At 73.8% G+C, this 110,910-nt stretch carries 103 protein-coding genes (1 of these 103 only partly in view); 53 read left to right on the top strand and 50 right to left on the bottom strand.

The features are described 5' to 3' along the window. Positions 1 to 632: the 5' portion of a hypothetical protein gene (locus ABT084_RS02885; RefSeq protein WP_351037876.1), read on the bottom strand. The gene continues 73 nt to the left of window position 1, outside the view; 632 of the gene's 705 nt are visible here — the first part of the coding sequence; the start codon lies at positions 630 to 632; its stop codon lies off the left edge, out of view. A 103-nt stretch (positions 633 to 735) separates the two neighbouring features. Between ABT084_RS02885 and ABT084_RS02880 the strand changes: the two genes are divergently transcribed. Beyond that, positions 736 to 1,368: a TetR/AcrR family transcriptional regulator gene (locus ABT084_RS02880; RefSeq protein ID WP_351037875.1), complete on the top strand. Its 633-nt coding sequence runs from the start codon at positions 736 to 738 to the stop codon at positions 1,366 to 1,368. A gap of 70 nt (positions 1,369 to 1,438) precedes the next feature. Here the strand turns inward: ABT084_RS02880 and ABT084_RS02875 are convergent, their stop codons facing one another. After that, positions 1,439 to 2,890 carry an FAD-dependent monooxygenase gene (locus ABT084_RS02875; RefSeq protein ID WP_351037874.1) on the bottom strand — a complete coding sequence of 484 codons (1,452 nt, stop codon included), beginning with the start codon at positions 2,888 to 2,890 and terminating at the stop codon, positions 1,439 to 1,441. A 38-nt stretch (positions 2,891 to 2,928) separates the two neighbouring features. On the opposite strand from ABT084_RS02875, the gene ABT084_RS02870 reads away from it, so the two are divergent. After that, the gene (locus ABT084_RS02870; RefSeq protein WP_351037873.1) at positions 2,929 to 3,621 is read left to right on the top strand and encodes a TetR/AcrR family transcriptional regulator C-terminal domain-containing protein; all 693 of its coding nucleotides are present in this window, start codon (positions 2,929 to 2,931) and stop codon (positions 3,619 to 3,621) included. A gap of 159 nt (positions 3,622 to 3,780) precedes the next feature. Continuing rightward, the gene (katG, locus tag ABT084_RS02865; RefSeq protein WP_351037872.1) at positions 3,781 to 5,970 is read left to right on the top strand and encodes a catalase/peroxidase HPI; all 2,190 of its coding nucleotides are present in this window, start codon (positions 3,781 to 3,783) and stop codon (positions 5,968 to 5,970) included. A 64-nt stretch (positions 5,971 to 6,034) separates the two neighbouring features. Here katG and ABT084_RS02860 read toward each other — a convergent pair whose 3' ends face one another. Further along, on the bottom strand, positions 6,035 to 6,271 hold the full coding sequence (locus ABT084_RS02860) for a hypothetical protein (protein ID WP_351037871.1): 237 nt from the start codon (positions 6,269 to 6,271) through the stop codon (positions 6,035 to 6,037). 161 nt (positions 6,272 to 6,432) lie between these two features. On the opposite strand from ABT084_RS02860, the gene ABT084_RS02855 reads away from it, so the two are divergent. The 12 genes from ABT084_RS02855 to ABT084_RS02800 all read left to right on the top strand — a co-directional run bounded on the left by ABT084_RS02855 (position 6,433) and on the right by ABT084_RS02800 (position 23,590). Then, on the top strand, positions 6,433 to 7,935 hold the full coding sequence (locus ABT084_RS02855; RefSeq protein ID WP_351037870.1) for an amidase: 1,503 nt from the start codon (positions 6,433 to 6,435) through the stop codon (positions 7,933 to 7,935). 108 nt (positions 7,936 to 8,043) lie between these two features. Beyond that, on the top strand, positions 8,044 to 8,598 hold the full coding sequence (locus tag ABT084_RS02850) for a hypothetical protein (protein WP_351037869.1): 555 nt from the start codon (positions 8,044 to 8,046) through the stop codon (positions 8,596 to 8,598). Positions 8,599 to 8,835: 237 nt separating this feature from the next. Beyond that, the gene (locus tag ABT084_RS02845) at positions 8,836 to 10,098 is read left to right on the top strand and encodes a phenylacetate--CoA ligase family protein (protein WP_351037868.1); all 1,263 of its coding nucleotides are present in this window, start codon (positions 8,836 to 8,838) and stop codon (positions 10,096 to 10,098) included. Continuing rightward, positions 10,095 to 11,504: an MFS transporter gene (locus ABT084_RS02840; RefSeq protein ID WP_351037867.1), complete on the top strand. Its 1,410-nt coding sequence runs from the start codon at positions 10,095 to 10,097 to the stop codon at positions 11,502 to 11,504. The genes ABT084_RS02845 and ABT084_RS02840 overlap by 4 nt, the downstream gene beginning before the upstream one ends. Further along, the gene (locus tag ABT084_RS02835; RefSeq protein ID WP_351037866.1) at positions 11,501 to 12,646 is read left to right on the top strand and encodes a GNAT family N-acetyltransferase; all 1,146 of its coding nucleotides are present in this window, start codon (positions 11,501 to 11,503) and stop codon (positions 12,644 to 12,646) included. The genes ABT084_RS02840 and ABT084_RS02835 overlap by 4 nt, the downstream gene beginning before the upstream one ends. Beyond that, positions 12,643 to 13,791, top strand: a complete 1,149-nt coding sequence (locus tag ABT084_RS02830; RefSeq protein ID WP_351037865.1) for a LuxE/PaaK family acyltransferase — start codon at positions 12,643 to 12,645, stop codon at positions 13,789 to 13,791. Before ABT084_RS02835 ends, ABT084_RS02830 begins: the two co-directional genes overlap by 4 nt. A 2-nt stretch (positions 13,792 to 13,793) precedes the next feature. Beyond that, a complete protein-coding gene (locus ABT084_RS02825; RefSeq protein WP_351037864.1) occupies positions 13,794 to 16,340 on the top strand; it encodes an acyl-CoA reductase in 2,547 nt (848 codons plus the stop codon). 164 nt (positions 16,341 to 16,504) lie between these two features. Further along, positions 16,505 to 18,004 (top strand): rifampin monooxygenase, encoded by a 1,500-nt coding sequence (gene rox, locus ABT084_RS02820; protein ID WP_351037863.1) that lies wholly within the window; start codon positions 16,505 to 16,507, stop codon positions 18,002 to 18,004. A 69-nt stretch (positions 18,005 to 18,073) separates the two neighbouring features. After that, positions 18,074 to 19,762 carry a serine/threonine-protein kinase gene (locus ABT084_RS02815; RefSeq protein ID WP_351037862.1) on the top strand — a complete coding sequence of 563 codons (1,689 nt, stop codon included), beginning with the start codon at positions 18,074 to 18,076 and terminating at the stop codon, positions 19,760 to 19,762. Between the two features lie 129 nt (positions 19,763 to 19,891). Further along, positions 19,892 to 20,791 carry a Vgb family protein gene (locus ABT084_RS02810; protein WP_351037861.1) on the top strand — a complete coding sequence of 300 codons (900 nt, stop codon included), beginning with the start codon at positions 19,892 to 19,894 and terminating at the stop codon, positions 20,789 to 20,791. A gap of 204 nt (positions 20,792 to 20,995) precedes the next feature. Next, positions 20,996 to 22,498, top strand: a complete 1,503-nt coding sequence (locus ABT084_RS02805; protein ID WP_351037860.1) for a cellulose binding domain-containing protein — start codon at positions 20,996 to 20,998, stop codon at positions 22,496 to 22,498. Positions 22,499 to 22,603: 105 nt separating this feature from the next. Then, entirely contained in the window at positions 22,604 to 23,590 is a 987-nt protein-coding gene (locus ABT084_RS02800) for a hypothetical protein (RefSeq protein ID WP_351037859.1), read from the top strand. Positions 23,591 to 23,658: 68 nt separating this feature from the next. On the opposite strand, the gene ABT084_RS02795 is transcribed toward ABT084_RS02800, so the two are convergent. Further along, entirely contained in the window at positions 23,659 to 24,561 is a 903-nt protein-coding gene (locus tag ABT084_RS02795) for a LysR family transcriptional regulator (RefSeq protein WP_351037858.1), read from the bottom strand. Between the two features lie 177 nt (positions 24,562 to 24,738). Between ABT084_RS02795 and ABT084_RS02790 the strand changes: the two genes are divergently transcribed. Further along, entirely contained in the window at positions 24,739 to 25,329 is a 591-nt protein-coding gene (locus ABT084_RS02790) for a DUF6817 domain-containing protein (RefSeq protein ID WP_351037857.1), read from the top strand. A gap of 63 nt (positions 25,330 to 25,392) precedes the next feature. Here ABT084_RS02790 and ABT084_RS02785 read toward each other — a convergent pair whose 3' ends face one another. Further along, positions 25,393 to 26,277, bottom strand: a complete 885-nt coding sequence (locus ABT084_RS02785; RefSeq protein WP_351037856.1) for an NmrA family NAD(P)-binding protein — start codon at positions 26,275 to 26,277, stop codon at positions 25,393 to 25,395. 129 nt (positions 26,278 to 26,406) lie between these two features. Here ABT084_RS02785 and ABT084_RS02780 point away from each other — a divergent pair, with 129 nt between their 5' ends. Next, positions 26,407 to 26,628: a hypothetical protein gene (locus ABT084_RS02780; RefSeq protein ID WP_351037855.1), complete on the top strand. Its 222-nt coding sequence runs from the start codon at positions 26,407 to 26,409 to the stop codon at positions 26,626 to 26,628. A 51-nt stretch (positions 26,629 to 26,679) separates the two neighbouring features. Here ABT084_RS02780 and ABT084_RS02775 read toward each other — a convergent pair whose 3' ends face one another. After that, the gene (locus ABT084_RS02775; protein ID WP_351037854.1) at positions 26,680 to 27,294 is read right to left on the bottom strand and encodes a PadR family transcriptional regulator; all 615 of its coding nucleotides are present in this window, start codon (positions 27,292 to 27,294) and stop codon (positions 26,680 to 26,682) included. Positions 27,295 to 27,395: 101 nt separating this feature from the next. Between ABT084_RS02775 and ABT084_RS02770 the strand changes: the two genes are divergently transcribed. Together ABT084_RS02770 and ABT084_RS02765 are read left to right on the top strand one after the other, a co-directional pair. Beyond that, a complete protein-coding gene (locus ABT084_RS02770; RefSeq protein ID WP_351037853.1) occupies positions 27,396 to 28,631 on the top strand; it encodes an FAD-dependent oxidoreductase in 1,236 nt (411 codons plus the stop codon). Between the two features lie 145 nt (positions 28,632 to 28,776). Then, positions 28,777 to 29,052 carry an early set domain-containing protein gene (locus tag ABT084_RS02765; protein ID WP_351037852.1) on the top strand — a complete coding sequence of 92 codons (276 nt, stop codon included), beginning with the start codon at positions 28,777 to 28,779 and terminating at the stop codon, positions 29,050 to 29,052. A gap of 33 nt (positions 29,053 to 29,085) precedes the next feature. Here ABT084_RS02765 and ABT084_RS02760 read toward each other — a convergent pair whose 3' ends face one another. Continuing rightward, entirely contained in the window at positions 29,086 to 29,655 is a 570-nt protein-coding gene (locus ABT084_RS02760) for a DUF5133 domain-containing protein (RefSeq protein WP_351037851.1), read from the bottom strand. Positions 29,656 to 29,910: 255 nt separating this feature from the next. On the opposite strand from ABT084_RS02760, the gene ABT084_RS02755 reads away from it, so the two are divergent. Beyond that, entirely contained in the window at positions 29,911 to 32,415 is a 2,505-nt protein-coding gene (locus ABT084_RS02755) for a molybdopterin oxidoreductase family protein (RefSeq protein ID WP_351037850.1), read from the top strand. Here ABT084_RS02755 and ABT084_RS02750 read toward each other — a convergent pair. Beyond that, complete coding sequence (locus ABT084_RS02750) at positions 32,390 to 32,845, bottom strand: DUF5709 domain-containing protein (protein WP_351037849.1); 456 nt, start codon at positions 32,843 to 32,845, stop codon at positions 32,390 to 32,392. The two genes, ABT084_RS02755 and ABT084_RS02750, sit on opposite strands and share 26 nt — an antisense overlap. 192 nt (positions 32,846 to 33,037) lie before the next feature. Here ABT084_RS02750 and ABT084_RS02745 point away from each other — a divergent pair, with 192 nt between their 5' ends. Continuing rightward, entirely contained in the window at positions 33,038 to 34,285 is a 1,248-nt protein-coding gene (locus tag ABT084_RS02745; RefSeq protein ID WP_351037848.1) for a cytochrome P450, read from the top strand. Between the two features lie 63 nt (positions 34,286 to 34,348). Continuing rightward, positions 34,349 to 34,984, top strand: coding sequence for a flavodoxin family protein (locus ABT084_RS02740; protein ID WP_351037847.1), 636 nt, complete (start codon positions 34,349 to 34,351; stop codon positions 34,982 to 34,984). A 16-nt stretch (positions 34,985 to 35,000) separates the two neighbouring features. On the opposite strand, the gene ABT084_RS02735 is transcribed toward ABT084_RS02740, so the two are convergent. Genes ABT084_RS02735 through ABT084_RS02725 form a run of 3 tightly spaced genes read right to left on the bottom strand, consistent with a single transcriptional unit; the run spans position 35,001 to position 37,782 of the window. Further along, positions 35,001 to 36,095, bottom strand: a complete 1,095-nt coding sequence (locus tag ABT084_RS02735; RefSeq protein WP_351037846.1) for a carboxylate-amine ligase — start codon at positions 36,093 to 36,095, stop codon at positions 35,001 to 35,003. A 39-nt stretch (positions 36,096 to 36,134) separates the two neighbouring features. Continuing rightward, positions 36,135 to 36,803 carry an HAD family hydrolase gene (locus ABT084_RS02730; protein WP_351037845.1) on the bottom strand — a complete coding sequence of 223 codons (669 nt, stop codon included), beginning with the start codon at positions 36,801 to 36,803 and terminating at the stop codon, positions 36,135 to 36,137. Between the two features lie 13 nt (positions 36,804 to 36,816). Next, complete coding sequence (locus ABT084_RS02725; RefSeq protein ID WP_351037844.1) at positions 36,817 to 37,782, bottom strand: LLM class F420-dependent oxidoreductase; 966 nt, start codon at positions 37,780 to 37,782, stop codon at positions 36,817 to 36,819. A 266-nt stretch (positions 37,783 to 38,048) separates the two neighbouring features. Here ABT084_RS02725 and ABT084_RS02720 point away from each other — a divergent pair, with 266 nt between their 5' ends. From ABT084_RS02720 to ABT084_RS02705, 4 genes are all read left to right on the top strand, one after another. Continuing rightward, positions 38,049 to 38,297 (top strand): hypothetical protein, encoded by a 249-nt coding sequence (locus ABT084_RS02720; protein ID WP_351037843.1) that lies wholly within the window; start codon positions 38,049 to 38,051, stop codon positions 38,295 to 38,297. Between the two features lie 117 nt (positions 38,298 to 38,414). Then, positions 38,415 to 39,053, top strand: coding sequence for a hypothetical protein (locus ABT084_RS02715; protein ID WP_351037842.1), 639 nt, complete (start codon positions 38,415 to 38,417; stop codon positions 39,051 to 39,053). Positions 39,054 to 39,154: 101 nt separating this feature from the next. Then, positions 39,155 to 39,397: a hypothetical protein gene (locus ABT084_RS02710; protein ID WP_351037841.1), complete on the top strand. Its 243-nt coding sequence runs from the start codon at positions 39,155 to 39,157 to the stop codon at positions 39,395 to 39,397. Next, positions 39,394 to 39,747, top strand: coding sequence for a PRC-barrel domain-containing protein (locus ABT084_RS02705; protein ID WP_351037840.1), 354 nt, complete (start codon positions 39,394 to 39,396; stop codon positions 39,745 to 39,747). Before ABT084_RS02710 ends, ABT084_RS02705 begins: the two co-directional genes overlap by 4 nt. 53 nt (positions 39,748 to 39,800) lie before the next feature. On the opposite strand, the gene ABT084_RS02700 is transcribed toward ABT084_RS02705, so the two are convergent. Further along, entirely contained in the window at positions 39,801 to 40,358 is a 558-nt protein-coding gene (locus tag ABT084_RS02700; RefSeq protein ID WP_351037839.1) for a SixA phosphatase family protein, read from the bottom strand. A 176-nt stretch (positions 40,359 to 40,534) separates the two neighbouring features. Here ABT084_RS02700 and ABT084_RS02695 point away from each other — a divergent pair, with 176 nt between their 5' ends. Further along, positions 40,535 to 40,858, top strand: coding sequence for a plasmid stabilization protein (locus tag ABT084_RS02695; RefSeq protein WP_351037838.1), 324 nt, complete (start codon positions 40,535 to 40,537; stop codon positions 40,856 to 40,858). An 88-nt stretch (positions 40,859 to 40,946) separates the two neighbouring features. Here ABT084_RS02695 and ABT084_RS02690 read toward each other — a convergent pair whose 3' ends face one another. Beyond that, the gene (locus tag ABT084_RS02690; RefSeq protein ID WP_328929665.1) at positions 40,947 to 41,150 is read right to left on the bottom strand and encodes a cold-shock protein; all 204 of its coding nucleotides are present in this window, start codon (positions 41,148 to 41,150) and stop codon (positions 40,947 to 40,949) included. A gap of 172 nt (positions 41,151 to 41,322) precedes the next feature. Then, complete coding sequence (locus tag ABT084_RS02685) at positions 41,323 to 41,808, bottom strand: nuclear transport factor 2 family protein (protein ID WP_351037837.1); 486 nt, start codon at positions 41,806 to 41,808, stop codon at positions 41,323 to 41,325. Positions 41,809 to 41,990: 182 nt separating this feature from the next. Here ABT084_RS02685 and ABT084_RS02680 point away from each other — a divergent pair, with 182 nt between their 5' ends. Further along, positions 41,991 to 42,860, top strand: coding sequence for a hypothetical protein (locus tag ABT084_RS02680; RefSeq protein ID WP_351037836.1), 870 nt, complete (start codon positions 41,991 to 41,993; stop codon positions 42,858 to 42,860). A 75-nt stretch (positions 42,861 to 42,935) separates the two neighbouring features. Here the strand turns inward: ABT084_RS02680 and ABT084_RS02675 are convergent, their stop codons facing one another. The 4 genes from ABT084_RS02675 to ABT084_RS02660 all read right to left on the bottom strand — a co-directional run bounded on the left by ABT084_RS02675 (position 42,936) and on the right by ABT084_RS02660 (position 45,094). Beyond that, the gene (locus ABT084_RS02675) at positions 42,936 to 43,094 is read right to left on the bottom strand and encodes a 2Fe-2S iron-sulfur cluster-binding protein (protein WP_351037835.1); all 159 of its coding nucleotides are present in this window, start codon (positions 43,092 to 43,094) and stop codon (positions 42,936 to 42,938) included. Between the two features lie 34 nt (positions 43,095 to 43,128). Beyond that, positions 43,129 to 43,494, bottom strand: a complete 366-nt coding sequence (locus tag ABT084_RS02670) for a hypothetical protein (protein ID WP_351037834.1) — start codon at positions 43,492 to 43,494, stop codon at positions 43,129 to 43,131. Between the two features lie 110 nt (positions 43,495 to 43,604). Then, positions 43,605 to 44,594, bottom strand: a complete 990-nt coding sequence (locus ABT084_RS02665; RefSeq protein WP_351037833.1) for a cation diffusion facilitator family transporter — start codon at positions 44,592 to 44,594, stop codon at positions 43,605 to 43,607. Next, positions 44,591 to 45,094: a hemerythrin domain-containing protein gene (locus ABT084_RS02660; RefSeq protein WP_351037832.1), complete on the bottom strand. Its 504-nt coding sequence runs from the start codon at positions 45,092 to 45,094 to the stop codon at positions 44,591 to 44,593. Before ABT084_RS02660 ends, ABT084_RS02665 begins: the two co-directional genes overlap by 4 nt. Positions 45,095 to 45,274: 180 nt before the next feature. Here ABT084_RS02660 and ABT084_RS02655 point away from each other — a divergent pair, with 180 nt between their 5' ends. From ABT084_RS02655 to ABT084_RS02645, 3 genes are all read left to right on the top strand, one after another. After that, on the top strand, positions 45,275 to 45,817 hold the full coding sequence (locus tag ABT084_RS02655) for a hypothetical protein (protein ID WP_351037831.1): 543 nt from the start codon (positions 45,275 to 45,277) through the stop codon (positions 45,815 to 45,817). Then, positions 45,814 to 46,431: a hypothetical protein gene (locus tag ABT084_RS02650; protein ID WP_502968817.1), complete on the top strand. Its 618-nt coding sequence runs from the start codon at positions 45,814 to 45,816 to the stop codon at positions 46,429 to 46,431. Before ABT084_RS02655 ends, ABT084_RS02650 begins: the two co-directional genes overlap by 4 nt. Before the next feature lie 167 nt (positions 46,432 to 46,598). After that, entirely contained in the window at positions 46,599 to 47,096 is a 498-nt protein-coding gene (locus tag ABT084_RS02645; protein WP_351037830.1) for a flavin reductase family protein, read from the top strand. Positions 47,097 to 47,256: 160 nt separating this feature from the next. Here ABT084_RS02645 and ABT084_RS02640 read toward each other — a convergent pair whose 3' ends face one another. From ABT084_RS02640 to ABT084_RS02625, 4 genes are all read right to left on the bottom strand, one after another. Then, positions 47,257 to 47,436 carry a CsbD family protein gene (locus ABT084_RS02640; RefSeq protein WP_351037829.1) on the bottom strand — a complete coding sequence of 60 codons (180 nt, stop codon included), beginning with the start codon at positions 47,434 to 47,436 and terminating at the stop codon, positions 47,257 to 47,259. An 89-nt stretch (positions 47,437 to 47,525) separates the two neighbouring features. Continuing rightward, entirely contained in the window at positions 47,526 to 48,068 is a 543-nt protein-coding gene (locus ABT084_RS02635) for a type 1 glutamine amidotransferase domain-containing protein (RefSeq protein WP_351037828.1), read from the bottom strand. A 392-nt stretch (positions 48,069 to 48,460) separates the two neighbouring features. Beyond that, positions 48,461 to 49,930: an MFS transporter gene (locus ABT084_RS02630; protein WP_351037827.1), complete on the bottom strand. Its 1,470-nt coding sequence runs from the start codon at positions 49,928 to 49,930 to the stop codon at positions 48,461 to 48,463. Positions 49,931 to 50,026: 96 nt separating this feature from the next. Next, positions 50,027 to 50,872, bottom strand: a complete 846-nt coding sequence (locus ABT084_RS02625; protein ID WP_351037826.1) for a class II glutamine amidotransferase — start codon at positions 50,870 to 50,872, stop codon at positions 50,027 to 50,029. A gap of 180 nt (positions 50,873 to 51,052) precedes the next feature. On the opposite strand from ABT084_RS02625, the gene ABT084_RS02620 reads away from it, so the two are divergent. Together ABT084_RS02620 and ABT084_RS02615 are read left to right on the top strand one after the other, a co-directional pair. Further along, the gene (locus ABT084_RS02620; RefSeq protein WP_351037825.1) at positions 51,053 to 53,530 is read left to right on the top strand and encodes a SpoIIE family protein phosphatase; all 2,478 of its coding nucleotides are present in this window, start codon (positions 51,053 to 51,055) and stop codon (positions 53,528 to 53,530) included. Between the two features lie 102 nt (positions 53,531 to 53,632). After that, complete coding sequence (locus ABT084_RS02615; RefSeq protein WP_351037824.1) at positions 53,633 to 54,019, top strand: STAS domain-containing protein; 387 nt, start codon at positions 53,633 to 53,635, stop codon at positions 54,017 to 54,019. 44 nt (positions 54,020 to 54,063) lie between these two features. On the opposite strand, the gene ABT084_RS02610 is transcribed toward ABT084_RS02615, so the two are convergent. Beyond that, positions 54,064 to 54,549 (bottom strand): DUF6328 family protein, encoded by a 486-nt coding sequence (locus ABT084_RS02610; protein WP_351037823.1) that lies wholly within the window; start codon positions 54,547 to 54,549, stop codon positions 54,064 to 54,066. Between the two features lie 224 nt (positions 54,550 to 54,773). Between ABT084_RS02610 and ABT084_RS02605 the strand changes: the two genes are divergently transcribed. After that, positions 54,774 to 55,511, top strand: coding sequence for a VOC family protein (locus ABT084_RS02605; protein WP_351037822.1), 738 nt, complete (start codon positions 54,774 to 54,776; stop codon positions 55,509 to 55,511). Between the two features lie 80 nt (positions 55,512 to 55,591). Here ABT084_RS02605 and ABT084_RS02600 read toward each other — a convergent pair whose 3' ends face one another. Together ABT084_RS02600 and ABT084_RS02595 are read right to left on the bottom strand one after the other, a co-directional pair. Then, the gene (locus ABT084_RS02600; protein WP_351037821.1) at positions 55,592 to 57,022 is read right to left on the bottom strand and encodes a mycothione reductase; all 1,431 of its coding nucleotides are present in this window, start codon (positions 57,020 to 57,022) and stop codon (positions 55,592 to 55,594) included. Between the two features lie 12 nt (positions 57,023 to 57,034). Then, a complete protein-coding gene (locus ABT084_RS02595; RefSeq protein ID WP_351037820.1) occupies positions 57,035 to 57,190 on the bottom strand; it encodes a DUF6131 family protein in 156 nt (51 codons plus the stop codon). A 216-nt stretch (positions 57,191 to 57,406) separates the two neighbouring features. Between ABT084_RS02595 and ABT084_RS02590 the strand changes: the two genes are divergently transcribed. The 3 genes from ABT084_RS02590 to ABT084_RS02580 all read left to right on the top strand — a co-directional run bounded on the left by ABT084_RS02590 (position 57,407) and on the right by ABT084_RS02580 (position 60,404). Further along, the gene (locus ABT084_RS02590) at positions 57,407 to 58,387 is read left to right on the top strand and encodes an alpha/beta fold hydrolase (protein ID WP_351037819.1); all 981 of its coding nucleotides are present in this window, start codon (positions 57,407 to 57,409) and stop codon (positions 58,385 to 58,387) included. 130 nt (positions 58,388 to 58,517) lie between these two features. Continuing rightward, positions 58,518 to 59,573, top strand: coding sequence for a chitinase (locus ABT084_RS02585; protein ID WP_351037818.1), 1,056 nt, complete (start codon positions 58,518 to 58,520; stop codon positions 59,571 to 59,573). A 99-nt stretch (positions 59,574 to 59,672) separates the two neighbouring features. Further along, positions 59,673 to 60,404 (top strand): hypothetical protein, encoded by a 732-nt coding sequence (locus tag ABT084_RS02580; protein WP_351037817.1) that lies wholly within the window; start codon positions 59,673 to 59,675, stop codon positions 60,402 to 60,404. A gap of 34 nt (positions 60,405 to 60,438) precedes the next feature. Here the strand turns inward: ABT084_RS02580 and ABT084_RS02575 are convergent, their stop codons facing one another. Continuing rightward, complete coding sequence (locus ABT084_RS02575) at positions 60,439 to 61,533, bottom strand: GNAT family N-acetyltransferase (RefSeq protein ID WP_351037816.1); 1,095 nt, start codon at positions 61,531 to 61,533, stop codon at positions 60,439 to 60,441. A gap of 60 nt (positions 61,534 to 61,593) precedes the next feature. On the opposite strand from ABT084_RS02575, the gene thpR reads away from it, so the two are divergent. Beyond that, positions 61,594 to 62,178 carry an RNA 2',3'-cyclic phosphodiesterase gene (gene thpR / locus ABT084_RS02570; RefSeq protein WP_351037815.1) on the top strand — a complete coding sequence of 195 codons (585 nt, stop codon included), beginning with the start codon at positions 61,594 to 61,596 and terminating at the stop codon, positions 62,176 to 62,178. Between the two features lie 88 nt (positions 62,179 to 62,266). Beyond that, entirely contained in the window at positions 62,267 to 63,820 is a 1,554-nt protein-coding gene (locus ABT084_RS02565; RefSeq protein ID WP_351037814.1) for a carboxylesterase/lipase family protein, read from the top strand. Between the two features lie 3 nt (positions 63,821 to 63,823). Here ABT084_RS02565 and ABT084_RS02560 read toward each other — a convergent pair whose 3' ends face one another. The 4 genes from ABT084_RS02560 to ABT084_RS02545 form a co-directional block, all read right to left on the bottom strand. Then, positions 63,824 to 64,618 (bottom strand): amino acid ABC transporter ATP-binding protein, encoded by a 795-nt coding sequence (locus ABT084_RS02560; protein WP_351037813.1) that lies wholly within the window; start codon positions 64,616 to 64,618, stop codon positions 63,824 to 63,826. A gap of 37 nt (positions 64,619 to 64,655) precedes the next feature. Continuing rightward, complete coding sequence (locus ABT084_RS02555) at positions 64,656 to 65,456, bottom strand: amino acid ABC transporter permease (RefSeq protein ID WP_351037812.1); 801 nt, start codon at positions 65,454 to 65,456, stop codon at positions 64,656 to 64,658. Further along, entirely contained in the window at positions 65,453 to 66,253 is an 801-nt protein-coding gene (locus tag ABT084_RS02550) for an ABC transporter substrate-binding protein (RefSeq protein ID WP_502968824.1), read from the bottom strand. Before ABT084_RS02550 ends, ABT084_RS02555 begins: the two co-directional genes overlap by 4 nt. 434 nt (positions 66,254 to 66,687) lie before the next feature. Then, positions 66,688 to 67,374: a TetR/AcrR family transcriptional regulator gene (locus tag ABT084_RS02545; RefSeq protein WP_351037810.1), complete on the bottom strand. Its 687-nt coding sequence runs from the start codon at positions 67,372 to 67,374 to the stop codon at positions 66,688 to 66,690. Between the two features lie 104 nt (positions 67,375 to 67,478). On the opposite strand from ABT084_RS02545, the gene ABT084_RS02540 reads away from it, so the two are divergent. Next, on the top strand, positions 67,479 to 68,513 hold the full coding sequence (locus ABT084_RS02540; RefSeq protein WP_351037809.1) for an aldo/keto reductase: 1,035 nt from the start codon (positions 67,479 to 67,481) through the stop codon (positions 68,511 to 68,513). A 23-nt stretch (positions 68,514 to 68,536) separates the two neighbouring features. Here the strand turns inward: ABT084_RS02540 and ABT084_RS02535 are convergent, their stop codons facing one another. Next, the gene (locus ABT084_RS02535) at positions 68,537 to 69,418 is read right to left on the bottom strand and encodes a patatin-like phospholipase family protein (protein ID WP_351037808.1); all 882 of its coding nucleotides are present in this window, start codon (positions 69,416 to 69,418) and stop codon (positions 68,537 to 68,539) included. A gap of 130 nt (positions 69,419 to 69,548) precedes the next feature. Beyond that, positions 69,549 to 69,986, bottom strand: a complete 438-nt coding sequence (locus ABT084_RS02530) for a MarR family winged helix-turn-helix transcriptional regulator (RefSeq protein WP_351037807.1) — start codon at positions 69,984 to 69,986, stop codon at positions 69,549 to 69,551. Between the two features lie 188 nt (positions 69,987 to 70,174). Between ABT084_RS02530 and ABT084_RS02525 the strand changes: the two genes are divergently transcribed. Both ABT084_RS02525 and ABT084_RS02520 read left to right on the top strand, forming a co-directional pair. Continuing rightward, positions 70,175 to 70,372, top strand: a complete 198-nt coding sequence (locus ABT084_RS02525) for a hypothetical protein (RefSeq protein ID WP_351037806.1) — start codon at positions 70,175 to 70,177, stop codon at positions 70,370 to 70,372. A gap of 88 nt (positions 70,373 to 70,460) precedes the next feature. Then, positions 70,461 to 70,961, top strand: coding sequence for a VOC family protein (locus ABT084_RS02520; RefSeq protein ID WP_351037805.1), 501 nt, complete (start codon positions 70,461 to 70,463; stop codon positions 70,959 to 70,961). Between the two features lie 31 nt (positions 70,962 to 70,992). On the opposite strand, the gene ABT084_RS02515 is transcribed toward ABT084_RS02520, so the two are convergent. The 7 genes from ABT084_RS02515 to ABT084_RS02485 form a co-directional block, all read right to left on the bottom strand. Further along, complete coding sequence (locus tag ABT084_RS02515; RefSeq protein WP_351037804.1) at positions 70,993 to 71,262, bottom strand: hypothetical protein; 270 nt, start codon at positions 71,260 to 71,262, stop codon at positions 70,993 to 70,995. A 114-nt stretch (positions 71,263 to 71,376) separates the two neighbouring features. Further along, positions 71,377 to 72,102: a dienelactone hydrolase family protein gene (locus ABT084_RS02510; RefSeq protein WP_351037803.1), complete on the bottom strand. Its 726-nt coding sequence runs from the start codon at positions 72,100 to 72,102 to the stop codon at positions 71,377 to 71,379. 79 nt (positions 72,103 to 72,181) lie between these two features. Beyond that, positions 72,182 to 73,231, bottom strand: coding sequence for a TolB family protein (locus tag ABT084_RS02505; RefSeq protein WP_351037802.1), 1,050 nt, complete (start codon positions 73,229 to 73,231; stop codon positions 72,182 to 72,184). After that, entirely contained in the window at positions 73,228 to 74,532 is a 1,305-nt protein-coding gene (locus tag ABT084_RS02500; protein ID WP_351037801.1) for an MFS transporter, read from the bottom strand. Before ABT084_RS02500 ends, ABT084_RS02505 begins: the two co-directional genes overlap by 4 nt. Further along, the gene (locus ABT084_RS02495; protein ID WP_351037800.1) at positions 74,532 to 75,869 is read right to left on the bottom strand and encodes a discoidin domain-containing protein; all 1,338 of its coding nucleotides are present in this window, start codon (positions 75,867 to 75,869) and stop codon (positions 74,532 to 74,534) included. The genes ABT084_RS02500 and ABT084_RS02495 overlap by 1 nt, the downstream gene beginning before the upstream one ends. A 302-nt stretch (positions 75,870 to 76,171) precedes the next feature. Beyond that, positions 76,172 to 79,234, bottom strand: coding sequence for an acyltransferase family protein (locus tag ABT084_RS02490; protein WP_351037799.1), 3,063 nt, complete (start codon positions 79,232 to 79,234; stop codon positions 76,172 to 76,174). A gap of 14 nt (positions 79,235 to 79,248) precedes the next feature. After that, positions 79,249 to 80,976, bottom strand: coding sequence for a glycosyltransferase family 2 protein (locus ABT084_RS02485; protein WP_351037798.1), 1,728 nt, complete (start codon positions 80,974 to 80,976; stop codon positions 79,249 to 79,251). Positions 80,977 to 81,344: 368 nt separating this feature from the next. Here ABT084_RS02485 and ABT084_RS02480 point away from each other — a divergent pair, with 368 nt between their 5' ends. The 6 genes from ABT084_RS02480 (at position 81,345) to ABT084_RS02455 (ending at position 91,382) form a co-directional block, all read left to right on the top strand. Then, positions 81,345 to 81,530: a thiazolylpeptide-type bacteriocin gene (locus ABT084_RS02480; protein WP_351037797.1), complete on the top strand. Its 186-nt coding sequence runs from the start codon at positions 81,345 to 81,347 to the stop codon at positions 81,528 to 81,530. Between the two features lie 117 nt (positions 81,531 to 81,647). Further along, positions 81,648 to 84,449: a lantibiotic dehydratase gene (locus ABT084_RS02475; RefSeq protein WP_351037796.1), complete on the top strand. Its 2,802-nt coding sequence runs from the start codon at positions 81,648 to 81,650 to the stop codon at positions 84,447 to 84,449. Positions 84,450 to 84,487: 38 nt separating this feature from the next. Next, complete coding sequence (locus tag ABT084_RS02470; RefSeq protein WP_351037795.1) at positions 84,488 to 85,705, top strand: hypothetical protein; 1,218 nt, start codon at positions 84,488 to 84,490, stop codon at positions 85,703 to 85,705. Then, positions 85,702 to 87,594, top strand: coding sequence for a hypothetical protein (locus ABT084_RS02465; protein WP_351037794.1), 1,893 nt, complete (start codon positions 85,702 to 85,704; stop codon positions 87,592 to 87,594). Before ABT084_RS02470 ends, ABT084_RS02465 begins: the two co-directional genes overlap by 4 nt. Further along, positions 87,591 to 89,546: a TOMM precursor leader peptide-binding protein gene (locus ABT084_RS02460; protein ID WP_351037793.1), complete on the top strand. Its 1,956-nt coding sequence runs from the start codon at positions 87,591 to 87,593 to the stop codon at positions 89,544 to 89,546. The genes ABT084_RS02465 and ABT084_RS02460 overlap by 4 nt, the downstream gene beginning before the upstream one ends. A gap of 36 nt (positions 89,547 to 89,582) precedes the next feature. Then, positions 89,583 to 91,382, top strand: coding sequence for a thiopeptide-type bacteriocin biosynthesis protein (locus tag ABT084_RS02455; protein WP_351037792.1), 1,800 nt, complete (start codon positions 89,583 to 89,585; stop codon positions 91,380 to 91,382). 22 nt (positions 91,383 to 91,404) lie between these two features. Here the strand turns inward: ABT084_RS02455 and ABT084_RS02450 are convergent, their stop codons facing one another. Further along, entirely contained in the window at positions 91,405 to 92,490 is a 1,086-nt protein-coding gene (locus tag ABT084_RS02450; protein ID WP_351037791.1) for a tetratricopeptide repeat protein, read from the bottom strand. A 213-nt stretch (positions 92,491 to 92,703) separates the two neighbouring features. Here ABT084_RS02450 and ABT084_RS02445 point away from each other — a divergent pair, with 213 nt between their 5' ends. Beyond that, positions 92,704 to 93,888: a hypothetical protein gene (locus tag ABT084_RS02445; protein ID WP_351037790.1), complete on the top strand. Its 1,185-nt coding sequence runs from the start codon at positions 92,704 to 92,706 to the stop codon at positions 93,886 to 93,888. A gap of 83 nt (positions 93,889 to 93,971) precedes the next feature. On the opposite strand, the gene ABT084_RS02440 is transcribed toward ABT084_RS02445, so the two are convergent. Further along, a complete protein-coding gene (locus ABT084_RS02440; RefSeq protein WP_351037789.1) occupies positions 93,972 to 96,917 on the bottom strand; it encodes a tetratricopeptide repeat protein in 2,946 nt (981 codons plus the stop codon). Between the two features lie 82 nt (positions 96,918 to 96,999). Then, complete coding sequence (locus ABT084_RS02435; RefSeq protein ID WP_351037788.1) at positions 97,000 to 98,376, bottom strand: tannase/feruloyl esterase family alpha/beta hydrolase; 1,377 nt, start codon at positions 98,374 to 98,376, stop codon at positions 97,000 to 97,002. A 358-nt stretch (positions 98,377 to 98,734) separates the two neighbouring features. Between ABT084_RS02435 and ABT084_RS02430 the strand changes: the two genes are divergently transcribed. Then, the gene (locus tag ABT084_RS02430) at positions 98,735 to 99,964 is read left to right on the top strand and encodes a sensor histidine kinase (RefSeq protein ID WP_351037787.1); all 1,230 of its coding nucleotides are present in this window, start codon (positions 98,735 to 98,737) and stop codon (positions 99,962 to 99,964) included. Beyond that, positions 99,961 to 100,728, top strand: a complete 768-nt coding sequence (locus tag ABT084_RS02425; protein WP_351037786.1) for a response regulator transcription factor — start codon at positions 99,961 to 99,963, stop codon at positions 100,726 to 100,728. Before ABT084_RS02430 ends, ABT084_RS02425 begins: the two co-directional genes overlap by 4 nt. Positions 100,729 to 101,040: 312 nt before the next feature. Here ABT084_RS02425 and ABT084_RS02420 read toward each other — a convergent pair whose 3' ends face one another. From ABT084_RS02420 to ABT084_RS02400, 5 genes are all read right to left on the bottom strand, one after another. Continuing rightward, the gene (locus ABT084_RS02420) at positions 101,041 to 101,403 is read right to left on the bottom strand and encodes an ArsR/SmtB family transcription factor (protein ID WP_351037785.1); all 363 of its coding nucleotides are present in this window, start codon (positions 101,401 to 101,403) and stop codon (positions 101,041 to 101,043) included. Next, positions 101,400 to 101,846 (bottom strand): SRPBCC domain-containing protein, encoded by a 447-nt coding sequence (locus tag ABT084_RS02415; RefSeq protein ID WP_351037784.1) that lies wholly within the window; start codon positions 101,844 to 101,846, stop codon positions 101,400 to 101,402. Before ABT084_RS02415 ends, ABT084_RS02420 begins: the two co-directional genes overlap by 4 nt. 131 nt (positions 101,847 to 101,977) lie before the next feature. After that, on the bottom strand, positions 101,978 to 102,931 hold the full coding sequence (locus tag ABT084_RS02410) for a helix-turn-helix domain-containing protein (RefSeq protein WP_351037783.1): 954 nt from the start codon (positions 102,929 to 102,931) through the stop codon (positions 101,978 to 101,980). Between the two features lie 98 nt (positions 102,932 to 103,029). Further along, positions 103,030 to 103,437 (bottom strand): Cif family virulence factor, encoded by a 408-nt coding sequence (locus ABT084_RS02405; protein ID WP_351037782.1) that lies wholly within the window; start codon positions 103,435 to 103,437, stop codon positions 103,030 to 103,032. 9 nt (positions 103,438 to 103,446) lie between these two features. Continuing rightward, the gene (locus tag ABT084_RS02400) at positions 103,447 to 104,103 is read right to left on the bottom strand and encodes an HAD family hydrolase (RefSeq protein ID WP_351037781.1); all 657 of its coding nucleotides are present in this window, start codon (positions 104,101 to 104,103) and stop codon (positions 103,447 to 103,449) included. Between the two features lie 132 nt (positions 104,104 to 104,235). Between ABT084_RS02400 and ABT084_RS02395 the strand changes: the two genes are divergently transcribed. Continuing rightward, positions 104,236 to 104,997, top strand: a complete 762-nt coding sequence (locus tag ABT084_RS02395; protein ID WP_351037780.1) for a maleylpyruvate isomerase family mycothiol-dependent enzyme — start codon at positions 104,236 to 104,238, stop codon at positions 104,995 to 104,997. A gap of 60 nt (positions 104,998 to 105,057) precedes the next feature. Here ABT084_RS02395 and ABT084_RS02390 read toward each other — a convergent pair whose 3' ends face one another. From ABT084_RS02390 to ABT084_RS02380, 3 genes are all read right to left on the bottom strand, one after another. Continuing rightward, complete coding sequence (locus ABT084_RS02390; RefSeq protein ID WP_351037943.1) at positions 105,058 to 105,894, bottom strand: DUF4436 family protein; 837 nt, start codon at positions 105,892 to 105,894, stop codon at positions 105,058 to 105,060. A 97-nt stretch (positions 105,895 to 105,991) separates the two neighbouring features. Continuing rightward, the gene (locus tag ABT084_RS02385) at positions 105,992 to 107,602 is read right to left on the bottom strand and encodes an alpha/beta fold hydrolase (RefSeq protein ID WP_351037779.1); all 1,611 of its coding nucleotides are present in this window, start codon (positions 107,600 to 107,602) and stop codon (positions 105,992 to 105,994) included. Between the two features lie 98 nt (positions 107,603 to 107,700). Further along, positions 107,701 to 109,251: an alpha/beta fold hydrolase gene (locus tag ABT084_RS02380; RefSeq protein WP_351037778.1), complete on the bottom strand. Its 1,551-nt coding sequence runs from the start codon at positions 109,249 to 109,251 to the stop codon at positions 107,701 to 107,703. A gap of 261 nt (positions 109,252 to 109,512) precedes the next feature. Between ABT084_RS02380 and ABT084_RS02375 the strand changes: the two genes are divergently transcribed. Continuing rightward, on the top strand, positions 109,513 to 110,910 hold a 1,398-nt coding region (locus tag ABT084_RS02375; protein WP_502968816.1), incomplete at its 3' end, for a CASTOR/POLLUX-related putative ion channel.

The raw sequence follows: 110,910 nt of genomic DNA, 5'->3' as shown, positions 1-110,910 counted from the left end.
ACGGCGCCCAGGAGGAAGCCGTACACCGCCACCAGGCCGTGGCCGTTGGACTGGGCGAACCACATCGCCAGGCCCAGCACGGGCACACCCACGGCGAAGAGGGCGTCCGTGGCGGTCGCCTTGTTCACGCCGGCCCGCAGGACGCGGAGCAGGAGGGGCGCGGCCAGGGTCGCGGCCAGGAAGTACGTGGCCCCGGAACTCCCGGCGAAATTGCGCGGGTCGGTGCTCCGCTCGCTCGTGCCGACCAGCATGTCGACCCACGTCGGCAGCAGGATTCCGGCGGCGAACAGGCCCAGCATCAGGGGGCCGCCCCAGAACCACTCCGCGAGCGCGGCCATGACGGCGATCGTGGCGATGTTCCACGCGTCGCCGAACGGCCCGCCGTTCTGCATGAAGACGGACGTGACGATCCGCCACCAGCCCGACCGGGCCGGGTCGCTGTCGAAGGCGGCCATCGCGCCCGACCAGCTCAGCTGCGTCACCAGCCCCAGGACGACGAGGGCGGTCAGCCCCACCGCCGCCCACGGGGTGGCCCGCTCGCGCAGGGGCCCTTCGCCGACCAGGGCCACCGCACCCTTGAACATCAGAACCATCAGTGCCGCCGTGGTCACGTTGAACACCAGTGCGCCCATCGTCACCACCCCCCTTCGCTCCCCGTCGCTTGCTTCGAGGACGACAGTAGCCCCTCGGTGCGGCGAATTCAAACAGTGTTAGAAAACGGGGTACGCTGCTCCCATGAAGCTGACAGCGGAGCGGATCATCGACGCCGGCATGGCGGTGTTCGCCGAATCGGGTTATCACGGACTGTCCATGCGACGGGTGGCGGAGCGGCTCGACGCCCAGGCCGGGAGCCTCTATTACCACGTGCCCAGCAAGAGCGCCCTGGTCCAGCTGATGGCGGACCGGGTCGCCCGGCAGGCGTACGAGGCCGGAACCGCCGCCCTCGCCGAACTGGGCCCCGGAGCGCCCTGGCAGGAGCGCGTCGAGGCGCAACTGCTCCCGCTGCGCGGCACCCTGCGGCGCCACCCCGGCGGGGCGGTGATGTTCGCCGACAGCCCCAAGGTGCTCAGCACCGGGGCGTTGGCCCTCATGGAACGACTGCTGGAAACCCTGCGCGATGCCGGGGTGGCCGCCGAACACCTCGGCGTCGGCGCGGACACGCTGCTCAGCCACGTCACCGGCTTCGTCCTGCAGGAGCAGAGCCAGTCGCCCGCCGTGGCCGCGAGCGCCGAAGAGGGCGCCGCGCTGCTGGAGCGGTTCCCGATGACCGTCGCCGCCGCCTCGGCCATCGGGGAGGACGAGAAGTACGTCCGCAGCGTGCGGCTCGTGTGCGCGGGCCTCGCGGCCCTCCTGGAGCCGGCCCCCTGACAGCGCCGGGGCACGCATCAAGGCACGCGTCGGGTCACGCGTCGGGTCACGCATCAAGGCACGCGTCGGGTCACCCGCACGGGAGCGGTCCGGCCGGCGGTCCGCCGAAGCGGGCGAGGTAACCGGCCAGGCCGCGCGCGCCCTCCCCCGCCCAGCCCACGTACCCGTCGGGCCGGACGAGGAAGATCCCCTTGCCGTACGGCGCGTACGCGTCGATGCGGTGCACGTGGACGAACTCCGCTCCGATCGGCGGCAGTTCCGCGTCCGTACCGATGGCGAGCAGGGTGAAGTGGGGGCCCCGGAACAGGTCGAAGAGCCTGCGGCCGTCCGGCAGCGGGCCGTCGGGGGCGCGGTCCCCGGCTTCCAGCGCGCCCGCCGAGCCCTCGGAGAGCGGGCCGCCGCGGTAGCCGAGGCCGAGCTGGCGGGTCGCCGCCCCGCGCTCTTCCTCGCCGCGGTGGATCCGGGTCGACAGGCCGAGCATGTGCGCGGCGACCGGCTGCCGTTCCTGTTCGTACGTGTCCAGGAGCGCCGGGTCCGCGCCGTGGCGCAGCACCTGGCCGAGCTTCCAGCCGAGGTTGTAGGCGTCCTGGACGCTGGTGTTGAGGCCCTGGCCGCCGGCCGGGGAGTGCACGTGGGCCGCGTCGCCCGCGAGCAGGACCCGTCCGGCGCGGAAGCGGTCGGCCATGGCGGCGCGCGGCCGGAAGTCCGAGGCCCAGCGGACCTCGGTGACGTCCCGCGCGGCGAGGTGGGTGGCGGCGGCGACCACCGCCGGGATGTCGAGGTCGTCGGTGCGCGCGACGACCTGGTAGTCGTCGGTGCCCGGCAGCGGGCAGAGCGCGGCGAAACCGCCGCCCTCGCCCGGGAAGACGTGCCAGTGGTCGCGGTCCAGGGCCCCGGGGCGCAGCCGTACGTCGGCGACGACCATCGGCGCGGGGGTCACCGTCTCGCCGGTGAGGCCGGTCATGGCGATGCCGAGGGCCTTGCGGACGGCGGAGCGGCCGCCGTCCGCGGCGACCAGGTAGGGGGCGTGCAGGGTGCTGCCGTCGGCGAGGTGGGCGCTCACGCCGACGGCGTCCTGGTCGAGGCCGGTCAGCTCGGCGCCGAAGACGACGCGGCCGCCGAGTCCGGTGAGGCGCTCGAAGAGGATCTGCTGCGTGCGCCACTGGGGGAGCAGCCGGGCGCGCGGGTAGGGCTCGGTGTCGGTGGGTCCGCCGACGTCCGCGTCGCCGAGCATGTCGCGCTCGCCGACGGGTCGCGCGTCCTGCCAGATCCGCCCGAGGGGGGCGGTGGCGCTGGCGGCCACCACCGCGGGGCCGACGCCCAGGTCGTCGAGTACTTCCAGGGTGCGCGGCTGCAGGCCCTTGCCCCGCGATCCGGGGAAGAGCGTATCGGCGCGCTCGATGAGGAGGGCGCGCACGCCGCGGCGGGTGAGGTCGAGGGCGAGGGCCAGTCCGGTGGGGCCCGCGCCGACGACGAGTACGTCGGGAGCCCCACTTTCCTTAACGCTGTTAAGTTCGGTCATGGACACGAGAATGGGCTTAACGCTGTTAAGTTGTCAAGGTGGCGAGAGAACGAGAAGCGAAACCCGAACGGACCCGGCTCGACCGCGCGACGGTGGCGGCCACCGCCCTGCGCCTGCTCGGCGAGGTGGGCCTGGAGGGGCTGACCCTGCGGGCCATCGCCAAGGAGCTGGACGTCAAGGCGCCCGCCCTGTACTGGCACTTCAAGGACAAACAGGCACTGCTTGACGAGATGGCCACCGAGATGTTCCGGCGGATGACGGCGGACCTGGACACGGCCGTCCACCCGCCCCAGGGCTGGCACGAGGCGCTGGAGACCGCCATGCGCGCGCTGCGGGAGCACCTGCTGCGCTACCGGGACGGCGCCAAGGTCTACAGCGGTACCCACTTCACCGACATGAGCTTCGCCGCGCCCATGGAGGCCCACCTGCGCACCCTGGTCGGCGGCGGCTTCACCGCCGCCGGGGCCGCCCGTGCCTGGTTCACCGCCTACAGCTACACCATCGGGTACGTCATCGAGGAGCAGTCCATGGGGCCGCTGCCCGGCGCGGACGGCGAGGGCTACGACCTGGAGGCGCGGGCCGCACGCCTCGTGGACTACCCGCTGACGACCGAGGCGGGCCCGACGATGTTCCGCGACCGCGACGCCGGTTTCGAAGCGGGCCTGTCGGCGGTGCTCATGGGCATCGGCGCGACCATGCTCCCGTCGTCCGGGCCCCCCCGCTCCCGGTGATCCGTCGTGGAACCTTGAGCGGGGCTCTGCGTGTTCTCTCGGCCGTGCGGTCGTCGGTGCGCGACCATACGGACGATACGGGGGCCGATACGCACCCGACCATCGGCGGCGTTCGAACCGGCCAGCAGAGGGAACACCGAGACAGGAAGAAGGACGGACGTGTCCGGCAGCGAAAGCGAGAACCCAGTAATTCCCGCCCCGACCCCCGCTCCGACTCGCCCCAGGGCGAACCAGGACTGGTGGCCGAACCAACTCGACCTGCAGGTACTCCATCAGCACTCGCCCGCGTCCGATCCGATGGGCGAGGACTTCGACTACGCGGCGGAGTTCGCGACCCTGGACGTCGACGCCCTGAAGCAGGACGTCTTCGCGGTGATGACGGATTCGCAGGACTGGTGGCCCGCCGACTACGGCCACTACGGGCCGCTCTTCATCCGGATGAGCTGGCACTCCGCCGGCACGTACCGCATCGCCGACGGCCGGGGCGGCGGCGGAGCCGGTGCGCAGCGCTTCGCCCCCCTCAACAGCTGGCCGGACAACGCGAGTCTGGACAAGGCGCGGCGTCTGCTCTGGCCGGTCAAGCAGAAGTACGGCCGGAAGATCTCATGGGCCGACCTGCTGGTGTTCGCCGGCAACTGCGCCATGGAGTCCATGGGGTTCAAGACCTTCGGGTTCGGCTTCGGGCGTGAGGACACCTGGGAGCCCGAGGAGATCTTCTGGGGGCCCGAGGACACCTGGCTCGGCGACGAGCGGTACAGCGGCGAGCGCGACCTCTCGAATCCGCTCGGCGCCGTGCAGATGGGTCTGATCTACGTCAATCCGGAGGGGCCCAACGGCAATCCGGATCCGCTGGCCGCCGCCAAGGACATCCGCGAGACGTTCGCGCGCATGGCGATGGACGACGAGGAGACGGCCGCGCTCATCATCGGCGGCCACACGTTCGGCAAGTGCCACGGCGCGGGCGGCGCCGAGTACATCGGTCCGGAGCCCGAGGGCTGCCCCATCGAGCAGCAGGGCCTCGGCTGGACGAACACCTACGGCAGCGGCACGGGTGCCGACGCGCTCACCAGCGGGCTCGAGGGCGCGTGGACCAAAGAGCCGACGAAGTGGGACAACGGGTACCTGGACAACCTGTTCGGGTACGACTGGGAGTTGACGACGAGCCCGGCCGGCGCGAAGCAGTGGACCCCCACGGACGCCTCGGCCCAGGGCACGGTGCCCGACGCGCACGATCCGTCGAAGCGGCACGCCCCCATGATGCTCACGACGGACCTCGCGCTGAAGGTCGACCCGGTCTACGGGCCGATCGCCAGGAGCTTCCACGAGAACCCGGACAAGCTCGCGGACGCCTTCGCCAAGGCCTGGTACAAGCTCCTGCACCGTGACATGGGCCCCCTCTCCCGCTACCTCGGCCCGTGGATCGCCGAGCCGCAGCTGTGGCAGGACCCCGTGCCCGAGCCGGGCTCCGCGCTGATCGGGGCCGCGGACATCGCCGCCCTCAAGAGCAGCGTCCTCGCCTCGGGTCTGTCCGTCTCCCAACTGGTCACCACCGCCTGGGCGGCGGCGGCCAGCTTCCGCGGCACCGACAAGCGCGGCGGGGCGAACGGAGCCCGGATCCGGCTCGCGCCGCAGCGGGACTGGGAGGTCAACGACCTCCCCGAGGTGACCGACACCGTGCGGGCCCTGGAGCAGATCCAGCAGGACTTCAACGGCGCACAGGGCGGCGGGGCGAAGGTGTCCCTCGCCGACCTGATCGTCCTCGGCGGCTGCGCGGCCGTCGAGGAGGCCGCGCGGAAGGCCGGGCACACCGTCACGGTGCCCTTCGCGCCGGGGCGCACGGACGCCTCGCAGGAGCAGACCGACGTCGAGTCGTTCGCCGTCCTCGAGCCCAGGGCGGACGGGTTCCGCAACTACCTCCCCTCGGGGGAGAAGCTGTCCCCCGAGACGCTCCTCCTGGACCGCGCCAACCTCCTGACGCTGACCGCGCCCGAGATGACGGTGCTGATCGGCGGCATGCGCGCCCTGAACGCCGGCTTCAAGCGCTCCTCGCACGGCGTGCTCACCGACCGGCCCGAGACGCTGACCAACGACTTCTTCGTCAACCTGCTCGACATGGGTACGGAGTGGAAGGCGTCCACCACGGCCGAGAACGTGTTCGAGGGCCGGGACCGCGCGACGGGCAAGGCGAGGTGGACCGCCACCGCCGTCGACCTCGTCTTCGGTTCGCACTCCCAGCTCCGGGCCATCTCGGAGGTCTACGCGTCCGATGACGGCCAGGAGAAGTTCGTCCGCGACTTCGCGGCCGCCTGGGACAAGGTGATGAACCTCGACCGGTTCGACCTCGCCTGAGCCCGCGGTCCCGCTGTCCCGGCCGGGACGCACGACGGCCGGCCGGGACGCGGGCCGTGGCCCGTCACTGCGGGCTCCAGTGGTACTTCCCGCCGCCGACCCAGCGGACCTCCCCCGGGTCGTCCAGGTCCCGGATGGTGATGCCGGCCGCCGCAGCGGTCACGACCACGTCGATCATGGATCGGGCGGTGCTGACGAACTCGCCGTCGACTTCCACGATCCGGAACGGCGGGTCGGCGGCGTGCACGCCCAGTACGGTGACCCGCGCCGCCGACATGTAGGGAATGGTGCCTTCGGTCATACGAAGCTCGCCTCCACCCGGTCGATCGGTACCGCCTGATCCAGTGTGCGCCTGCCCTCGGCGGAACCGCCCATTCAGGGCCGGGAACGCTTGACGCGGGGCGGCCGGGGCACCAGCCTTACCCGGAGTTACTCATTGGTAGGGCGGAAGGGGTGGGGACCATGGGCAGGGACCGCGTACCGGGTGGGGAACGGGGCCGCGAGCAGGACCGGGCCGACGCGGAGCTGATGTTCGCGGGCGTCGAGCGGCAGGCGGAACTCGTCCGCACCGGCAAGATCACCTCCCGCGCCCTCGTCGAGGCCTCGCTGCGCCGCATCGCCCGGCTCGACCCCGCCCTCGGTGCCTTCCGCGTGGTCCTCGCCGAGCAGGCCCTGGCCGAGGCCGACGCCCGGGACGCGGTCGGGGCGGACAGAGCGGACGGGGCGGGGGGCGACGAGGGAACCGATGGCGCGGGCGGCCGCGGCCCGCTGCACGGCGTACCCATCGCCGTCAAGGACGAGCTGGACGTCGCCGGGCAGGTCACCACCTTCGGCGGCGCCGCCAACCGCACTCCCGTCACCGCCGACTGCGAGGCCGTACGCCGCCTGCGCGCCGCCGGAGCCGTCATCATCGGCAAGACGGCGATGCCCGAATTCGGCCAGTGGCCCTTCACCGAGTCCGCCGCCCACGGTCGGACCCGCAACCCCTGGGACACCACCCGCACTCCCGGCGGCTCCAGCGGTGGCAGCGCCGCCGCCGTCGCGGCCGGGCTGGCCGGGGCCGCGCTCGGCGGCGACGGCGGCGGCTCGATCCGCATCCCCGCCGCCTGCTGCGGGCTGTTCGGCCTCAAACCCCAGCGCGGCCGGGTCTCCACCGCCCCGCACCCCCACCTCTGGTACGCCCTCGGCACCGTCGGGCCGCTGACCCGCACCGTGCGCGACTCCGCCCTGCTGTACGACGTCCTCGCCGGCGCCGCCCCCGGCGACCGCTGGAGCGCCCGACCGGCCACCACCGCCTGGGTACGGGCGCTGGAGACCCCGCCCGGCCGGCTGCGCATCGGCTACTCCGCCACACCCGCCGTGCCCGGGGTGCGCCCGGATCCGGCGCACGTCGGGGCCCTGCTGGAGACCGTACGGGCGCTGCGCGAGCTGGGGCACGACGTCCGGGAGGTCCACCCCCGCTACCCGGACGCGACGGCGCCGTTCGTCGCGCAGTTCTGCGGCGGGGTCCGGGCGGAAGCCGCCGCCGTCGAGCGGCCCGAGCTGCTCGAACGGCGCACCCGCCGCGTCCTCTCGCTCGCCCGGCTGGTCCCCGAAACCGCCGTGGAGCGGGGCATCCGGGCCGGTGAGCGCCTCGCGGAGCGTGCCGACCGGATGTTCGCCACCATGGATCTGCTGCTCACCCCGGCCATCGCCGCGCGCCCGCGCCGGGTGGGAGCGCTGGACGGCGCGGGGCTGCTGACGGCGCTGGTGCGCTCGCGCCCGATGATCGCCTACACCGCCCTGTGGAACGTCACCGGGCACCCGGCGGCCTCCGTTCCGGCGGGCCACGGCGCGGACGGGCTGCCGCTCGCGGTGCAGCTGGTGGGCCGCCGCGACGACGAGATCGGTGTGCTGCGGGTCGCGGCGCAGCTGGAGGCGGCCCGCCCCTGGGCGGACCGGCGCCCGGAGCCGCCCACGGTCTGACCGCCGCCGCCCCGGACTGGCCGGTTCAGGCCCATGACGGTGGCCAGGACCGGCCCCGGTGCGTTGAATCCGTGGGTACGGCAGCGCGAGCGGCAGAGGGGACGGGCCATGGATCCGAGCGGGGAAGACCGGCGGACGTACGATCCGAGCGAAGAGGAAGTCCTGGCGGCCGTCGAGTCGTTGGAGTGGCCCTCGCCGCCGGACGCGGTCGTCGCGGCGGTCGATGCGATGCGGCGCGCGCAGGATCCGGCCGCGCGTCGCGCACGAGCCCGTGCCGAACAGGCCGGTCGTGAACAGGACGATCGCGCGCCGTCCGCATCGGTGGAAAAGGTGCTCGGTCTGCTGCGGCGGCTGGAGGCCGCCGGCAAGGTCAAGGGGCACTCCCAGAAGGTGTGGAGGTCCTGGGGCGTCCCCACGGCCGGGAACGCGCGGGATCCGCAGCTGTGGTGGCCGACGGACAAGTGGCGGGACGCGCTCACGCCACCGGCGCGCCGGCACAGGGGCCCCTTCTGGGAGGAGGACGTCCGGCGCGAGCGGGCCCGGCGGGCGGAGGCCCCCTCGGACGAGGAGAACGGAGTGACCGCCAGGCTGGAGCGGGTGGCCGAGGAGATGCGCAGGCAGTACAAGGCCCGCGACCCTTTCGAGAATCCCGGCGCCAACTGACGCCGTAAATACTGCCGCATAGAGCCACCACGGCCGGAAATACTAGGCCGATTTGGTGACAAGGGGACTGATGTTTCATCATCATGACCGCGCGTCAGCTTTCGACGCGTGTCGAGGAGGCGGGGGCGCCGGGGGGTCCCCCGCACACACAGGCCGAACCGGCGGGCGAGTTCACGCTCTCGCCGCGCCCGCTCCGCCGTGACTCCCGTCCCGCTCCCGTCACCTAGGCAAAGGCCCATGTCCGCCCAGCAACTCTCGGACCTCATACGTTTCGCCCGTCACAACTCGCCTCACTACCGGGACCTCTACGCGTCCCTGCCGCCGCACACCGACCGCCTCACCGACCTGCCGGTGGTCGACCAGCAGGAGTTCTGGGCGGCCAACTCCCTGCACGACAGCCGCGTTCTGACCGGCCCGCTCAGCGAGGCCACCGTCTACAAGACCGGCGGCACCACCGGGGCTCCCAAGTTCTCCGTCTACACGCGCGACGAATGGCGTACGTTCGTCACCTCGTTCGGCCAGGGGCTGGTGGACGCGGGGCTGCGCCCGGGGCACCGCGTCGCCGACCTCTTCTACGCCGGTGAGCTGTACGCGAGTTTCCTCTTCGTCCTCGACTCGCTCACCCACGCGCCCGTGGACAACGTCCGCCTGCCCATCGGCGGCGGCGCGCCCCTGGAGTCGACGCTCCCCACGCTGCGCGACCTCGCCGCCCAGGTCCTGGCCGGCACCCCCACCACCCTGTGCCGGCTCGCCGAACAGGCGATGTCCTGCGGCATCCGGCTCGATGCGGTGGAGTTGCTGCTCTTCGGCGGCGAGGCCCTCTTCGACGACCAACGCCGCCTGCTGGCAGCCGCGTTCCCCGGCGCCGAGGCCCGGTCCGTGGGGTACGCCAGCGTCGACGCCGGTCTGCTCGGGAGCCCCGTGCCCGGCTCCGACACACGGGTGCACCGCGCCTTCACGCCGTACTCCGTGGTCGAGATCCTCGACGACTCCAGTGACGAGCCCATCACCGAACCGGGCCGTCCCGGCCGGGTCGTCGTCACCAGCCTCTTCCGCCGCCTCATGCCGATCATCCGCTACCCCGCGGGGGACCGGGCCGAGTGGACCGGCACCGGGCCCGGACACTTCCGGATCCTCGGCCGCGCCGAGGAGGGCGTGCGGGTGGGTCCCGTCTCCCTCTACACCCAGGACGCCCAGGAGGCCGTGGCGGCGGCGGACACGGACGGGCACGTCGTCGGCATGCAGCTGGTCGTCCGCCGCTGGGACGGCCGCGACGGGCTCGTCCTGCGCCTGGCGACGGCCGCGGGCGACGACGCCCGGGACGCGCTGGCGAAGGCCGTCGTCGCCGAGCTGGAGGCCGTGCGCCCCCTGTATCCGGACAGTGTGCGCGCCGGATTCGTGCACCCGCTGACCGTGGAATGGGTGCGCCACCGCGACCTCGCCGTCAACCCGCGCACGGGCAAGCTCGTCCGGGTCCTCGACGAGAGGCCGACCGCATGACCGCCGCACCCGTGACCGGCGCGGAGACCGCGGCCCAGGCGGAGACCGGAGCCGAGACCGCAGCCGCATGCGGCGTCGGGACCCCGGCCCCGGCCGCGCCCGGCCGCCGCCGCGCTCCGCTCGTCCTGCGCAACCGCGCCTTCGGCGCCGTCTGGCTCGGCCAGGTCCTCACCCAGGCCGCCGTGCGCATGTTCCAGGTCGGCGTGTCCTGGTGGCTCGTCGCCCACGCCGTCCGGGACGCCCGGGGGCTGGCATCCGGCCTGTTCATGGCCGCCTGCACGCTGCCCGCGGCGGCGCTGGCGCCCGTCGTGGCCCGGGCCGTCGCCCGGTTCGCCCACCGCTCGGTGCTGCGGACCTCCGCCGCCCTGGCGGGGGCCGCCTCGGCCGTCCTGGCGCTGTGGGCGTACGCCGACGGGCCGCCGCTGGCCGCCGTGTACGCCGCGGGCCTGGCCCTGGCCACCTGCCAGGCGTTCTTCGATCCCTGTCTGACCACCTCGGTGCCCGAACTCGTCGACGACGCCGACATCGAGACGGCCACCGGCTTCGAGCTGTCCACCCAGTCCCTGGCCGGCCTCGGCGGAGCGCTGCTCGGCGCCCTGACCGTCGACCGGGCCGGTGTCGCGGGGCTGGCCGCCGGATGCGCGGCCGCCTACCTCGGCGCCGCGCTCCTCGTCGCCGCCGCCCGCTTCCGCACCGGGCCGACGGCCACCACCGCGGAGGGCGACGGCGCGCCCGAGGGCCCGGCGGCCGCGCCCGAGCGGCGTGCGCTGCTCCGCATCCTCGGCGACCTGCCCTACGTACGGCGGATCCTCGTCTGCTTCACCGCGGCGAACCTCTTCACGACCGCCGTGTTCGTCGTCATCCCCCTCTACACCCGCTCCGTCCTCGGGGGCGGGGGCGCCACGGTGGCGCTGCTGGAGGGCTCCCTGGGCACCGGCGCGCTCATCGGTGCGTTCACCGGCGCCCGCGTGCCGGGGCGGCCGACCGTCGCCGGGGCGTACTGCCTGGGCCTGATGGCCCTCGCCCTGGCGCTGCCCGGGCTGTTCGCGCACCGCCTGGTCATCGCGGGCTGCCTGGTCGTGGCCGGCTGGTGTGCCGGGGCGGTCAGCGTCCGCTTCGTGGCCCTCTTCCAGCGGCTGGTGCCGGCGGCGGACAAGCCCGGCTTCTTCGCCGTGATGCAGGCCGTGCTGGGCGTCTCCCTCCCGGTGGCGTCCCTGGTGTTCGGCTTCGCCGGTGACTTCCTCTCGCCCCGGGCGCTGTGCCTGGTGCAGGGCGTCGGCCTGGTTCCCGCCGCCTGCGCGCTGGCCCTGCTCGGATCCCCGTCCCGTACACCCGGCCCGGACCCGGACCCGGGCGCCGAGGCGGGCGCCGACCCGGCCACGGAACCCGTCGGAGGCGCGCGATGAACCCCGTCATCACCCCGGCCGTCTGCGCGGACATCGCCGAGCTGCGCCAGCTCTACTACGCCGTCTACGGGCCGCACTACCCCGTGGCCCTCGGCACCGACCCGGCCGAGATGGCCCGGCTCATCGAGGACCCGCACTCCCTGTGGCTCGTCGGCCGGTGCGCCGACACCGGCGCGCTGACCGCGTCCGCCGCCATCCACGGCGAGGCGGGCAGCCGCATCGGCCGCCTGGAGGGCATCGCCGTACACCCCGGGCACCGTTCGTCGGGCCTGGCCGCCGCCCTGACCGGGGCGCTGTGCGCGGGGATGCTGGACACGGGGCGGCTGGACTCGGTGTACGCGACCGTACGCACCGTCAGCGCCGGTCCGCAGCGCGTCGTCGCGCGCAACGGCTTCCGCCCGCTGGGCATCCTGCCCAACGCGGTCGATCTCCGCAGCCGTGAAAGCCTCGCACTCTACGCGCGTCACTCCGCCGGGGTGCTGGAGCGCCGGATCCCCGTCACCGAAGTTCCCGCCCCGCTGCTGCCGTTGCTGCGCACCGCCGGGACCGCGCTCGGCATCGGCTTCCCGGGCGTGCGGGCCGCCCCCGGCCCGCTTCCGGCGGCCGCGCCCCAAGGGGCCGTGGAGCGGCTGGAGATGATCGAGGCGCCCGCCTTCGTACGCCGTCGCTTCCGCGAGCACTTCCCCGGCGCCGAGGGCTGGTTCTACCCACTGCACACCCCGAACGTGCTGCTCACGCCGGCCGACGGCCGCTTCGAGGTCTACGCCTACCTCAACCGCGCCGGGGGCTACTGCTCCCTGCTGACCGCGCACCCCGACCCGGCCGCGGCGGCCGCGTACCTGGAACCGGTCACCCGGGCCCTGGGCCGCGCGGGCGCCGGATACATCGAGGCCCTGGTGCCGCTCGCGCACCAGGAGGCCCTCGCCGCCTTCCTGGCCCGGGGGTTCGTCGCCGGGGCCCTCTACCCGGCGATGCGCGCGGACGGCGACGGCTTCCACGACTACGCCGTCCTGTCCCGCTCCAGCGAGCGGATCGACTTCCGCGGCGTCGCGGCCCCGCCTCCCCTCCAGCCCTATCTGGACTGCTACGCGTCGGCCTGGGCGTCGGCGCACCTGCCCACTTCATCCGAGGTTGCCTCATGAACCCCCATCTCGCGCCGGTCGCCGTACCCGACCCGGCCCTCCTGCCGCACGTACAGCGACTGTGTGACCTGACCGATCCGTACGCCTTCGGCCCCGAGCAGGACGCACTCTTCGCCGCCGCCATGGCGGAGTCCAACGCCTGGCACACCGAACGTTCCGCCTTCTTCCGGTCCCTGTACGAGGCCACTCCCCCGGCGGATCCGTACCGCGCGCCGCTGGTCCACGCCAACTTCTTCAAGCGGCACGAGGTGCTCTCCGTCCCGCGCGAGGACGTCGAGCTGCACCTGACCTCCTCCGGCACCACCGGCCAGAAGTCGCAGATGTTCTTCGACCACTGGACCATCCGCTCCGCGCAGCGGATGGTCGCCCGGATCTTCGAGCGCAACGGCTGGATCACCCCCGAGCAGGAGGTCAACTACCTCCTGTACAGCTACGAACCGGCCCCCTCGCTCAACCTGGGGACCGCCTTCACCGACAACTACCTGTGCGACTTCGCCCCGGCGCGCAGCGTCGCGTACGCACTGCGCAACACAGGCGGCGACCATGAGTTCGACCCCTTCGGCTGCATCGCCGCGCTGCGCCGCTTCGAGCGGGAGGACGCCCCGGTCCGCATCCTCGGCTTCCCTGCCTTCCTGTTCTTCACCCTGGAGCGGATGCGCGCCATGGGACTGCCCCCGCTGCGGCTGCCCGAGGGCTCCCTCGTCGTCCTCGGCGGCGGCTGGAAGGGGCACGCCGACCGGCGCATCGGCAAGGAGGAGCTGTACGCCCGCGTCACCGAGCAGCTGGGCGTCCCGGGCGAGCGGATCCGGGACACCTTCGGGTCGGTGGAGCACTGCATCCCGTACATCGAATGCGACCACCACCGGCTGCACGCCCCCGTGTGGTCCCGGGTGACGATCCGCTCCACCCGCACGCTCGAACCCCTGCCGTACGGGGAGCGGGGCTACCTGCACCTGGTGTCGCCGTACATCACCTCGGTCCCGGCGCAGAGCGTGGTCATGGGCGACCTCGCCTCGCTCCAGCCGGGCAGCGCCTGCGGGTGCGAGCTGGAGACCCCCTGGTTCACCGTCCACGGCCGCGCCGGGGTGAGCCGCAACCGCAGCTGCGCGGTGGCCGCAGCAGAACTCATGAAGGGCATGGCGTGACCGTGACGCAGACCAGGAACAGTGACGGCCGGGGCGGCGACGAGGCCGCGCAGCACTACTGGCAGGGCACCTTCATCGGCGACGAGGAGGCCGGGCGCCGCCTCGACGCCCTGCCCGCCGCCGTCGAGGCCGCGCTGGCCGAGCCGCTGGAGACCGAGACCGTCCTGGCCGCTTGCGATGCCCTCGCGACCGCCCTGCGCGATCCCGCCCACCCCGTCCGCGCCCGGCTCGCCGCGCACCTGCCCGAGGGGGAGGATCCGGCCGTCCTGGCCGAGCTCGGCGGCCTCCTCGACCGGCGGGAGCTGACCCGCAAGCTGCGCCGGGAGCTCGGCGGCGCGACGCCCGGCCGGCTGAACCGGGCCGACCCGCGCGAGACGGTCTACGAGGCGTGGGCGCCCGTCGGCATGGTCGCCCACATCGCCCCGGGCAACGCCGCGACGGTCGCCCCGCTGAGCATCGTCGAGGGTCTGCTCGCCGGGAACGTCAACGTCCTGAAGACCAGCAGCGCCGACACCCTCCTGACCCAGCACCTGATGGCGGAGCTGGCGGCCCTGGACCCCAGCGGCGCGCTGGCCGCGCGGATCGTGGTGCTGCGCTTCCCGTCCTCCCGGCAGGAGTGGCTGCGCCTGATGTGCGCGCCCGCGGACGCCGTCGCCGTGTGGGGCGGGGAGGGTGCCGTCGAAGGGGTCGCGGCCCATGTGCCGCCCGGCTGCCGCCTGGTGGAGTGGGGGCACCGGATCTCCTTCGCGTACCTGACGCGGGACGCGTGGTCCGATGCCGGGACGCTCGACGCCCTCGCGCGGGACGTGTGCCTGCACGAGCAGCAGGCGTGCTCCAGCCCTCAGGTGGTCTACCTCGACACCGAGGACGCGGGCGAGGTGTTCGCCTTCGCCGAGCGCTTCGCCGCGGTCCTCGCGACCCGGCCGGCGGCCGAGCCCGACGCTTCGGCGGGAGCGCCGGACCCCGCCGAGACGGCCGAGCTGACCACCACCGAGCTGATGGCCCGGCTGGAGGAACACCTGGGCCTGACACGGGTGTTCGCCGCGCCGGACGGCTCGTGGCGGGTCATGGCCGACACCCGGTCCCCGCTCACCGCCTCGCCGCTGCACCGCAGCGTGTGGGTCAAGCCGCTGCCCCGCAAGGCACTGATCGCCACCCTGCGTCCGATGCGCCGCTACCTGCAGACGGCGGGCCTCGCGGGCGGCCGGACCGACATCGCCGAGCTCGCGCGCACCGTCCTGGCCGCGGGCGTCACCCGCGTCACGCCGGTCGGCGCCATGCTGAGCAGCTACGCGGGCGAGCCGCACGACGGCGTCTACGCCCTGCAGCGCTACAGCCGCCGCGTCGCGGTCCAGGCCGACCCGGCCCGCTTCGCGACCACCGCCTGCCTGGACGACCTGGCCCGCCCGGTCGTCCTGCCGCGGCCCGAGGGCCCGCTGCTGGGCAAGGAGGACGTACAGGAACGGAGCGGGGAGGTGGCGCGGGCGGATGCGGAGCTGTACTTCCGCAGCGGTGGCAGCACGGGCGCCCCCGCGCTGTCGATCTTCAGTTACGACGACTACGACACCCAGATGCACGCCGCGGCCCGCGGTCTGCTCGCCGCCGGTTACGACCCGGTCGGGGACCGCACCGCCAACCTCTTCTACTGCGGGGCGATGTACGGCAGCTTCATCAGCTTCTTCTCCGTGCTGGAGCGGCTCGGCGGCGTGCAACTGCCCCTGTCGGCGGGCCCGGACCACCGGGCGACGGCCCAGGCCCTCATCGACCTCGGCGCGGACACCCTCTTCGGGATGCCCTCCTACCTGTGGCAGCTGCTGCGCGCGGAGGGGGACGCGCTGCGCGCCTACGGCGGCCTGCGCAAGGTCTTCTACGGGGGTGAGCACTTCACGCCGGAGCAACAGCGCACCCTCAAGGACGAGTTCGGCATCGAGGTCGTCCACTCGATCACCTATGGCAGCACGGACCTCGGTCCGCTGGGCTACCAGTGCACCGAGATGTCCGGTGGCGTCCACCACCTGCACGCCGACCTCCACACGATGGAGATCCTGGACCTGGCCGAGGACGAGCCGGTGGCTCCCGGCGAGACGGGCCGGCTGGCCTTCACCACGCACGCCCGGCGCGGTCAGCACCTGGGCCGGTATCTGATAGGCGACCTCGGGCGGGAGATCCCGGGCCGCTGTCCCTGCGGCCGGCACGCGCCGCGCTTCGAGCTGCGGGGCCGCACCGGTGACGTGATGCGGGTGGCGACGTACTTCCTCAATCACCGCCGTTTCCTGGCTCTGGCCGAGGAACCGGGCGGTCACCGCGGCGAGTTGCAGATCCGGCTCGACGCCGGGGCGGCGCGCGAGCGGCTGACCGTACGGGTGGAGCGGAGCGGGACGACGGACCCGGAGCGGCTGCGGGAGGTCTTCCTGGCCGGCTATCCGGAGCTGTCCTCGGCGGTGTCGGAGCGGTTGCTGGACCTGGTGGTCGAGGCGGTCGACGGCCCGTCCCTGGACCGCAGCCCGACCAGCGGCAAGCTGCTGGCGGTGGTGGACGCGCGCCGCTAGCGCGGGGAGGTCGGCGCGGCACAGGGGGACGTGCTGGTGTTCGCGGTGGCTCCGGCCACCGCGTACGGTTTGGGCCGGGACGTCGGAGTCCGCACCCCCAACGCGCCGGCCGTTCCGACCCGGGCCGCACCCCACGGCCCGTCATGCGGCGGATGGGCGTTCTGATGATTGACGTGATCGTGGTCGGCGGCGGACCGACCGGTGTGATGCTGGCCTGCGAGTTGCGGCTGCACGGCGTGCGGGTGGTCGTGCTGGAGAAGCTGGCCGGGCCGACCGGTGAGTCCCGCGGTCAGGGTCTGCACGCCCGCAGCGTCGAGGTGATGGACCAGCGCGGTCTGCTGGAGCGGTTCCTCGCGGTGAGCGAGAAGTTCCAGGTCGGCGGCCTCTTCGGCGGCATCATGAAGCCGTGGCCGGACCGGCTGGACACGGCGCACCCGTACGGCGTCGCCGTCCCCCAGCCGGTCACCGAGCGGCTGCTGAACGAGCGCGCCCTCGAACTCGGCGCCGAGATCCGGCGCGGCGTCGCGGTGACCGGGCTGAGCCAGGACGAGAACGGGGTGTCCGTCGAGCTGGCGGACGGCACGCACCTGCGCTCGCGCTACCTCGTCGGATGCGACGGCGGTCGCAGTACGGTGCGCAAGGCGCTCGGCGTCGGTTTCCCCGGGGTGCCCGCGACCACCGAGACGCTGCTGGGCGTCGTGGAGGTGACGGCGGATCCGGCGACGATCGCCGCCGTCGTCGAGGAGGTCCGTAAGAGCCAGCTGCGGTTCGGCCTCGCCCCCGTCGAGAACGGGGCGTGGCGCGTCGTCGTGCCCGCCGACGGGGTGGCCGAGGACCGTACGGCCGCGCCGACCCTCGACGAGCTCAAGCAGCAGCTCCGGGCGTTCGCGGGCACCGACTTCGGTGCGCATGCGCCCCGTTGGCTGTCCCGCTTCGGCGACGCCACCCGCCAGGCCGAGCGCTACCGGATCGGCCGGGTGCTGCTGGCCGGCGACGCGGCGCACGTGCACCCGCCGACCGGTGGGCAGGGGCTCAACCTGGGCGTCCAGGACGCGTTCAACCTCGGCTGGAAGCTGGCCGCCGAGATCAACGGGTGGGCGCCCGAGGGCCTGCTGGACAGCTACCACACCGAGCGCCACCCGGTGGGCGTCCGCGTCCTGGACAACACCCGTGCGGGGATGGCGCTGTTGGGCAGCGATCCGGGGGCGACGGCGCTGCGGGAGCTGTTCTCGAAGCTGATGGACTTCGAGGAGGTGAACCGGTATGTGACGGGGATGATCACGGCGGTGGACGTCGGCTATGACGTGGGCTCCGGTGTCGGCTCCGATGGCGGCCCGGACGTCGCCTCCGGCGCCGGGGAGGGGCACGCGCTGCTCGGCCGCCGGATGCGGGACGTGCGGTTGGAGCGCGGTCGCCTCTACGAGCTGATGCACGGCGGTCGCGGGCTGCTGCTCGACCGGACCGGCCGGCTCTCGGTGGCGGGCTGGGCGGACCGGGTCGACCACGTCGTCGACGTGAGCGACGAACTGGACGCGCCCGCGGTGCTGCTGCGGCCGGACGGGCACGTGGTGTGGGTTGGTGCGGACCAGGGGGATCTGCTCGGCCCGCTGGCCCGGTGGTTCGGCGCCGCTGCCGCGGGAAGCGGGTCACCCGGGAGTTCCTGACAGGGCCGTGCGTCTACTCTGGTGCCCTGCAGAGGCCGATGGACGAGCGGTTGTGAAACGGGGCGAGCGGTGCCGGCGGGGGAAGCGAACGACAGCGAGCTGATCGGCAGAGTGCTCGGAGGCCGGTACCGGGTGACCGCGACGATCGGCCGCGGCGGCATGGGCGTGGTCGCCCGGGCGGTGGACGAGCTGCTGGGCCGCGAGGTGGCCGTCAAGATCCTGCGGGCCTATACCGACGCGAGCGCGCTCGAACTGGCCGGTCTGCGGACCCGGATGCAGCGGGAGGCGCAGGCCGCCGCCCGCATCCGGCACAGCGGCGTCGTCACCGTGCACGACGTCACGGAGGAGCAGGGGCTGCCGGTCATCGTCATGGAACTCGTCGACGGTCCGTCCCTCGACGACGTGCTGACGGAGGGCGGCCCGCTGGATCCGCGGGAGGCGGCGGCCATCGGGGCCCGGCTGATGGAGGCGCTCGACGCCGCGCACCGGGCCGGTGTCCTGCACCGGGACGTGAAGCCGGGGAACGTGCTGCTGGAGCGCGGTGGCCGGGTGGTGCTCACGGACTTCGGCATCGCCACCATGGAGGCCTCCGGCGACGACGCGGTGGCCAAGCTGACCCGCAGCGGTGAGCTGATCGGCTCCCTGGACTTCCTGCCGCCGGAGCGCGCTCAGGGGCACGAGCCCGGTCCCGCTTCCGACATCTGGTCGCTGGGCATGACCTTGTACGCGGCGGTGGAAGGCACCTCGCCGTTCCGCCGCACCTCCGCGTGGTCGACCCTGTCGGCGATCGTCGGCGAACCGCTGCCGGCCCCCCGGCGGGCGGGGCCGCTCGCACCGGTTTTGCAGGCGCTGATGGCGAAGGACCCGGCGGCCCGGCCGACCGCCGACCGGGCCCGCGCGATGCTGGAGGAGGTGGCCGCCGGTCAGACGGCGAGCCGCGTGGCGCCCGCGCCCGTCGTTCCGGCCGCTCCCGCCACTCCCCCGGCACCCGCCGCCCCGGCCCCCGTACTCGGTACGTTCGGGCCACCGCCCGCGGTCGATGCCACGCCGTTCCCCCCGCCCTACGCGCACCAGCAGCGGCCGCACCCGCAGCCCCCTCACCCGCAGCCGCCCCGGCACGTCGGATACCCGCCGCACGGTCAGCCGTCCACCGCCCCGCAGCCCGGCGCGGCGGCACAGGCCCCGGCCACGGCGGCGGCCCGCTCCGGGCGCCGCGGCCGTACCGTGCTGGCGGTGGCGCTCGCCGCCGTACTCGGCATCGGCGGCGCGGCGTACGCCCTGACCGGTGGACACGGCGGCGCCAAGGGCGCCGGGCGCACCGCGTCCGGCGGCTCGTCCGACCCGAGCGGCCTGCCGGACACGCAGGGCGCGCCCACCGACGCGGCGACCCCGAGCGCCTCCCCCTCCCGGTCCGCCAAGGGCAAGGCGTCCGGCACCCCCTCGCCACGGCGGACGGGGTCCTCACCGGCCGCCAAGCCGAGCCCCGTGCCGACGAGTTGCGGCGGGTGGAGCCACAAGGACCCCACCCCCGGCGGCTACGGCTACATGGCCGGTGACTACCACCTCGAGACGGGGCCGTACGAGACGTGCCCGGCCGTCTCCCTCGCCAAGACCGGCACGAAACTCCGGTACCACTGCTATGTGGTGAACGCCCACGGCAACAAGTGGATCTACGCCCGCGTGGACGGCACGACCACCGCGGGCTGGATGTCGAGCGACAACCTCACCCGCCAGAAGGGCCCCTTGTCCCCCTGCTGAGCGGGTGAGGGCGGATGGCGAACGGGCGGTTCGCCGCCCGGACGGACGGCGTGACGAGTGTCGGTCCGCCCGGCGGTGCCGGTCGCTGGGGTTGAGTGGACGCGCCGTCCCTACTCCCGAGGAGCCGCCATGGCCGTCCAGGACCGTCTTCCCGCCGGCACGATCCTGCTCTGCGACTCACAGGCGTTCGGCTGCGCCGGGGCGGTGTTCCGTGTCGACCCGGTAACCGGCGAGCGCCAGGCGCTCTCCATCGCCGGTGACCTCCAAGGGGCGACCGGGATCGCCCTCGAGGCCGACGGCAGTGTGCTGGTGAGCAAGGACCGGTTCCATCCGGGTACGGGCGTCCTCCTGCGGCTGCCCGTGGGCACCTGGACGCAGACGGAGGTGACCTCCGGCGGGAAGTTCACCGCCCCGGGCGACGTGGCCGTGGAAGCCGACGGCCGCATCCTGGTCGTCGACAGCTTCACCGGCGGGTCCGGCGCCGTGATCCGCGTCGACCCCGCCACGGGTGACCAGGTCGTCCTGTCCGAGAGCGACGGAGCCGGTGATCCTCCGCCGAGGCCCGTCCGTCTGTGCGTGGCTCCGGACGGCGCCGTGCTCGTCGTCGAGCAGGCCATGGCGGGAGGGATGGACCTCTCGGCCCGGGTGGTGCGCGTCGACCCGGTCAGCGGCGCCCGTACGACGGTGACCTCCGGCGGTGACCTGCGCAGCCCCATCGGAGTGGCGGTCGACGGCGGCGGCGCCATCCTCGTGGCCGATGCCAATGCCTTCCCCGGCTTCGGCGGTGGGGTGATCAAGGTGGACCCGGTGAGCGGTGCCCAGACCACCGTGGCCTCCGGAGGTGCGTTCGTCGCCCCGCAGGCGCTGGCCCTGGAGGCGGACGGTTCCCTCCTGATCACGGACAACGAGGCGCTGGACGGCGTCGGCACCCTGTTCCGGGTGAACCCCGCCACCGGCGCGCAGCAGGTGCTCGCCTCGGGCGGGGACTTCAAACGTCTCACCGGGGTGGCGGTCGTACCGGCGTCCTGAGCCGTCCGGGCGTCTGGAGTCGTCTGGGCGTCCCGAGCCGTCCGGGCGTCCCGAGTCGGCCCGGCCCCCTTAACCCCTTCCGATTCCTTCCTTAAGCGGAACCTAAGACTCACCCTCCGCGCCCCGAAACGAACAAATGTCCGTTCCGGGGCGGCTAGCGTGCTGCCGCACCCCGATACCCGGCAATGCAGAGGCAGGCACGCGATGGGCAGCACGACCAGTCACCGGCGCAAGGCGAACACCCGGACGAAGGCCGCGGGCGCGGTCGCGGTGGCGGCGGTGATCGCGGGCGCGGCGTTCGCCTTCACGGGCACCGCGCAGGCGTCCTCCGTGGGAGCGGTGTACACGAAGGCCAGTGCCTGGACCGGCGGCTACACCGGCCAGTACGTGATCACCAACAACACCGGGCAGGCCCAGTCGGACTGGACGCTCGCATTCGACCTGCCGGCCGGCACGAGGATCGACTCCCTGTGGAACGGCGCCCACACGGTCAACGGGCAGCACGTCACCGTCAAGCCCGCGGCATGGAACAAGGAGCTGGCGCCCGGCGCCTCGGTCACCGTCGGCTTCGTGGCGAGCGGCACCGCAAGCCCCGGCAACCCGACGGCCTGCCGCATCAACGGGACCGCGTGCTCGGTGGACCAGGGCGCGACGCCCCCGCCCGGCGGCCGCCCCACCGGCACCCCGACGGCGGCGCCGGGCACCAGCGCTCCCGCGACCTCGGCACCCACCGCGCGGCCGACCCGGACCGCGTCCCCTTCCGCCTCCGCCCCGCCCACCGCGACGCCGTCGCCGGGCACGGGCGCCCCGGCCGGCACGGCGCGCTTCGCCCCGTACGTCGACACCTCCTTGTATCCCGCCTACGACCTGGTCGACACCGCGGACAAGACCGGCGTGAAGGAGTTCCACCTCGCCTTCATCACCGCGGGCGGCGGCTGCGTCCCGATGTGGGGCGGCGTCACCGACCTCGCGAGCGACAAGGTCGCCGCCCAGATCGGGGCCCTGCGGGCGAAGGGCGGGGACGTACGGGTCTCGTTCGGCGGGGCATCGGGGCGCGAGCTGGCCCTGAACTGCGCGACCGCGGACCAACTGGCCGCCGCGTACGGCAAGGTCGTCGACCAGTACCGGCTCACCAAGGTCGACTTCGACATCGAGGGCGCGGCGCTGCCCGACACCGCGGCCAACACGCGCCGCGCGCAGGCGATAGCGGCGCTGCAGACCTCGCACCCGGGCCTGGACGTGGCGTTCACCCTCCCGGTGATGCCCGAGGGCCTCACCCAGCCGGGGGTGGCCCTGCTGGCCGACGCGAAGCGGGCGGGGGTGCGGGTCGCCGGCGTCAACATCATGGCGATGGACTACGGACCCGCGTACGCCGGCGACATGGGCCAGTACGCCATCCAGGCGGCGACCGCCACTCAGGCGCAGATCAAGGGGGTGCTCGGGCTCTCCGACGCGGCGGCCTGGAAGGCGGTCGCCGTCACGCCGATGATCGGCGTGAACGACGTCGCGAGCGAGACCTTCACCGTCGCCGACGCGTCCCAGCTCGTGGAGTTCGCGAAGTCGAAGGGCATCGGCCGACTGGGGATGTGGTCCGCGGCCCGCGACCGGCAGTGCGCGGCGGGCGCGGTCGACCACGCCGACCCGACGTGCAGTTCCGTCCTCCAGCAGCCCCTGGCCTTCTCCAAGGCCTTCGCCTCGCTCGGCTAGTCGGCGGGACGGGCGCGGGCGCGGGGTGTCCCTCCCCCGGCCGGGGGAGGGAGATCGCTCCGCCGGTCGATGCCGCGGGTGTGCGGTCGGTGCGACGTTCGGAGCATGACGAATGCGGTACGGACGACGCGTGGGGACCGAGTGGGCCGGGCGACGGTGACGTGGGCCGTGGTGTACGCCGGTTTCGGCCTGGCCTGTGTGCTGAGCGGGACCCGGCTGCCCTTCCACGGAGGCGGCCGGGGAACTCCCGGGCTGGGTTGGGCGGTCGTGGGGCTGGGCCTGCTGGCGGGGTCGGCCGCCTGGGCGGTACGGCGCCACGGGCCCCGGTCGTCCGTGCGGGCGCTGCTCTGGTCGGCCTGCGCGCTGGCCGGGGCAGCCGCTTTCAGCCTGCTGATGGACGTCATCACCCTGCTGTTCGGCCAGGGCGTCGACCACCCCGCCGCCACCGCGCAAAGAGCCCTGGCGGCCGTCGGGGCGGTCCTGCTCGCGACCCTGGCCCGGTCAGGGCAGCGGCCCGCGGGAACGGTCGCACCAGCGCGGCCCGGCTCCGGGCGGACCGTCCACCTCACGGCCTGGGCCGGGACGTTGGCCTTCGTCCCGTACGCGGCGATGAAGCTGGTGTGGGCCTGTGGCGGCACGTTCGCCGGGATCACCGGTGAGGAGATGTTCGCGCTCTCCGAGCGCAACGGGGCCTCCGGGCTCTTCCTCACCCTCGAGTCCTGGGGCCTGGACCCCACCGCCCTGCTGGCGGCGCTCGGCGTCTTCCTGCTGTGGGGCCTGATCAGCCCGTGGGGGCTGGTCTTCCCGCGCTGGACCCCGTTCCTGCGCGGCCGCCGGGTGCCGCGCTGGCTCCCGCTCGCCCCGGCGCTCCTCGGCGCCGCCACCCTCGCCCCGTACGGCGTGATCGGGGTCGGATACCTGACCCTGGCCACGACCGGCGCGGTGACGATGCGGCGCGGCGATTTCCACTCCTCGGCCGACATGCTCCTGGTCGCCTGGATCGGGCTGACCGCCTTCGCCGTCCACGGCACCGCCCTGGCCGTCGCGGCGCGTGCGTACTGGCTGCGGACGCGGCCCGGCCGAGCCCGGTGAAGCGCCGCCCGGGTACGGGCGTACACCGCACCGTGGCCTGGGCGGGTCTCCCCCGCGCGCCACTTCCGCTAGGGCGCCGCGGTCCGCTCCGTGCAGCTGCGGGCGACGGCGTCGGCGAAGACGCGGGCGAGGGGGGTCAGCGCGTCCCAGCGGCGGACGGCCCAGCCGACCTGCAGCGGGGGCAGATCCGGGAGGGGCACGAGGCGGACGGGGCCGTCGCCGGGCACCGGCCGGCCGGGCGGGACGGGGACGACGGCATGGCCGAGGCCCAGCTCCGCCAACAGGAGGGCGGTGTCCCAGTCGGCGACGCTGGTGTCGGAGCTGCTCCGGACGCCGAGTGCGGCGAAGGCGTCGTCGAGGCGGGCTCCCGAGGTGGAGTTCGAGGGGAGCCGGATCAGGCTGATGTCGTTCAGTTCCGCCGCGCCGACACGGGAGCGACCGGCCAGCGGATCGCCGGCGCGGACGGCCAGTACCCAGGGCAGGGCGACGACGGGGCGCTGCTCGATCCCGCGCACCGGGCCGCCGATGGTCACCCACGCGAGGTCCAGATTGCCGGCGGACAGGGCGTCGAAGCAGCTGCGGCTGGAGGTCTCCGTCCGGAACTCCAGACTGACCTTCGGGTAGCGCCGCCGGAAGGCGACGACCGCCTCGGCCATGAAGTGCCGCACGGTGGTGCCGCCCGTGGTGACACGTACGGAGCCGCTGTCGCCGTTGACGAGATCCCCGAGGCGCCGCAGGGCCAGGTCCAGGCCCGCGATGCCGTCCGAGGCGGCCTCGCACAGGACGCGCCCCGCGGGGGTGGGCACGACACCTCGCGGCCGTCGCTCGAGGAGGCTCGTACCGGTCTCGCGCTCCAGCCGCTTCACGTGCTGGCTCACCGCCGACTGCGTGCGGTCCAGCTCCCGGGCGACGGCGCTCAGGCTGCCCGCTCTGCACACGGCCACGAATACGCGTAAGTCCTCCAACGTCATAACTCCCAAGCTACAGCGTGGGGATGGGGAGGAATCCATAGGATTGACTGGGGGGACGGGGTCCAGGATGCTCAGTGCAGGGCCCGGGCGGCAACCCGTCCGGCGCTTTCGCGGGATCCGGACCCGAGGCGAAGGCGCCGGCGGGTGCCGACCCATGCGACGTAAGGACACAGCGCCATGCCCACTCCTCCGGCCGGCACCACCCCTCCCCCCGCGGGCCTTCCCCGCGCCGACCGGGCGATCGCGCTGCTGCGCACGCTCGGTGCCGACGAGATCGGCCACCCGGGCGGCACGCTCCTCGTTCATCTCCAGCGCGTCCAGGGGCGGCTGGCCCTGTGGGGCGCGCGTCCCGCGCTCCGGCTCGCGGGCCTGTGTCACGCCGTGTACGGCACCGACGGCTTTCCCCGCGCCCTGCTGTCCCCGTACAACCGCCCGCACATCGCGGAGGTGATCGGCGCCGAGGCCGAAGCCCTCGTGTACCTCTACGCGTCATGTGACCGCAAGGCCACCTACCCGACACTCGCGGATGCCGACGGGGCCTTCCGGGACAGGTTCACCGGACGTCTCCACACACCGGAGCCGCACCTTCGACGGGACTTCGCCGAGCTGTCCGCCGCCAACGAACTCGACATCGCCGCCGCCGACTCCGAGCTCCGCGAGCAGTCGGGAGCCGCCCTCCTCGCCCTCTTCACCCGGCTGCGGCCGCTGCTGAGCGGGGCCGCCTGGTCGGACTGCCTCACGGTGCTCGCCACGGCTCCGCGGGACTGAGACCGCCGTCACCGGCGCACGGGCGGACGGCGCACGGGCCGAAGGCGGCGGAAGGAGGACCGTTCACGACACCTGTTCGTCGATCCGGTGCCGCAGGTGGTCGTAGGCCCAGGCGGCGAGGGTGGTCGGGGTGGTGGTCGCGGCCGTGCGCCGCTGCTCGGGCACGAAGTCCTCGCGCAGACCGGTCGACATGCCGAGCACGGCCTCGACGAGTCCCTCCGTCATCCCGGCCCGGCGGAGCAGCGTGCGCATGGCGTCGTCGGTGACCCGCTCGACGCCGATCCGGCGGCCGGTGGCGGCGGTGAGGATCTCGGCGACCTGCCGCCAGGTCAGGTCGGCGGGTCCGTGCACCGCCCGTACGCAGCGGCCGGACCAGGCGGGAGAGAGCAGGCGGGTCGCGGCGACCTCCGCGATGTCACGGGGCGCCACCCAGGCCATGGGCTGGTCGAGGGGGAGGATCACCTGCAGGGTGCCCGCCCGCAGCGCGTCGAGCTGCAGCTCGAGATTGGTGAAGAAGTAGCCGCAGCGCAGGTGGGTGACATCGGCGCCCAGCTCGTCCAGAGCGGTCTCCGTGTGCGCCAGGCCGTCGATCTCCCCGGCGCCGTGGCGCTTCTCCGCGCCGACGCTGCTCTGGAAGACGACGCGGCGGATCCCGTTCTCCGCGACCGCGCGGACCACGCTCTGCGTGGCGCGGGCGTAGTCGGCGAGGGGGTCCTCACCGCCGGTGGTCGGGTCCACCCAGAACAGCGCGTCGGCGCCGCGGGTGGCGGCCACCACGGCATCGGCGTCGTACTGGTCGACCGGTACGGCCCGCACCGCGTCCCGGATCCCGGGGTCCAGCCGCCCCGGGTCCCGCGCCAGGACGCGCGGCCGGATCCCGGCGCGGACCAGGGTGGCGACGACGTGGCGGCCGACGTTGCCCGTCGGGGTGGTGACGGCGATGTCCATGCTCTGCTCCCTGTCGGTGGCTCGGCTCCGGGCCAGGAGTTCCGGTGGCGCGCCTTCCCCGGTCCTGGCCGGCCACCCGTACGGATGCGGCGGGGTGCCACGAGCGGGCCCAGGGGCAAGGCTGGGGCCATGGCCCCTGCCCCGAAGCTGATCATCTATCCGCCGGACGAGAACGGCTGGCGCCGCGTCCGGTACGACGGCGTCGCCATGGGCGTGGCGCACCGGCCGGCGGACATCAGCGTCTTCCTCGCCGCGGCGGGCCTGGAGAACGCCGAGGACATCGACCTGACCGACCCGGACTTCGTGGAGTGGCGGGGCGCCGGTCCCGACGCGTGGCGGCCGGGCCCGTAGGTAGGAGGGACGCGGGTCGACTGCGCGGGCGGCCCGTAGGAGCCACGCGGGTCACTCCCCGGACGCGGCCGTCGCGAAGGCGTCCAGCTGCTCCCGGGACCACGCGAGCGCCCCGGTCCGCGCGTCCTCGACCACCGCGCGCACCCAGTGCAGCTCGGCCGCCGTCACGGCCCGCAGGTATTCCGTCTCCAGGCGGGTGACGCGCGGCAGCCCCTGCTCCGCCTCCGCCGCCAGGGCCGCCTCCAGCTCGCCGAGCCGCTCGGCGAGCGCGTCGGCCCGCCGCTCCAGTACGTCCGCCACCTCGCCCGGCGCGAGGAGCATCAGGTTCGACAGGGCGGCGGGGAACTCCGGGAACTCCTGCCTGGGCGCGGCGAGCATGTCCTCCAGCCAGGCACGGGCGGTCTGCCGCCCGGCGTCGGTGACCTCGTACACGGTCCGCTCCGGGTACTGCTGATCGCGCCCCGTCTCGCGCACCGCGATCAGCCCGTCCCCGTGGAGCCGCTCGATCGTGCGGTAGAGGCTCGCGCGCTGCTTGACGTTGACGACCTGCTCCTTGCCCCAGTCCTTGACGAGGCGCTGGATGCCGTAGGGGTGCAGCGGCTTGTAGTGCAGCAGGGCCAGGACGGTCAGGGCGAGCGGGGAACTGCGAGGAGCGGAGGGAGTCATGGACCCGATTTTAGCCGCACACGAACTAGTTGACGTGAGACTAGTCGCAGTGCAACTATCAAATCAGCGACGCATCGTCACTCCCCCCGAGAGGAACCCCGATGACACGCACCGGCACGACCGCCGCGGCGGCCACCACCCGCACGACCCGTACCGCGCTCGTCATCGGCGGCGGCATCGCGGGCCCGGTCGCCGCCATGGCCCTGCGCCACGCGGGGATCGAGGCCCGCGTCTACGAGGCGTACGACGCCACGGCCGACGGAGCCGGCGGCGGCCTGACCATCGCCCCGAACGGCCAGGACGCCCTCGACGCGATCGGGGCCGGCCACATCGTCCGCGCCATCGGGACACCGGTCCGCGCCATGGGCCTGCGGAGCTGGACGGGCAAGGACCTCGCCCGGTTCGCGCCGCCCGCCCGCCTCCCGGCCCAGCAGTTCGTCTGGCGCGCCGATCTCTACCGGGCGATATACGACGAGGCGGAAGCCCGCTCGGTGGTCATCCACCACGGCAAGCGGCTGACCGCCGCGACGGACACCGGCTCCGGCATCACCGCGCACTTCTCGGACGGTACGCGGGCGAGCGCCGACATCCTGATCGGCGCCGACGGCATCCGCTCCACGGTGCGCCCGCTGATCGAACCGGCCGCGCCGCAGCCGCACTACGCCGGCCTGGTCTGCTTCGGCGCACGGCTGGACGCGTGCGGGCTGCCCTCCACCGACGGCGTCATGTACATGTGCTTCGGCAAGCGCGCCTTCTTCGGCTACCAGGTCTTCGACGACTCCTCGGCGGTGTGGTTCGCGAATCTGCCCCGCCGCGACCCGATGACCACGGGCGAAGCACGGGCGATCGGCGCGGAGCAGTGGATGCGCACCCTGCGGACCGCCTTCGCCGACGACCGCACCCCGGCGCTCGAGCTGATCGGCGCCACCGGTCCCGGTCAACTCCTCATCACCGGCCCGATGGAGAACATGCCGAGGGTCCCGACCTGGACCCGCGGCCGCATGACCCTGATCGGCGACGCGGCCCACGCCGCCTCGTCCAGCTCCGGGCAGGGCGCCTCCATCGCCATCGAAAGCGCCGTCGAACTGGCGCGCTGTCTGCGGGACCTGCCCCACGACCAGGCCTTCACCGCGTACGAGCGCCTGCGCCGCCCCCGCGTCGAACGCGTCATAGCCGTCGGCGCCCGCACGAACAGCGGCAAGACCGCGGGCCCGGTCGGCCGCGCACTGCGGGACCTGCTGATGCCGGTGGCCATGAAGCTCGTCAACCCGGAGAAGGCGGCCTGGCAGTTCGACCACCACATCGACTGGGACGCGCCGGCGGCACCGCCCGCCTGAACTCCACCCCCGCGGCCGGGGCGCCGTGTGGCGCGGCCGGACGGGTGATGCGGGCCGCGACTCGGCGGGTCGTGGGCCGCCGGGGCGGGAGGGCGCCACGCTGTCCGGGGCCGACGAGTGTCGCCCGTACGCGAAGGAGCAGGCTGTGCTGGAACGAAAGAGCCGGAAGAACGCCACCGACATCACCTTCGTACTGCCCCACGACGTACCGCCGGGGCCGGTCAGCGTGGTGGGCACGTTCAACGACTGGCGCCCCGGCACCCACGTCCTGGAGCCGCGTCCCGACGGAACGAGGGCCGTGACCGTGGCCCTGCCCCCGCGGACCACCCACAACTTCCGCTACCTCGCCGCGGGGGACTACTGGTTCAACGACGAGGGCGCCGACGGGCACGAGGGCCCGAACAGCCGTCTGGACACCTGAGCCGCGCCGGGCCGCGCCGGACCTGATCGGTGATCACCCTCCGGAGGGTGGCGCGTCGAGGCGATTGACGGCGATCAGCTCCTCCGCCGCCAGCAGCGCTCCGTGCGTGCTGCGCTGGCCCATCAGCACGCACAGGGTGTACGCGGCGTCCTCGAGCTCGCTGCGCACGCCCACGTCGTCGGGCGCGGCCAGCGCGCGGCGGCGGGCGGAGCGCAGGTGGTTGACGTGCCGCCGCAGGGCCTCGGGCTTCGGCGGCAGCCAGGACCCCGCCACGGGAGCGGGCGGGGTCTGGGCGTGGGCGATGGCCCGGCGCAGCGCCTCGTCCACGGCGGGGTACACCGGGTCGCCGGTCCGCAGGGCGAAGACGGCCTCGGCCATCTGGTGCGCCGCGGCGCCCGCGGACTGTGCGGCGTCGGTCAGGATCCGGCGGGCCTTGGCGGTGGTGCAGGGGACGAGGGCCATCAGCACGCCGGTGGCCCGGGCGAGGGCGGCGCGCGTCTCCTGCGCGCCCCGCGGACCGTCCACGGGGCGCGCGGACTCGGACGCGGACTCGGAGTCGGACGTGGACGCGGGAATCCTGGGCTGCTGCGCTGGGTAGTTCATCCGACCGCTCCTTCGCACCGGTTGCCCCCTACGCGTGCTGTACGGGGTCCTGCTGTGTAGCAGGTCGGCGGCGCGGCGGGGCGGCGTACACGCGCGCTGCCGACGCCGGTCCTCCGAACCGGTCCGCGCCCACCACCGCGTTGACCCCCGGAGTTGCCACACAACGGGCACCCCACGGGCAGGGCCGCCTGCTGCCCGCCGGCCGCGGCACGGGCCCGCGGGCATGGCGGCCCGGGAACCGGGCAGGCGCGCGCCATGGCCAGAGAACGGGACCGCGAACGCTCCGCCGCCGCTTCCCCCGAGCCGCCCCCCGACCGGATCGCCGAGCCCTGGGGCCGACGGACCCCGTACGGCCGCGGCGAGTCCTGGCCCGTCCGCGTCGACTCGTACGTCGTCGACGGCGCGGGGCCGGACGGCCCGGACGGCGCGGGCCCGGACGGAAGGAATCCCGGTCCCGTCGACAGGGTCGACCGGTGGGTCCCGACGGCCTCCAACCTCCACTCCAACGGGGACGCGATGGAGCTCGCCGTCAGGGACGGCCGACTCGTCGGCGTCCGGGGCCGGGCCGGGGACCGGGTGAACCACGGCCGCCTCGACCCCAAGGACCTGTACGGCTGGCAGGCGCTCGCCTCCCCCGACCGCCTGACCCGGCCGCTGGTCCGGGAGGGCGGCGCAGGCGGCGTACAGCGGGAGACCGACTGGGACACCGCGATGACGCGGATCACCGACCGCACCCGGGCGCTGCTCGACGGGCCCGGTCCCGCCTCCATCGGCTTCTACACCAGCGGCCAGCTCTTCCTGGAGGAGTACTACGCCCTCTCCCTCATCGCGCACGGCGGCCTCGGGACCAAGCACCTCGACGGGAGCACCCGGCTGTGCACGGCCACCGCGGGCGAGGCGCTCAAGGAATCGTTCGGCTGCGACGGGCAGCCCGGCTCGTACACCGACATCGACCACGCCGACACCATCGCGCTCTTCGGGCACAACATGGCCGAGACCCAAGGCGTGCTCTGGAGCCGGATCCTGGACCGGGTCGCCGGGCCCGACCCGCCCGTCGTGCTCTGCGTGGATCCCCGGCCGGGGCCGGTGTCGCAGGCGGCGACCCTGCACCTCCAGCCGAAGCCGGGCACCAATCTCGCCCTGATGAACGGCCTCCTGCACGAGGTGATCGCGGGCGGCTGGACCGATACGGCGTACATCGAGGCCCATGTCACCGGTTACGACGGCCTCGCCCGCCAGGTGGCGGGCTTCCCGGCCGAGGCCGCCGCCGAGGCCACCGGGGTACCCGCCGAACAGATCCGCGCGGCGGCCCGCCTGCTCGGCCAGGCCGGGCGGCTGCTGTCCACGGTGCTCCAGGGCTTCTACCAGTCCCACCAGGCGACCGCCGCCGCCGTCCAGGTCAACAACCTGCACCTGATCCGCGGCATGCTCGGGCGTCCCGGCTGCGGCCTGCTCCAGATGAACGGCCAGCCCACCGCCCAGAACACCCGTGAATGCGGCGCCGACGGAGACCTGCCCGGTTTCCGGAACTGGGCCAACCCGCGCCACATCGAGGAGCTCGCGGAGGTCTGGAACCTCACTCCCGACCGCATCCCGCACGACGGGCCGCCCACCCACCTGATGGAGATGGTCCGCCTCGCCGAAGAAGGCTCGCTGCTCATGCTGTGGGTCTCCGGGAGCAATCCCGCGGTGTCCCTGCCCGAGCTGGAGCGCATCCGCGGCGTGCTGGGTCAGGACCGGCTCTTCCTCGTCGTGCAGGACCTGTTCCCGACGGAGACGACCGAGCTGGCCGACGTGGTGCTGGCCGCCGCGGGCTGGGGCGAGAAGACCGGCGCCTTCACCAACGCCGACCGCACCGTGCACCTCTCCCTCAAGGCGGTCGAACCGCCCGGAGAGGCCCGCCCCGACCTCGAGATCTTCCTGGACTTCGCCCGCCGGATGGACCTGCGCGACGCGCACGGCGCGCCGCTCGCCCCCTGGCGGGAACCGGAGGAGGTCTTCGAGGCGTGGAAGGAGTGCAGCCGGGGCCGCCCCTGCGACTACAGCGGGCTGAGCTACGCCCTGCTGCGCGAGCGCGGTGGCATCCAGTGGCCCTGTACCGCCGAACACCCGGAAGGCACCGAACGCCTCTACACGCGGGGGGACTTCCGCAGCCGCCCGGAGGACTGCGAGAGCTACGGCCGGGACCTCTTCACGGGTACTCCGCTCGACCAGGACGCGTACCGGGCCCTGAATCCGGACGGCAAGGCGGTCCTGCGCGCCGCCGCGTACGTCCCCCCGCCCGAACAGCCCGACCAGGACTACCCGTTGTGGGTCACCACGGGCCGGACCCTGTTCCAGTTCCACACCCGCACGCGAACCGGCCGCGTACCGCGGCTGCGGTCCGCGGCCCCCGACATGTGGATCGAGGTCTCCGCGGCCGACGCGGCGGCGGCCGCGATCGCGGAGGGCGACCTCGCGGAGGTCACCACCCGCCGCGGTACGGTCCGGGCCCGGGCCCGCATCACGGGCATCCGCGAGGGCGTCCTCTTCCTGCCGTTCCACTACGGATACTGGGACGCCCCCGAGGAGGACGGTCATCACCGGGCCGCCAACGAACTCACGCCCACCACCTGGGACCCGTCCTCCAAGCAGCCGCTGTTCAAGACCGGCTGCGCCCGCATCGCCCGGGTGGCCGGACTTCCCGGGCCGGCCCCGGCGCCCGTGAACACGGCTTCGGGGCCGGTGCGGGGTCTCATTCCTCCAGCGGGTCCTCGATGACGTGCATGGCCGCTTCCTCCGCGGAGGCGGCGCCGGCGTCGATGCCCACGTCCTGGGCGAGCACGTTGTTCTCGCGCGGGGAGCCGGTGACCGGGGCCAGCCTGCCGGCGCGGCGGCCGCCCGCCTGCGGGTCGACCGGCTCGCCCTCCCCGTCGGCGAGGTCCCCGATCCCGTCGCCCGGCGGGGGCTGCTGATCGGGGATCTCGCGGGCGAGGCGTTCGTCGAGGCTCTCCCCGAGCTCCTGCTCCCGCTCGGTGGTGGCGTGCCGATCGCTGGCGTAGGGCCGTTCGGGCGGCGAGTACCCCGTGTCCAGGATGGCGTCGGTGTCGGGCTCTCCGACGCTGCCGTCCATGTCGGGCTGGCCTTCGGAGCGCTCGTCCTCCGGCTGGGGCTGGTAGACGTCGTCACCGCGGGCGTCGGAGTCACTCATGGTGGGGCCTCTCCTTCTCTCGTTCGGCGCGTTCTCTCGTTACGGCGCGCTCTCGTGCGGGGCGCGGCGGCACGGCCGGGGGCCGCCGCGGGTGCTGTGGGGCGCCTCCCCCGAAATCAGGGGATCACGCGGTCCGGGGGGCTCCGGTCCGCCCTTTGGTATGGCCCGGGGCACCGTGGGTAGCCGCGCAGCATGTCCTCTTTCAAGAATCCCGTGGCCCCGTGGCACGACAGCACCCTCGGTCTGATGACGCACGGGTACGCGTGGCTGCCCAACCGGATGCGCAGGGAAGCGGGCGACGTGCTCAGGACCCGTCTGCTGGGACGGCCGACGATCGCGCTGCGCGGCCCGGACGCGGTCGCGTTCTTCTACGACGAGCACCACGTCGTACGGACGGCCGCGCTGCCGGATCCCGTCCTCGACACCCTCTTCGGGCACGGCGCCGTGCACACCCTCGACGGTGACGCGCACCGGGCCCGCAAGGCCATGTTCCTGGCCCTCCTGAAGGACGAGGGCGGGGTCGCCGCGCTCGGTGAGCGCGTCGGCGCACGGTGGCGCGAAGCGGTGGCCGGGTGGACGGAGGACCCGGTGGTGCTCTTCGACGAGGTGTCCAAGGTCCTCGCTCTGGCCGTGTGCGACTGGGCGGGGGTCCCGCTCACCGACGTGAGCGCCGCGGAGCTGGCCCACGACTGCACGGCCATGGTCGACGGCTTCGCCACGCCCGGCCCCCGGCACCTGCGCGCCCGGCGGGCCCGCGCCCGCCAGGAGGAGTCCCTCGCGGCCCTGGTCGTGCGGGTCCGCGAGACGCCGGATCCCGGGGCCCGGGGTTCCGCCCTGGAGACCGTGGCCCGCCACCGTGACCCGGTCGGCGGCCTGCTGGACCCGCACACCGCCGCGGTCGAGCTGCTGAACGTCATCCGGCCCACGGTCGCGATCGCCTGGTTCGCCACCTTCGCCGCGCACGCGCTGTACCGCTGGCCCCACCACCGCGACCTCCTGCGCTCCGGCACGGCCGGCGCCTACGCCGAGGCGTTCAGCCACGAGGTACGGCGCTTCTACCCGTTCGCCCCCTTCGTGGGCGGCCTCGCGGCCCAGGATCTGACCTGGCACGGCGAGGACGTCGCGAAGGACAGCCTGGTCCTGCTCGACCTGTACGGGCAGAACCACGACCCCGGCCTGTGGGACCACCCGTACCGGTTCGACCCGCACCGCTTCACCCGCGCGGACAGCCACCTGGAGCACCTGGTCCCGCAGGGCGGCGGCGACCCCTCGGCGGGCCACCGCTGCCCCGGCGAGGACATCACGGTGACCGCGCTCTCGGCCCTCGTCACGGAACTGGCGCGGCTCGACTACGACGTCCCCGACCAGGACCTGACCATTCCCCTGTCCCGCATGCCCACGCTCCCCCGCAGCGGCTTCGAACTCAGCCTGCCGGTCTGAGGGAACCCGCCCCGGTCCGCGCCGGCCCCGGATACGGACCGGGTGTCCGGGTAGCCGGGACCCATGGACACCACATCGAATTCCTCGCACACCCCGCTGCGCGCCGTCGCCCTCGTCTGCACCCTCTCCCCCTCCCCCGCCCCCTCCAGCTCCCAGCTGCTGGCCGAACAGACCATGGCCGCGCTCGCCGAGCACGGGGTCACGGGCAAGACCATCCGGATCGCCGACCACGACGTGAAGCCCGGTGTGGAGACGGACATGGGTGACGGCGACGCCTGGCCCGGGATCCGGGACACGGTCCTGGGCGCCGACATCCTCGTCCTCGCCACGCCGATCTGGCTGGGTCACGCCTCCAGCATCGCCCAGCGGGTGCTGGAGCGCCTGAACGCGGAGATCTCCGAGACGGACGACGGGGGCCGCATGCTCACCTACGGGAAGGTCGCCGCGGTGTGCGTCGTGGGCAACGAGGACGGCGCCCACAAGGTCAGCGCCGACCTCTTCCAGGGCCTGAACGACGTCGGTTTCTCGCTCGCCCCGAACGCCGTCACCTACTGGGTCGGTGAAGCCATGCAAGGCACCGACTACCAGGACCTCGACAAGACCCCGGAAGCCACCGCGGGCACGACCAGGACCCTCGCGGCCAACACGGCCCACCTGGCCCGGCAGCTCAAGGCAGCGCCCTACCCGCCGTCGTCCTGACCCACCGGGAGGGGCCTCACCCGGGCTCCTCCACACCGGTGATCAGGTCGAGGAGCCCCTGCACCCCGCCCTCCGCCAGGGCCCTGCGCTGGCGGTCGGCGGGGGTGCCCTCCCGCAGCAGCCGGTGGATGAGGCCGCTGACCTGGCGCAGGTCCCCGGATTCCTCCAGGGCCGGTGTGATGTGGGTCAGCAGCGCGCACAGCACGTCACCGCTGCTGTGCGGATGTCCGTACCGGTCGACCAGCGTGCCGTTCAGGCCGTGCCGGGCCGCGTGCCAGTTCCCCGCCTGCACCAGTTCCGGTACGAGCGCGGTCGGCGGGATGCCGTCCTTCGCCTCCGCGATCGCCGTGGCGACCAGCGCGCGGACGATGCCCGCGAGCATGACCGCGTCGTCGGCGCGCAGCTGGACGTCCAGGCACCGCACCTCGACGGTGGGGTAGCGGTCCGAGAGCCGGGCCTGCCAGTAGACCTGCCCCCGGTCGGCGATCACCTGGGACGCCACCAGCGCCTCCAGGCGGCGTTCGTAGTCGGCCGCGTCCTCGAAGAACGGCGGCGGGCCGCTCACGGGCCAGCGTCCGAACACGATGGTGCGCCAGCTCGCGAACCCGGTGTCGCGCCCGTCCCACAGGGGTGAATTGGCGGAGAGGGCCATCAGCGTCGGCAGCCACACCCTGATCCGGTTCAGCACCGCCACGCCCGTCTCCGGGTCCGGGACGGCGACGTGCACGTGCATCCCGCAGATGAGCTGTTCGTCGACCAGCTGCCGGGCCTCTCCCCCGATCCGCAGGTAGCGCGGTGTCGGCGTTACCGGGACGGGTACGGACCCCCGCAGCGGCGCCGCCCCGGTGGCCGCGACGCGGCAGCCGTACGCCTCGGCGGCCGAGGCCACCGCATGGCGCAGGCGCAGCAGGTGGCCGCCCACCTCCTCGAGGGTCGAGCACACGGCCGTGGCCACCTCGACCTGGGCCAGCAGCAGCTCGTCCTGTACCTCGTCCCGCTCGGCGAAGACTCCGAGGCCGGCGGCCCGGCGCACCTCCTCCCCGAGCGGCGCGGGCAGCCCCGTGGCCGGGTCCAGCAGCAAATACTCTTCTTCGACACCAAGCGTCATCACCTGTCGCGGCTACCCCGATGCCGCTTGATCACCCCCGGTTCAGGCGGGCACCCGGGAGAACGGACTGGCGTCGAGAGCGGCCAGGAGACCGGCCGGGTCCTGGTAGACGGCGGCCGCCCCGCCCTCCTCCAGCTCCTTCCGGGAGATCCCGCCGCACAGCAGGCCGACCACGGCCACGCCCGCCCGGGTCGCCGCCTTCATGTCCCAGACGGAGTCGCCGACGAACACGGCCCGCTCGGGCGCCACCCCCGCCAGATCCAGGGCGTGCCGGACGGGGTCGGGCGCGGGCTTGCCCTGCTCGACGTCGTCGGAGGTCGCGGTGTCGGTGAGGGCGTCGTCCGCGCCGATGGCCTCGCGCAGGGCCTCGAGCTCGCTGTTCTTGGCCGAGGTGACGAGCAGCACCTTCCATCCGGCTCCCGCCAGGGTACGGAGCAGGTCGGCGGCCGCGTCGAAGGCCGTGAGCCGGTGGAAGTACTCGGCGTAGAGGGTGTCGTGGGCGGCGCTCAGCCGCTCGTCGCCGGAGCGGTCCCGATCCTCGCCGAGCAGGTGGTCCAGGAGGTCCTCGCCGGGCAGGCCGATCGCGCGGTGGACGGCGTGGGTGGGCACCTGGTGGCCGCCTTGGCGCAGGGCTTCCCACCAGGAGACGACGTGGAGGTGGTTGGTGTCGGTGAGTGTTCCGTCGACGTCGAAGAGGGCGGCGCGGTCCATGGTGACGCGCCCCTCAGAGATCGCGCAGCGCGGGCAGGAGCTTGGCCTCGGCCCACTCCAGGAAGGGTTCCTGGTGGTCGCCGCCGATCTGGACGAGGGCGACCTCGGTGAACCCCGCCTCCGCGTACGGACGTACCGCGTCGACGAAGGCGTCCACGTCGTCGCCGCACGGGACGGCCTCGGCCACGTCTTCCGGCCGGGTGTGCTCCGCGGCCTGGTCGAAGCTCGCGGGGCCGGGGAGTTCGGCGTTGACCTTCCAGCCGCCGAGGGCCCAGCGGAACTGGTCGTGCGCGCGGGCCACGGCCGCCTCGCGGTCGGGGTCGTAGCAGACGGGGAGCTGGCCGACGCGCGGTTTGCCCGCGCCGCCGTGGGCGTCGAACCGCCGCAGCAGGTCCGCCTCGGGTTCGGTGGCGATGACGAGATCGGCGTGCCGGCCGGCCAGCTCGCAGGAGCGGGGGCCGGAGACGGCGATCCCGATCGGGGGCAGCTCGTCGGGGAGGTCCCAGAGCTTGGCGTTCTCGACGTCGAAGTGCTCGCCGTGGTGGTTCACGTACTCGCCCGTGAACATCCGCCGGATGATGTCGACGGCTTCCTCGAGCCGCTCCAGGCGGACCTGCGCGGCGGGCCAGCCCGCGCCGACGATGTGCTCGTTCAGGTTCTCCCCGGAGCCCAGCCCCAGCCGGAACCGGCCCTCGGAGAGGATCTGCAGGGTCGCCGCCTTCTGGGCGACGACCGCGGGGTGGTAGCGGAAGGTCGGGCAGGTCACGTACGTCATCAGGGGGATCCGGGAGGTCGCCTGCGCCGCCGCGCCGAGCACGCTCCAGGCGTACGGAGCGTGTCCCTGCGAGGCCAGCCAGGGGAACGAGTGGTCCGAGATCACGGAGAAATCGAACCCCGCCCGTTCCGCTCCCACCACGTGGGACACCAGCTCCCGCGGGCCTGCCTGCTCGGTCATCATCGTGTATCCGATTCGCACCATGGGCTGCGCATACCGCCATCGGGCCGGACGAAACCCTCCCCGCGGGCCCGACCCCTCGAACGGCCCACCCCCACCCCCCGCGGCACGGCCGAGGAGCGGGGCCCCGCTCCTCGGCCGTGCGGGCGCCCGGCGATCGTGGGAGGTTGGCATGTGCGGCCGGGGGTAGGCGCTGCGCGGACAACCTGTCGCCGTCGACGGCCCTCGCCGGTCGCCGACGGCATCTACGACCCGCCGCATCCACGCGCGGGTCCCCGGGAGGCGGTTTCATGATCAAGGTCACCATTCCGCTGATCCCGGGGGACCACGGCGGCCCGGTGATCCCCGCTGACCAGGTCACCGCGCTGCTCCGGACCATCGCCGTGGACTGGGTGCGCTCGGCGGACGAAGACGAGACGGTCGACCGCCGGCTGGTGGACAGTCTGGCCGGTGTACTGGACGACCTCGCCGACAGCATCGACGTGGAGGCCATCGCCTTGACGTCGGCTCCGGCCGAGGAGGAACCGAACGGGAAGTGACGCGGTTCCCGCGGAACGAGAGGCAGGACCGCCATGGCCCGTAATCGTGATCGAGCGACGGCCCCCACGCTTCACCCCCGGCACGAACGGCGTGGCGAGGCCCGGATCCCGGCGGTCGTGGCCACCATCGCGGCGATCGGCCTCTACGTGGCCCTCCCGCAGCAGCTCCTGGTCACCCCCCGCTACGTGCTGCCCGCGCTGGAGGTGCTGCTCCTGCTGCCGCTCATCGCCATCAACCCGAAACGGCTGACGCGCCAGACGAGGACGTTCCGCGTGCTGTCCCTCGGGCTCGTGCTCACCATCGCGGCGAGCAATCTGGTCGCCCTCGGGCTGCTCGTCTACGAGCTGGTCCACGCGCAGGCCTCGGACGGCCGCTCGCTGCTGATCGCGGCCCTCCAGGTCTGGCTGACGAACATCATCGCCTTCGGTCTCGCGTACTGGGAACTCGACCGGGGCGGCCCGGTCAGCCGGACCCAGCTGCCCCGGGAGGAGCTCCCGCTGGCGGACTTCCGCTTCTCGCAGGACGAGAACGACGACGCCGTCGGCGAGGTCGCGGACGGGGCGAGCAAGTCCTCCGACTGGGTGCCCACGCTCACGGACTACCTGTACGTGTCCGTCACCAACTCCACCGCCTTCAGTCCGACGGACACCATGCCGCTGTCCACCCGGGCCAAACTCCTGATGGCCGTGCAGAGCGTGGCCGCCCTGATGACCTCGCTCCTGGTCATCGCCCGCGCGGTGAGCGTCCTGCACTGAGGGTCCCGCGCGGGGTCGTCCCGCACGGGGACCGGCCGGGTTTCGCCCGCCGGGGGGCGGGCAGCCGCCCGGGAGTACCAGGGAAAGAGGAGGAGACCGCCATGGACGAGCAGGGTGGCGCCGGAGGCGTACCTCCGCACGACGGGCACGAGGCGGGACGGGCCGCGCGGCGCGCCGAGCCCCGTGACGACGACCGTCGCCGTGACGACGACCGTACGGCCGCGGCGGACACGGACGAGGCGAGCCGCCTCGACCGGCCCGATCCGGCCCCGGGCCCCGTCAAGGGGCGGAGGCGCTGGACGAGCCCCGCGGACGACGACGGAGAACCGAGGCGGGCGCGATGAGCGTGGAAGACATCTGGGGCTACGGGCAGGACATCGGCCACCGGACGGGCCTCGACCTGATCGGCTACAAGGTCGAGGCGACCGACGGCGGCATCGGAAAGATCGACAAGCACTCGGAGGGCGTGGGGGCGTCCTACCTCGTGGTCGACACCGGGGGCTGGATCTTCGGCAGGCACGTGCTGCTCCCGGCCGGGACCATCGGCCGGATCGACACGGCCGGGAAGAAGGTCTACGTCAACCGGACCAAGGAACAGATCAAGAACGCGCCCGAGTACGACGAGGGCAAACACCTCGGCGAGGCCGGCCCGCGCGAACAGTTCGCCCGCTACTACGGCCAGCCGCACATGTAGGTGCGCAGGGCGCGGCGGCGCGCCCGGAGCGGCGCCGGCCCCGCCCCTCGGTGCTATCGGTCGGCCGGGGACCAGAAGGCCTTGAGGGTGCCGTCGCCCGCGGCGATGGCGTCCCAGCCGCCCGGGAAGTCCACCACCGCGACGCCGGAGGTGGGAAAGCGCGCCCGTAGCCGTTCCATCAGGTCGGGCGGCCCGTGCCCGCACAGGGCCACGGCCAGCTCGTGCAGTCCCGTGTTGTGACCGACGAGGAGGACGCTGCCGAGGGTCCCTCCGTGCGCCGCCAGAACGCCGACCAGCGTGGTCGGAGCGGCGTCGTAGAGCCGGTCGTCATACAGGGCCGGGGGCGGCGCCGCCAGGGCGCCCTGGATCAGCTGCCACGTCTGGCGCGGGCGGCGGGACGGCGAGCACAGGGCCAGCTCGGCCGTGTAGCCGGAGTCGGCCAGCCACCGCCCGGTCTCCGGGGCGTCGGCGCGGCCACAGTCACTCAGGGCCCGGTCGAAGTCCTCGGTCTCCCCCTTGGGGACGGCCTTCGCGTGCCGGACGATCAGCAGGCGCCGTGTTCCCCCGCCCGCGGCCCCGGCAGCCGGCTGACCGGCCTTCGCATCGAGCACGCTCGTCTCCTTCGCCGTGGGGCCCGTACACGGCCATGGTGCGTCGGTCCCGCGCGGCACGCACCCGCTGGGTGGGCCCGAGCGTTCGTCGGCCGCCGGGTGGCTGAGCGGCCCGGGGCCGGGTAGGCGCCCGTACAGCCCGGCAGAGGGCCGGGCGGGTGAGGGAAGGAAACGTGATGCCCCGAGGATCCTCCCCGAAGCGGGAACGGCAGTACGAGCACATCAAGGAGTCCGCGGAGGAGCGCGGCGAGTCCGCGGCGCGGGCGAAGGAGATCGCCGCCCGCACGGTCAACAAGGAACGGGCCCGCGCGGGTGAATCGAAGACCGCGAGCCGCTCCTCCATCGAGGACATGTCGTCCTCCAAGCGCGGCGGGCAGCGCTCGCACAGCGGTGCGCAGGGCCCCACGAAGGAACAGCTCTACAACGAGGCCAGGCAGCGCAACATCGAGGGCCGTTCCACCATGGACAAGGCCGAGCTGAAGCGCGCCCTCGGCCACTGAGCCGAGGCCGCGGGCGCCACGCAGGTGCCACGCCGAGCCGCCCGCCCCGGAGCCTGGGCTCCGGGGCGGGCGGCTGTGACCGGACTGGTCAGGCGGCGGTGATGTTCTCCGCCTGCGGGCCCTTCTGGCCCTGCGTGATGTCGAAGGTCACGGCCTGGCCTTCCTGGAGCTCGCGGTAGCCGGTGGAGTTGATGTTGGAGTAGTGCGCGAAGACGTCCGGACCGCCGCCGTCCTGCGCGATGAAGCCGAAGCCCTTTTCGGAGTTGAACCACTTCACGGTTCCGCTGGCCATGATGATGCCTCTCAGTCGATGTCGGATCCGCACCACGCGGACCCGGAGGTGATCGCCCTGGTCCGGCACTGCACAGCAAAACGCCCACGCCAGGGCGCGGGCAGGGACTGCGAACCACGACAGCTGGGGGAAAAGCTACACGGCGGATGCGCCTGTCACCAGAGAGCTACGATCACTGCTTGAGAACGTCTGGCCCACCCTTCCGGCTCCGGCGGAGCCGGAAGGACCGGGCAGCGGGGTCCGCGGGCGCTTCCCGTGCCGTGTCGGCCACGGTGTCGCCGTGGCGGTGGGCCACCCGCCACGCGCCGTCCTCGCGGCGGTACACCTGGGTGGCCCGCAGCGTGTAGGTGCGCGGTCGGCCGTCCACCGAGGCCGAGGTGTGCTCCAGGCCGACCGTGTACGCCATGTGGCCCACCACGTCGTACGCCTGGAGCTCGAAGACGTACGAGGTGCAGTGGGAGAAACTCTGCTCCAGAGAGGTGAAGAGCTCCTCCAACTCCGGCCTGCCGTAGGCGTTGCGCCATGCACCCAGGACGCTCACCGGCTCGTTGCGTGACCAAAGGGCCCGGCGGGGAGCCGCGTCGCCGTTGTGCAGCGCGAGCTCCGCCTCGTACAACGTTGTCCGGACCCACGCCTGGAATTCGTCGCGGTCGCTCATGCCCTCATCTTGCACCCGTCGACCGGCACATCGGCGGCGACATGAGCGCCGTACGGTGGGACGGACCTCGGCATTCACACACGGGAGGAGTGCGGAGGACTTTCCTGGGAATGAACTGCGGGTGTCTGATGGTGAATACCATCGGGCAGCAACACCGTGAGGTACGAGGAGAGTGAGCCGCAATGGCCATCGAGCCTGACAGCACGCCCATCCACAATGTGTACGCAGAGCGGTTCGCCGCCGATCTCGAGACCAACCGCAAGGAGCAGGAGCACCTCTCCGCGCAGCTCACGGACCTCGAGTCCCGGCTGAAGCAGCTGAAGGCCGATGAGAACTGGCTCTCCGGCATGCAGGGCACACTGCCCCCGGCCGCTGACGACTCGTTGGACGCGCGCGCGGAGGCCCCGGTGGCCGTTCCGCAGCCGCGGCGGGCGAAGAAGGCCACCGGTCGCACGGTGGGCAGGAAGACGGCGCGGCCCGGGAAGGCCGTGGAGGCGGGCGCGGCGTCCGGCCCGGCCGCCAAGACCGCGTCGCCCAAGACCGCGTCGCCCAAGGCCGCGGCGGCCAAGAGCGCCGCCGCCAAGACCGCAACGCCCAAGGCCACCGCGGCCAAGGCCACCGCCCGCAAGACCGCGACGCGCAAGGCCACCACCGCGGCGCCGCGGCCGACCGGGACGGAAACGACCGGGACGGAGACGACCGGGACGCCGACGGTCGAGACGCGGGCGGCCCAACCGCGGACGGGCGGCCCCGCGGAGCCGCCGCGGCGTGAACTCGTCCTGGCCCTCCTCGTCAGCGCCGCGGAACCCCGCATGGTCAGCGAGGTCACCGCCGAGCTGGCCGAGGCGCACCCGGGCCGCCCCGCCTCCACCCAGGTGGTGCGCAACACCCTGGAAGCCCTCGCCAAGAAGGGGCTCATCGAGAAGGAGAACAAGCAGGGCTCGGTCATGTACTCCGCGCCCCGTCCCGCGGCGCCGGAGACGGCGCCCGCGGCCGTGTCCGAGGCCCCGGTCGCCGACACGTCGGAGGAGAAGGACCCGGTAGCGGTCTGACCGCCGGCTTCACCCGGCCGGCGACAGCCGCGGTGCGCGCCCGTCGAGGAGGACCTCCTCGACGGGCGCACCCGCTCAGGCGTCCGGGGTGAGGTCACCGGCGGGGACGGACCGGCAGGTGAGGCACTGGTCTTCGGGGAGGTCCTCGGAGGGCGTGACCAGATGGGTGACCGCGCCCCGCACGACCTGGGTGACACAGCTTTCGCACTGGCCGACGCGGCAGCCGCTCGGCATCGGCACACCGGCCCGGGGCCCGACGGGCGGGGCGCTACAGCGTGAACACGAGCAGGAGCACGATCACCGGCGGTACGAGCGCGAGCCGGCCGGAGTACCGGCGCACCCGGGCGTACCAGGGGCGGCTGGGGAACAGCCAGGAGGCCACCACCAGCACCGGGGTGAGCGTCCAGCTCGCGAACCAGCAGGCGATGACGATGTCCAGCGTCGTCTCCATGGCCCGCCCGCAGTCGTCCGGGCCGCAGGAGTCCGTCGCCATGGGCGCCATCGCGCCGAGGAGGAGGGCGAAGGGGACGAGGAGGACGGCCAGCGACGTCGTCCACAGGAGGGCCACTCCGGCGCCGACGGGGGCCGTGTCGTCGGTGCGCTCGTCGCCGGTAAGTGAGGGGGTTTCGCTCATGGGTACAGAGAAGCGCCCCGGGCCCCCCGCGCGCTTGGGCGGTCGTACTCAGCCCGGGCGGTCCTCGTACTCACTCACTCACCCTCCACCCGCCCGCCCACTCACTCAACTCACGGACCCGCGTGACCGTCGGCGGCCGCGCCGTGGCGGGTTGACGCCGCGTCCGTCACGTCGAGGAACACCTGGTCCAGCTCCTGCCAGTGGCCGCGCATCTCGTGCCGGATGCGCACCATGGCGTCTTCCACGGTCTCGCTGTCGTAGCCCGGCGTCAGGTCGACGCGCACGGCCGCCATGACCGCGTCGGGGCCCAGCCGCATGGTCAGCAGGGCGGTCACGGAGTCGATCTCCGGCTGCCGCGTCAGGAACTCGCGCACCTCCCGCTGGATCGCCGGATCGGCTGCCTCGCCGACCAGTTGGGCGCGGGCCTCCCGGCCGAGCGTGTAGGCGACGTAGACGAGCAGGAGGCCGATCAGGATGGACGCGCAGGCCTCGTACGCGATCTCGCCCGTCGCCATGTGCAGGGCGATGCCGATGATCGCCAGGAGCACACCGGCGCAGGCGGTGCTGTCCTCGGCCAGCACGGTCCGCAGCGCCGGATCGCGGCCCGCCCGGATCTCGGCCGCCATGCCGTGGCCGGCCGCCCGGGCGGCGCGGCGGACCTGGAGGAGCGCCCGGGCGAGCGAGGCCCCTTCGGCGGCCAGGGCGAGGACGAGCACGGCCAGACCGATGAGGTAGCCGCCGCGCGATTCGGAACCGTCCGAGCGGAAGGCCTCGATGCCCTGGAAGACGGAGAAGCAGCCGCCGGTGACGAAGATGCCCACGGCGGCGAGAAGGGACCAGAAGAAGCGCTCCATGCCGTATCCGAACGGATGGCGCGCGTCGGCCGGGCGTCGGCTGCGTTTGAGGGAGGCCAGCAGGAAGACCTCGTTCAGACTGTCCGCGATCGAGTGCGCCGCCTCCGACAGCAGCGCCGGGGAGCCGGCGACGACTCCCCCCACGCCCTTGGCCACGCAGATGGCGAGGTTCGCGGCGAGCGCGACCCACACCGTCTTGCGCGTCTCCTCGTCCCGGCCGACGCCGTCGCCCCCCGTGGCCGTCATCCCCGTACGATGGCGCGCACGTTGTCGATGCTCCCGCAGTCGGCGGCCAGCTGCCGCTCGCGCTCGCGCAGGAACGCGGCCCCGAGCTCGGCCCTGCGCTCGTCCGGGACGTTCTCCCTGGCGCCGTTGAGGATGGTCCGCTCCTCCTCGTCCAGGTGGTGGGAGATCGCCTTCACCAGGTCCTCCAGGCGCGCGTCCCACTCGTCGGAGCCCACCTCGGACACCTCGAGGAGCGCCAGGAGCGCCGCGTTGCCCTCGGCGTGCTCCTCGGAGCCGTGCTCGACCTCCTCGTTGTCGACGTCCTTGAACCTCTTCAGCGCGCCGTAGACCTCGGCCTCCTCGGCCTCACCGTGCGCGATGAGCAGGGCGGAGAACTCGGTGAGGGCGCCCGCCCGGTCCGACTCCACACTGCGCATCCGACGGAAGAGCTCCTCCATGGTGCGGTGGTCCTCGAGGATCAGGGCGACGACGTCCTGGTGTGCCTGCTTGTCCGCGGCCATGCCACGTCCCTCCTGCTTGCGGGGTTTTCGCTTCGCAGGGCGCCTGCTCCACGACGGTGGGTCCAAACCCCCGGGCCGCCGGGCGGCTCCGTACGGTCGCGTGGGCGTTTGCTGCGCGCTCACCGGGGCAGCCGCGCCTCACGGAGACAACGCAGAGAGCCCCCGGGACGGAGGCCGGAGATGTCAACCAATTCGCTGATAGCCGTCATCGTCGTGGCGGCGGTGGTCGTGATCGCGCTCACGGCGCTGCTGTGGATGCTGGCGAGGAGACGCCACCTGCGCGAACGGTTCGGACCGGAGTACGACCGCACCGTCGATGAGCAGGGCGGCAGGCTGTCCGCCGAGCGGGACCTCCGGGCCCGCGAGGAGCGGCACGACCAGCTGGACATCAAGGAGCTGCCGCCCGAGCGGCGGCACCAGTACGCGGACGAGTGGAGCGCCGTCCAGCAGCAGTTCGTGGACCAGCCCGACGGATCCGTGGCGCGGGCCGACGACCTGCTGACCCGGCTGATGGCCGAGCGCGGCTATCCGACCGACGGGTACCAGGGACAGGTGCGCGACCTGTCGGTGGAGCACGGCCGCACGCTGGAGGAGTACCGGGCGGCCCATGCCGTCAAGGTGCGCAGCGGCGCGGGAGAGGCGACGACAGAGGAGCTGCGCGGGGCGATGGTGCATTACCGCGCCCTGTTCGAGGAGCTGCTTTCCGACCAGAGGAGCCGGTGACGATGCAGAACGACGAGGAACGGACGGGACGCGCGTCCGAGCCCGTCCTGACGACGGAAGACCTCGCGCACCCGGCGCCGTCCGGTGGCCGTGACGCGGCCGTCTTCCCGGGCGAGGCCACGGGCGGGACGAGGGACGGGGCGATGGGCGGCCCCCCGGGCGGGGGCGCCGTCGGCGCTGCCGACGGATCAGGGCGCGAGGAGGAGTACGCGACGGGACGCGACGAGGAGTTCGAGCCCGGGCGCGAGGCGCAGGGCCTGTCCGGCCGAGGAGAGGACCGGGCGTACGAGACGGAGCCCGGGTCCGCGGACGTGGTGGGAGGCGGGGAGGGCGCTGAGGGCAGGGACGAGCCGCTGCTCGGCGCCACGGAAGCGGAGCGCTACCGGACCACCTGGACCGAGATCCAGGGACGGTTCGTGGACGAGCCCCAAGAGGCGGTGCGGTCGGCGGACACCCTGGTGGCCGAGGTCATGCAGGCGTTCGCGGGCACCCTCTCCGATCACCGGAGCGGGCTGGAGAAGCAGTGGGACCGCGGTGAAGAGGTGGCCACGGAGGACCTGAGGCAGGCGTTGCGGGCCTACCGCTCACTGATCAACCGGCTGCTCGACACCTGAGCGGCGCGCGGGACGGAACGACAGGCAAGGAGTCGACGGGCAGAGGGTCGACCGGCAGGACAGGACGGCGGGCGGTCGAGTCGGACCGCCCGCCGTCCGTCGTGCGCGATAGCGTGATCGTGCCGCTGTCCGGTGGCGGAGCGGCAGTACGAGGCAAGGAGCCGATCATGGGAGAGCTGGACACGTTCACCGACGCGCTCGACTACCCCGTGTACGTCGTGACGACGGCGGCCGGGGAGCGGATGGCCGGCTGCCTGGTGGGCTTCGCCTCCCAGTGCTCGATGGACCCGCCGCGCTTCATGGTGTGGCTCTCCAAGGCGAACCGTACGTACCGGGTCGCGCGGGACGCCTCGCACCTGGCGGTGCACACCCTGCGGGACGATCAGAGGGATACGGCGGAACTCTTCGGAGGCCGGACCGGCGACGAGATCGACAAGTTCGAGCACATCGGCTGGCGGTGGCCCACCGCGGCCGGCGCCGCGACCGCGCCGGTCCTGGACGACGTCAGCGCCTGGTTCCTCGGCCGGGTCGAAGGACGGGTCGACGGCGGGGACCACGTCGGATTCCTGCTCTCGCCCGTCGCGGAGAGCCCGGCCGGCCCGGTGCGGCCGCCCTTGCTGCTGCTCAGCGACGTCGTGGACCTCTCCCCCGGGCACCCGGCCTGAGCCCGGGCGGACCGCGCCCCACGGCGACGGGCGGACCGCGCCGCACGACAACGGGCGGCCCCCGCACGCCCCCCGCACGACAACGAGAAGCCGGCCGGACCCGCGCGTGGTGCACAGCGGGTTCGGCCGGCTTCTCACAGGTCCGGAGCCGGACGCCGGGTCAGGGCTTGCGGGTGTCCCGCTTCATCTTGTCCGCGGCCTTCGACGCCATCTCCTCGGCCTTGCCGCCCATCTGCTCGGCACTGCCCTCCGCCTGCATGCGCTTGTCGTCCATGGCGCTGCCGGCGCTCTCCTTGATCTTGCCCTTGACCTGCTTGGCCTTCGCCTTTGCCTTGCTCATGACGGGGTGGTTCCTTCCTTGGGGAGGGGGTGCTCCCCACCTTGCTGCCTCCGCGGGCGGGTCGCACGTCGTACTGGACCGTCCGGACGTCAGCCCTGGTGGGCGCGGAATTCCTTGACGAACGTCGTGCAGAAGGCGTCGAGGTCGTCCGGTTTGCGGCTGGTGATGAGGGTCCCGGGCGCCGCGTCGCAGACCTGCACGGGTTCGTCCACCCAGGTGCCTCCGGCATTGCGGATGTCGGTGGCCAGGCTCGGCCAGGAGGTCAGCGTGCGGCCGCGGACGACCTCCGCTTCCACCAGCGTCCACGGGGCGTGGCAGATCGCCGCGACGGGCTTGCCCGCCTCGAAGAAGCTGCGGACGAACGCGACGGCCCGCTCGTTCATGCGGAGGGCGTCGGGGTTGGCCACCCCGCCGGGCAGCACGAGGGCGTCGAAGGCGTCCGAGGTGTCCCCGGCGAGGACGTGGTCGACGGGGAAACTGCCCGCCTTGTCCAGGTGGTGGTAGGCGCGGACCCGGCCGGCTTCGGTCGAGACCAGCTGTGGGTTCCATCCGGCCTGTTCGACGGCTTTCCAGGGCTCGGTGAGTTCGATCTCTTCCACGCCCTCGATCGCGGTCAGAAAGGCGATGCGCACCAGGTTCACTTCCTTCGGTCGGAGGTTTCGGTCGGGAGGGGCTCAGTCGGGGGGTTCCGGTACCGCGGGCTGCTCGCCGGGCGAGGGCCCGTCGGGCGCCGGACGGGGGTCATGGGGCTTCGGCCCCGGCTTCGGAGCCGGCCCCGGCGACGCCGGGCCGCCGGGTGCGGGATCGCGGGGTACCGGATCCTGCTTCTCCGGGGTGGGCCCGGGGCCCTCGGGCCGTGGTCGGGTGGTCCGGTCCATGTGCTCCACCTCGCGTTCCTCGGCGTGCGCGCCGTCACCGTCGCTTTCACCGTCACCGACGCGCTCTCCGCGGGCGCCTGCCCCCTCGGAGCCGCCTCATGCGGCCACGGCCCCGGACGGGCCACGGCCTCGGGCGGGGCGGTGCCTCACGCGGGTTCGGAGGCGGTCCGGGCCGAGAGCGGGGTGGCGATCTGCTCCAGGGAGCGGCCTTCGGCGGCGACCGCGTAGAAGACGGCCACCAGCCCGGCGGCCACCATGAGCCCGGCCCCGACGCAGAAGGCGAGCACCGCGTCGGACACGACCCCGCTGGCGGTCAGCCCGGCGAAGAGCAGCGGGCCGGAGATGCCGCCGGCCGCCGTGCCGATGGCGTAGAAGAAGGCGATGGCCATCGCCCGCGTCTCCATGGGGAAGATCTCGCTGACGGTCAGGTAGGCCGAGCTGGCTCCGGCCGAGGCGAAGAAGAGCACGACGCACCAGCAGGCGGTCATGGTCACCGCGCTGAGCCGGCCCGCGCCGAAGAGCCAGGCGGTGCCGAAGAGCAGCACCCCGGACAGGATGTACGTACCGGCGATCATCGGTCGGCGCCCGACGGTGTCGAACAGACGGCCGAGCAGCAGCGGGCCGAGGAAGTTCAGGAAGGCCACCACGGCGAAGTAGAAGCCGGTCACACCACTGGAAACGTGGAAGAAGGTGACGAGGATGGAGCCGAAACCGAAGGTGATCGCGTTGTACAGGAAGGCCTGGCCGACGAAGAGGGACAGGCCGAGGACGGCGCGGCGCGGATAGGACCGGAAGACGGTCTTCGCGATCTCGCCGAAGCCGATGCTGTGGCGCTGCGTGACCGTGATGGCCTGCTCGGGTTCGGGCAGGCGGGTGCCCTTCTCCGCCTCGACCCGCCGCTCCACGTCCGAGACCAGCGCCTCCGCCTCCTCGGCCCGGCCGTGGATCATCATCCACCGCGGGCTCTCGGGTACGTGGCGCCGCACCAGCAGGATGACCAGGCCGAGCACGACCCCGAGGGCGAACGTCAGGCGCCAGCCCACCGACTTCGGGAAGATCCCGGTGTCCAGCGCGAGGACCGACAGCAGGGCCCCCGCGACGGCGCCGATCCAGAAGCTGCCGTTGATGATCAGGTCGACCCGGCCGCGGAACTTGCTGGGGATCAGCTCGTCGATCGCCGAGTTGATGGCCGCGTACTCACCGCCGATACCGAAGCCGGTGAGGAACCGGAAGAGGAAGAACCACCAGGCGGAGAAGGACACGGCCGTCAGCGCGGTCGCCGCGAGGTAGACGCCGAGGGTGACCAGGAACAGCTTCTTGCGGCCGTAGAGGTCGGTCATGCGCCCGAAGAACAGCGCGCCCGCGCAGGCGCCCGCCACGTAGAGGGCGGCCGCCAGTCCGGTGACCTGGGCGTCGCTGATCGCGAGCCCGCTGCCGTCCTCGGAGATCCGGCTGGCGATGCTCCCGACGACGGTCACTTCGAGGCCGTCGAGGATCCACACCGTGCCCAGCCCGATCACGATCATCCAGTGCCACCGTGACCACGGCAGCCGGTCCAGCCGCGCCGGCACCTTGGTGGTGACGGATCCCGTCTTCGACTCGGTTCGCTCCGACATGATGCGGCGTCTGCCCGGGCCGCGTCACGACAAACGGGCGTCCGGCCCACGGGCGTCCGGGCCGCGGGCCTCCGGGGCGCGGGCCTCCGGGCCGGTTCACATCGGGGGGAGCTCCGGGACGAAGGGGAAGTAGTCCGTCCCCGGACCCGCGGGGATCACCGTGTAGCTGGCCTCGGGCAGCTCGTTCCACACGCCCGGCAGGTCTCCCAGCGGCTCGGAGACCACGATCCGGGTCTCGTCGGAGATCTCGCGGAGGTAGTGCAGTTCCGGGTGCAGGCCGCGGACCGTTTCGGCGCGGCTGCTGTAGAAGAGGGAGCGGGACTTGCCCTGGGTCGAGTACCGGAAGGCCCAGACCCGCTCGCCGTCGCTGACCGCCACCGTCATCTGGAGCGGCTCGGGTACGCCGTGCTCCTTGCCGAGGCGCTCCACGAGCCCGACCATCCGGGCCACCGCGCCCGGGACGTCCTGGTCGAGGCCGTAGGTGACCGCCAGGTAGAACATCACCTCGGAGTCGGTGGATCCCTCGATGGACGGGAAGAGGGCCGGGTCGACGGCCATGCACAGGTCCCGCTGGAGCCGGTGGAAGTCCGCGATGGCCCCGTTGTGCATCCACATCCAGCGTCCGTGCCGGAACGGGTGGCAGTTGGTCTGCTGCACGGCCGAGCCCGTGGAGGCGCGGACGTGCGCGAAGAAGAGCGGGGAGCGGACGTGCGCGGACAGCTCGCGCAGATTGCGGTTGTTCCAGGCCGGTGCGATGTCCCGGAAGATGGCCGGTGTGCCGTCACCGTCCGCGCTGTACCAGCCGATGCCGAAGCCGTCGCCGTTGGTCGACTCGACGCCCATCTGGGCATGGAGGCTCTGGTTGATCAGCGAGTGCTCCGGCTGGTAGAGCACCGCGTCGAGCAGCATGGGCGAACCCGAGTAGGCGAGCCAGCGGCACATGACCCATCCCTTCCGCAGCGTCCCTCCGAGGTGTCTACCGAGCCTAACCCGCCGCTCGTCATCCGTCCGGGCTCCCGCGCCGGGCCCCTCCGGGGGCCGGTGGGGCGGGCGGCCGCGCGAGGGCGGGGGCAGCCCGCGAATGTGGGCACACGCCCTTCGCGGGCGTGGCATGCTCAAGGGGTGGAGGTCTATGCCGCGCCTGAGGGCGAGGGCGCCGCACCGGAGGTGCTGGCGCTGGCCAAGGTGGTGGCCAGGCTGCGAGCCGAGGTCGTGGACCTGGAAGGCGTGGCCGCGACCACGGCCGTCGTCGAGCGGGCCAAGGGCGTCGTGATGGCCCGGGCGGGCATTTCCGCCGACGCGGCGTACGAGCGGCTCCTGGCGCACGCCGCCGCGCGGGGCCGGAGCCTCCTCGAGGAGTGCTGGATCACCCTGGGGCAGGTGCGCTCGCCCCCGTCGGCCGCCGCCGCGCCCCCGGCCACGCCCGCCGGTCCCCCGGGTACGGAGGCCGGTCGCCCGGACACGGACGCGGCCGGGGATCCGGCCGCCCCCTCCCCCACCCCCTCGCACATCCCGTCCTTCAGCGCCGACCGCTACCTCGTCGCGCACCACGACCGGGGCGCCGCGCTGCGCCCGCTCCTGGCCCTGCTCGCCGACGGGCTGGCGACGGCGAGCGGCGGTGACGACATCGCGGAGCTCCTGCGGACCGTGCTCGGCGCGGCCGCCGGGGTCGACGCGGTGATGATCTACTCGCTGAGCGCCGCCGGGAGCCTGGAGCTGACCGGCCGCGCCGGCATCACCGACGGGCTGGCCGACCAGTGGCGCCACGTGCCCCCGCTCACCGGCGTCGCCGCCCACGAGGCCATCGCCGCGGGCCGGGCCCAGTGGCTCGAGGATCCGGTGCTGGACGCCCGCCGCTACCTGCTGATCGGGGACCCGCCGGACCGGTGGCCCACGCGCGCCTGGCTCCCCGTACCCGGCGACGGTCCGGCGCGGGCGGCCATCGGCTTCCTCCGGCAGCAGCCGGGTCCCTTCGCGGCCGATACGCGGGCCCTGCTGCGGCGGGCGGTGCGGCTGTGCGCGGGCCCGTTGGGCATGGCCGAGCCGGCCCACGGTGCGCAGGCCCCGGACACCGACGACGTCGCTTCCGTCCAGCGGGTCCTGGAAGCGCTGACGGGACCCGCGATCCTGCTCACCCCGCTGCGCTCCGGGACCGGTGAGGTCGAGGACTACCGCATCGACGCGGCGGCGCCCGAGTCGGTGGACGTGGCCGGGCGGCGCGGCAAGGAGCTCGTGGGCCGCCGGGTCCTGGAGACGTACCCGACGGTGGCCGGGAGCCCGCTGTGGGACGGGTACCTGGAGACCCTCACGACGGGGACCGTGTACGAGGGCGAACCCTTCACCTACGAAGAGGTGATCGCGGGCGTCCCGCGGCGGTCCGTCTACTCGGTGCGGGCGTCCCGGCTGGGCGACCGGCTGGTCGTGTCCTGGGTGCGTCACGACACCACCGAGCGCGAGGTCCGGCGGCTGGCCGACATGCAGCGCCTGGGCAACCTCGGCTGGGCGGGCTGGAACCTGGTGACCGACAGCATCACCTGGTCCGAGCAGGTCTACGCCATCTTCGACCGCGACCCCGGCGAGGGGCCGATGACGCTGGAGGAGCTGCCGCGGCACCTCCTCCCGGACGACCTCCCGCTGCTGGGCGCGGCCGTGGAGCGGCTGCTGAGCGGCGGGGAGCCCATCGACCAGCCGTTCCGGATCACCACCTCCTACGGCGTGCGGCACCTGCGGATCGTCGCGGAGGCCACGACGGACGCGGACGGGACCCCGGTCGAGGTGCACGGTTTCTTCCAGGACCTCACCGCGCAGCGCGGCACCGAACTCGCGCTGCTCGAGAGCGAGCGGTCCGTCCTCCTCCAGCGCGGCATGCTCCAGGCCGAGCGGACCCTCGCGGCCCGCCTCCAGGACACCCTGCTGCCGATCCCGGAGCAGTCCCTGGAGCTGGCCGGGCTGCGCGTGGACGTCGCCTACGTCCCCGCCGACAGCGGGATCAACGTCGGGGGCGACTGGTACAGCGCCATCGAGCTCCCCGACGGGAGCGCCCTGTTCGTGGTGGGCGACGTCGCGGGCCACGGTCTGTCCGCGGTCGGGACCATGGCGCAGCTGCGGTTCACCACGAAGGGCATGACGATCACCGGTTCGTCCCTGCCCGACGTCCTGCGCAGGCTCAACAGCCTCCTGCTCCACACCGCGTCGTCCGGCGCCGCCACCGCCACCATGGTGATGGCGCGCTACCAGCCCTGGGACCGGCGCCTGGTGTGGGTGCGGGCGGGGCACCTGCCGCCGTTGCTGATCCGCGGTGACCGGGCGGCGTTCCTGGAGCAGCCGCAGGGCCCTCTCCTCGGCGCCTCCCACGAGGCCTCGTACGCGCAGCTCACCCTCGAGCTGCTGCCGGGCGACCACCTGCTGTTCTTCACGGACGGGCTCGTGGAGGAACCGGGCGAGGACATCGACGCGGGCCTCGAGCGGCTCGCCGCGACCACGCTGCGCCTCCTGCGCGAGGGCCGCGGCGACGCCCTCGCGCGGACGCTCGCCGCGCTGTGTCCGGGCAACCGCGACGACATCTGTGTCCTGGACGTCCGCGTCCCGGACGGCCTCTGAGCGCTCGCCGGGCTCGCCGCGCTCGCCGGGTCGGCACGCTTGGGCGGTGGCGGGAGGGGTAGGCGGTCGCTATAGCCGGAAAATCCTGGGACGGGAGGAGTTATGAACACCCCAGTGCACCATCTGTCCACGGCGAACGAAGGCCGTCTCGCCTTGGAGGTGCGGCCCCGCCCGGACGCCACCGTGCTGGCCCTGGCCGGGGAGCTCGACCACGAGAGCGCCGAACCCGTGCGACGGGCCCTGGATGACGCCCGGCGGCGCGGAGGACGCCTGCTGGTGGACGTGAGCCGCCTGAACTTCTGCGATTCGACGGGGTTGAACGTGCTGCTGCGCGGCCGGGCCGCGATCCACGCGTCCCACGGCAGCCTGGAGCTGGTCGGCCTGCACCAACCGGTGGCCCGCATGTTCCACATCACCGGCGCGGACCGGCTGTTCCGGCTCCACCCCGACGTGGACGCGGCGCTGGCGGCTCCGCGCGCCACGGCGTAGCCGCGTGCCCGGACAGGTGCGGGCGGGCGGCGCGGACGGCGGTGTCAGTTCTCGGCGGTGTAGCGGATCCGCGCCCACAGGGGCAGTGCGAACCAGCACAGTAGGTACCAGGCGAACACCCCGCCGACGAGCCACGGCGCGAGGGCGTTGCTGGTAGCGACGCGCAGCACCAGGAAAAGGGCAGCGGTGCACGTGGCCAGCAGCAGGACGAGGCCCACGAGGGTCAGGCGCGCGGCCCACGCGACGGCCTCGGGCTTGATCCGCCGGCCCGCGACGATGCGGTGGAAGGCGACCGGCCCGATCAGCGCGCCCGTCGCCAGGGAACCCAGCACCACGGTCGCGATGTAGATCGCCTTGTCGGTCTGCGCCAGCCCGGGGAAGGCAGGGGTGAAGGCGACCGTGAGCAGAAAGCCGAAGAGGATCTGCACACCGGTCTGGGCGACCCGGATCTCCTGGATGAGCTCCTGCCACTGCCGGTCGGCGCGTTCCTCCGCGGTCTCGTCCCGACCTGCCCCACTGCCACCGGGCATCACGCCTCCCTCGAAACGGTGTGTGCGTCTGCGCCTACCCCGGGCCCGCGGCCTCATTCCGGGGCACTGGTGCGTACGGGTGGTGGGGCGCCCGCGCCTGGCCGCCCGGCCGGGCCGCCGGGTCTACCGTGGAAGGGTCCCGTAGCCGTGTCCGGCAGATGAGGTGGGCAGCTGTGTCGACATCGAGCCATGAGATGTCCGGTGCGCCGTGCTGGGTGAGCTTGATGGCCCGGGACCTGGTGGGCGCCCAGGGGTTCTACGGCGCGGTCCTCGGCTGGGATTTCCGGCCCACCAGCCTGGGCGACGGCGTCTCCGTCGCGTTCCAGAACGGGGCTCCCGTCGCGGGCATCGGTGCGCTGGCCGGGAGTCTCGGCATGCCGGTGACCTGGACGCCGTACTTCGCGGTCGAGGACGCCGATGTCACGGCGGGGCGGATCCGGGAGCGCGGGGCCACCATGTCGGTGGGCCCCCTCCCCTTCGGTACGGGACGCGCCGGTCTGGCCGCGGACCCCGCGGGGGCGGTGTTCGGGTTCTGGCAGGGCAGGGTCATCCCGGACTGGACCGTGGGCCATCACAGCGCTCCCGCGTGGCTGGAGCTGCGTACGCGCGACGCCTTCGCCGCGGCCATCTTCTACGGCGAGGTCCTCGACTGGGCCGGTGAACCGAAGGGCTGCTGCACCGTCTCCTACGAGCACGACCACGTCGTCCTGCGCCACGGCCGCGACGCCGTGGCGCGCATCAGCGGCGGGGCGGTCGACGAGGACCCCGACCCGCAGGTCCGTCCCCGCTGGCACGTGCACTTCCGCGTGCCGGACCTGGAGGCGGCGGTCGAGGCGGCCACCCGCATGGGCGGCCGGACCGCCTCGCCGGTGGGATCCTCCAGTTCCAGCCGGTGGGTCGTGCTCGCCGACACCGAGGGGGCGCTCTTCACCGTGGTCGCTCCGCAGGACTCCTCGCGCTGAGGCCGCCGAGGCGCCGGACGGCCGCCCGGCGCGGTCGCGGGGCCGGTCGTCAGAGGTCGTCAGAGGTCGTCAGAGGGTCGTCAGAGGTCGAGGGCCAGAAGAGCCTGCGCGACGAGTTCGGTGGGCGCCGGGTGGATCCAGTACGCGGACCGGGCGAGGGTCGCGGCGTCGATGCCCAGGGTCATCGCCAGGACGAGGGGCTGGATGAGCGTGGCGGCCTGCGGTCCCATCAGGTGGGCGCCGAGCAGGCGGCCGCTGCCGCGTTCGGCGAGGACCTTGCAGAAGCCGGTGGTGTCCTCCATCGCCCAGCCGTAGGCGACGTCCGCGTACCGGGCCTCGCCCACCAGGAGGTCGGTGCCCCGCTCACGGCACTCCTGCTCGGTGGCCCCGACGGAGGCGATCTGGGGGTGGCTGAAGACCGCCGCGGGCACCCGTTCGTGGTCGGCGGTGATCAGGTCGTCCGGGTGGCGGAGGTTGTGCGCGACGACCTCGGCCTCGCGGTTGGCGACGTGTTTGAGCGGGACCGGCGTACAGACGTCACCGAGCGCGAAGACGCCTTCCGCGGTGGTCCGCTGGTGCGCGTCGACGACGACGCGGCCGTCGTCGTGGGTGGCGATCTTCGCGGTGTCGAGGTCCAGCCGGTCGCTGTTGGGGATACGGCCCGCCGCGACCAGCAGCATGTCCGCCTCGACCGTCGCGCCGTCGTCCAGGGTCAGCCGCAGCGCGCCCGGGGCGCCGCCGACGGCGGTGACCTCCCGGCCGAGTCGCAGGTCGTAGCGGGTACGGGCCAGCTCGGTGAACCGCTCGGCGACGCTCTCGTCCTGGGGGCCGAGCAGGCGCTCCTCCTTCTCGACGATCACGACGGAGCTGCCGGCCGCGGCGAAGACCTCCGCGAGCTCGGCCGCGATGTAGCCGCCGCCGAGGACGGCCAGGCGGCGGGGCGGCGCGTCGATCCGCATGACCGAATCGGAGGTCTCGTACGGCAGCCCGGAGTCGGCCACGGGCGGTGGCACCAGCGGGCGGCTGCCGACGGCGATGACGATCTGCCCGGCGCTGATGTCCACCGGGCCGTCCGGCAGCTCGATCCGCAGCTCCAGGGGGGCGGTGAAACGCGCCGTGCCCTCGTAGACGGTGACGGAGTCCGCTTCGAGACGGCCCCGGCGGCCCTCCGCGCGCTCGGCGTCCAGGCGCCCGAACACGCGGTCCCGCATCGCCCGCCAGCGCACGGACCCCGGCCCGGCGTCCACGTCGTACCTACGGGCTTCGCCCACGGTCCGCGCGACCTCCGCGGTGTAGGCGTACATCTTGCTCGGGATGCAGCCCGCGTTCAGGCAGGTGCCGCCGAACCACCTCTCCTCGACGATCGCCACGTCGAGGCCGGCGAAGGAGTCGTCGATGACGGCATTGCCGGACCCCGCTCCGATGACGACGACGTCGTGGTGGCGGACAGCCCACCGGGCCGGGCCCTCGGAGGGGCGCGGCCCGGTGGGGTCGCTCGGACGCGGACGCACGCGTGTCACCGGCTACCAGTAGTGGCGTCGGCCGCCGACCGCGTGACCCACGGAACCCAGGATCCACAGCACGGCCCCGATCACGAGCAGGATGATGCCGATGGTCCACAGGATGGAGATTCCGGTCAGGAATCCGATGATCAGGAGGATAAGCCCGACGACAAGCATGGTGCCCTCGCTCTCACGTTGGGAACACAGCGGAAGAATTGACTCCGTCGTGTCGCTTCGGCTGGCGCCTACCCCCGAACGCCGTCTTTATCTGCGGGACACCCCCAGACCTTCGCGCGCGCCATCCCGCACGATCCGGTGACCCTCCGCGGGCGGCATCCCGCATGATCGGGACAGTGATCTCCGCACACGGCGGATCGGACACCTGGAGGATCCATGGCGCAGCGGGCCGGGCACGTCACACACCGGCTGGTCCCCACGCCCGCGGGCCGGACCCACCTGGTGGAGCAGGGCACCGGGCCGCTCGTGCTGCTCGTCCACGGTTTCCCCGAGTCCTGGTACTCCTGGCGCCACCAGCTGCCCGCCCTGGCGGCGGCCGGATACCGGGCCGTCGCCATCGACGTGCGCGGCTACGGACGCTCCTCCGCGCCCCACGCCACGGACGCGTACCGGATGCGCGAGCTGGTGGCGGACAACGCCGCGGTGGTGCGGGCGCTGGGTGAGCGGTCCGCGGTGGTCGTCGGCCACGACTGGGGGGCGAGCATCGCCGCCTCGTCCGCCCTGATCAGGCCGGACGTCTTCCGCGCGGTGGGGCTGCTGAGCGTGCCCTACGTCCCGCGCGGCGGGCCGCGGCCGAGCGAGCTGTTCGCGGCCATGGGCGGGGACGAGGAGTTCTACATCTCCTACTTCCAGGAGCCCGGGCGCGCGGAGGCCGAGATCGAGCCCGACGTGCGCGGCTGGCTCGCCGGTTTCTACGCCGCCCTCTCCGGGGACACCATGCACGGCCCCGGCATGCCCGCCCCGCACTTCGTCGCCCGGGACGGGCTGCTGCGCGACCGCTTCCCCGCCGACCGGTCGCCGTCCTGGCTCGGCGAGGGCGACCTCGACGTGTACGCCGGGGAGTTCGAGCGGACCGGCCTGCGCGGCGGGCTCAGCCGCTACCGGAACATGGACCGCGACTGGGAGGAGCTGGCCGAGTTCGACGGCGCGCCCCTCACGCAGCCCTCGCTGTTCATCGGCGGCGGCCGCGACGCCGCGACCGCCTGGCTGGCAGGTGCGATCGACGCGTACCCCACGACGCTGCCGGGGCTCTCGTCCTCCCACGTCCTCGAGGGCTGCGGCCACTGGATCCAGCAGGAACGCCCGGCCGAGACCAACCGGCTGCTGATGGAGTGGCTCGATTCCCTGCCCGGGTGAGGGAGCGGTGCGACGGGGCGGTGCGAGGGGGCGATGCGAGGGGCTCCCCCACCCTTGACGGTTGGTCTGGACCAACCGTACGTTGTGGGCGCGTCACCTCGTGTACACACGGCACGAAGGGAGCACCCCCATGACCGGACGGACCGTCCGCCTGCTCGGCGTCGCACTCGTGACGGCGTTCCTCGCCCAGTTACCCCCCGCGGCGGCGTCCCCCGCGCCGGCCGCGCCCGACACCTGCGCGGTGAAGCCGAAGCCCGCGGGCAAGGTTCTCCAGGGGTACTGGGAGAACTGGGACGGCGCCGCCAACGGCGTGCACCCGCCCCTCGGCTGGATCCCCCTCAACGACAGCCGCATCCGCGCGCACGGCTACAACGTGATCAACGCGGCCTTCCCCGTGATCCGTTCGGACGGCACCGTCCTGTGGGAGGACGGCATGGACAGAACGGTGAAGGTGGCGACCCCCGCCGAGATGTGCCAGGCGAAACAGGACGGCCTCACCCTGCTGATGTCCATCGGCGGCGCGGCGGCCGGCATCGACCTCGGCTCCGGCGCCGTGGCGGACCGGTTCGTGGCGACGATCGTGCCCCTCCTGAAGAAGTACAACTTCGACGGAATCGACATCGACATCGAGACCGGTCTCGTCGGCTCCGGCAGCATCACCACGCTCTCCGCCTCGCAGGCCAACCTGGTCCGCATCATCGACGGCGTGCTCGCGCAGATGCCCCCGGGTTTCGGCCTGACGATGGCCCCCGAGACCGCCTACGTCACCGGTGGCAGCGTGGCCTACGGCTCGATCTGGGGCGCCTACCTGCCGGTCATCAAGAAGTACGCGGACAACGGCCGGCTGTGGTGGCTGAACATGCAGTACTACAACGGCAGCATGTACGGCTGCTCCGGCGACTCGTACGCGGCGGGGACCGTCGCCGGATTCAAGGCCCAGACGGACTGCCTGGACCGCGGTCTGGTCGTCCAGAACACCACGGTCAAGGTGCCCTACGACAAACAGGTACCGGGCCTGCCGGCCCAACCGGGCGCCGGGGGCGGCTACATGCCCCCGAGTCTGGTCTCCCAGGCGTGGAGCCCCTACGGCGGCCGGCTCAAGGGACTGATGACCTGGTCCCTGAACTGGGACGGCTCGCGGAACTGGACCTTCGGTGACAACGTCCGGACGCTCCAGGGCCGCTGAGGCCCCGGGGAAGCGGTCCCGGGGCGGGGTCCGCGCCGACGGCCGGGACCCGTGTGTGAGCATGGCCCCTTTGGCACAACCGAACGTCATGGGGGGACCATGCGCACCCGTACCACCCTCGTCCCGGCCGGGCTCGCCACCGCGCTCGCGGCCGCACTCGTCCTGACCGGCTGCTCCGGGTCCGGTTCCGGCAGCGGCCCGCGCCCGAGCGGGAGCGGTACAGCCGCTTCCGCTCCGGCACCCGCCCCGCCCGCACCGGGCGGCGGCGCCGGATACGCGGGTCCCCGGCCGCAGGACCAGAACCTCCTCGCCTGGACCGGTGACCCCAATGACGCGGGGCACGTCACCGCCCAGTCCGCCGCCGGGGTGGGCGGCCGGGTGACCCTCGTACGGATCGTGCTGCGCGAGCGGATCACCTGGTCCAACGTCTGGCTGGGGCTGGCCGGGATCGACGCGAACGCCCACCTCTCCCACTGCCAGCTCGGCGTCTACGACGCGGCCGGCACCCTGCGCGCCTCGACCGCGGACATCTCGCCGCAGCTGATGACCGACGCGGTGGCCAAACCCCTGGCGCTGGCCCAGCCGTTCGACGCCGCGCCCGGCACCTACTTCATCGCCCTCCTGCTCAACGGCGAGTGGGCGACCAACGCCCTGACCTTCAAGTCCACGGGCGCCGGGATCTCGGTCAACGCGGGACTGACCCCGCCGAACCTCCGCTACAGCACCCTGCTGACCGGCCAGACCTCCCTGCCGGGCACGGTCAACCTCGCCGAGCAGTCCACCAGCACGATCAACACGGGCTGGGCCAGCCAGTGGTACGCCGTCTCCTGAGCCCGCTCCTCCCCTCGGTCCACGCCCCCGCGCCCTACTCCCCCGCGTCCTGCTCCCCCGCGTCCGGGCGGGGCAGCAGATAGCGGACGCCGTCCTCCCCGGAGCCAGCCTTCCGGAAGCCGAGGCGGGCCAGCACCGCGTGGGAGGGCAGATTGTCCTCCTCGACCGTGGCGTGCAGCTCCGTCAGAGCGGGCTGCCCGAAGGCCCAGCCCGCCAGGGCGCGCAGCGCCTCGGTGGCGTGGCCCGTGCCGCGGGCCGAGGGGACGAGGTCGTAGCCGACCTCCGCGTGGCCGTCGGGATCGGGTGCGCCGTGGAAGCCGACACCGCCGATCGCGCGGCGGTCGCTCAGCCGGACGATCGCGTACGGACCCCAGCCCGGGCGGTACTCCCCCACCTCCCGCGCCAGGCCCACCATGCCGGAGGCGATGCGGGTGCCTTCGCCCGGGCCGTCGTCGGGCCAGACGAACCCGCCGTCGCCGCCCGCGTACAGGTCGGCGGCGGCGGACGGACCGATCTCGCAGAGCACGACGCCGACGCCGGGGAGGGCGTCGTTGTACCAGCGCCACTCCCGCCGCCGGGGCAGCCCTGGGAGATCGGCCCGGCCGGTCGCCGCGAGCAGCGAGCCCCAGGGGCCGCCCTCGACGGAGCGCGGCGCGTGCGGGAAGAGCCGGTCGAGGATCAGCCGCGCCGTGTCCCCGGACGGCTGCCAGTCGGTGACCCCCAGGGCGTGCACGACGTCGCGGGTGTGCAGCGCGAGCTCGGCGGCCCCCATCGCGGCGAACCCGTCGGGGCCCGCCGGACCCGCCGGGTGCCAGGCCCGGGCGTCCTGGCCCGCGTCGCGGACGGCGGCGGACAGCAGCCGGCCGCTCGCCTCGACGAGGTCGGCCAGCCCCGTGGGGGCGGTCCGCGGAGCGGCGCCGACGGTCAGCGGAAGGCAGCCGCCGGTGACCCGCCCGGCCAGCTGCGCGGCGAAGCCGGTGAGGTCGCCGGCCAGGTGCACGACCGTGTCCCGGCAGCTCCACTCCAGCCCGGCCGCCGGGACGGACCAGTCGAGGTGCGCGACGGCCCGCAGCGCCCGCACGGCTTCCGAGACGGTGCGGTCGAGAGCGTGGGGGCCCATGGGTGTCATGCACCGACCCTAGGCCCCCGGGTCACGGGTTCCGGCCGCCGGTGGTGTACGAAGATCCTCGTGACCGAACAGATCCAGCCCCCGACCATCCGCGTGTTCATAGCGCTCGCCCCGCCCGACGACGCCAAAAACGAGCTGGCCCGGGAGCTGGGGCCGGCCTACCAGGCGTACCCGCGCATGCGGTGGAACCGGATCGAGGACTGGCACGTCACCCTGGCGTTCCTGGGCGAGCTGCCGGTGGCGACCGTGCCCTTGCTGCGGCCGCCGCTCGCCGCTCTGGCCGCGGCGCGTCGGCCCGTACGGCTGGCCATGCGCGGCGGCGGCCACTTCGACGAGCGGGTGCTGTGGAGCGGGATCGAGGGGGACCTCGAAGGGCTGCAGCAGCTCGCCACCGAGGTCCGGGGCGTGGTCAGGGAGTGTGGTGTGGTCTTCGCGGACCGGCCGCTGCGGCCGCACCTGACGCTGGCGCGGGCCCGGCGCGACGATCCGTCCAGCGTGGTGGAGGCCGCCACCGGACTCGCGGCGTTCACCGGCCGCCCGTGGCGGGCCGAACGCCTGCACCTGGTGGGCAGCAACATCGGCCGCGGCCCGGGGCCGATCCACTACCGCGACATCGAGGCGTGGGACTTCGGTGCCGGGGAGTGATGCCACGGCCGCCTCTTAAATGAGTCGTCCGCGCGCGGACCGGATGGGACGATCCGAGCGACGAGGACGTCTCCGAGAGGTGGCCGTGATGCCCGATGCCGTGCCCCGGTCGTACGGGCCCCCCGCCGATCCCGTGGTCGGGACGGCGGCCGGGTCGCTGCGCGGCACCCGGGAGGGGGGTCTGGCGGTCTTCCGGGGGATCCCCTTCGCCGAACCGCCCGTCGGCGCGCTGCGGTTCGCCGCGCCGCGGGCGGCGCGCGGGTGGGACGGGATCCGGGAGGCCCGGGCGTTCGGACCGCCGCCGCCGCAGGCCGGGGTGTTCGGGATGGACGCGCTGTCGCGGGAGGCGGCGGGGGACGACGACTGGCTGACGGTCAACGTCTGGTCGCCCGATCCGGGGCCGGCCGCGGGGCTGCCCGTGCTGGTGTGGATCCAGGGCGGCGCCTATGTGATCGGCACCTCCGGCCTCCCCGAGTACGACGGGGGCCGCCTCGCGCGCGAGGGCGGTGCCGTCGTGGTGACCTTCAACTACCGCGTGGGCGTCGAGGGCTTCGCGCGGATCGAGGGGGCGCCCGCCAACCGGGGCCTGCTCGACCAGGTCGCCGCGCTGGAGTGGGTGCGCGACAACATCCGGGCCTTCGGCGGGGATCCCGGCCGGGTCACGGTCTTCGGCGAGTCGGCCGGGGCCGGATCGGTCGCCTCGCTGCTCGCGATGGGGCGGGCCGGGGGGCTCTTCCAGCGGGCCGTGGCGCAGAGCGTGCCGGGCACGTTCTTCACGCCGGAGCTCGCCGCCGACATCGCCGGTGCCTGCGCCGCGGAGCTGGGGCTGCGGCCCACGGTGGCGGCGCTCTCGGCCGTCGACCCGGCCCGGCTGGCCGCCGCGGGTGACGCCGTCACCGCCGGGCTGCCGCGCCGGACGGAGCGGTGGGGCCTGCCGGCACACCGCTCGATCGCGTTCGCACCCGTCGTGGACGGCGAGGTCCTGCCCGTCACCCCGTGGCGGGCGCTGGCCGCCGGGGCGGGGCGGGGCGTCGACCTCCTCGTCGGCCACACGCGGGACGAGCAGCGGCTGTTCACCGCGATCGAGGGCTCGCTCGGCCGGGTGACCGAGGAGCAGGCCGCGCACGCCCTGGCGCTGTTCGCCCCCGGTCCGGACGGCGCGCGGCGCTACCGTGCGGCGTTCCCGGCCGCGGGCCCCGAGGAGCTGTACGAGCTGGTCCATTCGGACTGGCTGTTCCGCATGCCGTCCCTGCACCTCGCGCGGGCGCAGACGGCGGGGGGCGGCCGCGCCCACGTGTACGAGCTGACCTGGTCCGCGCCGGGCATGGGCGGCGCCCTCGGGGCCTGTCACGGTCTCGACGTTCCACTCGTCTTCGGCAACCTCGGCCACGGACAGGCCGCCGGTCTGATCGGCGACGACCTCGCCGCGCGGTCCGCGGCGGAGGTGGTGTCGGCGCACCTCCGGGGCGCGTGGACGGCGTTCGCCGCCCAGGGCGACCCGGGCTGGCCCGCGTACGACCCCGCGCGGCGCCCGACCCGGTGCTTCGACACGGAACCGATGACCGTCCCCTACCCCGAGGAAGCCTCCCGCCTGCTGTGGCAGGACCACGTCTTCGCACCCCTGCCCCTCGGTCCCTCCTAGGTCCTAGGCCGTCTCGTCCGCGGGGGGCTCGGTCGCGGGGGGCTCGGTCGCGGCCGGGTTCAGGACGCGGTCGAGGAAGTTCCTGGTCCGCTCGTGGGCGGGGGATCCGACCACCTGCGCCGCCGGTCCCTGTTCGACGATCACTCCGCCGTCCATGAACACGACCCGGTCCGCGACCTCGCGGGCGAAACTCATCTCGTGGGTGACGACCATCATCGTCATGCCCTCCCCCGCCAGCACCCGCATCACCGACAGGACCTCACCGACGAGTTCGGGGTCCAGCGCCGAGGTCGGTTCGTCGAACAGCATCACCTCCGGCCCCATCGACAGGGCCCGGGCGATCGCCACCCGTTGCTGCTGCCCGCCCGACAACTGGGCGGGAAAGGCATCGGACTTCTCGGCGAGACCGACCCGCTGGAGGTTCTCCCGGGCCGTGGCGGTGGCCCGCGCCCGGTCCCGGCCCAGGACGCGGCGCTGCGGCAGGGTGAGGTTGTCCAGCACGCTGACGTGCGGGAACAGGTTGAACTGCTGGAAGACCATGCCGATGCGGCGGCGTACGGCATCGATGTCGACGTCGGGGTCGGTGACCTCCGTACCGCCGACGAAGATCCGGCCGTCGCTGGGTTCCTCCAACAGGTTCACGCACCGCAGCAGCGTCGACTTGCCCGAGCCGGAGGGCCCGATGACGCACACGACCTCGCCGCGGGCGACCTCCAGGTCGATGCCGCGCAGGACGTGGTTGGCGCCGAAAGACTTGTGCAGTCCGCGGATCTCGATCTCCGGGCCGTCCGTCGCCATAGCGTCCCCCGCCTCTCTCTTCTGTGGCATCTCGTCCTCACGTGGCCTTGTCCGCGCGGGCTTCGAGCCGGCGCACCACGAAGCTCAGCGGCACGGTCACCAGGAGGTAGCACAAGCCCGCGACGAGGATCGGGGTGGAGTTGGCGGTCTGGCTGGCGAGGTCCCGGCCGAACTTCGTCAGCTCCCGCTCGTTCAGCGTCACGCCGAGGAACAGGACGAGCGAGGAGTCCTTGAACAGCAGGACCAGTTCGTTGGTGAGCGGCGGGATGACGATCCGGAACGCCTGCGGAATGATCACCGAGACCATGGCGCGGGCGTGCGAGAAGCCCAGCGAACGGGCCGCCTCCATCTGCCCCTTGGGCACCGCCTGGATACCGGCCCGAATCGTTTCCGCCATGTAGGCGGCGGCCACCAGTCCGAGGCCGATGGCGACCTTCCCGTACGTACCGCCGGGGATCTCCGTGCCGGGGAAGGCCAGGGGCACCGCCACCCCCACGAAGATGAAGATCAGCAGTGCGGGCAGACCGCGGAAGAGCTCGATGTAGACGCTCGCGACCCACCGGTACGGCGCCACGGACGAGAGCCGCATCATGGCGATGACCAGGCCGAGCACCAGGCCGAGGAGGAACCCGGACAGGGTGTAGACCACGGTGTTGCGCAGGGCCGTGGTGATGATCTCCGGGAAGAGCCGCAGCGCCAGGTCCTTCTGCGCGAACTGGTTCTGCAGCCGCCCCCAGTCGGCGGAGAAGCCGATCGCGATCAGTACGGCCGCGAAGAGCGCGTACTGGAGGCCCTGCGAGACGCGACGGCGCTGTCGGCGGGTCAGCCGAGAGGTCACGGCGCGGCCTGGGGCAGCGGGCCGATCCACTGCTCGTAGATCTTCTTGTAGGTGCCGTCGGCCTTGGCGTCGGTGATCGCCTTGTCGATGACGGCGACGAGGGCGGAATTGCCCTTCTTCACCGAGAAGCCGTACTGCTCGCCGGTCTGGATGTTCTGCCCGAGGGTGAACTCGGCCGCGTTCTTGGGGTCCTTGAGCCAGCCCTGGACGACCGGGTAGTCGATGACGACCGCGTCGACCTGGCCGGTGCGCAGTCCGTTCAGCACGGCGTCCGAACTCTCGAAGGCGACCGGGTCGAAGCCCTGGGCCTTGGCATAGCTCTCGCCGGTCGTCTCGGCCTGCGCGCCGAGCTTCTTGCCCTTCGCCTTGAGGTCGGCGAGTGAGGTGATCCCGCTCTTCTTGGTGGCGAGCAGCGCCTGGGTGGCGTCGAAGTAGGGGACGGAGAAGTCGACGTTCTTCTTGCGCTCGGCGGTGATCGTCATACCGGCGGCGGCGAGGTCGCACTCGCCGGAGTTGAGGAAGGCGCCGGTCTTGAAGTTCTCGAAGGGCGTGTCGAGGATCTTCTGCTCCACCTTGAGCCTGCTCGCGACCAGGTCGATGAGGGCCACGTCGAAACCGACGACCTTGCCGTCCTTCTCGAACTGGAACGGCGGGTAGGGCAGGTGGGTGCAGGTCGTCAGCTTGCCCTTCTCCACGACGGGCACGCCACCGGCCGCCTCCCCCGGGCCGCCGCCGCTGGAGGAGCACCCCGCGAGCAGGAAGGCACCCGCCACGGCGGTTCCGGCCGCGGCTCGGATGCGGAAGCTGCTGCGGCGACTGCGGTTTCCTCTGGCCGTCCGGAACACGGTTGACCTCCACGAATGCGGGCGGGTGGCGGTCGCGGGACGGGACCGTCCGCCGAGATCGTAAGCCACGGGCGGCGCCCGCCGAGGGATCTTCGGCGAGGCGTTCCGGGGGCGCCCAGCGGGATCCGGCCAGGACCGCGCGGCCTGCGGGCCCGCGCCGCCGCGCCGGTCCCCCGCATGGCCGCACGGCGCCGCGCCGGTGCGCGGCGGGGGAACCGCAGGTCGGGCCCGGAAGCCGGTTCCGCCGACGTCGGCGTTCACGCGGCCCTCGCGTCGACGCTCACCCGCGTTTTCCGGACACCGCCCGCGATCGCGCGGGGGCACGGACGGCGTACGTCTTCATCAGGTCGGCCACCGCGACCCGGCGGACCTTTCCGGCCGCGACGCTAGTCGTGCCGCACGTACGCCCCCGCGCGGGCGGCCGTCGCCGCGGTGGCGGCGGCGCGGTCGGCGGCGGCTTCGTCGAGCGGCAGGTCCGTGGTCAGGAACCGGTAGTACAGCGGGGCGGACACAGCGCGGATCACCTCATGGGGGTCGGTGCCCGCGGGCACCTCGCCGCGGGCGGCGGCCTGCCGGACGCACGGCGCCCACGCGTCGACGCGGGCGGCGTAGAAGCCGTGCAGGGCCTCCGCCGCTTGCGGGTCGCAGGTGGCGGCCGCGATCACCGCCTTGAACAGGGCGCCTTGCCGCGGGTCGGCCAGCGTCCGCCGCACCAGGCGGGCGTTGGCGGTGAGGTCCCCGAGCAGGGTGCCGGTCTCCGTCCGCGGCACGGACTGCTGCGCCATGTCCAGCAACAGGTCGGCCACGAGCCCGGTGACCGTGCCCCAGCGGCGGTAGACGGTCGTCTTCCCGACCTCCGCGCGGCGGGCGACGTCGGCGAGGTCCAGATGGGCGAAGCCCCGCTCGGCCAGGACGTCCCCGGCGGCCAGGAGCACCGCCGCCCGCACCCGGGCCGTGCGGCCCCCGGGGCGGGTGGCCGGTCCGGCTCCGGCCGCGTCGCCGGTCTCGTCGCCGGTCTCGTCGTCGGGGCCGGTGTCAGGACCGGTGTCTGGACCGGTGTCGGCGGACTTCATAACGGGACTCCTGTTCCATTAACGGTGGCGGCTTGCTAGGCTGACGCCATCTTAACGGAACCACAGACCCATTAAAAAGGTCCGTGGGCGAGAGGAGACACGTCATGGAATACAGGCGGCTGGGCGCGTCCGGACTTCAGGTTCCCGCGCTGAGCTTCGGCGCCGGTACCTTCGGCGGTAAGGGGCCGCTCTTCGGCGCCTGGGGCACCACGGGCGTCGAGGAGGCGCGACGCCTCGTGGACATCTGCGTCGACGCGGGGATCACCCTGTTCGACACGGCCGACGTGTACTCCGACGGCGCCTCGGAGGAGGTGCTCGGGGCCGCCCTCAAGGGCCGCCGGGACCAGGTGCTCATCTCCACCAAGGCCGGCCTGCCCACGGGCGACGGCCCGCGCGACGCCGGCTCCTCCCGCGCCCGCCTGATCACCTCCGTGGACGGCGCCCTGCGCCGCCTCGGCACCGACTACATCGACCTCTTCCAGCTGCACGCCTTCGACGCCGGAACGCCCGTCGAGGAGGTGCTCTCCACGCTGGACGACCTGGTGCGGGCCGGGAAGATCCGCTACCTCGGCATCTCCAACTTCTCCGGCTGGCAGGCGATGAAGTCGCTCGCCACCGCCGAGCGGCGCGGCCGGGAGCGCTACGTCGCCCACCAGGTCTACTACTCCCTCATCGGCCGCGACTACGAATGGGAGCTGATGCCGCTCGGGCTCGACCAGGGGCTCGGCGCCATCGTGTGGAGCCCGCTCGGCTGGGGCCGGCTCACCGGCAAGATCCGCCGGGGCCGGCCGCTGCCCGCCGGCAGCAGGCTGCACGACACCGCCGACTACGGTCCGCCGGTCGAGGACGAGCACCTGTACCGCGTGGTCGACGCCCTGGCCGACATCGCGGAGGAGACCGGCAAGGCCGTCCCCCAGATCGCCCTGCGGTGGCTGTTGCAGCGGCCGACGGTGTCCTCCGTCATCATCGGCGCGCGCAACGAGGAGCAGCTGCGCCAGAACCTCGGCGCCGTGGGCTGGACGCTCACCCCCGAGCAGATGGCGAAGCTCGACGCGGCGAGCAGCCGCACGGCCCCGTACCCGTACTTCCCCTACCAGCGCCAGGAGGGCTTCGCCCGCCTCAACCCTCCTGCCGTATAGCCGTGTTCACCACCCGAGGACGGTCAGTGCGTCTCGGGTACGGGCTGCCACGCGGGGCGGAGTCGCGCGGCGACGGCGGCGGCCTGGTCGAGGCCCGCCCGGTACGCCGGTTCCCACCTGGTCCGGTCGTTCGGGTTGGAGCCGATGGCGCGCACCGCCTCCGGATCCGGGACGACCCTCACGGACGTCGGCGCGCCCGCGGCCACCGGCCCCTGCTCGGACGACTCCTCGGCGGACCCGCGCGGCATCGGCTCGATCACGACCACCACCCGGGCCCCGGCCGCGAGGTCGGCGTTGGTCCCCGCGCGCAGGGCGCCGTCCATGTACGGCCGCCCCCGCACGGTCACGGGCGGCTCCGCCCCCGGGAAGGCGCTGCTCGCCGCCACCGCGTGGACCAGGGGCACCCCGCTGGTCCGGTCCCACACCACGGGCTCGCCCGAGGCCGCGTCCACGGCGGTGATCAGCAGTCCCCGCTCGGGCCAGGAGTCCGCGCCGATCAGGGCGGCGCGCGCCGCGAGCAGCGCCCGCTCGGCCTCCGGGTCGGCGTGATCGAGCGCGATCCGGCCGACGCGGCGCCGCGCCTCGCCGGGCTCCAGGCCGGGTGTGCCGAGTACGGCGAACACCGCGCCCAGCGCCGCCCTGTCCACCGCGCGCGGTGGCGCGGGAGGGCTGACGGCGCCCGGCCGACGCCCGGGGGCGGCGAGCCCGTCGAGGTCCTGGCCGGTGGCGACGAGGGCCGCGACGATCGCGCCCGCCGAGGTGCCGACGATCAGGTCGGCCTCACCGAGGTCCACTCCGGCGTGGCGCAGCCCGGCGGCCAGCCCAGCCGTCCAGGCGGTTCCGGGCACACCACCCGGACCCAGTACGAGTGCGCGGTCCGGTGCCTGCGGGGCCACTGGGGTCATGGCGACGCCTCCTGTCTGCGGGGATGATCAACGCAATCCGACGCTACGACCTCAAGCGGGCTTCAGGTCAACCGGGTGATATACAACGCCGCTTGAGAATCCGTCAGCTCGCTCCCGTCGACCGGCACCCTCAGCGCGCGTCACGCGAACGGGACGTGGCGCGCCGCAGGGCCGTGGCGGCGCGGATCTCCTCGGTGGCCGCGCGGAACGCGGGGGCGGCGCGCGTGAAGTAGTCGAAGAGCACGGCCTGTTGCTCGGGCGAATAGCCGCCGATCAGCTCCGCGACGTGCCGCCGGGCCGGGCCCACCACGTCCTCGATGCGGTCCAGGGCGTCGGGCACGGGCTCCACGATGACCCGGCGCCGGTCGGCCGGATCGGCGGCGCGGCGGGCGTATCCGGCGCGCTCGAGGCGGTCGATGAGGCGGGTCGTCGCCCCGGTGGTCAGCCCGGTGCGCGCGGCGAGTTCACCCGAGGACAGACTCCCCTCCAGGGTGATGAGGCTGAGGGCGTACCACTCCGAGGTGTGCAGCCCGGCCGCCTCGGCGCTGGCCAGCCCCTGGAGACCCACCGCGTCCAGGTACTGGACACCTAGACGTCCAAGCGCCCGACGAAGCTCAGCAAGATCCAGACCTACACCCTCGTCCTCGAGGGCGACGGCGAGTGGCGGATCGCGGCCTTCCAGAACACCAAGCGCCGACCATTCATGGAGAAGGCCTCCTTCACCCTCGCCCCCGGCCTGATCCCCACGGCCGGACGGTGACCGCACGGCACGCCCTGACCATCCCGATCGGAGAGCACGCACACGATGGACCTCACCCCGCCTTCTTCGACGAGCACGGCCGCCTCGACGCCGTCGAGCGGTGGTGGCCGGGTGAGGGCCGGGCCACGAGCACGCACGTACCGCTCGGCGGGCACGACGTGTTCCTCGCCACCCCCGAGGGGAAACGGAAGTAGTTCGAATTTTAGTAGTTCGAATTTGAACTGTATGCTGTGACCGTACACATCGAGCCATGCCCTTCGAGCCACACGGGAGCTTGCCGCCATGTCCGTCCGCCGTCTGAACCATGCCGTGCTCTGGATCCGTGAGGTCGAGCGGTCCGTCGCCTTCTACTCCGACGTCTTCGGCTTCCAGGTCGACCACCTGATCCCCGGCCGCGCCGCCTTCCTGAGCGCGCCGGGCAGTCTCAACGACCACGACCTCGGGCTGTTCGCCATCGGCGCCGACGCGCCCGGCCCCGAGCAGGGCCGGGTCGGGCTCTACCACCTGGCCTGGGAGGTCGGCACCCTCGGCGAGCTCGCGGAGCTGGGCCGCAAGCTCACCGAGCTCGGCGCGCTGGTCGGCGCCACGGACCACCTGGTCTCCAAGTCCTTCTACGCCAAGGACCCGGACGGCAACGAGTTCGAGCTGATGTGGCGCGTCCCCCGCGAGGACTGGCCGGGCGCGGACTCCGACCTGCGCTCCGGCGCGCTCGACCTGCCGGCCGCGATCGCCCGCTGGGGCGCGGACCTCGCGACGGGTTCGGCGGCGGGCTCCGCCAGCTGACCCCCTGGGCGCCCCGCTCCGCACCCCGGGATCAGGGCGCCGAAGGGGTGCTGGAAGGGGACGGCCCGGTGGTGCCGGGGGCGTAGGGCCAGGTGGTGTCGTAGCCGGGCGAGGTCGTGGGCTCCGGGGTGGGCTCCGGAGCGAACGGGCCCGCCCGGTTGGCCATGAGGACCAGCATCGTCCCGGTGAGGAGCAGGGCGAGGACGATCAGGACACGTCCGACGGAGTTGCGGGGGTTGGCGTAGTAGTGGTTGGTTCCCCACCTGCTGCGCTTGAAGACCGGCTCGTCATCGGGATGCACGGCTGCGGCTCGTTCCTCTGTCGGGCGGACCCTCACGCGAGGGCGGGGCGGACCGGACCAATCTAAAGGGTCATCCGCGGCGGCCGGCGGGCGCCCGAGCTTGGACCGACGGGATCACTCCGTCACGGGCATGCACTCGGCGAGCAGGTCGACGACATCGCGCCAGGCCCGCCGCGCGTGGCGTGGGTGGTGGCCGACGCCGGGGACCGTGGGGTGGTCGACCGGCGGGTGGTGGAAGGCGTGCAAGGCGCCGCCGTAGACCACGAGGCGCCAGTCGACGCCCGCGGCCTGCATCTCGGCGGTGAACGCGTCCCGCTGCGCGGGCGGCATGATCGGGTCTTCCGACCCGACCCCGGCCCACACCGGGCAGCGGATGCGCGCCGCCTCGCCCGGTCGGCCCGTGGTCAGTGCGTTGACCGTCCCGATCACGCGCAGGCCTGCGCCGCCCCGCCCGAGTTCCAGCCCGACGGCGCCCCCGGTGCCGTAGCCGACGGCACCGATCCGGTCGGGGTCGGTCCGCGGTTCGGTGCGCAACACGTCCAGCGCCGCACGGCCGATGCCCCGCATCCGGTCGGGGTCGGCGAGCAGCGGCATGCAACGGGCCAGCATCTCCTCGGGGTCACCCAGATAGCGCCCGCCGTGGAGGTCGAAGGCCAGCGCCACATATCCCAGCTCGGCGAGAGCGTCGGCCCGGCGGCGCTCGACGTCGCTGAGCCCCATGCCCTCGGGTCCGAGCAGCACCGCGGGCCGGCGGTCGACACCGGCCGGGAGCGCGAGGTGCCCGATCATCGTCGATCCGTCGGCCGGGTACTCGACCGTGCGCGTGGTGATCGTCGTCATGGGACCGGACCGTACTGATCGTCCGGCCCGGCCGGACCCGGGTTCGCCGCCGGCGGAACAGCGCCCGGCACGGGGCCGCTCAGCGGACCGCCGCCGGGGACGAGCCGCCCGGGACGGTCAGGCGGGCGGCGCCGGTACCGTCCGCGGGGACCGTCCAGATGTCGCTCGCCCGGCCGTCCGCTCCCGGCAGCGCGTAGGCGAGCGTGCCGTCGTCCAGCCAGGCCGCCTGGTCGTCGACGCTGCGCGTCTCGGCGAGCGCGGTCTCCCGCATGGACCCCAGGTCGAGGACGTACAGCCGCCAGGGCGCGGCCGGGTCCTCGGACACCTTCTTCTTGAAGGCGAGCCTGGTGTTGTCGGGCGAGAGCGAGGGGCACTCGACGTTCTCCCGCAGCACGCGCGCCGACCACTCCCCCATGTCGCCCTCCACCAGGTGGGTCCGGCCCTTGCTGGAGACGGTCGCGAAGAAGCGGTTGTCGTCGCGGGCGAAGGTCACCCCCCAGAAGTTGACGTCGGGTGCGAAGTAGCGGGCGCCGTCGAGGGTGAGCGGGATCTGTTCCATGGACGTGACGAGGTACCCGGTGCGCAGGTCGAGGATGGCGGTCCGGGTGGAGAAGGCGCTGGTGGCGTACGAATCCCCGCTCGCGAACACCGTCCAGGACAGCATCCGCCCCGAGGCCGAGACCCGGGCCCGGTTGGGGACCCCCGGCACGGTGACCCGGCGGACCTCGCGCAGCTGCCGGTCGAGCACGATCGCGTAGGTCTTGGGCAGCACCCCGGGCTCGGCCCGCAGGCAGAGGGCCGTGTCGGCGGCGGCGTAGAAGCGGTCGCAGGAGGGGCCTCCGGGGGCGCGCCCGTCGGCGGTACCGGTGGCGGGCGCGTCGGAGGGTGCCGGAAGCGGGCGGTGCGCGATGCGGCCGGTGGTGGGGTCCCGGAAGTACAGGGCGGGCCCGTCGAGGGTGAACGAGGCATCGGCGGTGGCCGCCCGGGCCGCCGGACGCTGCCCGGTGTGCAGGACGTACCCGGTGGCGCCGCCCATGAGCAGCACCGCCGCGGTCACCATGATGGCGGTGCGGGCCCGGGGGCCCGGCCTGGTTCCGGGCGCGGCGGCCTCGGTACGGTCGTCGGTCATGCGGGTCGCCTCTCGGGAGCGGACGGGGTGCGCGGAAGCAGCAGCCAGCCGCCCACGAGCGCGGCGCACAGGAGCGAAAGGGCGGCCCACAGCGCGGGGTTCGGCCCCCACACCGTCCACAGGGCGCCGAAGCCCACTCCGGCGAGCATCTTGGCCAGCGCCTGGCCGGTCTGGAGCAGGGCGAGTCCGCCCGCCGTGCCGTCGGCGGGCAGCACGGGACCGGTGAGGGCCATCAGCACCCCGTCGGTGGTGGCGTAGAAGGTGCCGAGCAGGATGAGGACGGGCAGCAGCAGGAGCGGCGCCGGGGCGTCGCCGAGCGGGACGAGGAGGGCGGCGTACACGCCGAGCAGGGCGAAGTGCCCGTACAGGAAGGGCAGTCGGCGCCCGATGCGGTCGGCGATCCGGCCCGCCGGGACCGCGAGCAGCAGGTAGGCGGCGGCTCCGCCGAGCGGCAGGAGCGGGAACCAGCCGACGGGCAGGGCGAGTCGGCGCTGGAGCAGGAGGTAGACGAACGCGTCGCCGACGGTGGCGGCGCCGAGCAGGGCGGCGGCCGCGAGGATGCGCCGGAAGATGGGGTCGCGGAGCGCCGCGAAGGTGCGGCCGGTACGGAGGGTGCGGCCGGTGCCGAAGGTGGGGCCGGTACGGGGAGCCGGGCGCGCGGTCGGTTCCGGGCGGTGCCCGGGCACGTACAGGACCAGGAGCAGTACCCCCAGCAGGCCGACGCAGAAGCTGACGACGAACACCGCGTCGTAGGCACCGGCCGTCGCCCCCAGCAGGGCGAAGGCGGCGAGCGGGCCGAGCAGCGCGCCCGTGGTGTCCATCGCCCGGTGCACGCCGAAGGACCGGCCGAGCGCCTCGGGCGGGCTGCTCAGGGTGATGAGGGCGTCGCGGGGCGCCGTCCGGATGCCCTTGCCGACGCGGTCGGTGGCGAGGGCGGCGGCGATCCCGGCGGTGGCGCCGCCGGCGAGCAGCAGGCCGAGCCGGGAGCAGGCGGAGAGGGCGTAGCCGATCCCGGCGACGCGTTTGTGCCGGTGGCCGCGGTCGGCGGCGTGTGCGCCGAGCAGCCGGACGAAGGAGGTGGCGCCGTTGAAGAGGCCGTCGAGGAAGCCGAATTGGAGGGGGGACAGACCCAGTCCGAGGACCAGGTAGAGCGGCAGCACCGCCGTGACCATCTCGGAGGAGATGTCGGTGACGAGGCTGACCGCACCGAGTGCCAGGACGGTGCCGGGGACGCGCCGGCCCGCCCCTGTGGTGAGGGGAGGGACCGACGCGTCCCGGCGGCCTGTGGTCGCCAGGTACATCAGTGGCAGGTGTACTTCGGGCTGGTGTCCTTGGCCTTGCCGTCGGTGCCGACGTAGGTCCAGCTGTAGCCGGAGTCGGTGAAGTCGAGCTTCAGCACGCCGTACTGGCCGCTGATCCGCTTCTGGCTGTTGGGCTGGACGTTCTCGATGGGGTACGGCTCGGCGCCGCCCATGCCGCCGACGATCTCGGTGATGCCGTCGGCCGTGGCCTTGCCGTTCGGGTCCTGCGGGGCGAACCGCTCGTAGTGGTGGTCGTGCCCGTTGAGGACGAGGTCGGCCTTGGCCGCGTAGAGGATGTTCCAGACGGGCTTGCTGACGGGATCGTTTCCGTGGCCGCCCGAGGAGTACAGCGGGTGGTGCCAGTAGGCGGCGATGCACTGCTTGCCGTTCTTGGCGAGGTCGGCCTTCAGCCAGTCGATCTGGGCACTCTGGTCGAAGGAGTTGGAGTCGAGGGCGATGAAGTGCCAATTGCCTTCGTCGAAGCTGTAGTAGCTCTTGCCCTGGGGGTAGGCGATGGACCCGAAGTAGGACTTGTAACCGGAGAGGGACCCGGCCGGATCGTAGGTCTCGTGGTTGCCGGGCACCGGGTGCGTCTTGTCCTTGAAGGTGCCCCAGGTCTTGTCGTAGTAGGCCTTGTAGTCCGAGATCCGGGCGTCGTCGTACTGGTTGTCGCCCATCGTCAGGTAGAACTTCGGGTCCAGCCGGCGGGCCAGCGCGGCGGTCTTGGGGTGCGCGCAGGAGCTGTCGGAGGCGGTGCACTGGGCGGCGATGTCACCGGCGGCGACCACGCTGAAGGCACCGGTGGGCGGGGTGCCGCCGTCGATGCTGCCGTACACCTCCACCTCGTGCAGCGAGTAGCCGTACGAGGTGCCGCGCGCGGTTCCGTAGACGCGCAGGTAGCGGCCCTTGCCGGCGAGGCCGGGCCAGTCGTCGGTGCCGCCGTTGCCCGCGGTCTCGTCGGCGAGGCGCGTCCAGGTGGTGCCGTCGGCGGATATCTCGACCCGGTAGGCCTTGGCGTAGGCGGCCTCCCACGTCACCGATACGCGGGTGACGTCGGCGTTCGCGCCGAGGTCGACGCGGATCCACTGCGGATCCTTGCCCTCGACGCTCGCCCAGCGGGTGGCCGGGTCGCCGTCGAAGGCGTTCTGCGGGCCGAGGGCGGAGGTTTCGGAGGAGGACGCGGTGGCGGGCTTGCCACGCGAGATGAGGGGGTCGGCGGCCGCCCCGGCCCGTTCGGGCAGGGCGAGCAACAGGCCACCGACGAGGAGGAGTACGGCGGCGACCAGGGTCACCGTGCCGCGCCGTGCGGGCGCGGGTACTGAGGCGTTCAGGCGCATCCTTGGGGGCTCCTGCACTGGGGGAGTGAGAGCTTGGCACCGTGCGTGGCACCGCCCGCCTGCCCGGATGCGGGCAGGGAGCGGCGCCACGGCGGCCGGGTCAGAGCTCTCGCTGAGCGCGTCATGCCCGCATCACACGGGCACCGCGCCGAGCCGCCGCCGGGAATGCTAGCGAACAGGAAAGTTTCCTACCAGTCCCTTGGCGCCCCTTCCACCCGCCCTTTTGCCGACCGGTCGGCCCGCCGGTCGGCCCGCCGGTCGGCCCGCCGGGCGGACCGTCGGCCCATTGGCCCGTCGGCCCGTCAGGAGGGCGTCGCTCCCCCCTTGGCCGAGACGGTGACGTGGTCGACCCGCATGGGGTGGCCCGGTGCGGTGGCCGGGCCCGCCGTCGCGCCGTCCGCGAGCGGGAGGTTGCCGCCGACGGCCACGTTCAGGATCAGGAACACCCCGTGGTCCACGGCCCGCTTCCAGGTCGCCGGGTCCATCCGGTCGGCGCCCACCCGGTGGTACACCCGGCCGTCCAGGGACCAGCGCACCTCCTGCGCGCCGGGCGTGAGGTCGACCTCGACGGCGTACGAGTGGAATGCCGCGCGGCAGTCCGGGCAGGGCTGCGGGCCGGAGGTCAGCCCCTTGGGCTCCTCGCACGGGCCGCCGCCCAGGACCCCGCAGTGCATCGTGCCGAAGACGCTGCCCCGTCCGTTGACGCTCTCCATCACGTCCAGCTCACCGACGGACGGCCAGCCGGTGTACCCGTCGCGCAGCGGCGCCCCCAGGGCCCAGAAGGCCGGCCAGTACCCCGCGGCCTCGGCGCCCGTCACGTCCGGCAGGGCGATCGACGCCTCGATCCGCAGCACCCCGCCGGGCGGTGGCGCGAAGTCGGCGCGCCGGGTCTCGATCCGCCCCGAACTCCACCGGCCGTCCTCGCGGGTGGGGACGATCTCCAGCGCGCCCTTGCCGTCCAGGCGGACGTTGTCGGGCGAGTCCGTCATCGTCTCGATCTCGCCGGTGCCCCACTGCGGGGCCGGGCAGCCGGGGTAGCACGTCCCCAGGTCGTACTGCCAGTTCGCGCCGGACGGGCGGCTGCCCGCCGGGCCGTCGAACTCGTCGCGCAGCAGCTCCCGCCACCCGTCGGCGCCCGGCGGCGTGGCGGCCCGCGGCGTCCCGGGGGCGGACCCGGCCGTGGGCAGCGCATCGGAGTCGGTGAGCAGCCGTTCCAGCCGGGAGGTCAGGACGACGGCCGCCACGTTCGTGAGGTGGGAGTCGTCCCGGTAGAGCAGGATCCGGTCCAGCACGGCGGGGCAGGTCGGGCCGGTGCCCGGGCACAGGACCGGGTTCACGCTGATGCTCCGTACGCCGGGCAGCGCGCCGGAGGCGATCCGCCGCGCCAGCGCGTCGGGCAGCTGGGCGGCCTCCCGGCTGAACGCGCAGGTGCCGGGCGCCGTGGGGCTGCCGGAGACGCACGCGGGGATGTCCCTGCCGGGGACGGGGGTGTCCTCGATGTACACGATCGGCACCCCGAGGGCGCGCAGCGGCTTCAGCGTCTCCTCCCACCCCGCGGCCAGCAGCGCGGGGTCGGCGGTGTAGCGGCCCAGCGAGGAGATCACGACGAGGCGGGGCTTCGGCTGCTGCCGCAGCCGGTCCAGCGCGTCCGCCCGCCAGGTGTCGCATTCCCGGTAGGTCCGGCCGAGTTGGGGGCTGTCCACGGCCACCTTGGGCAGCGGGCAGCCCTGCTTGACCAACTCCTGCAGGGCCCAGCCGCGTTGGGAGGCCAGCGCGAGCAGGGGCGAGAACCACTGACCGGCGTGCGAGTCGCCGAGGAGCACGATCCGGTCCGGGCTGTTCACGGCTCCGAACAGGCAGGCCGGGCTGCGGGTCACGGCCGGGTCCACCTCGCAGTCCCCGTCCGGCGGGAAGTCCTTGCTCGCCTGGGCGGGTCCCGGCACCACCGGGCCGTCCAGCGGCGGCGCCGCCGGGCCGCGGGCGAGCAGGGTGGGCCCGGAGGCGGCGCCCGGCGGGAGGCCGCGCAGGTCGACAGGGGTGTCCGGACCCAGCAGGCGCAGCGTGGCGGTGCCGACCACCAGGGCGAGGACGACCGGCATGACGATGGCGGTCACGCCCACCGCCAGGCCGCGGCGCGGGAGTTCGGAGACGGTGCGGCTGCGGCGCAGCGGCCGCTCCACCCAGCGCATGGTGGCGAGGGCGGGCAGGACGGAGGCGAGGGTCAGCGCGGTCTTGGCGGGCCAGCCGAGCGCGCCCAGCCCGGCCTCGGCGAGCACGAGCACGGGCCAGTGCCACAGGTAGAGGGTGTAGGAGAGCCGCCCGACGGCCCGGGGCGCCCGGCCCGCGAGCAACCGGCCGACACCGTAGGCGCCTTGGACGTCGCGCTCGCCCCGGCCGGGGATCGCGGCAAGGATCACGGCGGCGGCGCCGAGCGTGGGGACGAGGGCCGCGGATCCGGGGTACGACGTGCTCGCGTCGTACGACACCACGCACCAGCCGATCGCCGCGGCCCCGGCCCAGCCGCACAGCAGCCGCAGCGGACGCGGCCCGCGCAGCAGGTGCCAGGGCAGCAGCGCCAGCAGGGCTCCTGCGGCGAACTGCCAGACGCGCGAGGGGGTTCCGAGGTAGGCGAGCGAGACGGAGTGCTCCGTCCAGCGCAGGGACAGGGCGAAGGAGCCGACGGCGAGCAGCAGGGTGACGAGCGCCACGACGGCGCGCACGACCCGGCCGCGGCGCACGGCGCGCGCCGCACAGAAGGCGATGACCGCCATCAGCGGGGCCCAGAACAGGTAGAACTGCTCCTCGACGGCCAGGGACCAGAAGTGCAGGAGCGGGCTCTGGTCGTGTCCCGCGGCGAGGTAATCGGTCTGCCGCGCGACGAACCGCCAGTTGGTGAAGGACAGGGCCGCCGCCACGACGTCGTACTCCAGGGCGGCGCGCCGCAGCGGTACGGTCAGCCAGGCACCGGCCACCGCGACCGCGCCGAGGACGACGGCGGCGGACGGGAGCAGCCGCCGGGCGCGCCGGGAGAAGAAGTCCCCGAGCCGGATCCGGCCGGTGGTGATCGCCTCCCGGACCAGCAGGCCGGTGATCAGGTAGCCGGAGATGACGAAGAAGACGTCCACTCCGACGAACCCGCCCGCCATGCCGGGGATGCCGGCGTGGAAGGCGAGGACCGCGAGGACGGCCACCGCGCGCAGGCCCTCGATGTCGGGCCGGAAGGCGGAGCGGTGCGGGCTGGGTCCGGATTCGCCGCCGGAGCCGGTCGGCGGCGGTCCGTCCGCCGCGGACGGCGGCGCGGACGGCCGCGGGGCCGGGGCGGCGCTGTGCTTCCGGCGGGAGCCGGGAGTCACGGGGAAGGGCATGGTCACGGAGCCTTTCAACTCAGCCAGGGGAGCATCGGGTTGACCCACCCGGATGCCAGCAGGCCGATCAGGAGGAGGGCCGCGGAGGCGGCCAGGGTCTCGGGCCAGCGGCGGGGCCGCATGCCGGTGCGGGAGCGCGTGCCCGTACGGGAGCGCAGCGCGGCCCGTACGCGGGCGAGCGGCGCAGCGGTGTCACCGGCCGTGCTCCGGGGCTTCGTCGCCCCGCGCAGTTCGGTCGTGAGGTCCCGGATCAGCGGGACGTTGATCTGGCACTGCACCACGAGGTAGAGCAGGAGGCCCCAGTTGGGCTCCCAGCCGTTGCGGGTGACGGCGAGGGCGAGGCCGGCGGCCGCGGCGCCGTTGGAGAGGACCAGCCAGACGAGCGAGACGGCCACCACGCGGCGGGCCATGCCGCCCGACGCCTTGGCGCCGCGCACCCCCGTGGGCACCCAGGCGGCGCTGCGGCCGCGCAGGGTGTGCAGGAACGCGGTCGCCGCGGCCACGCTGGTCAGGACGTTGGCGCGGATCACCTCCACCCGCCAGCGGGTCCGGCTGATGCGCGGCAGCAGTACGTGCCAGAGCCAGAGCGGTGCGAGCAGGGGGAGCACGTGCCAGGGCCGGATGTGGTCCGGGTACCAGAACATCATCACCAGGGGCGGCAGCGGCGCCGCGAAGGTGTTCACCACCGTGGTCAGGTAGCCGACGACGCCCTCGTAGAAGCACAGCCGCATCCGCCAGGGCGCGCCCATCCGCCCCAGCACGGGGGTGCCGAGCAGGTGCAGATTGCCCATCGCCCACCGGTACTGCTGGTTGATGAAGGCGGTGGCCTCGTCGGGCGAGGTGCCCTTGGCGACGAGCACCGGCACGTACAGGGTGCGGAACCCCTGCTCGTACAGGGCGAGTCCGGTGTACAGGTCCTCGCTGTGATCGAGCCGGGCGAAGCCCCCGGCCAGGTCGATCGCGCGGCGGCGGTAGACGGCGTTGCTGCCGCAGCAGATGGCGGCGTCGCTGGCGTCCCGGGACGGCTGGATCCAGCGGAAGAACCACTCCTGGGCGGAGCCCGCGGCGCGCTGGATCCAGCCCATGCCCTCGTCGGTGTCGAAGCACTGCGGGCTCTGCACGATGCCGACGGCGGGGTCGGCCAGGTAGGGGACGAGGTGGCGCAGGAAGTCGGGCCGGGGCGCGAAGTCCGCGTCCAGGATGGCGATGAACTCCGCGCTGCTCAGGGTGAGTGCGTGGTTGAGGTTGCCCGCCTTCTTCAGGTGGCCGCGGTCGGGGCGTACGACGTACTCGTATCCGTGCGCCGCGGCCAGGGCGGCCACTTCGGGCCGGTCCGCGTCGTCCAGGATCCACACGGTGAGCGCGCCCGGCCAGTCGACCTCGGCGACCGCGCGGTAGGCGTTGGCGAGGACGGGGAGGGGTTCGCCGCAGGTCGGCAGGTACAGGTCGACGCTCGGCGCGGTCGCGGGCTGCCAGGCGTGCACGAGTATCTCGTGCGACCGCCGGGTCAGCCGGCGCTTGCGCAGGCTGTTGACGGAGGAGAGGACCAGGGCCACGACATTGAGGCCGAGGACCGCGAGGAACACCCACAGGGCGGGTGTCCGCAGGGCGAAGGTGAACATGGTCGCCGCGGTGAAGGTGAAGGCGAGCGAGGTGCTGATCAGGACCCAGCGGCGCTGCGGGCCGAAGTACCAGTACAGCTCGTCGTCGGATGGTGGCTGCGGAAGATGATGCACGGTCATAAAGCCCCCCACGGCTGTTTATGTGCCGGTTTCAGGTGACCCACCCTACCGCCAAAGGTATAGACCACTCGTCGGATCGCGGGGTAACCACGCGAATGCCACACGGAATTGGCGTGATTGAAATGGTCCAGACCTGTTTGCGATCCCATTCGAACGGCCTGGCCGACCGGCCTGGAAAGCCGCAGGTCACAGGCGGGTGAACAGTCCCGGAAGAGTTGAGGCGGCCGGTCGTCCGACCGGTACGTCCCCGAGGCCGTCCGTACCGTTCCTCCAGCGTTCCTTGAGCGCGGTGGACCAGCGTGGGTACCGCGCCGCACCAACGGCCGACGGCAACACGAACCCCCAACCACTCACACAGGGAGACGCGTATGTCCGACACCACGAACACCCCCGAGTTCGAACTCCAGGACCTGGCACTGGACCTCGGCGACCTCACCGTGACCTCGATGCGGGACACGGTCGCACTGCCCGAGGGCGGAGCCTCATGGGGCTCCTCCTCCTGCCAGGGCTCCTCCTCCTGCGCGCATCCGCAGATCGAGACCCCGACGGTCTAGTCGGGGCGGGAGCACCCGCACCGCACCGCACAGCTGAGCCGCGCCTCCTCCCGCCGTTGCCCCGTGTACGGCGGGAGGAGCCGCGCAGGACGACCGGCAGGACGGGGAGGGAGCGCCATGGAGCAGTCACAGGGGCGGTCGCAGCCGCAGCAGGGCTCGTGGCCCTCGCAGCCCGGTGGGCGGCCCCGCGGTACGGGCGGCGACGCGGCCGGGGACATCACGTCCGGCGGGGCGCCCCGCACGGGTGGCTACCACGTGGACTCCGCGCCCTCGGTGCTGGTCCGCGCCACCGTGCTCGCCCATCCCGCCCAACTGCCGCCCTCCGCACACGTACGCACCCTGCTCGCCCGCCTGCACCGCATCGACGCACGGCTGCTGCGCATCACCGAGCCCCTCGGCGACGCCCTGTACGCGAGCCGGGACGGCCATCCGCCCGCGTTCCACCGCGATGTCGCCCTTCCGCTGCGCCGCGCCCTGCACAACGGCCGCGAACCCCGGCCCACCCTGCTGGAGCGCCTCGGCGACCTGCCGGACCGGCTGCCCCTGCTCACCACCTGGCTCGCGCTACGGGCCGAACGCGCCGAGGTGCTCACGGACGTGGCCGCCGCGGCCGAGCGGGCCCTGGCCGCCGAGCGCGCGTCCCTCGCCACGCTGTGCCGCGCACCGGCCCTCGGCAAGGCGGTCGCCCTCACCAGCGCCGATCTGCTCCGGGCGGTCGAGCGGGCGGGCACCGGCGGGGCGGACCGCAGGGCGCGCAAGGAGGAACCCGCCGTCCTGCGCTACGCGTTGCGGGCCAGCACCAAGACCAGCCCGCTGTCCTGGTTCACCGCGGTCGGCTGGGGTGCGCTGCCCGAGGCCGCCGGGCCCCTCCGGGACTGGGGCACCGCGCCACTGCTCGACGGCCCCCTGCGCGCGGTCGTCAAGGTCAACCGCACCCTGACGAGCGCCCTCACCCTCGCGCTCCTGGCCGCTCCGCACCGCCGGGCCGCGCTCCCCCACCGCATCACCAGCACCGCCCGGATCACCGACATCCGGGCCGCGTACTCCCGCGACCGGACCGCGTTCGCCGGTGGCCGCTACCTGGTGGCCGAGGAGGACGAGGTGGACGTGCCGCGCGGCGGTCCACTGCGCCTGATCACCGAGGGAGCGCGAGACCCCGCCGCACTCGCCGAGTTGACCGCACTGCTGACCACGGCGCTGAAGAGAGCGGGCGACGGCGCACCCGCCGCGGCCGCGGCCTTCCTCGACCGGCTCGTCCAGCTGGGCCTGCTGGTGCCGGGCGACCCGGTCCCGCCCCAGGACACCGACCCGCTGGAGCGCCTCGCGGCCTGGCTGCGCACGCTCGGCCCGGCGGGACCCGACGGCGGCGGGGCGGAAGCGGCGCTCGCCGACCGGCTCGGTGAACTCGGCCGGATGACGGTGGACTTCGGGAAGACGCCCGCCGCCGGGCGCCCCACCCTGCTCGCCAGCCTGTCCCGGGACTGGGCGGCCGCCCTGGCCGACGCCGGGGGGCCCGTACCGGCCGCGTCCGCCCCGCTCAACGTGCTCTCCGAGGACGTGATCGCCCCCCTCCCCCTGGCCGTCGGCGGGTTCCTCGGCGGCGCCGACCACGAGGCGCTCGGCGAAGTCACCGCACTGGCCGAGCTGTTCGACCTCGGCCACCTCGTCCGCCGCCTCGTGCGCGACCGCTTCGTCGAGCGCTACGGCCCGGGCGGCGTCTGCCGTCACCCGTGGGAGTTCGGCACTGAGGTCGCCGGGGCCTGGGAGGACGCCGGGCGGCTGGCGGCGCTCACCCCCGAGGACCGCGGCGCCTTCCCCACCGGAGCCGACGAGCTCGCCGCCCTGCGCGCGGAGGCGGTGCGGGCGGTCCGCGACGCCCTGACGGATGGCCTCGAGGACCCCCACGAGGTCGTCCTGCCGCAGGACTTCGTCAAGGGACTCGGCGAGCGACTGCCCGGCTGGACGGCCGAACGCCCGCTCAGTTACGCGTACTTCCTCCAGCGCGCGCCAGGTCCGGCACCGGAGGCCGCGCCCGGCGAAGGCCCCGGCCCGCTGTGCGTGAACCACGTGTACGGCGGCTGGGGCCGGTTCACCAGCCGCTTCCTCGACGCCCTCGATCCGCGCGCCCGGGCCGAGGTGTCCCGGCAGATCCTGCGCGGGCTGGGGCCCGGCGCACGCGCCGCGCAGATCCGGCCCGTCGGCGGGTTCAACGCCAACCTCCACCCCCTGCTCGTCCCGGACGAGATCGGCCCGGACCGCCGCTGGGCGTCGATCGGCGAGGGCGACCTGGACCTCGTCCACGACGAGGCGGGCGACCAGGTGCGGTTCCGGCTGCGCGGCACCGGGGAGCAGCTGGACGTCCTGTACCCGGGTTTCCTCGCGCCCGTCCTGCTGCCGCGCCGCATCGCGGCCCACCTGGCCGACCATCCCCACGGCGCCGTCGACTTCGGGGCCCTGGCGCCCCGGCACGCCCTCGCCGTGCCGGGCGGCCTGGTGACGCGCACCGCCCGGCTGCGCCACCGGCACGTGGTGCTCCGCCGCCGCCGCTGGCTGCTGCCGCCCGACGTGGTGCGGGCCCTGCGTGCCGACCTCGGCTCCGAGACGGTACCGGCCGGGGCCACGGCCCGCTGGCGCGCCCTGCTGGACCTGCCCGAGCAGGTCTTCCTGCACCCGGCCGCCGTGGTGTCCGGCGGCGCGGGGGCCAAGGACGCGTTCCTGCACCGGCTGAGCCGCCCCAAGCCGCACCTCGTGGACCTCGGCAACGCGCTGCACCTGCGCTGCCTGGCCAAGTGGCTGTCCCGGCACACCGACACCGGCGCGGTCCTGGAGGAAGCCCTCCCCGCGCCCGGCGGCCGGGACGAACCGGCCCGCGCGGTGGAACTCGTACTGGAGGTCTACCGGTCCGGACGCCCCCGATGAACCGACCCCCGACGACAGCGGAAGCGAGCGTGCGCGCGGTGCGACCCTCCTCAGGCAGCCCCGAAGACACCTCCGAGGACCCCTCCGAGGACCCCTCCGAGGGCGCCTCCCCCGGCGGCGCCCGCCCCGGCAACACGGCGCGCGATGTGGTCGCTTACTATCACCACCCGGTCAAGGCGCCGTTGCTGCGGGCGGTATTGCTCCCGCTCGCCGCGGCCGCCGCCGCGGCGGGACTGGCGGCCCACGTCGAGCGGCACTGGCTGTACGGGCCCCACCTGAGGCTGCGCCTGGAGGGACCGGTCGAGCGGGTCGAAGCGGCCGCCGCGGCCGCCGCGACCACGATCCGGGACTGGCTGCGGGTCCACCCCTCGCAACGCGACCTCACCGACGCCCAGTTGCTGGAGCGGGCGGCCGAGGCCGGGCGCGCCGAGCTGATCGCCCCGCCCTACGGGCCGATCGTGGCGGACAACACCGTCCGCGTCGTGGGTGTCGACCGCACCTCCCTGCGGGGTCTCCTCGGCGACGACGGCGCCGACCTGCGCGACACCCTGCTGCGCGCCGGGCTGGACGCGCTGCGCGCGGGCACCGGCTTCCTGGCCGAGCACGACGACGGCGCCCGGGCCCGGCTCCAGCTCGCGGTGACCGCGCTGGCCGCGCACGCCGGCGCCCACCCCGGCGGCCTGCCCGGCGGGCACTACTCGTACGTCTCCCACCTCGAGGACTTCCTCTTCCACGACGACCCGGACGGGCGGCTGCGGGAGCGGTTCGACCGGCACTGGGAGCACGCGGGCGACGCGGTCACGCGGCTCGTCGGACGCGTCTGCGGCGGCGGGGCGCGGGGTTGGGAGCGGGCCTGGACCGCCTATTCGGCCGGTGCGTGGGAGCTGGCGCGGGGCCGCTACGACGCGGGCGCCGACCTGCACGGCGACGCGGACGCCTACCGGGCGCGGGCCGCGGCCACCGGGGACGCCGCGGCGGCGCGGCGCTGGAACCACGAGGAGCGGACCGGTTTCAGCGACTTCCACCACCTGCTGCGGCGCTCCGACCCGGAGGGGACGATGTGGAGCCGCCCGGACTACCTGGTGTACCGCGCCTGCACCAACGCCCTGTACCGCCAACTCGCCCTCTGCGACGTCCGTCCGCTGGAGCGGTACCTGGCGGCGCACCTGGTGGTCCGCTCGGTGCCGGTCCTCACCGGCACCGACTGGCGTACGGAGATCGGCGCGGCCGTCGACGCCGTGGAGGCGCGGTCATGACCGGCGCCGCCCCGGCCGCCCGGCGCCTGCGCCCCGGGGTCGCCGTCACCCCGCTGCGCAGCGGCCTCCACCTGCGCGGCCGCCGCGGCAGCCTCACCCTGGAGGGCAGCGAAGCACTGCCCGCGCTCTGGCGATTGCTGGCGCAGCCCCTGCGGGACGGTGGCCTGACGGACTTCCTGGACGCCCTGCAGGCGGCTCCGGCCCTGCGCTCCGCCGTGGACACCCTGCTCGGACAACTCGACGCCCACGGGCTACTGGAAGCCGACCCCTCCCCGGGGGCAGGTGCGGGCCCCGGTGCGGCCTCTGCGGCGGTCGCAGGTGCGGGCCCTGCTGCGGTCGCCGGGGCGGCCCCCGGTCCAGTCGCAGGTGCGGGCCCCGGGGCGGTCGCCGGTGCGGGCCCTGGGGCAGGCTCTGGGCCGGTCGGGGATGTGGGCACCGGTCCCGTGGCCGACTGGCTCGGGGGGAGCGCCGAGTGGCCCGGGGTCGCGGGTGCCGCGCTCGCCGGGACGCGGGCGGACGTCGTGGCCGCCGTACCGGAAGGGCCACTGGCCAGGGCCGCCGGGCGGGCGCTGGCCACCGGCGGGCTGCTCGTCGGGTACGCCGCGGATCCGGATCTGCCGGCAGACGTGGTCGTCCTGCGGGCCCGCGGCGCCGGACCGGAGCGGTGCGTCGCCGTCGGGCACAGCGGCGGGAGCGGGTACGCCACCGCCCCGGGCAGCGCCGCGCAGGTCCGGTCCGAGGCGGCCGCGCTGACGGTACGCCTCGGTCACCCGGCGGAAGCGGCCGAGGACGCGCCCTCCTCGTTCCTCCCCCTGCTCGCGGGCGCCGCCGCGCACCGGCTCCTGTGCGCCGCCGCCGGGCTGACGGACCCGGCCCTCGAAGGGGAGGACGACCGGCTGGTGCCCGGGCTGCCCGCCGTCCTGCTCGCGGCCGCCCGCCCGCCGCGGTCCGACTACCGCACCTGGCTGGGACCGGCCCGCCTGGATCCCGACCGGCGGGCGGGGCCCGCCCCCGCCACCACCCTGGGCGACGCGCTGCGCCGTATGACGGCCCTCACGGACGAGCGCTGCGGCGCGCTGCCCGAACCCGTCCCCGGAGACCTGCGGCAGTTGCCCGTACCGCTGGCCACCTGTGCGTGGGGAGACCCGCCCGGGGCCGTGCTGGTCGGCGGGGCTCCGCGGCTGGACCTGGCTCGCCTCGACCTCTTCTGCCGGGCGGCCGAACTGCGGTTGGGAGAGAAAGAGTTCACCGTGGGTGCCACTCCGGGACACGCCCGGGGGCGGGCCCTGCGCGCGGCCGTGGCCCACCGGGCCGTACCCGTGACCGGACCGCCGTCCGTGGACGCGGCCCGGTGGTCCGGACACGCCCAGGTCCGCCACTGGTGGGCCACGCTGACCGGCCGCCTCGGCGTGCCCGCGCGGCTGGAGGTGTTCCGGGTGGCTCCGGGCGAGGAGGTGTACCGCGCCGTCGTACGTCCCTCCGCGCACCGGGAGCCCCCGGCATCCCCGGTCCCGCCGCCCCCGCCGCTCGGTGAGGCCGTGGAGGCGACCCCCGGTGACGCGGCCGCCTTCGCCGCGCTCGCCGCCGTCGTGAGCGTCCGCGCCGCCGCCTCGGCGCCGTCCGGCACGGCCGTCCGCACCTCGGGCGGCGCGCTCGCCCCGCTGGCCGCCGCCGGAGTGCGGACGGCCGCCTGGGAGGACACCGGGTGGACCGGACGCTGGCTGGCGGACCTGGCGGGACGCGAGGACACCTTCCAGGACGCGCTGCGCCGGGTGACGGCGGCCACCCCGCCCGCGCGGGCGCCCGTACCCCCGCGCTCCCCCGAACTCGCCGCCCTGCTGCGGGCGTTCGGGTTCACCATCCTGCCCACCCCACTGGAGGACCGATGACCACGGCGACGCCGGCCCGGGCCCTCCTGTCCGGGAGTCCCGCCGGAGACCTCCCGGTCCCCGTCCTCGACGCCGGGGCCGCGCTGGCCGTCACGTCCGGCCCGGCCGTGGTGCTGCTCACGCGGTGGACGCTCGGCCTCGCGGAGGAGCTGAGCCGTCATGCGCTCGCGCACCCCGTGGCCCTGGTTCCGGTGCGCCTCGACGGCGCCCTGGCGGTGGTCGGGCCGGTGCTCCGCCCGGGCGCGGCGGCCTGCCTGAGCTGCGCCGAATGCCAGCGGCTCGCCACCACGGGCGGCCGGGTGCCGTGGCGCAGCCCGGAGCTGGAGCTGGGCGGCGTACCCTCCCCGGCCCTGTCGGAGGCGCTCGGCGCCCTCGCGCTCGGCCTGCTGGAAGAGGTCCAGGACCACCGTTCCGACCAGGGCCAGGACCAGGACCAGGATCCGGAGTCTGCCGTCGTACACCTCCTCCACCAGGGCCGGGGCACCTGGTCCACGCATCGCGTCCGCCCGGTCGGCGGCTGCCCGGTGTGCCGTCCGCTGCCGCCGGATTCCGCGTCCGGCGTCGCCCCGCTGCCGTCGGCGCCCCGCCCGCTCCCCGATCCGTACGTCCTGCGCGCCCCCAACCCCCGCACCACGCGAGGCCGGTTGCGCGCGGCCCTGCACGACGAGCGGTTCGGTCCCGTGCGGCGGCTGCTGCGCTCCGAGGACTCGGCGTTCTGCCTCACCGCTGCCTTCGTGAGCGACGGGCGGTCCGTCGACGACGGCGGATACGGCCGGTCCCTCGACTTCGCGGACAGCGAGCGGATCGCGCTGTTCGAGAGCGTCGAGCGGTACGCGGGGATGCTCCCCACGGGCAAACGGACCGCGCTGCGCGCCTCCTTCGCGGATCTCGGGCCGGACCGGGCCGTGGACCCGGAGCGGCTCGGCCTGCCCGATCCGCGCTACCACGGACACCCCGCGTCCCCGACCGTCCCCTACACCCCCGACCTGGAGATGGCGTGGGTACACGGCTGGTCCCTCACCCGGCGGCGCGCGACGGCCGTCCCGGAGCACGTCGCGTACTGGGAGGTCCCGGGGAGCGCCGGGCCGCGCGTGGTGTATGAGTCGTCCAACGGCTGCGGCCTCGGCAACAGCCCCGAAGAGGCCCTGCTCTACGGCCTGTTCGAGGTAGCCGAGCGCGACGCCTTCCTGATGGCCTGGTACGCGGCGACGCCGCTGCGCCGTATCGCGGCGCCCGCCGGGGACCTGGTCACGGCGCTGCTGACCGACCGCGCGGCCCTGGCCGGTTACCGGCTCGTCCTGCTCGACGCGACGAACGACTTCGGCATCCCGGCCGTCGTGGCCGTCTGCCGGTACGAGGGCTCCCACCCGGACGCGCCCCGGATGTTCCTCGCGGCCGGCGCCCACCACGACCCGCGCGCGGCGATCCGCTCCGCTGTGGCCGAAGTCGTCACCAACGTCGTGGAGTCGGGCTCCCGCTCGCTCGCCGAGGGCGGCCCGCGCGATCCCCGGCGGCTGCGGCCGATGCTGGAGCGGCCCGATCTGGTCATGACCCTGGACGACCACGTCGGGCTGAACTCCCTTCCCGAGGCCGCCGCGCGCCTGGCGTTCCTCTACGCCGACACCCCGTGCGCCACGGTCGAGGACGCCTGGCCGGGGGCGCCCGCGCCGGTGGGCGACCTGGGCTCCCTGCTCGACGCGAACGTGGAGCGGCTGGCCCGGGCCGGGCTGGAGGTGATCGCCGTCGACCAGAGCGAACCGGGGCTGCGCGACCGGCTCGGGCTGCACTGCGTGAAGGCGATCGTCCCGGGCTCCCTGCCGATGACGTTCGGGCACGTCAACCACCGCGTCCGGGGGCTCCCCCGGCTGCTGGAGGTGCCGTACCGGCTCGGGCGCTCTGACCGGCCGCTGCACCACGAGGACCTCGCGGTCCACCCGCACCCCTTCCCCTGACCCCCACCGGGGCACGGACCACGACAAGGACCGCAGATGACGACGACCGGCACCGCTCCCGACACAGCAGCCGAGACCACCCACACAGCCCCCACCACCCACCGCGGCACCTGGCACGGCTACCACCTGTTCCTGCACTCCACGGCCGCGGACACCGACGCGTTCCTGCTGCGGGAAGCGGCCCCGTACCTCGACGGACTGGTGGCGGCCGGGGAAGCGACCGCGTGGTTCTTCATCCGGTACGGGGAGGACGGCCCCCATCTGCGGATCCGGGTGCGCGACCTGTCCCCGGCGGGCGCGGCGGCGCTGCCGGACCGGCTCGCCCGCGCGGCGAAGGGGGCACCGGCGGTGGCGGGTCCCTGGCCGTCCGCCCACGCGGAGGTCCGTACCGTTCCGTACACACCGGAGACCGAACGCTACGGCGGGGTAAGCGCGTTGCCGATCGCCGAGGAGGTCTTCGCCGCCTCCGGCCGGGTGGTGCTCGACGCCCTGGAGGCGCTGGCAGCACGGACCGGCGGGGACGGCGGCGGCTCCGCACGGCTGGCGGTCGCCGCCGACCTCGCGCACACGACGGCGTACGCCCTCGGCATGGACCGGCTCGCCGCCGCGCGCTGGCTGCGCGGTCACGCGGCGGGCTGGCGCTGGGTCACCGAAGTGCCGCTGCTGCCGGGCGCGTCGGTCCACGCCCGGGTCAACTCGGTGTACGCCGCCCAGCGTTCGGCGCTGGTCCGGCGCGCCGCCGACCTGCGGCAGCGGCTCACCGACGGCTCCGCGGCGCCCTGGCTGAACCGCTGGGCGGACCGGGTCCGCGAGGCCGACGCCTCGCTGCGCTCCCTCGGCGCCGAGGCGGGTCCGCGCGAATCCCCGTACGCCTGGGTCTGGGCCTCGCAGCTGCACATGCTGTTCAACCGGCTCGGGGTGATCCCCGACGAGGAGCGGGCGGTGTGCCGCCTGGCCGCGCGGACCCTGCTGGAGATCCCGGAGACGGCGGAGACGACGGAGACGGACGGGGCGGGGTCCGCGCCCTCGTACTTCCCGTCCTCGCACACCGCGCCCGACGTCCAGTACCTGGAGCGCAGCAAGTTCCTGGTCGGCCGCGCCGAGGACACGGCCCTGCGGCCGACCGCGCCCCTGCCGCGCGCGTCACGGCACACGGCGCGGCCCGGCCGGCCCGATGTCCCGTTGCCCACGGGCCCGTTGCCGGACGTACCGCTGAGCGCCGTCCTCGCGGGCCGGGCCTCGGCGCGCGGCGCGCTCGGGGGGCCGCTCGACGCGGCCGGGCTCGGCGCCTTGCTGTGGCACTCCCTGGCCGAGAGCAGCCGCTCCGCCCAGCACCTCGCGGACGGTTCGACCCGTACCCTCGCCCACCGCCCCTACCCGAGCGCGGGCGCCCTGTACACGGCCCGGGTGCGCTTGCTGGTGCTCGACACGGCCGGTGTGCCGCCGGGTACGTACGACTGCGTGCCCGAGTCGCGGACGCTGCGGTGGGTCGGGCCGGTGCCGCCGGTCCCGGAGATCAAGGCGCTGTCGACGTACCTGTCCCGGCCGGCGACGGACCCGGACCGGATCGGCATCGACGCGGCGCCGGTGGTCCTGGGCGTGTACGCGGACCTCGGTCTGCTGCGGCGCCGGTACGGGCTGCGCGCGCTGCGCCTGGCCCTGCTGGAGACCGGCCACCTGACCCAGACGCTGCTCCTCACGGCGTCGGCCCTGGGCCTGGGCGGCACCCCGCTCGGCGGTTTCCACGACGATCTGGCCCAGGAGCTCTTCGGCCTGGACGACCTCGGCCAGCCCCTCCAGTACCTGCTGCCGCTGGGGCGGCCCGCGACGGCTTGAGGCCGCTTCGTGCCGCCGCGCCTCATTGCGCCGGTACGGAGAGGCTCTGCAGGGCGAAACCGCGGTTGAGCAGGGTCTGGCGCCGGTAGACGGCGGGCAGGTCGGGCAGGGCGAGGAGCCGGTCGCACGCCTTCACCGACTCGGTCACGTCGCCGACCCAGTACGCGGTGATGGAGTACTCGAACAGCAGCCCCCAGCGGTAGACCCAGGGCTGGGTGAACAGGACGTCGTCCGGGGCGGGCCGGTCCAGGCAGGCCCGCAGGACGGTGTGCGCCGAGTGGTGGCGGCCGAGCAGCCGCAGCCGCGAGGCCAACTCGTAGCAGGCCTCCAGGCGTTGGGGCCGCGATTCCCAGGCGCGGGTGAACGCGTCCATCGCGGCGGGCCACTGCGCCGGGTCCCCGCTGTCGCCGTGCAGCACGCCGATCTGGAGGAGGGACTGGTAGACCTCCTCCGGCCAGCCGCCCATCGTCGCGCGCTGCTCGTACAGGCGGATGGCCTCGGCCCGCTCGCCCATGTCGCGCAGGGTCTGGGCGAGGTAGAAGACGGTCCGGCCGTTGGACGGGTCCCGTTCCATCGCGGCGCTGAGCAGCCGGACGTCGCGCTCGAACTTGTCGTGCTTGGAGCCGCCGTCCCCGTGGTCCTCGATCACGAGGGCGTCCATGTGGGCCACGGACTCGATGAGGTCGCAGGTGATGTATTCGTGGGTGGCCCCCTCGTACCGCCACGGCAGCCTGCCGCTCACCAGGCGTTTCACGCGGTATTCGAGATCGCCCTCGTGCCGGAGCATGTACGAGTCGGCCACGAGCGGGGGCATCGGCGCGTCCACGCGCAGCACCAGGTCGGCGTCGAGCAGGAGCAGGTAGTCGGCCGTGTCTCGGGCGTGGGCGATGTTCAGGCTCCGGTTGTGCCCGAAGTCGACCCAGGGCTCCTGGTGGAGGACGCCCGGGATGCCGTCCAGGGCGGTGCGGATCAGCTCCTGGGTGCCGTCGTCGGAGCCGGTGTCGGAGATGACCCAGGTGTCGATGTGGTCCCGTACGGCGGCCAGGCACCGCTCGATGACTGCGGACTCGTTCTTCACGATCATGCAAAGGCAGATGGTCGGCTTCACGGCGGGACCCTACGGACCCGGCGGCCCGTACCGGGAGCAGCGCGCCGTGCGACCCGGGTGGCGGTCCGGGGCGCACCCGAGTGGGCCCACGCGTTGGGCCGAATCACCGACCGTCGGGCGCGGCGCGGACGGCCTGCGGTGTCGGAACTTCACGATGACGGCGGCACCGGAGGTTCCGGTGATGATCACATCATGCTTTCCGAGGAGCGGTGCATGCGTCCTGAGGACAGACCCACAACCACGCTGGGCCCGCTGCCCAGGCGATCCGCCTGGCTGGCCGGTGGAACCCTCGCCTCGCTCGCGCTGGTACTGGCGGGGATCGCCTCGCCGGCCGTCGCGGCGGTGCCGGGGCTCCAGACGAACACGGCCGGGACCGTGGCCGTGAATCCGCCGGGCGGTGGCGGTGGCGACGACGGCCACGAGGACGGCCGTGGCGATGACGGCCACGGAGACGGCCGCGGGGACGGCTGCGACGACCGGCCGCCGTGGGCGCAGGACGCCCTGGTCGCCGCGCACCCCGAACCGTGCCGAGGCCCCGAAGGCCCCCCCGGGCCGCCCGGACCGAGGGGTCCGAAGGGCCCGACCGGAGCCACGGGGGCCACGGGTCACACCGGAGCCACCGGAGCCACCGGAGCGACGGGGGCCACGGGTCACACCGGAGCCACGGGTGCGACGGGTAGTACCGGAGCCACCGGAGCCACGGGTGCCACAGGCGCGACCGGAGCCACGGGCGCCACAGGCGCAACGGGTCACAACGGAGCCACAGGTCCGACGGGTCCCACGGGTCCGACGGGTCCGACCGGAGCGACGGGTGCCACGGGCGGTACCGGAGCGACGGGCGCCACAGGATCGACCGGCGCAACGGGTGGCACGGGCCCCACCGGAGCAACGGGAGCGACCGGCGCCACGGGAGCCACCGGCGCGACCGGCGCGACCGGCGCCACGGGAGCCACCGGCGCGACCGGCGCGACCGGCGCCACGGGAGCCACCGGCGCGACCGGCCCCTGCATCGACATCGACAGCTACTCCCCCTCCAACAGCGAGTCGTTCAGCGCCGCCCTGCGCAACGGCATCGCCTCCGCCGGCCGCGCACCGAGCAACGGCGCCCCGGTCGTCTGGCAGAACCTCTCGACCATCAACGGCTACCCCAACGGTGGTGACGCCGGTACGGCGTGCGGGATCTCGATCGAGTCCCAGGGAAATGACGCCTACGTCAAGGTCCTGACCACCACCGGTCGGGTCTACCAGCTGCACATCAGGGTCAACGGGGCGAACTTCACCCCGGACACGATGACGGGATGGGTACTCCAGACTCCCGGCCCCGCCCTGCGCCGGGGCAAGGGCGTTCCCTTCGCGGGCGACCTCTCGTACGGATTCTCACCGAACCGCACCAAGTGACCCTGGGCTGACCCCTCAGCGCGCACGCCGCCCGTGGATCCCGCGGGCGGCGTGCGCGTCGGCGCGTCCGGTGGCCGCGGGACTCACCGGCTCGGGCCGGGGCCCTTCGCAGGGAGGTCGCGTGCGAGCTCTTCCAGGGTGCGCAGCGCCGCGGCTTCGCGCACGGGGTCGTCCAGCTCGCCCAGGACGCCCGCGGCCTCCGTGAGCGTCGCGACGGCTCTCTCCCGCGCGCCCGTCCCGGACAGCGCGATCCCCAGGTTGGCCAGCGCGAGCGCCCTGGCATGGGCGTCGCCCAGGGCGCCGAAGGCCTCGGCGGCCTCCTCCAGCGTCGGGACGGCCTCGCCGAAGCGCCCGGCCGCGATCAGTGCGGTGCCCATCACGCTCAGCGCCCCGGCCCTGCCGTGCCGGTCGCCCGACTCCTCCGAGATCGTGACCGCTCGCCGGGCGCAGCGGGCGGCTTCCTCGTGACCACCGGTTCTGACGAGGGAGTTGGACAGGTTGCAGAGCCCGCTGGCCTCACCCCGCCGGTCGCCCAGTGCCCGGCAGAGCGCCACGGTCTCCCGCAGCGCCTCGACCGCGTCCTCGTACCGGCCGACCTGGCGCAGGGCGATGCCCAGATTGCCCAGGGCCATGCCGAGGAAGCGGGAGTCGCCGCGGTCCCGGCACAGGCTCACGGCGCGCGAGAAGACGCTGATGGCCTCGTCGAAACGACGGGTGTGCCGCAGGGCGACCCCGAGGTTCGACAGGGCGCTGCCCTCCCCACCCGTGTCTCCCAGGGACCGGAAGATCGCGACGGCCTCCCGGTGGTGGGTGATCGCCTCCGGGAACCGGCGGGTCAGCCGCAGGCAGTTGCCCAGCTGGTCCAGGGCGCGCGCCTCGGAACGCCGGTCCCGCGTGCTCCGGGCCGTGCGGACCGCGCTGTCGGCCACGGCGGACCAGTCGTCGAAGTGGCGGTGCCTCTCGAACCACTCCCCCAGGTTCAGCCCGAGCATGAGGGTGAGGTCGGCCGGGCCGAAGGAACCGGCGGAGGTGGCCGCCAGGGTGACGTTGTGCCGTTCGTCCTCGAGCCAGGCCTGCGCTTCCTGCGGCGTGTCGAACCGCTGGGTGAGCGGGCCGTCCGGATCGGGGCGCAGCAGGGTGACCGCGCTCAGCGCGGCGATCCAGTAGTGCTCGAAGAGCCGTCGGCGTACGGCGTCCCGCTCGTCCTCCTCGGCGCTGCGCTCGCCCGTCTCATCCGCGTAGAGGCGCAGCAGGTCGTGCATGCGCCAGCGGCCCCACGCCCGCGCGGGTTCGATCAGGTGGGCGCGGCCCAGGTCCTGGAGGAGCTGCGCCGCCTGCTCCTCGTCCAGCGCGGCGAGGCGGGCGGCCGCCTCGGTGGAGAGGTCGGGTCCGGGGTTGACGGGCAGCAGCCGGAAGAGCCGTGCCTGGTGCGCGGTGAGGTGCCGGTAGGACAGGTCGAAGGCGGCGCGCACGGCCCGGTCGTCGCGCGTGAGGCGGTCCAGGCGGGTGTGTTCGGCCTGGAGGGCACGGCTCAGGTCGGCCGGCGGGCGGGTGGGGAAGTCCACGAGCAGCGCGGCGACGATGTGCAGGGCGAGGGGCAGGCCCGCGCACAGCTCCGCGATGCCCCGGGCGGCTTCGGGGGCCTCCTCGATCCGGGTGTCCTCGGGGTCGGCGTACCGCAGGGCCTCGTCGAGGAAGCGGACCGAGGCCCGCGCGTCCAGGACCTTGAGGTCGTGCGGGCGGGACCCCACGGCGAGGGTGGCGCGGGAGGTGACCAGGACGGGAGTGTCGGGGTCGCCGGGGAGCAGGGGCCGTACCTGTGCCTCACCGCCCGCGTTGTCGAGGATCACGAGGGTGCGCAGGCCGTGGCCCGCCCGCGCGGCCAGGGTGGCGCGCAGCAGTGCGGCGCGGGCGTCCGTACCGGGCGGGATGTCACCGGCGGGGATGCCGAGGGTGCGCAGGAAGTCGTCGAGGACGTCCGAGGCGCCGGCCCGGCGGCCGGGGTCGGGGTCGTAGCCGTTGAGGTCGGCGAAGAGGAATCCGCCGGGGAACCAGCCCGGCTCGCGCAGGGCGCGTTCGGCGCTCTGCAGGACGAGTTCGGTCTTGCCGACCCCGGCCATGCCGACCACCGCCCGCGCCGGGGCCGCTCCGGTCGTGCCGGTGCCGGGGGCGAGCAGCGCGAGCAGGGCCTGGACGTCCTCCTCGCGGCCGGTGAAGGTCCTGGACCGCGCGGGCAGCTTGGCGAGGGTCTCCGCCACGGCCGGGACCACGGGCGGCGGGTGGGGCGGTGGCGCGGGCGGCGCGCCGGAACCGGGGCCCGGGCCGCCGCGCGTGCCGAGGATGAGGCGGCGCAGGGTGGTGAACGTACGGTGGTCGGCCGAGGTGGCCTCGAGGATGCCGGAGTGGTCGCCGGGCAGGGCCGCGGCGTCGGGGAAGACGGTCTGCGCGGAGGCGGGCGACACGACGCCGTCGCTCTCCCCCGCGTAGACCGCGAACGGGATCGGACAGGTCCGCTCCGTGACCGCCGCCGCGCCGACGACGTCCCGCAGGACGGTCCGCAGGGTCTGGGTGACCTGCTCGTTCAGCGGTCTGAGCTGGCTCTCCTGGGGGTGGCGGGACCCGAACAGCCCACGGCGCAGGGACAGGAACAGCTCGGAGCCGTTGTTGGGACAGGCCAGCATGACGACGGACCGGACCCGGGCCAGCTCCCGCCCGCGCCCGTCGCCGAGCATCCGGGCCAGGAGCCGCTGTGCGACCAGGCCGCCCTGGCTGTGGGTGACGAGCATCAGCTCCTCGAACCCGCCCGCCTCGGTGGCCAGGTACTCCTTGAGGCTGTCCGCGGCGGTGTCGATGCCGGGGAACACCCGCAGCGGGTGCAGCCGCTTGAGCCCCGTCGCGTACGCGAAGGGCAGCGTCCGCGCGAACCCGAGGTCCTCGTCGGCGGCGATCAGCGCGCGCAGCGGATCCCAGACCCGCGGACCCGACTGGAACCCGTGCACCAGCACCACACCCAGCCGACGCTCTGCCACCCCGACACCCCTCCCCGAAGCCGATGGACCACTCACGGTAACGGCCGGGGCGGGGTGCGGTCCGTGCTTCAGGGGAACCGGGTCAGAGGGTGCACCCGAGGGGGATGGCGCCGGTGCCCGTCCTGTCCGCGGGCAGGGGCACGGTGTGGCTGGGCGGCGGGGCGACGCCCGCGCGGGTCCAGCTCACCAGGTCGTCGAAGGCCTCGTTGAAGCAGGACTGCATCGGCCGGACCACCTTCGGCGCGAGGTCGTGGAAGCCGTCGGTGTGGGTGCCGTTCTCGATCCGGTAGTACCGGTGCAGGTCGCCGCGGCCGGAGCCGGTGACCAGCTTGTCGTAGACGTCCCCGGTCCGGCTGATCGGCAGCAGGACGTCGTAGGTGCCCTGGAGGGTGATCAGCGGCCGGGAGATGCGGCCGGTCAGGGAGACCCGCTCGACCGCGTCGTGGACGGCCGCGGGCCGGGCGGCGTAGTCGTAGTCGGTGTCGCAGCCGGCGCCCGTCCCCTCGGGGCAGAACGGGGTGCCGCCCTGGGTGGCACCGTCGTACTCGGGGTCGAGCTCCTCGCGGATGGTGCGCTGCAGGGAGTCCCACAGCCCCTTGTAGTGGGCCTGCCAGAGGTCCTCGGAGCCCTTCGGGTACCCCTCGGCGTACATCGCCTCCGCCGCGCCGGGCTCCTTCTTGTCGAAGCGGGGGTAGGCGCGCAGGGCGGGGGGCAGGTTGGTCAGCAGGTTGGGCGCGTCCCGGGTGAGCAGGAGGCCGTTCCAGTCGATGCCGCCCGTGTACAGCTGCGGGAAGTGCTCCAGCTGCCAGCGCACGAGGTATCCCGCCGCGGAGAGCCCGGCGGCGTAGGTCCGGGTCGGCGCCCGGCCGTAGTGCTTCGCCGCCACCAGCTTGGCCGCGACGGTCAGTTGGGCGACCCGCAGGTGCCATTCCATGATCGCGTCGCCCGGCTTGTCGCCGTCCTTGTACAGCTCGGGGCCGGTGTTGCCCTTGTCGGTGGCGGCGTACGCGAAGCCCTTCGCGAGCACCTGGTCGCTGATGATCTGGTCGTTGGCGTACTGCCGCCGGGTGCCGGGCGGGCCGGCGACCACCAGGCCGCCGTTCCAGTGCTCGGGCAAGCGGATCACGAACTGGCTGTCGTGGTTCCAGCCGTGGAGGGTGTTGGTGGTGGAGGTGTCCGGGAAGTAGCCGTCGAGCTGGATGCCCGGGATGTGCGAGGGGTTGACGGTGCCCTTCGCCTGGAGGCCCCCGAAGTCCGTTGCGTTGGTGAGGCCTTGGGGCAGGAGCGCGGCCGTGGTGAGGTCGTCCAGGCAGTGGGTGACCAGGCGCTCCGCGCCAGGGACGCGCAGCCGCTGCCCCTCACAGGGGGAGTTGGCGGCGCTCGCGCCGGCGGCGGGGAGGAGGGCGAGCGTCAACAGGGCCGGTACGAGGGCTGCCAGTGACCGGCGGCGTGGGGACATGGGGATGACGCTCCTTGGGATGACGGGGACGACCCGAATGCCCGGGTGAGGGTGGTGTCCGGGAACGAGCCGTGCGGTGATCGGGACAGGGCGACCGTAGGCCGGGCTCCCGGGCGCCGGGCAGTGCCGAACGGCCAGTTCCGCGGCACCCCTCCGGCGCCCCCGGGCCGACCGGCACGCCCCGCGGTGGACACCCCCTGCCGTTCGGCACATGACCTGTGGCCACACCTGGCGCGAGCCCCTCGACGGAGGCCGGCGCTGACGTATCGTTCCTGGTGAACAGCCGGGTGCTGCGGAGAACCGGGTACTGCGGCCCGCTCACGGCGACCGGAGCGCAGCCCCGCCGAGAGGACTCCGGATGACCTCGCCCCCCATCGCCGTGCCGTGGATACCGCCCGTGCTGTACACGGCCGTCCTGGTCGGCGGCAGCTACCACGCGGCCGTGTCGGACCGCCCCGCGCACGGTGCGTACACCGCGGGCTTCGCGGCGGGGCTGGTGCTGCTCCTCCTGCTCGGACCGGCCGAGCGCCGCCGCTTCCCCCGCGGCACCCCGGCCGCCGCGGCGGCGGTCCTGCTGGCCGCGCGGGTCGTCCTGTTCTCGGTGGTGGCCCTGCTGGACGGCTCGGGCGTGTCGCGGGCCCTGTTCGTCCTGGTGCCCTTCACGGCCCACCTGGTCTTCGGGCGGCGGGCGGGCCTGCTCTCGGGAGCGGGGTGCGTCGCGCTGCTGGTCACCGGCTACACGGTCTGGGTGCCGCGGTGGTGGGTGCGCGACGCGTACGTGTCCGACCTGCTGATGTTCGCCCTGGCGCTGGCCCTGGCGTTGTCGATGGCGGCCGTCGCCGTCCGAGAACAGGCCGGCCGGGCCCGGCTGGAGGGCGCCCTCGCCGAGCTGGAGCAGTCCCACGAGCGGCTGTCCGACTACGCGGTGCGGGTCGCCGAGCTGTCCACGGCGGGCGAGCGCAACCGGGTCGCCCGGGAGATCCACGACAGCCTCGGCCACCATCTCACCGCCGTCGCCATCCAGTTGGAGAAGGCTGAGGCGTTCCGCGCACTCGACCCGGCGGCCGCCGCCAAGGCGGTGTCCGATGCCCGCTGGTCCGCCGGACGCGCGCTCACGGAGGTCCGCGAGTCGGTGAGCGCCCTGCGCGACGCCCGTCCCTTCTCGCTCACCCGCGCGCTCGCCGACCTGGTCCGCCACCTCGGGGACGACCGGCTGACGGTGACGCTCGACGTCACCGGGGATGAGAGCGGCTACGACGCCGCGTCGCTGACCGCCCTCTACCGGGCCGCCCAGGAGGCCCTCACCAACGCCCACCGCCACGGGCGGGCCACCCGCATCGAGGTCACGGCCGCCTACGGCGAAGCCGCGGCCCGGCTGGTCGTCGTGGACGACGGGCAGGGATTCTCCGACTCCGCGGCGAGCCGGCCGAGCGGTACCGGGTTCGGGATCCGCGGCATGCGCGAGCGGGTCGAACTCCTGGGCGGGCGGCTCGACATCGAGGACCGCCCGGCTTCCCGGCCCTCGGCCGGAGCCGTCGTCACCGTGACGGTCCCGCGCGCCCCGCTGCTCGCCGGGAGCGCCTTGTGAACACCCCGGCGAACACCTCCGCCGCTCCCCCGTACTCCGCCCCGGCGGTCGGTACCGGCGCGGCGGCCCCCGTCCGCGTCCTGATCGTCGACGACCAGGAACTCGTCCGGGAGGGCATCGCCTCCCTCCTGGGCATCCAACCCGGCGTCGCCGTCGTGGGCACCGCGGCGGACGGCCGCCAGGCGGTCGAGGCCGCCGTCACCCACCGGCCGGACGTGGCCCTGGTGGACGTCCGGATGCCCGGCATGGACGGCATCGAGGCCACGGCGGTGCTCGCGGCCCGGGTGCCGTCCTGCCGGATCGTCATGCTGACCACCTTCGACGACCAGGACTACGTCGCCCGGGCGCTGCGGGCCGGAGCGGTCGGGTACCTGCTCAAGAACCTGCCCTCGGCCGAACTCGCCCGCGCCGTACGCCTCGTCCACGCCGGTGTCGCCCAGCTCGACGCCTCGGTGATGACCCGCCTCGCCGCCGCGCTGGCGGCCCCCGGGCCGACGGGACCCGCCCCGGACGGCCCCGGCCCGACGGCTACGGACGCACCCGGGCACCGCCCGCCGGGACCGGGGCCGGCGGACGCCCTCACCGGACGCGAGGTGGACGTACTGCGTCTGGTCGCGGGCGGCTCGACCAACCGCGAGATCGCCACGCGTCTCCACCTCAGCGAAGGCACCGTCAAGAACCACATCTCCCGCATCCTCGGCCGCCTCGGCCTGCGCGACCGCACACAGGCCGCCCTGTACGCCCACGACCAGGGCCTGCTCTGAGGCGGCCCGGGGTCCGGGCCGGGCGGGTCACACCGTGCGCCGGCGTCCCGCGCATCGCAGCGCCATGGCGGCGGCCACGGCGAGGGCGAGGGTCGCGATCCCCGAGGCCGCCAGGACCGGCCAGGGCCCGAGCCGCGGGGGCCGTGCTCTTCGGCCGCCGGCTGCGCCGACTCCCGTCACCGGGGGCCGCGCCGACCACCCGTGCGGACCGGCCGGGAGGCGCGGTCACGGTGCCCGGCCACGCCACGGCGACCCCGCTCATCCCGTCACCGGGGCAGCCTGGTGCGCCGGCCCCCCGTGCGGTCGAGGGGCCTATGGCGTATCTGTCGCATCCCGCTCCGCCGCCTCGGCGATGCGCTTGACGGCCGCCAGCCGCCGGTCCCAGTCCGCGGCGAGCGTGGCCATCCAGCGGGCGGTCGCGTCCAGCGCCGCGGGCCGCACCGCGTAACGCACCTCGCGTCCGACGCGGTTGCCGCGGACCAGCCCGGCGGCGTCCAGGACGGCGAGGTGCTTGACCACCGCCTGCCGCGAGACCGGCAGGCCTTCGGCGAGCGTCGTCGCGGTGACCTCCCCCCGCGCGGCGAGCAGGTCGAGCAGCTTGCGCCGCGTGGGGTCGGCCAGCGCGACGAGCACGCTGTCGACCCCCTCGTCGCCGGCGCGGTGTCCGTCCGTCACGCGGAGGGCTGTTCGGCGCGCTTCTTGAAGGCGTCGAGCACCTGCGGCCAGCCCCCGGTGTTGTCCTTCACGGCGCGGCTGCGCAGTTCCTCCGACCCGGCCAGCGCAGCGAAACCGCTCTCGACGACGCGGAGCCGCGTCTTGTCGCCCTCCCGGCTGAGCGTGAACTCCACGAGGGTGCTGTTGTCCTCGCGCAGCTCCTGGCCGGGGAAGGCGCTGGCCCAGCGGTACGCCAGGTAGGTCTGCGGCTCGATCTTCTCCACCCGCACCGGGAAGTCCCCGTACTCGGCGTTCTTCGCCGTCTTCACCTCGCCCTCCTTCCCCGCGACGCCGGTCAGGTTCGCCTCGTCGGCCACCCAGAAGCCCGGCTCGGTCACCAGCGACCAGACCCGGTCCAGGGAGGCTTCGATCAGGGTTTCGCGTTCGATCCGGTTCTCACTCATGAGTGGACTCCTTCGTCGTCGCCATTGGGTGCAACTCCAGGGTTGCACGACTGCTCGCGACGCGCAACCCGAGGGTTGCATACTGGGGCCTGTGTCTCCCGGGCGGCCCAGCGGTCGCTTCGGCGGTCGCTTCAGCGGTCGCGGAAGGTGTGCCGGTAGGTGTCCGGAGGGACCCCGAGCGCGCGGTTGAAGTGCCGGCGCAGAGTGGCGGCGGTGCCCATGCCGGTCTGGGCGGCGATCTGCTCGATGCTGCCGTCCGTGGTCTCGAGGAGCTCCTGGGCCCGGTGCAGCCGCTGGCTGAGGAGCCACCGCAGCGGGGTGGTGCCGGTGGCCGCGTTGAACTGCCGGGTGAGCTGGCGCGTACTCACACCGGCCCGGCGCGCGAGGTCGGGCACGCCAAGCGGCCGGTGGAGGCGGCCGGAGGCCCACTCCAGCAGGTCCGCGAGCGGGTCGGCGTCCCGGGCGGGCACCGGCGCCGGGATGAACTGGGCCTGGCCGCCGGTGCGGTGGGGCGGTACGACCAGGCGGCGCGCCAGCGCGTTCGCGACCGCCGCGCCGTGGTCGAGCCGGACGACGTACAGGCACAGGTCCATCCCGGCGGCCTTGCCCGCGGAGGTCAGGATCGATCCGCTGTCGACGTAGAGGACCTCGGGGTCGACCTGGACCCGCGGATGGCGGGAGGCGAGCAGCGGGGCGTGCATCCAGTGCGTCGTGGCCCGGCGGCCGTCGAGGAGGCCGGCCGCCGCCAGCACGAACGCCCCGGTGCACAGGGAGAGGACCCGGGCGCCGTTCTCGTGCGCCGCGCGCACCGCGTCCACCAGGTCGGCGGGCGGGCCCTCGTCCAGGTCGTGGCAGGCCGGGACCACGACGGTGTCCGCGGCCGCGAGCGCCCCGAGGTCCTGGACGAGGTCGGCCCGCATCCACCCGCCGACGCGCGCCGCGTCGGGCCCGCAGACGGTGAACGAGTACCAGGGATCGGCCAGGTCGGACCGGTCGACGCCGAAGACCTCGCAGGCGGCGGCCGCTTCGAAGAGGCTGATGCCGTCATGGACGGCCAGTGCCACGGTGTGCGCGTCCGGATGCATGTCCGAAAGTGTACGCAGCGCGCTGTTCCGGACTGTCGACGACCGACGGCGAGGCGGAACGCCTCGACCGGACCCCGCGGGTCACTCCACCTCGTCCGTCAGGCCGACGCGGGCTGGTCGTACCAGGAGAAGGCCGCGATGCGCCAGCCGTCGGGGGTGCGGACGAACTGGATCGTCTTGCTCCCGCCGCCTTCGAACGGCTCGCCGTCCAGCACTCCGGACTTGCGGTAGTCGCCGAACCGGGAAGCGATGTCGCCCGTGATCTCGGTGCGTTCGGAGGTCTCCCACTCACTGAACTCGACCAGTCGGCCGCCGGTCAGCAGCTGTCGGCGCGGTTCGATGAACTCGTCCACGCCGTACACCGTGAAGTGCGGGCCGGTCATGACGATCACCCCGTCCGGCAGGACCAGCCGGCGGATCCGCTCCAAGTCGGCGCTCTTTCCGCCCCTGTTGTCGAACGCTCCGAAGAACTCGGCGGTCACCACGTCGATTTCAGCCTTGGACATGGCGCGAGATTAACACCCCTGTTCGGCGATGAGGACGGGCAGCTTGCGCATGTCGTGGAAGACGACGGTGCCGGGGCCCTCGAGCCGGTCGGCCGGGGTGAGTCCGCCCGCGTAGCCGAAGGAGCGCATCCCCGCCGCGCGGGCGGCGCGGACGCCGGGGTTGCTGTCCTCGACCACGACGCAGGCCGCGGGGTCGACGCCCATCCGCCGCGCCGCGTGCAGGAAGAGGTCGGGGGCGGGCTTGCCGCGGGGCACCTCGGCCGCGCTGAAGATGTGGCCCGCGAAGCGTTCGTAGAGACCGGTGACACCGAGGGTGTGCCGCATCTTCTCGTGCGAGCCGCTGGAGGCGACGCACACCGGCAAGGTGATCCCGGCCAGCGCCTCGGGCAGCCCGTCGACCGCCTCGAGCCCGGCGTCCACCGTCTCCCGGTGGCGCAGCATGAACTGCTCCCACCAGAAGGCGGCCGTCTCCTCGCCGAGCCGCTGCGCGATCTGTTCGCAGATGGACTCCTTGGAGCGCCCGATGAACCGCTCGATGACGTCGTCGGCGGTCAAGGGCCAGCCGAGCTCCGCTCCGAGGGCCACCTGGAGGCGCAGGGCGATGCGCTCGCTGTCGACGAGTACACCGTCGCAGTCGAATATGACGAGTTCAATCGGCTTGATCATCCGGGCAGCATACGGCCGTCCCCCACGGTCGAGCCGTGGTCGCCCCGCGCTCACCGCGTCGTCCCCCCAGCGTCTTCCGCCGACCCCGCAGTGGGCTAGCGTCGACGGCGACACGATCAGGAAGGACCACACATGGAACCCGCCCAGCACGCCGCGGCCGTCGCGGCGGAGGCCGCCCGATTCGTCGCTGCGGTCAAGGGAGCCGACCCCGCCACCCCGGTACCGTCCTGCCCGGGCTGGACCCTGGGCGATCTGACGCGGCACGCCGGAAGCGTGCACCGCTGGTTCAGCGTCCTGCTGCGCGGGCGCATCCAGCAGCCGCCGACCAGCCGCGACGTGGAGCTGCGCCTGCCGGAGCAGCCCGTCGACTACCCGGACTGGCTGGCCGAGAGCGCCGCGCAGTCCGCCGAGGTGTTCGCCGCCACCGACCTCGACGCGCCCATGTGGGCCTGGGGGCTCGACCAGCACGCCCGGTTCTGGGTGCGCCGCATGCTCTTCGAGACCCTCGTGCACCGGGTCGACGCCGACCTCGCGCTCGGACTCCCGCCGAAGATCGACCGCGCGCTGGCGGTGGACGGCGTCGACGAGTTCCTGACCAACCTGCCGTTCGCCGCCGTCTTCGCGCCCGGGACCGCCGAGCTGCGCGGCCCCGACCGCACCATCCGTTTCAGCTGCACGGACGGCGACGACACGTGGCTGGTCCGGCTGCGCCCCGACGGGTTCGGGCTGGTGACCGACGACACCGGATCCCGCACGGCGGACGCCACCGTCCAGGGCGCCTCCGGCGACCTGCTGCTAACCCTGTACGGCCGTCTGGAGCACACGGACGAGGCCTTCCAGCGGGTCGGCGACCAGGACCTGCTCGCCCACTGGTTCGCCCACTCGGCGTTCTAGTGCCGTGGCCGGGAAGGCGCGCCGGGCGCCGCGACCCGGTGAACCTTCCCGGTCACGGCACTAGGCCGGGTCGGTCTCGGCGTCCCGCAGGGCCGTGCGGACGCCGGTGATCACCACGGCGATCAGGCACAGGGCGATGACGGTCTCGGCCCACAGGAAGGCGAACCAGTCCAGCACGCAGCCGATCGGTGGTGTGCCGGGAGCGGTGTTGCGGAACGCCGCGAGGGCGAAGAGGGTGGCGGCCATCCATGCGAGGGCGGGCCAGACCAGGCCCTGGCGGCGGCTCATCAGGTACCAGGCTCCGATGAGCACGGATGCCGCCAGTGCCCACATCACCACCATCATGAAGACGGCGAAGACGAGCAGGCTGCTCGACCGGTCCAGCCCCAGCCCCACGACGGCTTGCTGCGAGGAGGACAGGGGTGCCGCGGAGACCGAGAACAGGGTGTCGTTGTTGGAGAGGTTCAGCCGCACCGGCACCTGTCTGCCGTCGAGCTGGGCCCGGAATTCGATGTCGGTCTGGTAGGTGTCGAACGGGTAGTCGCTGATCGATCCGCCCGTGAGCGCGACCTGTACGTCCCTGGTCGTGATCCGCTCGTGTGCCTTGAACCCCAGGTCACCGAGGGTCGCCGCGGAGGTCTGGAGGCTGAGGTCGGCCGCCGGGGCGGTCCCCTCCTCCTCGCCGAGGGTCCCGCGCGGGGTGACCCGTACCCGCAGGAGCAGCTCCCTGGCCGCGGCGTCGACCCGCTGGACGGTGGCTTCCACGTCCACCCGGTCGGCGGCCCGGGATCCGACCGTGTGGACCCTGTCGAGCGCCTGCCGCTCGCCGAACTGCAGCCACGACCCCACCGACACCGCCGCCACGATCAGGACCGCGATGGGCAGGAGCACCGGCAGGAGCGAGGACCCGGAGCGGCGCGGGCGACGCGGCGGACGTGGGGGACGCGGTTCCCAGTGGAGGGTCATGCCGACTCCGGCGGTGCGGTACGGGGTTTCAGGACCCGGTCTCGAATGCGGGCGGTTCGAGACCCTTCAGGCACGCGGTGTCCGGCGCGTCCGGGGTGTCGAAGAACGAGACGGCGATGTCCTGGGCGCACTTCGAGGTGGCGAACACCACGTGCGGCTCGTAGGGGACGGTGACGACCGTGGCCTTGCTCAGCGTGCGGGCGACGTACGGGCCGTTGTCGGCCCCGGTCTGCGAGTCGAAGCCGCCCGAGAGGGCGAGGGTGGGGACGTCACCGCGCGTGGCGTCCCGGATCGACGGCGCCGCCGCGGGGACGTTCCAGGCGTCGCAGTCCGCAGGGAGGAAGGCGAGCTGCGGAGCCTGCTCCTGCACCGAGCGCGGGAAGGCCGGGAACGCTTCCTGTCCGCCCCGGAGCGCCTGCTCCTGCGTCTCGTACGGCGTCCACTCGCTGCAGAAGACGCCGTAGACGAGACCGTGCGCGACCCGGCCCATGGCCGCCGGGCTGAGCTTGCCGCCCGCGTACTGCTGGGCGATGCGCTGCGGCTTGCCGTGGGCCAGCTCGTCGAGGGCGGCGGGTACCTGGGGAGCCACGTGGGTGGCGGAGGTCATCCAGTTCACCAGGGCTCCGCCGTCCAGGACGACCTTCACCGGCTTGTCGCTGCCGGGGACGGTGACGGTGGTGGTGACGGGCTTGGCCGTGAGCGCGCGGACGAGCCGGTCGAGGGTGGCCGACAGGTTCGGGTAGCGCTTGTTGCACGCCGACTGCTCCTTGCAGGCCTTGAAGAGGCCGTCGAAGCCCTGCCGGGCGCTGCTCCAGGTCGCGGCCGAGCCCGCCCTGGACGGCGGCAGTATGCCGTCGAGTCCCACGGAGCGGAGCCCTTGGGGGTGCAGGCGCATGTAGACCAGCGCCAGCTGGGTGCCGTACGAGATCCCGTACAGGTTCCACCGCTCTATGCCCAGCGCGGCGCGCAGGCCCTCGTAGTCGGCGGCGCTCTCGGTGTCGTTGTAGGCACCGAGGTCCAGACCCTTGGCCGCCAGCTTGTCGCGGCAGGCCTTGGTGGCCGCGACGTGCACGCGCTCGGTGGACGGGGCGTCGGAGACGAGGCCGACCGCGTGGGCGTTGAACTCGTCGATGTTGGGGCAGAGCGCGTCCGGGACGGCCGAGTACGTACCGCGCTGGGACATGAAGATCACGTCACGGTCGCGGTTGAGGCCGCCGTCGATCGCCATCTTCGCCTCGCCCACCGCATCGTCGCCCGGCCCGCCCGCGAGCCACACGACGGGGTCGGATTTCGGGGTGGCGGACGCGGCGGCCACGATCGCGACACCGAGTCGGATCGTCTTGCTGCTCGGCTTGGCGCGGTTCTCGGGCACGGTGAGCGTTCCGCAGCGGGCCCCCTTCAGCGCCTCGACCGGTTCGGGCGTCTTCGGGCACGGGCCCGGCTCGAAGCGGGCGTCACCCACCGTCCGGGCGGTCGTGCCGATCGGCGCTCCGGGGGTGGGTGTGGTGTCGCCGCGGAACCGCGCCTGAGCGGGGGCCGCGAGCAGGCCCGTGACGAGGAGGCCGGTCGCCACGCCGGCCGACGTGGCGCGGAACCCCCGTACGGTGCGGCGACGGCGGGGAGCGTGCTGCTGTGTCATCTGCCCTCCCTGAACGTTTGGGCTGAACGTTTGGGCTGAAAGTTCGGGCTGAAAGTTCGGGCGGTTGCTTCGGGCTTCGGGCTTCGGGCTTCGGGCGGTCACTTCGGGATGATCGTGAAAGGTTCGGGTGCGAGACCGTCCACGCAACCGGTGTCCGGCGCGGTCGGGCGGGCCAGGAACGAGGCCAGCACACGTTGCGCGCAGGGCGACTGCGGGACCACCCAGTGGCCGATTCCGGGGATCTGCACGGCGGTCGAGCGGGACAGGTCGTGGGCTACGCCCTTCGCCCAACTCGCCCCGGTCTTCACGTCGAACGTCCCGGAGATGACGAGCGCCGGCACGGAGCTGACCGTGGCGACCCGCTGGACGGACGCGCGGTCCGCAACCTTCCAGACCCCGCACACCGGGTACTGGAAGGGGAGTTGCGGCACTTGCGCCAGGACGGTGTCCGGCCACCCCGGGAAGGCCTTCTGCCCCGCCTTCAGCACATCGGGTTCCGAGGACCCCGGCGCCCACTCGCTGCAGGCCACCGAGTTCGTCAGACCGTGCGCGAACACGCCGACGTTCTGGACGGAGCCGGCCGCGCGCGCCTGCGCGAAACGCTCCGGGTTCCCGTGGCCGAGCTCCTCCAGCGCCGCCGGGATGTCCTTGGGCCGGGGGGTGAGGGCGACGATGAGGTTGAGCAGCGCGCCCCCGTCGAGGACGGTCTTGACCGGCTTGCCGCCCTTCGCCTGCGGGACGTTCAGCGTCAGGGGGTGCGCCTCCAGCGTGCGCACCTGTTCCGTCAGCGTGCGGGCGAGGTCCGGGTACCGGTCCTCGCAGGCGGGCTGCGCCGCGCACGCCGCGAAGATGGTGCGGATCCCCTCGGCGGCGCTGCTCCATCCCCACGGCAGGACCGCGTCGTGGGGAGGGGTGACCGAGTCGATCGCCACGGCGCGGATTCCCTCGGGGTGCAGGCGCAGGTAGGTGAGGGCCAGGTTGCTGCCGTAGGAGTACCCGTAGACGTTCCACCGGGGGATGGCCAGCGCTGTGCGGAGGTCGGCGAAGTCCGCCGCGTTCTCGGTGGTGTTGTAGGCGCTCAGGTCGGTGCCGTCGGCCGTCAGGCGGTCCCGGCACTCCTTCACCGCCTTCAGCATGAGCTGTTGCGCCCGTGGCGCGTCGTAACCCAGGCCCACGGCCTGTGCGTTGAAGCGGTCGATCTCCGGACAGGCGAGGTTCGGCCGGTCGTAGAGATTGCCGCGCTGGGCCATCACGATCAGCTCGCGGTCCTTGTTCAGGCCCGAGTCGACGAGGAACGGGATGTCGTCGAAGGTGTCGGCGCCGGGGCCGCCCGCCATGAACACCAGCGGGTCGGCGGCGGGCTTCGCCGAGGCGGCCGGGATGCGCGCCACGGCCAGCTTGATGGTGCGCCCGCCGGGGTGGGATCGGTTCTCCGGTACTTCGAGGAACCCGCACCGGGCGTCACTCAGCGCCTCGACCGGCTCGGGCGTCCTCGGACAGGCGCCGGGCACGAACCGGGACGGGGCGGCCGGGCTCGGCCCGGCGGCCCGGGCGGCTGCCACCGTGGCGCCGCCCGGAACGGGGCCGAACCCCGCCAGGCACACGAGTGCGGCGGCGGCGGTCACGCCATGGATTCTGTGTTTCGGCATGTGATCGTTCCTCTGCCGTCACGAGCGGCGGTCCTGCCGGGCCAAGCCGCAACAGTTAGAGCGGAACGCGCGTCTTGAACGCTACCGGGCGGCACGTGCACCCGCACGCGGAGCGGCCGCGGCCCGCAGCTGCGCCCGCACTCGTCGCCGCCTGCACGAAAGGATGAACCGGGCACCGAACGCGGCGCGTCCCGCTGCCGCAGGCGGCACTGTGCGGTGGCGGGGTGAGCGGTCCCCCACGAGGCAAGGGGCGGGATGGGCGTGGGGCATCCGACGACGCGGCGGGCGGTTTCGGCTCGGGACCGGGCGCGCTACCGGTTCGACCGGACGCTGGCCCGCAGCACCAGCACCCTGATGGGATGGCTGGTGATCACGTGCCTGGCCGTCGTCGTCCCGGTGAGCACGCTCCTGGTGTGGACGGATCCCGGCTCGCCGCGGTCGCTGTCGGGCCGGCTCACGGCGGCCTGGCGGACCAGTGCGGAGACGCTGCGCCTCGGGGCGGCGAGCGGGACGCCGCTGCGCATGGCGCTGTCGGCGCTGCTCGGCCTGGTCGCCCTGCTGTGCGTGTCGACCCTGGTGGGCGTGATCACCACGGGTCTGGCCGAGCGGATGGCGGAGCTGAGCCGGGGGCGCTCGACGGTCCTGGAGCAGGGCCACGTCGTGGTGCTCGGCTGGTCGGACCAGGTCACCACCGTGGTGGCCGAGCTGGTCGCCGCGCAGGCCCCGCAGCGGCCGCGGGCCGTCGTCCTGCTCGCCGACCGGGACAAGACCGAGATGGAGCGGGTGCTGACGGCAGCGGTCGGGCCGGCCGCCCGCACCCGGTTGATCTGCCGCAGCGGTCCCGCGAGCGATCCCGGTGTCCTCGCGCTGGTCAGCCCGCGGACGGCGAGTACGGTCCTCGTGCTGCCCTCCGGGGAGCCGACGGGCGACGCGGAGGTGCTGCGGGTCCTGCTGGCCCTGCGCGCCGTCCTCGGCCAGGGGACGGACGGGCCGCCGGTGCTGGCCGCGGTGCGGGACGACCGGTACCTCGCACCGGCCCGGCTCGCCGCGGGCCCGCGCGGCACGGTGCTGGAGACCGACACGGTCACGGCCCGGCTGATCACGCAGTGCGTCGGCCGTCCCGGTCTCTCCCTGGTCCTGGCCGATCTGCTCGACTTCGCGGGCGACGAGTTCCACCTCACCGACGCGACCGCCTTCGAGGGCGGCCCCTTCGGTACGGCGCTGCTGGGCCACGCCGCGTCCTGTGTGGTCGGGCTGCTCACGCCCGAGGGGCGGCCGTTGCTGAACCCGCCCGCCGACACCCCCGTCGCACCGGGGAGCCGGCTGATCGTCCTCACCCTCGACGACGGTTCGGCGCGCCCGGAGGACTGTCGCCACCTGGTGGACGCCTCGGTGATCACCACGGACCGGCCGCCGCCCCCGGAGCGGGACGGCGGTGCGCGCCTGCTACTGCTCGGCTGGAACCGGCGGGCGCCGCGCGTGGTCGAGCAGTTGCGGCGTACGGCCCGCCCCGGCTCCGTACTGGACGTGATCACGGACCCGGCCGTGCCCGAACCGCGGGAAGCCGTGCCCGAACCGCGGGAAGCCGTGCCCGAACCGCGGGAAGCCGTGCCCGAACCGCGGGAAGCCGTGCCCGAACCGCGGGAAGCCGTGCCCGAG

It is taken from the genome of Streptomyces sp. NPDC002138, assembly GCF_040296485.1.
GTDB lineage: Bacteria > Actinomycetota > Actinomycetes > Streptomycetales > Streptomycetaceae > Streptomyces.
Note: the sequence above shows the minus strand (reverse complement) of the source record. Positions and strands in the feature narration are given on the sequence as shown.

What these genes read in the sequence shown, in the direction of transcription:
- ABT084_RS02880 (WP_351037875.1), top strand. Translation starts at nt 736, where the DNA reads ATGAAGCTGACAGCGGAGCGGATCATCGACGCCGGCATGGCGGTGTTC.
- ABT084_RS02875 (WP_351037874.1), bottom strand. Translation starts at nt 2,890, where the DNA reads ATGACCGAACTTAACAGCGTTAAGGAAAGTGGGGCTCCCGACGTACTC.
- ABT084_RS02860 (WP_351037871.1), bottom strand. Translation starts at nt 6,271, where the DNA reads ATGACCGAAGGCACCATTCCCTACATGTCGGCGGCGCGGGTCACCGTA.
- ABT084_RS02855 (WP_351037870.1), top strand. Translation starts at nt 6,433, where the DNA reads ATGGGCAGGGACCGCGTACCGGGTGGGGAACGGGGCCGCGAGCAGGAC.
- ABT084_RS02850 (WP_351037869.1), top strand. Translation starts at nt 8,044, where the DNA reads ATGGATCCGAGCGGGGAAGACCGGCGGACGTACGATCCGAGCGAAGAG.
- ABT084_RS02845 (WP_351037868.1), top strand. Translation starts at nt 8,836, where the DNA reads ATGTCCGCCCAGCAACTCTCGGACCTCATACGTTTCGCCCGTCACAAC.
- ABT084_RS02840 (WP_351037867.1), top strand. Translation starts at nt 10,095, where the DNA reads ATGACCGCCGCACCCGTGACCGGCGCGGAGACCGCGGCCCAGGCGGAG.
- ABT084_RS02835 (WP_351037866.1), top strand. Translation starts at nt 11,501, where the DNA reads ATGAACCCCGTCATCACCCCGGCCGTCTGCGCGGACATCGCCGAGCTG.
- ABT084_RS02830 (WP_351037865.1), top strand. Translation starts at nt 12,643, where the DNA reads ATGAACCCCCATCTCGCGCCGGTCGCCGTACCCGACCCGGCCCTCCTG.
- rox (WP_351037863.1), top strand. Translation starts at nt 16,505, where the DNA reads ATGATTGACGTGATCGTGGTCGGCGGCGGACCGACCGGTGTGATGCTG.
- ABT084_RS02810 (WP_351037861.1), top strand. Translation starts at nt 19,892, where the DNA reads ATGGCCGTCCAGGACCGTCTTCCCGCCGGCACGATCCTGCTCTGCGAC.
- ABT084_RS02805 (WP_351037860.1), top strand. Translation starts at nt 20,996, where the DNA reads ATGGGCAGCACGACCAGTCACCGGCGCAAGGCGAACACCCGGACGAAG.
- ABT084_RS02800 (WP_351037859.1), top strand. Translation starts at nt 22,604, where the DNA reads ATGACGAATGCGGTACGGACGACGCGTGGGGACCGAGTGGGCCGGGCG.
- ABT084_RS02795 (WP_351037858.1), bottom strand. Translation starts at nt 24,561, where the DNA reads ATGACGTTGGAGGACTTACGCGTATTCGTGGCCGTGTGCAGAGCGGGC.
- ABT084_RS02790 (WP_351037857.1), top strand. Translation starts at nt 24,739, where the DNA reads ATGCCCACTCCTCCGGCCGGCACCACCCCTCCCCCCGCGGGCCTTCCC.
- ABT084_RS02785 (WP_351037856.1), bottom strand. Translation starts at nt 26,277, where the DNA reads ATGGACATCGCCGTCACCACCCCGACGGGCAACGTCGGCCGCCACGTC.
- ABT084_RS02780 (WP_351037855.1), top strand. Translation starts at nt 26,407, where the DNA reads ATGGCCCCTGCCCCGAAGCTGATCATCTATCCGCCGGACGAGAACGGC.
- ABT084_RS02775 (WP_351037854.1), bottom strand. Translation starts at nt 27,294, where the DNA reads ATGACTCCCTCCGCTCCTCGCAGTTCCCCGCTCGCCCTGACCGTCCTG.
- ABT084_RS02770 (WP_351037853.1), top strand. Translation starts at nt 27,396, where the DNA reads ATGACACGCACCGGCACGACCGCCGCGGCGGCCACCACCCGCACGACC.
- ABT084_RS02760 (WP_351037851.1), bottom strand. Translation starts at nt 29,655, where the DNA reads ATGAACTACCCAGCGCAGCAGCCCAGGATTCCCGCGTCCACGTCCGAC.
- ABT084_RS02755 (WP_351037850.1), top strand. Translation starts at nt 29,911, where the DNA reads ATGGCCAGAGAACGGGACCGCGAACGCTCCGCCGCCGCTTCCCCCGAG.
- ABT084_RS02750 (WP_351037849.1), bottom strand. Translation starts at nt 32,845, where the DNA reads ATGAGTGACTCCGACGCCCGCGGTGACGACGTCTACCAGCCCCAGCCG.
- ABT084_RS02745 (WP_351037848.1), top strand. Translation starts at nt 33,038, where the DNA reads ATGTCCTCTTTCAAGAATCCCGTGGCCCCGTGGCACGACAGCACCCTC.
- ABT084_RS02740 (WP_351037847.1), top strand. Translation starts at nt 34,349, where the DNA reads ATGGACACCACATCGAATTCCTCGCACACCCCGCTGCGCGCCGTCGCC.
- ABT084_RS02730 (WP_351037845.1), bottom strand. Translation starts at nt 36,803, where the DNA reads ATGGACCGCGCCGCCCTCTTCGACGTCGACGGAACACTCACCGACACC.
- ABT084_RS02725 (WP_351037844.1), bottom strand. Translation starts at nt 37,782, where the DNA reads ATGGTGCGAATCGGATACACGATGATGACCGAGCAGGCAGGCCCGCGG.
- ABT084_RS02720 (WP_351037843.1), top strand. Translation starts at nt 38,049, where the DNA reads ATGATCAAGGTCACCATTCCGCTGATCCCGGGGGACCACGGCGGCCCG.
- ABT084_RS02710 (WP_351037841.1), top strand. Translation starts at nt 39,155, where the DNA reads ATGGACGAGCAGGGTGGCGCCGGAGGCGTACCTCCGCACGACGGGCAC.
- ABT084_RS02705 (WP_351037840.1), top strand. Translation starts at nt 39,394, where the DNA reads ATGAGCGTGGAAGACATCTGGGGCTACGGGCAGGACATCGGCCACCGG.
- ABT084_RS02695 (WP_351037838.1), top strand. Translation starts at nt 40,535, where the DNA reads ATGCCCCGAGGATCCTCCCCGAAGCGGGAACGGCAGTACGAGCACATC.
- ABT084_RS02690 (WP_328929665.1), bottom strand. Translation starts at nt 41,150, where the DNA reads ATGGCCAGCGGAACCGTGAAGTGGTTCAACTCCGAAAAGGGCTTCGGC.
- ABT084_RS02685 (WP_351037837.1), bottom strand. Translation starts at nt 41,808, where the DNA reads ATGAGCGACCGCGACGAATTCCAGGCGTGGGTCCGGACAACGTTGTAC.
- ABT084_RS02680 (WP_351037836.1), top strand. Translation starts at nt 41,991, where the DNA reads ATGGCCATCGAGCCTGACAGCACGCCCATCCACAATGTGTACGCAGAG.
- ABT084_RS02675 (WP_351037835.1), bottom strand. Translation starts at nt 43,094, where the DNA reads ATGCCGAGCGGCTGCCGCGTCGGCCAGTGCGAAAGCTGTGTCACCCAG.
- ABT084_RS02670 (WP_351037834.1), bottom strand. Translation starts at nt 43,494, where the DNA reads ATGAGCGAAACCCCCTCACTTACCGGCGACGAGCGCACCGACGACACG.
- ABT084_RS02665 (WP_351037833.1), bottom strand. Translation starts at nt 44,594, where the DNA reads ATGACGGCCACGGGGGGCGACGGCGTCGGCCGGGACGAGGAGACGCGC.
- ABT084_RS02660 (WP_351037832.1), bottom strand. Translation starts at nt 45,094, where the DNA reads ATGGCCGCGGACAAGCAGGCACACCAGGACGTCGTCGCCCTGATCCTC.
- ABT084_RS02655 (WP_351037831.1), top strand. Translation starts at nt 45,275, where the DNA reads ATGTCAACCAATTCGCTGATAGCCGTCATCGTCGTGGCGGCGGTGGTC.
- ABT084_RS02645 (WP_351037830.1), top strand. Translation starts at nt 46,599, where the DNA reads ATGGGAGAGCTGGACACGTTCACCGACGCGCTCGACTACCCCGTGTAC.
- ABT084_RS02640 (WP_351037829.1), bottom strand. Translation starts at nt 47,436, where the DNA reads ATGAGCAAGGCAAAGGCGAAGGCCAAGCAGGTCAAGGGCAAGATCAAG.
- ABT084_RS02630 (WP_351037827.1), bottom strand. Translation starts at nt 49,930, where the DNA reads ATGTCGGAGCGAACCGAGTCGAAGACGGGATCCGTCACCACCAAGGTG.
- ABT084_RS02625 (WP_351037826.1), bottom strand. Translation starts at nt 50,872, where the DNA reads ATGTGCCGCTGGCTCGCCTACTCGGGTTCGCCCATGCTGCTCGACGCG.
- ABT084_RS02615 (WP_351037824.1), top strand. Translation starts at nt 53,633, where the DNA reads ATGAACACCCCAGTGCACCATCTGTCCACGGCGAACGAAGGCCGTCTC.
- ABT084_RS02610 (WP_351037823.1), bottom strand. Translation starts at nt 54,549, where the DNA reads ATGCCCGGTGGCAGTGGGGCAGGTCGGGACGAGACCGCGGAGGAACGC.
- ABT084_RS02605 (WP_351037822.1), top strand. Translation starts at nt 54,774, where the DNA reads ATGGCCCGGGACCTGGTGGGCGCCCAGGGGTTCTACGGCGCGGTCCTC.
- ABT084_RS02595 (WP_351037820.1), bottom strand. Translation starts at nt 57,190, where the DNA reads ATGCTTGTCGTCGGGCTTATCCTCCTGATCATCGGATTCCTGACCGGA.
- ABT084_RS02590 (WP_351037819.1), top strand. Translation starts at nt 57,407, where the DNA reads ATGGCGCAGCGGGCCGGGCACGTCACACACCGGCTGGTCCCCACGCCC.
- ABT084_RS02585 (WP_351037818.1), top strand. Translation starts at nt 58,518, where the DNA reads ATGACCGGACGGACCGTCCGCCTGCTCGGCGTCGCACTCGTGACGGCG.
- ABT084_RS02580 (WP_351037817.1), top strand. Translation starts at nt 59,673, where the DNA reads ATGCGCACCCGTACCACCCTCGTCCCGGCCGGGCTCGCCACCGCGCTC.
- ABT084_RS02575 (WP_351037816.1), bottom strand. Translation starts at nt 61,533, where the DNA reads ATGACACCCATGGGCCCCCACGCTCTCGACCGCACCGTCTCGGAAGCC.
- ABT084_RS02565 (WP_351037814.1), top strand. Translation starts at nt 62,267, where the DNA reads ATGCCCGATGCCGTGCCCCGGTCGTACGGGCCCCCCGCCGATCCCGTG.
- ABT084_RS02560 (WP_351037813.1), bottom strand. Translation starts at nt 64,618, where the DNA reads ATGGCGACGGACGGCCCGGAGATCGAGATCCGCGGACTGCACAAGTCT.
- ABT084_RS02545 (WP_351037810.1), bottom strand. Translation starts at nt 67,374, where the DNA reads ATGAAGTCCGCCGACACCGGTCCAGACACCGGTCCTGACACCGGCCCC.
- ABT084_RS02540 (WP_351037809.1), top strand. Translation starts at nt 67,479, where the DNA reads ATGGAATACAGGCGGCTGGGCGCGTCCGGACTTCAGGTTCCCGCGCTG.
- ABT084_RS02535 (WP_351037808.1), bottom strand. Translation starts at nt 69,418, where the DNA reads ATGACCCCAGTGGCCCCGCAGGCACCGGACCGCGCACTCGTACTGGGT.
- ABT084_RS02520 (WP_351037805.1), top strand. Translation starts at nt 70,461, where the DNA reads ATGTCCGTCCGCCGTCTGAACCATGCCGTGCTCTGGATCCGTGAGGTC.
- ABT084_RS02510 (WP_351037803.1), bottom strand. Translation starts at nt 72,102, where the DNA reads ATGACGACGATCACCACGCGCACGGTCGAGTACCCGGCCGACGGATCG.
- ABT084_RS02505 (WP_351037802.1), bottom strand. Translation starts at nt 73,231, where the DNA reads ATGACCGACGACCGTACCGAGGCCGCCGCGCCCGGAACCAGGCCGGGC.
- ABT084_RS02500 (WP_351037801.1), bottom strand. Translation starts at nt 74,532, where the DNA reads ATGTACCTGGCGACCACAGGCCGCCGGGACGCGTCGGTCCCTCCCCTC.
- ABT084_RS02495 (WP_351037800.1), bottom strand. Translation starts at nt 75,869, where the DNA reads ATGCGCCTGAACGCCTCAGTACCCGCGCCCGCACGGCGCGGCACGGTG.
- ABT084_RS02490 (WP_351037799.1), bottom strand. Translation starts at nt 79,234, where the DNA reads ATGCCCTTCCCCGTGACTCCCGGCTCCCGCCGGAAGCACAGCGCCGCC.
- ABT084_RS02485 (WP_351037798.1), bottom strand. Translation starts at nt 80,976, where the DNA reads ATGACCGTGCATCATCTTCCGCAGCCACCATCCGACGACGAGCTGTAC.
- ABT084_RS02480 (WP_351037797.1), top strand. Translation starts at nt 81,345, where the DNA reads ATGTCCGACACCACGAACACCCCCGAGTTCGAACTCCAGGACCTGGCA.
- ABT084_RS02475 (WP_351037796.1), top strand. Translation starts at nt 81,648, where the DNA reads ATGGAGCAGTCACAGGGGCGGTCGCAGCCGCAGCAGGGCTCGTGGCCC.
- ABT084_RS02465 (WP_351037794.1), top strand. Translation starts at nt 85,702, where the DNA reads ATGACCGGCGCCGCCCCGGCCGCCCGGCGCCTGCGCCCCGGGGTCGCC.
- ABT084_RS02460 (WP_351037793.1), top strand. Translation starts at nt 87,591, where the DNA reads ATGACCACGGCGACGCCGGCCCGGGCCCTCCTGTCCGGGAGTCCCGCC.
- ABT084_RS02455 (WP_351037792.1), top strand. Translation starts at nt 89,583, where the DNA reads ATGACGACGACCGGCACCGCTCCCGACACAGCAGCCGAGACCACCCAC.
- ABT084_RS02445 (WP_351037790.1), top strand. Translation starts at nt 92,704, where the DNA reads ATGCGTCCTGAGGACAGACCCACAACCACGCTGGGCCCGCTGCCCAGG.
- ABT084_RS02435 (WP_351037788.1), bottom strand. Translation starts at nt 98,376, where the DNA reads ATGTCCCCACGCCGCCGGTCACTGGCAGCCCTCGTACCGGCCCTGTTG.
- ABT084_RS02430 (WP_351037787.1), top strand. Translation starts at nt 98,735, where the DNA reads ATGACCTCGCCCCCCATCGCCGTGCCGTGGATACCGCCCGTGCTGTAC.
- ABT084_RS02415 (WP_351037784.1), bottom strand. Translation starts at nt 101,846, where the DNA reads ATGAGTGAGAACCGGATCGAACGCGAAACCCTGATCGAAGCCTCCCTG.
- ABT084_RS02410 (WP_351037783.1), bottom strand. Translation starts at nt 102,931, where the DNA reads ATGCATCCGGACGCGCACACCGTGGCACTGGCCGTCCATGACGGCATC.
- ABT084_RS02405 (WP_351037782.1), bottom strand. Translation starts at nt 103,437, where the DNA reads ATGTCCAAGGCTGAAATCGACGTGGTGACCGCCGAGTTCTTCGGAGCG.
- ABT084_RS02400 (WP_351037781.1), bottom strand. Translation starts at nt 104,103, where the DNA reads ATGATCAAGCCGATTGAACTCGTCATATTCGACTGCGACGGTGTACTC.
- ABT084_RS02395 (WP_351037780.1), top strand. Translation starts at nt 104,236, where the DNA reads ATGGAACCCGCCCAGCACGCCGCGGCCGTCGCGGCGGAGGCCGCCCGA.
- ABT084_RS02385 (WP_351037779.1), bottom strand. Translation starts at nt 107,602, where the DNA reads ATGACACAGCAGCACGCTCCCCGCCGTCGCCGCACCGTACGGGGGTTC.
- ABT084_RS02380 (WP_351037778.1), bottom strand. Translation starts at nt 109,251, where the DNA reads ATGCCGAAACACAGAATCCATGGCGTGACCGCCGCCGCCGCACTCGTG.